This window comes from Geodermatophilus amargosae, assembly GCF_041028265.1.
Lineage (GTDB): Bacteria > Actinomycetota > Actinomycetes > Mycobacteriales > Geodermatophilaceae > Geodermatophilus > Geodermatophilus amargosae_A.
In genome coordinates this window covers 1-112320 of the sequence record NZ_JABGCW010000006.1, presented here as the reverse complement: position 1 = coordinate 112320, position 112320 = coordinate 1, and the positions used below count along the sequence as shown (strand labels likewise).

General features: G+C 76.4%; 112 protein-coding genes, 1 pseudogene and 1 riboswitch (1 of these 114 only partly in view). Of the genes and pseudogenes, 52 read left to right on the top strand and 61 right to left on the bottom strand.

The window, feature by feature from the left end:
• Nucleotides 1–930 carry the 3' portion of an MFS transporter gene (locus HLV61_RS10170; RefSeq protein ID WP_369254923.1) on the top strand. The gene continues 246 nt to the left of window position 1, outside the view, so only the last 930 of its 1176 coding nucleotides appear in the window; its start codon lies beyond the left edge, outside the window; it ends in the stop codon at nt 928–930.
• Between the two features lie 82 nt (nt 931–1012).
• On the opposite strand, the gene HLV61_RS10165 is transcribed toward HLV61_RS10170, so the two are convergent.
• Nucleotides 1013–2062, bottom strand: coding sequence for an aldo/keto reductase (locus tag HLV61_RS10165; RefSeq protein ID WP_369254921.1), 1050 nt, complete (start codon nt 2060–2062; stop codon nt 1013–1015).
• A gap of 196 nt (nt 2063–2258) precedes the next feature.
• On the opposite strand from HLV61_RS10165, the gene HLV61_RS10160 reads away from it, so the two are divergent.
• Together HLV61_RS10160 and HLV61_RS10155 are read left to right on the top strand one after the other, a co-directional pair.
• Complete coding sequence (locus HLV61_RS10160) at nt 2259–3587, top strand: cytochrome P450 (protein ID WP_369254919.1); 1329 nt, start codon at nt 2259–2261, stop codon at nt 3585–3587.
• Between the two features lie 92 nt (nt 3588–3679).
• A complete protein-coding gene (locus tag HLV61_RS10155; protein WP_369254917.1) occupies nt 3680–3931 on the top strand; it encodes a hypothetical protein in 252 nt (83 codons plus the stop codon).
• 19 nt (nt 3932–3950) lie between these two features.
• On the opposite strand, the gene HLV61_RS10150 is transcribed toward HLV61_RS10155, so the two are convergent.
• Entirely contained in the window at nt 3951–4775 is an 825-nt protein-coding gene (locus tag HLV61_RS10150) for an alpha/beta hydrolase (protein WP_369254915.1), read from the bottom strand.
• An 80-nt stretch (nt 4776–4855) separates the two neighbouring features.
• On the opposite strand from HLV61_RS10150, the gene HLV61_RS10145 reads away from it, so the two are divergent.
• From HLV61_RS10145 to HLV61_RS10120, 6 genes are all read left to right on the top strand, one after another.
• Entirely contained in the window at nt 4856–5812 is a 957-nt protein-coding gene (locus HLV61_RS10145) for a DUF5715 family protein (RefSeq protein ID WP_369254913.1), read from the top strand.
• Nucleotides 5812–7395: an asparagine synthetase B family protein gene (locus HLV61_RS10140; RefSeq protein ID WP_369254911.1), complete on the top strand. Its 1584-nt coding sequence runs from the start codon at nt 5812–5814 to the stop codon at nt 7393–7395. Before HLV61_RS10145 ends, HLV61_RS10140 begins: the two co-directional genes overlap by 1 nt.
• 40 nt (nt 7396–7435) lie before the next feature.
• On the top strand, nt 7436–7717 hold the full coding sequence (locus HLV61_RS10135; protein WP_369254909.1) for a YciI-like protein: 282 nt from the start codon (nt 7436–7438) through the stop codon (nt 7715–7717).
• Nucleotides 7714–8184 carry a heme-degrading domain-containing protein gene (locus HLV61_RS10130; protein ID WP_369254907.1) on the top strand — a complete coding sequence of 157 codons (471 nt, stop codon included), beginning with the start codon at nt 7714–7716 and terminating at the stop codon, nt 8182–8184. Before HLV61_RS10135 ends, HLV61_RS10130 begins: the two co-directional genes overlap by 4 nt.
• 134 nt (nt 8185–8318) lie before the next feature.
• Nucleotides 8319–8855, top strand: coding sequence for a hypothetical protein (locus HLV61_RS10125; protein ID WP_369254906.1), 537 nt, complete (start codon nt 8319–8321; stop codon nt 8853–8855).
• 58 nt (nt 8856–8913) lie between these two features.
• Nucleotides 8914–10176, top strand: coding sequence for a D-arabinono-1,4-lactone oxidase (locus HLV61_RS10120; protein ID WP_369254904.1), 1263 nt, complete (start codon nt 8914–8916; stop codon nt 10174–10176).
• 3 nt (nt 10177–10179) lie between these two features.
• Here the strand turns inward: HLV61_RS10120 and HLV61_RS10115 are convergent, their stop codons facing one another.
• From HLV61_RS10115 to HLV61_RS10090, 6 genes are all read right to left on the bottom strand, one after another.
• On the bottom strand, nt 10180–11421 hold the full coding sequence (locus HLV61_RS10115; protein WP_369254902.1) for an RNA polymerase sigma factor: 1242 nt from the start codon (nt 11419–11421) through the stop codon (nt 10180–10182).
• Between the two features lie 3 nt (nt 11422–11424).
• Nucleotides 11425–11766 (bottom strand): YciI family protein, encoded by a 342-nt coding sequence (locus HLV61_RS10110; RefSeq protein ID WP_369254900.1) that lies wholly within the window; start codon nt 11764–11766, stop codon nt 11425–11427.
• Nucleotides 11767–11877: 111 nt separating this feature from the next.
• The gene (locus HLV61_RS10105) at nt 11878–12807 is read right to left on the bottom strand and encodes an ABC transporter permease (protein WP_369254898.1); all 930 of its coding nucleotides are present in this window, start codon (nt 12805–12807) and stop codon (nt 11878–11880) included.
• On the bottom strand, nt 12804–13889 hold the full coding sequence (locus tag HLV61_RS10100; RefSeq protein WP_093578436.1) for an ABC transporter permease: 1086 nt from the start codon (nt 13887–13889) through the stop codon (nt 12804–12806). The genes HLV61_RS10105 and HLV61_RS10100 overlap by 4 nt, the downstream gene beginning before the upstream one ends.
• A complete protein-coding gene (locus tag HLV61_RS10095; RefSeq protein WP_369254895.1) occupies nt 13886–15436 on the bottom strand; it encodes an ABC transporter ATP-binding protein in 1551 nt (516 codons plus the stop codon). The genes HLV61_RS10100 and HLV61_RS10095 overlap by 4 nt, the downstream gene beginning before the upstream one ends.
• Nucleotides 15437–15498: 62 nt before the next feature.
• Nucleotides 15499–16530, bottom strand: a complete 1032-nt coding sequence (locus HLV61_RS10090) for a BMP family protein (RefSeq protein ID WP_369254893.1) — start codon at nt 16528–16530, stop codon at nt 15499–15501.
• Between the two features lie 339 nt (nt 16531–16869).
• Between HLV61_RS10090 and HLV61_RS23210 the strand changes: the two genes are divergently transcribed.
• The 3 genes from HLV61_RS23210 to HLV61_RS10075 all read left to right on the top strand — a co-directional run bounded on the left by HLV61_RS23210 (nt 16870) and on the right by HLV61_RS10075 (nt 18282).
• Nucleotides 16870–17211: a WhiB family transcriptional regulator gene (locus HLV61_RS23210; RefSeq protein WP_440284521.1), complete on the top strand. Its 342-nt coding sequence runs from the start codon at nt 16870–16872 to the stop codon at nt 17209–17211.
• Nucleotides 17212–17296: 85 nt separating this feature from the next.
• Entirely contained in the window at nt 17297–17869 is a 573-nt protein-coding gene (locus HLV61_RS10080; protein WP_369254891.1) for a dienelactone hydrolase family protein, read from the top strand.
• Nucleotides 17866–18282, top strand: coding sequence for a PaaI family thioesterase (locus tag HLV61_RS10075; protein WP_369254889.1), 417 nt, complete (start codon nt 17866–17868; stop codon nt 18280–18282). The genes HLV61_RS10080 and HLV61_RS10075 overlap by 4 nt, the downstream gene beginning before the upstream one ends.
• 116 nt (nt 18283–18398) lie before the next feature.
• On the opposite strand, the gene HLV61_RS10070 is transcribed toward HLV61_RS10075, so the two are convergent.
• Nucleotides 18399–19673, bottom strand: coding sequence for a hydroxyacid-oxoacid transhydrogenase (locus tag HLV61_RS10070; RefSeq protein WP_369254887.1), 1275 nt, complete (start codon nt 19671–19673; stop codon nt 18399–18401).
• Nucleotides 19674–19805: 132 nt separating this feature from the next.
• Between HLV61_RS10070 and HLV61_RS10065 the strand changes: the two genes are divergently transcribed.
• Both HLV61_RS10065 and HLV61_RS10060 read left to right on the top strand, forming a co-directional pair.
• Complete coding sequence (locus tag HLV61_RS10065) at nt 19806–20780, top strand: cyclase family protein (protein WP_369254885.1); 975 nt, start codon at nt 19806–19808, stop codon at nt 20778–20780.
• Between the two features lie 6 nt (nt 20781–20786).
• Nucleotides 20787–22436 (top strand): AMP-binding protein, encoded by a 1650-nt coding sequence (locus tag HLV61_RS10060; RefSeq protein WP_369254883.1) that lies wholly within the window; start codon nt 20787–20789, stop codon nt 22434–22436.
• Here HLV61_RS10060 and HLV61_RS10055 read toward each other — a convergent pair.
• Complete coding sequence (locus HLV61_RS10055; RefSeq protein WP_369254881.1) at nt 22396–23346, bottom strand: hypothetical protein; 951 nt, start codon at nt 23344–23346, stop codon at nt 22396–22398. The genes HLV61_RS10060 and HLV61_RS10055 overlap by 41 nt on opposite strands.
• Nucleotides 23347–23438: 92 nt before the next feature.
• Nucleotides 23439–24242 (bottom strand): TSUP family transporter, encoded by an 804-nt coding sequence (locus HLV61_RS10050; RefSeq protein ID WP_369254879.1) that lies wholly within the window; start codon nt 24240–24242, stop codon nt 23439–23441.
• Between the two features lie 88 nt (nt 24243–24330).
• Here HLV61_RS10050 and HLV61_RS10045 point away from each other — a divergent pair, with 88 nt between their 5' ends.
• On the top strand, nt 24331–25293 hold the full coding sequence (locus HLV61_RS10045; protein WP_369254877.1) for a YihY/virulence factor BrkB family protein: 963 nt from the start codon (nt 24331–24333) through the stop codon (nt 25291–25293).
• A 6-nt stretch (nt 25294–25299) separates the two neighbouring features.
• Here the strand turns inward: HLV61_RS10045 and HLV61_RS10040 are convergent, their stop codons facing one another.
• From HLV61_RS10040 to HLV61_RS10030, 3 genes are all read right to left on the bottom strand, one after another.
• Nucleotides 25300–26220, bottom strand: a complete 921-nt coding sequence (locus HLV61_RS10040; protein ID WP_369254875.1) for a hypothetical protein — start codon at nt 26218–26220, stop codon at nt 25300–25302.
• A 47-nt stretch (nt 26221–26267) separates the two neighbouring features.
• A riboswitch (cyclic di-AMP (ydaO/yuaA leader) is annotated at nt 26268–26420 on the bottom strand.
• 138 nt (nt 26421–26558) lie between these two features.
• On the bottom strand, nt 26559–27098 hold the full coding sequence (locus tag HLV61_RS10035) for a DNA-directed RNA polymerase subunit alpha C-terminal domain-containing protein (RefSeq protein ID WP_369254873.1): 540 nt from the start codon (nt 27096–27098) through the stop codon (nt 26559–26561).
• A gap of 50 nt (nt 27099–27148) precedes the next feature.
• A complete protein-coding gene (locus HLV61_RS10030) occupies nt 27149–29152 on the bottom strand; it encodes a serine/threonine protein kinase (protein WP_369254871.1) in 2004 nt (667 codons plus the stop codon).
• A 251-nt stretch (nt 29153–29403) separates the two neighbouring features.
• Here HLV61_RS10030 and HLV61_RS10025 point away from each other — a divergent pair, with 251 nt between their 5' ends.
• Complete coding sequence (locus HLV61_RS10025) at nt 29404–30288, top strand: bile acid:sodium symporter family protein (protein WP_369254869.1); 885 nt, start codon at nt 29404–29406, stop codon at nt 30286–30288.
• Here HLV61_RS10025 and HLV61_RS10020 read toward each other — a convergent pair.
• Entirely contained in the window at nt 30195–34808 is a 4614-nt protein-coding gene (locus HLV61_RS10020) for a cation-translocating P-type ATPase (protein WP_369254867.1), read from the bottom strand. The two genes, HLV61_RS10025 and HLV61_RS10020, sit on opposite strands and share 94 nt — an antisense overlap.
• Before the next feature lie 111 nt (nt 34809–34919).
• Nucleotides 34920–35807, bottom strand: a complete 888-nt coding sequence (locus tag HLV61_RS10015) for a hypothetical protein (RefSeq protein ID WP_369254865.1) — start codon at nt 35805–35807, stop codon at nt 34920–34922.
• Nucleotides 35808–36035: 228 nt separating this feature from the next.
• Between HLV61_RS10015 and HLV61_RS10010 the strand changes: the two genes are divergently transcribed.
• A complete protein-coding gene (locus tag HLV61_RS10010; RefSeq protein ID WP_369254863.1) occupies nt 36036–36191 on the top strand; it encodes a hypothetical protein in 156 nt (51 codons plus the stop codon).
• A 20-nt stretch (nt 36192–36211) separates the two neighbouring features.
• Here HLV61_RS10010 and HLV61_RS10005 read toward each other — a convergent pair whose 3' ends face one another.
• Both HLV61_RS10005 and paaK read right to left on the bottom strand, forming a co-directional pair.
• Nucleotides 36212–36811 carry a TetR family transcriptional regulator gene (locus tag HLV61_RS10005; protein WP_369254861.1) on the bottom strand — a complete coding sequence of 200 codons (600 nt, stop codon included), beginning with the start codon at nt 36809–36811 and terminating at the stop codon, nt 36212–36214.
• Nucleotides 36808–38139 (bottom strand): phenylacetate--CoA ligase PaaK, encoded by a 1332-nt coding sequence (gene paaK, locus HLV61_RS10000; protein ID WP_369254859.1) that lies wholly within the window; start codon nt 38137–38139, stop codon nt 36808–36810. Before paaK ends, HLV61_RS10005 begins: the two co-directional genes overlap by 4 nt.
• A gap of 115 nt (nt 38140–38254) precedes the next feature.
• Between paaK and paaA the strand changes: the two genes are divergently transcribed.
• Genes paaA through HLV61_RS09970 form a run of 6 tightly spaced genes read left to right on the top strand, consistent with a single transcriptional unit; the run spans nt 38255 to nt 42533 of the window.
• Entirely contained in the window at nt 38255–39235 is a 981-nt protein-coding gene (gene paaA, locus HLV61_RS09995) for a 1,2-phenylacetyl-CoA epoxidase subunit PaaA (RefSeq protein WP_369254857.1), read from the top strand.
• Nucleotides 39225–39593 (top strand): 1,2-phenylacetyl-CoA epoxidase subunit PaaB, encoded by a 369-nt coding sequence (paaB, locus tag HLV61_RS09990; RefSeq protein ID WP_369254855.1) that lies wholly within the window; start codon nt 39225–39227, stop codon nt 39591–39593. The genes paaA and paaB overlap by 11 nt, the downstream gene beginning before the upstream one ends.
• Nucleotides 39594–39632: 39 nt before the next feature.
• Complete coding sequence (gene paaC, locus HLV61_RS09985) at nt 39633–40541, top strand: 1,2-phenylacetyl-CoA epoxidase subunit PaaC (RefSeq protein WP_369254853.1); 909 nt, start codon at nt 39633–39635, stop codon at nt 40539–40541.
• A gap of 8 nt (nt 40542–40549) precedes the next feature.
• Entirely contained in the window at nt 40550–41056 is a 507-nt protein-coding gene (gene paaD / locus HLV61_RS09980; protein WP_369254851.1) for a 1,2-phenylacetyl-CoA epoxidase subunit PaaD, read from the top strand.
• Nucleotides 41056–42135, top strand: a complete 1080-nt coding sequence (gene paaE / locus HLV61_RS09975) for a 1,2-phenylacetyl-CoA epoxidase subunit PaaE (RefSeq protein ID WP_369254849.1) — start codon at nt 41056–41058, stop codon at nt 42133–42135. The genes paaD and paaE overlap by 1 nt, the downstream gene beginning before the upstream one ends.
• A gap of 5 nt (nt 42136–42140) precedes the next feature.
• Nucleotides 42141–42533: a thioesterase family protein gene (locus HLV61_RS09970; RefSeq protein WP_369254847.1), complete on the top strand. Its 393-nt coding sequence runs from the start codon at nt 42141–42143 to the stop codon at nt 42531–42533.
• A 36-nt stretch (nt 42534–42569) separates the two neighbouring features.
• On the opposite strand, the gene HLV61_RS09965 is transcribed toward HLV61_RS09970, so the two are convergent.
• Both HLV61_RS09965 and HLV61_RS09960 read right to left on the bottom strand, forming a co-directional pair.
• Nucleotides 42570–42890, bottom strand: coding sequence for an EthD family reductase (locus HLV61_RS09965; protein ID WP_369254845.1), 321 nt, complete (start codon nt 42888–42890; stop codon nt 42570–42572).
• A gap of 68 nt (nt 42891–42958) precedes the next feature.
• On the bottom strand, nt 42959–43405 hold the full coding sequence (locus HLV61_RS09960) for a DUF5709 domain-containing protein (RefSeq protein ID WP_369254843.1): 447 nt from the start codon (nt 43403–43405) through the stop codon (nt 42959–42961).
• 144 nt (nt 43406–43549) lie between these two features.
• Between HLV61_RS09960 and HLV61_RS09955 the strand changes: the two genes are divergently transcribed.
• Entirely contained in the window at nt 43550–43699 is a 150-nt protein-coding gene (locus HLV61_RS09955; protein ID WP_369254841.1) for a hypothetical protein, read from the top strand.
• A 3-nt stretch (nt 43700–43702) separates the two neighbouring features.
• Here HLV61_RS09955 and HLV61_RS09950 read toward each other — a convergent pair whose 3' ends face one another.
• Both HLV61_RS09950 and HLV61_RS09945 read right to left on the bottom strand, forming a co-directional pair.
• Nucleotides 43703–43858, bottom strand: a complete 156-nt coding sequence (locus HLV61_RS09950) for a hypothetical protein (RefSeq protein ID WP_369254839.1) — start codon at nt 43856–43858, stop codon at nt 43703–43705.
• A gap of 10 nt (nt 43859–43868) precedes the next feature.
• The gene (locus HLV61_RS09945; protein WP_369254837.1) at nt 43869–45503 is read right to left on the bottom strand and encodes a bifunctional 3'-5' exonuclease/DNA polymerase; all 1635 of its coding nucleotides are present in this window, start codon (nt 45501–45503) and stop codon (nt 43869–43871) included.
• A 90-nt stretch (nt 45504–45593) separates the two neighbouring features.
• Here HLV61_RS09945 and HLV61_RS09940 point away from each other — a divergent pair, with 90 nt between their 5' ends.
• Complete coding sequence (locus HLV61_RS09940) at nt 45594–45887, top strand: hypothetical protein (RefSeq protein WP_369254835.1); 294 nt, start codon at nt 45594–45596, stop codon at nt 45885–45887.
• On the opposite strand, the gene HLV61_RS09935 is transcribed toward HLV61_RS09940, so the two are convergent.
• Nucleotides 45884–47191, bottom strand: a complete 1308-nt coding sequence (locus tag HLV61_RS09935) for an FAD-binding oxidoreductase (RefSeq protein ID WP_369254833.1) — start codon at nt 47189–47191, stop codon at nt 45884–45886. The genes HLV61_RS09940 and HLV61_RS09935 overlap by 4 nt on opposite strands.
• 175 nt (nt 47192–47366) lie before the next feature.
• On the opposite strand from HLV61_RS09935, the gene HLV61_RS09930 reads away from it, so the two are divergent.
• Nucleotides 47367–50255 carry a BTAD domain-containing putative transcriptional regulator gene (locus tag HLV61_RS09930; RefSeq protein WP_369254831.1) on the top strand — a complete coding sequence of 963 codons (2889 nt, stop codon included), beginning with the start codon at nt 47367–47369 and terminating at the stop codon, nt 50253–50255.
• Here the strand turns inward: HLV61_RS09930 and mug are convergent.
• Nucleotides 50252–50761: a G/U mismatch-specific DNA glycosylase gene (mug, locus tag HLV61_RS09925; protein ID WP_369254829.1), complete on the bottom strand. Its 510-nt coding sequence runs from the start codon at nt 50759–50761 to the stop codon at nt 50252–50254. The two genes, HLV61_RS09930 and mug, sit on opposite strands and share 4 nt — an antisense overlap.
• Before the next feature lie 217 nt (nt 50762–50978).
• Between mug and HLV61_RS09920 the strand changes: the two genes are divergently transcribed.
• Nucleotides 50979–52166, top strand: coding sequence for an MFS transporter (locus HLV61_RS09920; RefSeq protein ID WP_369254827.1), 1188 nt, complete (start codon nt 50979–50981; stop codon nt 52164–52166).
• A 30-nt stretch (nt 52167–52196) separates the two neighbouring features.
• On the opposite strand, the gene HLV61_RS09915 is transcribed toward HLV61_RS09920, so the two are convergent.
• Nucleotides 52197–53387 (bottom strand): FAD-dependent oxidoreductase, encoded by a 1191-nt coding sequence (locus HLV61_RS09915; protein WP_369254825.1) that lies wholly within the window; start codon nt 53385–53387, stop codon nt 52197–52199.
• Nucleotides 53388–53484: 97 nt separating this feature from the next.
• Between HLV61_RS09915 and HLV61_RS09910 the strand changes: the two genes are divergently transcribed.
• Nucleotides 53485–54228, top strand: coding sequence for a dienelactone hydrolase family protein (locus HLV61_RS09910; protein ID WP_369254823.1), 744 nt, complete (start codon nt 53485–53487; stop codon nt 54226–54228).
• Nucleotides 54229–54243: 15 nt separating this feature from the next.
• Here HLV61_RS09910 and HLV61_RS09905 read toward each other — a convergent pair whose 3' ends face one another.
• Nucleotides 54244–54609, bottom strand: coding sequence for a hypothetical protein (locus tag HLV61_RS09905; protein ID WP_369254821.1), 366 nt, complete (start codon nt 54607–54609; stop codon nt 54244–54246).
• Nucleotides 54610–54846: 237 nt separating this feature from the next.
• Between HLV61_RS09905 and HLV61_RS09900 the strand changes: the two genes are divergently transcribed.
• Nucleotides 54847–55620, top strand: a complete 774-nt coding sequence (locus HLV61_RS09900; RefSeq protein WP_369254819.1) for a helix-turn-helix transcriptional regulator — start codon at nt 54847–54849, stop codon at nt 55618–55620.
• 10 nt (nt 55621–55630) lie between these two features.
• Here the strand turns inward: HLV61_RS09900 and HLV61_RS09895 are convergent, their stop codons facing one another.
• Nucleotides 55631–56107 carry a VOC family protein gene (locus HLV61_RS09895; protein WP_369254817.1) on the bottom strand — a complete coding sequence of 159 codons (477 nt, stop codon included), beginning with the start codon at nt 56105–56107 and terminating at the stop codon, nt 55631–55633.
• 211 nt (nt 56108–56318) lie between these two features.
• Here HLV61_RS09895 and HLV61_RS09890 point away from each other — a divergent pair, with 211 nt between their 5' ends.
• The gene (locus tag HLV61_RS09890; protein WP_369254815.1) at nt 56319–59039 is read left to right on the top strand and encodes an AAA family ATPase; all 2721 of its coding nucleotides are present in this window, start codon (nt 56319–56321) and stop codon (nt 59037–59039) included.
• A gap of 9 nt (nt 59040–59048) precedes the next feature.
• On the opposite strand, the gene HLV61_RS09885 is transcribed toward HLV61_RS09890, so the two are convergent.
• The 3 genes from HLV61_RS09885 to HLV61_RS09875 all read right to left on the bottom strand — a co-directional run bounded on the left by HLV61_RS09885 (nt 59049) and on the right by HLV61_RS09875 (nt 60730).
• The gene (locus HLV61_RS09885) at nt 59049–59345 is read right to left on the bottom strand and encodes a PspC domain-containing protein (protein WP_369254813.1); all 297 of its coding nucleotides are present in this window, start codon (nt 59343–59345) and stop codon (nt 59049–59051) included.
• Nucleotides 59346–59422: 77 nt separating this feature from the next.
• Entirely contained in the window at nt 59423–60451 is a 1029-nt protein-coding gene (locus tag HLV61_RS09880; protein WP_369254811.1) for an Atu2307/SP_0267 family LLM class monooxygenase, read from the bottom strand.
• A gap of 135 nt (nt 60452–60586) precedes the next feature.
• Nucleotides 60587–60730 (bottom strand): hypothetical protein, encoded by a 144-nt coding sequence (locus HLV61_RS09875; RefSeq protein ID WP_369254809.1) that lies wholly within the window; start codon nt 60728–60730, stop codon nt 60587–60589.
• A 212-nt stretch (nt 60731–60942) separates the two neighbouring features.
• On the opposite strand from HLV61_RS09875, the gene HLV61_RS09870 reads away from it, so the two are divergent.
• The 3 genes from HLV61_RS09870 to HLV61_RS09860 are packed head-to-tail and all read left to right on the top strand — an operon-like array spanning nt 60943 to nt 64164.
• The gene (locus HLV61_RS09870) at nt 60943–62595 is read left to right on the top strand and encodes a glycoside hydrolase family 13 protein (RefSeq protein WP_369254807.1); all 1653 of its coding nucleotides are present in this window, start codon (nt 60943–60945) and stop codon (nt 62593–62595) included.
• 16 nt (nt 62596–62611) lie between these two features.
• Complete coding sequence (locus tag HLV61_RS09865) at nt 62612–62995, top strand: YchJ family protein (RefSeq protein WP_369254805.1); 384 nt, start codon at nt 62612–62614, stop codon at nt 62993–62995.
• Nucleotides 62992–64164 carry a lycopene cyclase family protein gene (locus HLV61_RS09860; RefSeq protein WP_369254803.1) on the top strand — a complete coding sequence of 391 codons (1173 nt, stop codon included), beginning with the start codon at nt 62992–62994 and terminating at the stop codon, nt 64162–64164. The genes HLV61_RS09865 and HLV61_RS09860 overlap by 4 nt, the downstream gene beginning before the upstream one ends.
• A 33-nt stretch (nt 64165–64197) precedes the next feature.
• Here the strand turns inward: HLV61_RS09860 and HLV61_RS09855 are convergent, their stop codons facing one another.
• The 4 genes from HLV61_RS09855 to HLV61_RS09840 form a co-directional block, all read right to left on the bottom strand.
• The gene (locus HLV61_RS09855; protein ID WP_369254801.1) at nt 64198–64755 is read right to left on the bottom strand and encodes a hypothetical protein; all 558 of its coding nucleotides are present in this window, start codon (nt 64753–64755) and stop codon (nt 64198–64200) included.
• A gap of 112 nt (nt 64756–64867) precedes the next feature.
• Nucleotides 64868–66418 carry an APC family permease gene (locus HLV61_RS09850; RefSeq protein WP_369254799.1) on the bottom strand — a complete coding sequence of 517 codons (1551 nt, stop codon included), beginning with the start codon at nt 66416–66418 and terminating at the stop codon, nt 64868–64870.
• Between the two features lie 104 nt (nt 66419–66522).
• A complete protein-coding gene (locus tag HLV61_RS09845) occupies nt 66523–67146 on the bottom strand; it encodes an SRPBCC family protein (protein WP_369254797.1) in 624 nt (207 codons plus the stop codon).
• The gene (locus tag HLV61_RS09840) at nt 67143–67553 is read right to left on the bottom strand and encodes an ArsR/SmtB family transcription factor (protein WP_369254795.1); all 411 of its coding nucleotides are present in this window, start codon (nt 67551–67553) and stop codon (nt 67143–67145) included. Before HLV61_RS09840 ends, HLV61_RS09845 begins: the two co-directional genes overlap by 4 nt.
• 69 nt (nt 67554–67622) lie before the next feature.
• On the opposite strand from HLV61_RS09840, the gene HLV61_RS09835 reads away from it, so the two are divergent.
• Nucleotides 67623–69923, top strand: a complete 2301-nt coding sequence (locus tag HLV61_RS09835) for an ATP-binding protein (RefSeq protein ID WP_369254793.1) — start codon at nt 67623–67625, stop codon at nt 69921–69923.
• Here HLV61_RS09835 and HLV61_RS09830 read toward each other — a convergent pair.
• The 6 genes from HLV61_RS09830 to HLV61_RS09805 all read right to left on the bottom strand — a co-directional run bounded on the left by HLV61_RS09830 (nt 69898) and on the right by HLV61_RS09805 (nt 75057).
• A complete protein-coding gene (locus HLV61_RS09830; RefSeq protein ID WP_369254791.1) occupies nt 69898–70578 on the bottom strand; it encodes a hemerythrin domain-containing protein in 681 nt (226 codons plus the stop codon). The genes HLV61_RS09835 and HLV61_RS09830 overlap by 26 nt on opposite strands.
• Nucleotides 70579–70697: 119 nt before the next feature.
• Nucleotides 70698–71015, bottom strand: coding sequence for a hypothetical protein (locus HLV61_RS09825; RefSeq protein ID WP_369254789.1), 318 nt, complete (start codon nt 71013–71015; stop codon nt 70698–70700).
• Nucleotides 70987–71505, bottom strand: a complete 519-nt coding sequence (locus HLV61_RS09820) for a universal stress protein (protein WP_369254787.1) — start codon at nt 71503–71505, stop codon at nt 70987–70989. Before HLV61_RS09820 ends, HLV61_RS09825 begins: the two co-directional genes overlap by 29 nt.
• 114 nt (nt 71506–71619) lie before the next feature.
• Nucleotides 71620–72834 (bottom strand): low temperature requirement protein A, encoded by a 1215-nt coding sequence (locus HLV61_RS09815; protein ID WP_369254785.1) that lies wholly within the window; start codon nt 72832–72834, stop codon nt 71620–71622.
• Nucleotides 72835–72857: 23 nt separating this feature from the next.
• Complete coding sequence (locus HLV61_RS09810) at nt 72858–74621, bottom strand: potassium channel family protein (protein WP_369254783.1); 1764 nt, start codon at nt 74619–74621, stop codon at nt 72858–72860.
• A gap of 49 nt (nt 74622–74670) precedes the next feature.
• Nucleotides 74671–75057 carry a DUF6394 family protein gene (locus HLV61_RS09805; protein ID WP_369254781.1) on the bottom strand — a complete coding sequence of 129 codons (387 nt, stop codon included), beginning with the start codon at nt 75055–75057 and terminating at the stop codon, nt 74671–74673.
• Nucleotides 75058–75149: 92 nt separating this feature from the next.
• Between HLV61_RS09805 and HLV61_RS09800 the strand changes: the two genes are divergently transcribed.
• Nucleotides 75150–76706 carry an ATP-dependent DNA ligase gene (locus tag HLV61_RS09800; RefSeq protein WP_369254779.1) on the top strand — a complete coding sequence of 519 codons (1557 nt, stop codon included), beginning with the start codon at nt 75150–75152 and terminating at the stop codon, nt 76704–76706.
• A gap of 103 nt (nt 76707–76809) precedes the next feature.
• Complete coding sequence (locus HLV61_RS09795; protein ID WP_369254777.1) at nt 76810–77688, top strand: acyl-CoA thioesterase; 879 nt, start codon at nt 76810–76812, stop codon at nt 77686–77688.
• A gap of 53 nt (nt 77689–77741) precedes the next feature.
• Here HLV61_RS09795 and HLV61_RS09790 read toward each other — a convergent pair whose 3' ends face one another.
• Nucleotides 77742–79580: a flavin-containing monooxygenase gene (locus HLV61_RS09790; RefSeq protein ID WP_369254775.1), complete on the bottom strand. Its 1839-nt coding sequence runs from the start codon at nt 79578–79580 to the stop codon at nt 77742–77744.
• A 104-nt stretch (nt 79581–79684) separates the two neighbouring features.
• Here HLV61_RS09790 and HLV61_RS09785 point away from each other — a divergent pair, with 104 nt between their 5' ends.
• From HLV61_RS09785 to HLV61_RS09775, 3 genes are all read left to right on the top strand, one after another.
• Entirely contained in the window at nt 79685–80938 is a 1254-nt protein-coding gene (locus HLV61_RS09785; protein WP_369254773.1) for a GAF domain-containing protein, read from the top strand.
• The gene (locus tag HLV61_RS09780) at nt 80935–82533 is read left to right on the top strand and encodes a tetratricopeptide repeat-containing diguanylate cyclase (protein ID WP_369254771.1); all 1599 of its coding nucleotides are present in this window, start codon (nt 80935–80937) and stop codon (nt 82531–82533) included. Before HLV61_RS09785 ends, HLV61_RS09780 begins: the two co-directional genes overlap by 4 nt.
• A gap of 94 nt (nt 82534–82627) precedes the next feature.
• Nucleotides 82628–83227: a peroxidase-related enzyme gene (locus tag HLV61_RS09775; RefSeq protein WP_369254769.1), complete on the top strand. Its 600-nt coding sequence runs from the start codon at nt 82628–82630 to the stop codon at nt 83225–83227.
• A gap of 4 nt (nt 83228–83231) precedes the next feature.
• Here HLV61_RS09775 and HLV61_RS09770 read toward each other — a convergent pair whose 3' ends face one another.
• The gene (locus HLV61_RS09770; RefSeq protein WP_369254767.1) at nt 83232–84386 is read right to left on the bottom strand and encodes a glycerophosphodiester phosphodiesterase; all 1155 of its coding nucleotides are present in this window, start codon (nt 84384–84386) and stop codon (nt 83232–83234) included.
• 198 nt (nt 84387–84584) lie between these two features.
• Between HLV61_RS09770 and HLV61_RS09765 the strand changes: the two genes are divergently transcribed.
• Nucleotides 84585–85598 carry an LLM class flavin-dependent oxidoreductase gene (locus tag HLV61_RS09765; RefSeq protein WP_369254765.1) on the top strand — a complete coding sequence of 338 codons (1014 nt, stop codon included), beginning with the start codon at nt 84585–84587 and terminating at the stop codon, nt 85596–85598.
• The gene (locus HLV61_RS09760; protein ID WP_369254763.1) at nt 85595–86767 is read left to right on the top strand and encodes a MalY/PatB family protein; all 1173 of its coding nucleotides are present in this window, start codon (nt 85595–85597) and stop codon (nt 86765–86767) included. The genes HLV61_RS09765 and HLV61_RS09760 overlap by 4 nt, the downstream gene beginning before the upstream one ends.
• On the opposite strand, the gene HLV61_RS09755 is transcribed toward HLV61_RS09760, so the two are convergent.
• From HLV61_RS09755 to HLV61_RS09745, 3 genes are all read right to left on the bottom strand, one after another.
• A complete protein-coding gene (locus HLV61_RS09755) occupies nt 86734–87207 on the bottom strand; it encodes a DUF3237 domain-containing protein (protein WP_369254761.1) in 474 nt (157 codons plus the stop codon). The two genes, HLV61_RS09760 and HLV61_RS09755, sit on opposite strands and share 34 nt — an antisense overlap.
• Before the next feature lie 105 nt (nt 87208–87312).
• Nucleotides 87313–88683 carry an FAD-dependent oxidoreductase gene (locus HLV61_RS09750; RefSeq protein ID WP_369254759.1) on the bottom strand — a complete coding sequence of 457 codons (1371 nt, stop codon included), beginning with the start codon at nt 88681–88683 and terminating at the stop codon, nt 87313–87315.
• A gap of 25 nt (nt 88684–88708) precedes the next feature.
• On the bottom strand, nt 88709–89149 hold the full coding sequence (locus HLV61_RS09745; protein ID WP_369254757.1) for a flavodoxin family protein: 441 nt from the start codon (nt 89147–89149) through the stop codon (nt 88709–88711).
• 176 nt (nt 89150–89325) lie between these two features.
• Between HLV61_RS09745 and HLV61_RS09740 the strand changes: the two genes are divergently transcribed.
• From HLV61_RS09740 to HLV61_RS09725, 4 genes are all read left to right on the top strand, one after another.
• The gene (locus HLV61_RS09740) at nt 89326–89685 is read left to right on the top strand and encodes a VOC family protein (protein ID WP_369254755.1); all 360 of its coding nucleotides are present in this window, start codon (nt 89326–89328) and stop codon (nt 89683–89685) included.
• Nucleotides 89686–89838: 153 nt separating this feature from the next.
• Nucleotides 89839–90231, top strand: a complete 393-nt coding sequence (locus HLV61_RS09735) for a nuclear transport factor 2 family protein (protein WP_369254753.1) — start codon at nt 89839–89841, stop codon at nt 90229–90231.
• Between the two features lie 83 nt (nt 90232–90314).
• Complete coding sequence (locus HLV61_RS09730; protein ID WP_369254751.1) at nt 90315–90884, top strand: hypothetical protein; 570 nt, start codon at nt 90315–90317, stop codon at nt 90882–90884.
• A gap of 151 nt (nt 90885–91035) precedes the next feature.
• The gene (locus tag HLV61_RS09725; RefSeq protein WP_369254749.1) at nt 91036–91614 is read left to right on the top strand and encodes a GNAT family N-acetyltransferase; all 579 of its coding nucleotides are present in this window, start codon (nt 91036–91038) and stop codon (nt 91612–91614) included.
• 54 nt (nt 91615–91668) lie between these two features.
• Here the strand turns inward: HLV61_RS09725 and HLV61_RS09720 are convergent, their stop codons facing one another.
• From HLV61_RS09720 to icmF, 3 genes are all read right to left on the bottom strand, one after another.
• Nucleotides 91669–92793: an NDMA-dependent alcohol dehydrogenase gene (locus tag HLV61_RS09720; RefSeq protein ID WP_369254747.1), complete on the bottom strand. Its 1125-nt coding sequence runs from the start codon at nt 92791–92793 to the stop codon at nt 91669–91671.
• Between the two features lie 270 nt (nt 92794–93063).
• Nucleotides 93064–93834 (bottom strand): helical backbone metal receptor, encoded by a 771-nt coding sequence (locus HLV61_RS09715; RefSeq protein ID WP_369254745.1) that lies wholly within the window; start codon nt 93832–93834, stop codon nt 93064–93066.
• Between the two features lie 14 nt (nt 93835–93848).
• Complete coding sequence (gene icmF / locus HLV61_RS09710; RefSeq protein ID WP_369254743.1) at nt 93849–97085, bottom strand: fused isobutyryl-CoA mutase/GTPase IcmF; 3237 nt, start codon at nt 97083–97085, stop codon at nt 93849–93851.
• A 154-nt stretch (nt 97086–97239) separates the two neighbouring features.
• Here icmF and HLV61_RS09705 point away from each other — a divergent pair, with 154 nt between their 5' ends.
• Both HLV61_RS09705 and HLV61_RS09700 read left to right on the top strand, forming a co-directional pair.
• Nucleotides 97240–98019, top strand: a complete 780-nt coding sequence (locus HLV61_RS09705) for a sporulation protein (RefSeq protein ID WP_369254741.1) — start codon at nt 97240–97242, stop codon at nt 98017–98019.
• Nucleotides 98010–98615, top strand: coding sequence for an NUDIX hydrolase (locus tag HLV61_RS09700; RefSeq protein ID WP_369254966.1), 606 nt, complete (start codon nt 98010–98012; stop codon nt 98613–98615). The genes HLV61_RS09705 and HLV61_RS09700 overlap by 10 nt, the downstream gene beginning before the upstream one ends.
• On the opposite strand, the gene HLV61_RS09695 is transcribed toward HLV61_RS09700, so the two are convergent.
• The 6 genes from HLV61_RS09695 to HLV61_RS09670 are packed head-to-tail and all read right to left on the bottom strand — an operon-like array spanning nt 98612 to nt 102089.
• The gene (locus HLV61_RS09695; RefSeq protein WP_369254739.1) at nt 98612–99004 is read right to left on the bottom strand and encodes a DUF4267 domain-containing protein; all 393 of its coding nucleotides are present in this window, start codon (nt 99002–99004) and stop codon (nt 98612–98614) included. The two genes, HLV61_RS09700 and HLV61_RS09695, sit on opposite strands and share 4 nt — an antisense overlap.
• Nucleotides 99001–99570 (bottom strand): hypothetical protein, encoded by a 570-nt coding sequence (locus HLV61_RS09690; protein WP_369254737.1) that lies wholly within the window; start codon nt 99568–99570, stop codon nt 99001–99003. Before HLV61_RS09690 ends, HLV61_RS09695 begins: the two co-directional genes overlap by 4 nt.
• On the bottom strand, nt 99567–100199 hold the full coding sequence (locus tag HLV61_RS09685; protein ID WP_369254734.1) for a class I SAM-dependent methyltransferase: 633 nt from the start codon (nt 100197–100199) through the stop codon (nt 99567–99569). The genes HLV61_RS09690 and HLV61_RS09685 overlap by 4 nt, the downstream gene beginning before the upstream one ends.
• Before the next feature lie 17 nt (nt 100200–100216).
• On the bottom strand, nt 100217–101107 hold the full coding sequence (locus HLV61_RS09680) for an alpha/beta fold hydrolase (protein WP_369254732.1): 891 nt from the start codon (nt 101105–101107) through the stop codon (nt 100217–100219).
• A gap of 29 nt (nt 101108–101136) precedes the next feature.
• Nucleotides 101137–101481, bottom strand: a complete 345-nt coding sequence (locus tag HLV61_RS09675) for a gamma-glutamylcyclotransferase family protein (protein ID WP_369254730.1) — start codon at nt 101479–101481, stop codon at nt 101137–101139.
• A gap of 47 nt (nt 101482–101528) precedes the next feature.
• A complete protein-coding gene (locus HLV61_RS09670) occupies nt 101529–102089 on the bottom strand; it encodes a TIGR03086 family metal-binding protein (protein ID WP_369254728.1) in 561 nt (186 codons plus the stop codon).
• 37 nt (nt 102090–102126) lie between these two features.
• Between HLV61_RS09670 and HLV61_RS09665 the strand changes: the two genes are divergently transcribed.
• Entirely contained in the window at nt 102127–102966 is an 840-nt protein-coding gene (locus tag HLV61_RS09665; protein ID WP_369254726.1) for a helix-turn-helix domain-containing protein, read from the top strand.
• 267 nt (nt 102967–103233) lie between these two features.
• On the top strand, nt 103234–104685 hold the full coding sequence (locus tag HLV61_RS09660) for a cation:dicarboxylate symporter family transporter (RefSeq protein WP_369254724.1): 1452 nt from the start codon (nt 103234–103236) through the stop codon (nt 104683–104685).
• A gap of 6 nt (nt 104686–104691) precedes the next feature.
• Here HLV61_RS09660 and HLV61_RS09655 read toward each other — a convergent pair whose 3' ends face one another.
• The 3 genes from HLV61_RS09655 to HLV61_RS09645 all read right to left on the bottom strand — a co-directional run bounded on the left by HLV61_RS09655 (nt 104692) and on the right by HLV61_RS09645 (nt 107695).
• On the bottom strand, nt 104692–105570 hold the full coding sequence (locus HLV61_RS09655) for an NAD(P)-dependent oxidoreductase (RefSeq protein WP_369254722.1): 879 nt from the start codon (nt 105568–105570) through the stop codon (nt 104692–104694).
• 32 nt (nt 105571–105602) lie between these two features.
• Complete coding sequence (locus HLV61_RS09650; RefSeq protein ID WP_369254720.1) at nt 105603–107162, bottom strand: MFS transporter; 1560 nt, start codon at nt 107160–107162, stop codon at nt 105603–105605.
• A gap of 182 nt (nt 107163–107344) precedes the next feature.
• Complete coding sequence (locus tag HLV61_RS09645; protein WP_369254718.1) at nt 107345–107695, bottom strand: RidA family protein; 351 nt, start codon at nt 107693–107695, stop codon at nt 107345–107347.
• Between the two features lie 116 nt (nt 107696–107811).
• Between HLV61_RS09645 and HLV61_RS09640 the strand changes: the two genes are divergently transcribed.
• From HLV61_RS09640 to HLV61_RS09630, 3 genes are read left to right on the top strand one after another with little or no spacing between them, the layout of a single operon-like run.
• A complete protein-coding gene (locus HLV61_RS09640; RefSeq protein ID WP_369254716.1) occupies nt 107812–108423 on the top strand; it encodes a TetR/AcrR family transcriptional regulator in 612 nt (203 codons plus the stop codon).
• A 52-nt stretch (nt 108424–108475) separates the two neighbouring features.
• Nucleotides 108476–109399, top strand: a complete 924-nt coding sequence (locus HLV61_RS09635) for a helix-turn-helix domain-containing protein (RefSeq protein ID WP_369254714.1) — start codon at nt 108476–108478, stop codon at nt 109397–109399.
• Nucleotides 109396–109944 (top strand): dihydrofolate reductase family protein, encoded by a 549-nt coding sequence (locus tag HLV61_RS09630; RefSeq protein ID WP_369254712.1) that lies wholly within the window; start codon nt 109396–109398, stop codon nt 109942–109944. Before HLV61_RS09635 ends, HLV61_RS09630 begins: the two co-directional genes overlap by 4 nt.
• Nucleotides 109945–110043: 99 nt before the next feature.
• Here the strand turns inward: HLV61_RS09630 and HLV61_RS09625 are convergent, their stop codons facing one another.
• The 4 genes and pseudogenes from HLV61_RS09625 to HLV61_RS09610 all read right to left on the bottom strand — a co-directional run.
• Complete coding sequence (locus tag HLV61_RS09625; RefSeq protein ID WP_369254710.1) at nt 110044–110592, bottom strand: dihydrofolate reductase family protein; 549 nt, start codon at nt 110590–110592, stop codon at nt 110044–110046.
• Nucleotides 110593–110631: 39 nt separating this feature from the next.
• Entirely contained in the window at nt 110632–111231 is a 600-nt protein-coding gene (locus tag HLV61_RS09620; RefSeq protein ID WP_369254708.1) for a YceI family protein, read from the bottom strand.
• 92 nt (nt 111232–111323) lie between these two features.
• The gene (locus tag HLV61_RS09615) at nt 111324–112133 is read right to left on the bottom strand and encodes an acyl-CoA thioesterase (RefSeq protein ID WP_369254706.1); all 810 of its coding nucleotides are present in this window, start codon (nt 112131–112133) and stop codon (nt 111324–111326) included.
• A gap of 58 nt (nt 112134–112191) precedes the next feature.
• Nucleotides 112192–112320: pseudogene (locus HLV61_RS09610) on the bottom strand (acetyl-CoA C-acetyltransferase); the annotation flags it as partial.

The window sequence follows — 112320 nt, the reverse complement described above, 5'->3', positions numbered from 1 at the left end:
TTCGCGCTGCTGGCCGGGCTGTCCTCGCTGCTGTTCATCCCGGCCGCCGGCTCGCTCCCGCTGCTCTACACCGGGCGGCTGCTGCAGGGCGTCGTCTCCGGGGTGGTGTTCTCGGTGGCCAACGCGTGGCTGCAGGAGCTCGCCGGACCCGACGGGCAGCAGTCGGCGGCCACCCGCGGGGCGGTGTCGTCGTCGCTGGGCTTCGCCATCGCCCCGGCGATGAGCGGGCTGCTCGCCCAGTACGGACCCGCGCCGACGACGCTGCCCTACCTCGTGCACGTCGCGGTCCTGGTGCTGGGGCTCGGCGCGCTGTTGCTGGTGCCGGAGACGGTGCACGAGCGGCGGCCGGGCCGGCTCATGACCCTCGGCCTGCCGCCGGAGGCACGGCGGCCGTTCCGGGCGGTCCTCGCGCCCACCGCCGTCGGGGTGTTCGCGTTCCCCGCCGTCGCGGCGACCGTGCTGCCCCTGCTCGTCGTGCCCGACGGCGTGGGCGTGGCCTATGCCGGGCTCGTCGGCGGGCTCGCCCTGGGCGCCAGCGCGGTGGCCGCGCGGGTGGGCCGCCGGTTCGAGCGGGGCGCCGCGCCGCTGGGCATGCTGCTCGGCGCGACCGGGATCGCCATCGGCGTGGTCGCGGTCGTCGCGGGGTCCGAGCTGCTGCTGCTCCCGTCGTCGGCGCTGATGGGCGGCGGGGCGGGGCTCTGCCTCACCGCCGGGCTCACCCTCACCGCCCGGCTCGCCCCGCCGCACACCCGCGGGGCGATGAACAGCGCGTTCTACGCCTTCGCCTACGCCGGGTTCGGCACCCCGCTGCTGCTCGCCTGGCTGGGCTCCCAGGTCGGCACCGTCGCGGCGCTGTCGGCGTTCGCGGCGGTGCCGCTGGCGCTGGCCGGCTGGCTGGCCCTCGAGCTCCGCGCGACGGCGCGCCGCTGAGATCCCGGCCGGACCGCCCGCCGCCGCACAGCACCGCCGTGGACCTCGGGGTCCCCGCCGCGGGACCGGCGGCCCCGGTGGGTCAGTCCAGCGTGCGGGTGCGCTGCTCGACGCCGATGTCGCCGTAGGGGTAGTCGGCCCAGCCCGGGTCGCTGACCGCGTCCAGCCGTGCGGTCTCCTCCTCGTCGAGCACGAGCGCGGCGGCGCCCAGGTCGGCGCGCAGCTGCTCCGTGGTGCGCGCACCGAGGATCACCGAGCTGACCGCCGGCCGGGCGAGCAGCCAGGCGAGCGCCACCTGCGGCATCGGGACACCCCGCGCCTCGGCGACGTCCTGCACCGCGGCGAGCACGTCCCACGTGCGCTCCCGGACCGCCACCCGGTCGTAGGCCTCCATGCCGCGGCCGGGGTCCTCGCCGAGCCGGGTGGCGCCGGACGGGCGCTGCTCACGGGTGTACTTGCCCGACAGCCAGCCGCCGCCGAGCGGTCCCCACGGCAGCAGCCCCAGGCCGTTGGCGAGGCAGGCGGGCACGATCTCGGCCTCGACGTCGCGGCCGAGCAGGCTGTACGAGGGCTGCAGCGTCACCGGGACGGCGAGGTGCCGGGACTCCGCGAGGTCGACGGCGCGCTGCACCTGCCAGGCGGTGAAGTTCGACAGCCCCGGGTAGCCGACCTTGCCGGCCGAGACCGCGTCGTCGAGGAAGCGCAGCGTCTCCTCCAGCGGCGTGAGCGGGTCCCAGGCGTGCAGCTGGTAGAGGTCGACGTGGTCCACGCCGAGCCGGCGCAGCGAGTCGTCGAGGGCCCGGCGCAGGTGGCGGCGGGAGGTGCCCACCGCGTTGGGCTCCTCGCCCATCGGGAACCGGCCCTTGGTGGCCAGGACGACGCGGTCGCGGACGTCGGCCGGCCGCGCGGCCAGCCAGCGCCCCACGATCTCCTCGGCGGCGCCGGCGGAGTAGACGTCGGCGGTGTCGACCAGCGTGCCGCCCGCCGCCACGAAGACGTCGAGCTGCTCGTGCGCCCCGGCCTCGTCGGTCTCCGCCCCGAAGGTCATCGTGCCCAGCGCCAGCGCCGACACGGCGCAGCCGCTGCGGCCGAGGATGCGCTGCTCCATGGCCCGGTGCACGGCTCGTTGCATGGCCCCAGCAAGCCACAGCTGCCCGGACGGCGCCCGGTGGGGGAGGCCGGTCCGGGTGCTCCCCCACGCCGGCCGGCGGGTTCGGGGGCGTCACCTGATGGTCGCCGCGCAACGCCGTCGAGAGGCTGGCGGAGCCGGCCGGGACCGAGGTCACGTCCCGCCCGGATCCCTCCGTCGTGGCCCGAGACGAGGCGTCGTGTCCGCTCCTCCCGCCGTCCGCACCCCGCCGTCCGCGAGCCGCCGCGGCCGGACCTGGCTGGGCCGCCTCGCGCTGCGCCGGATCCGCCGTCGCGGCCTGGACCCCTCGCGCCTGACGTTCCTCCCGCCGGCCGCGCGCGTGCCGCTGCAGCGGGTCGGCGTCGACCCGGTCCCCCGGCTCGCCGAGCTGCGGGTCAGCGGGCCCGTGCACCGCCTCGACCTGCCCTTCGACCTCTCGGTGTACCTGGTCACCGGCGCCGCCGAGGCCCGCGCGGTGCTCGCCGACTCCGCGGGCTTCAGCACCGACGTCCGGCACCTGTTCAGCGGTACCGGCCCGGCCACGGCCGACGACGTCGGCGGGCTCGGCCCGACCGACCCGCCGCAGCACACCCGGCTGCGCGGGCTGGTGGCACCGGACTTCACGCGGGCCCGCATGCAGCGACTGGAGCCGGCCGTCGAGGAGACGGTGGCCCGGGCGCTGGACGACCTGGCCGCGGCGGGGTCCCCGGCCGACCTCGTGCGGCACGTCGCGATGCCCGTCCCGATGACGACGATCTGCGCCCTCCTCGGGCTCGACCGTCCCGACGAGCAGGTGGTCAGCCGGCTGGGCGCCCGGCGGTTCGACGCCACGGGCGGCACGGCCGGCACCTTCGGCGCGGTCTCCGCGCAGCGCCGGCTGCTGTTCGACGCGGTGGCCGCCCAGCGCCGGGCGCCCGGCGACGGGCTGATCGGACGGGTGATCCGGTCCGAGGGGGACGCCGTCTCCGACGCCGAGCTGGCCGGGCTCGCCGACGGCATCGTCACCGGCGGCTTCGAGACGACGGCGTCGATGATCGCGCTGGGGACCCTGGTGCTGCTGGGCGACCCCGACGCCGCCGCCCTGGTGCGCGACGGCTCGCGCCGCGACGTCGAGCGGGTGGTCGACGAGCTGCTGCGCCTGCTGTCGGTCGTGCAGGTCGCCTTCCCCCGCTTCGCCCGGGAGGACCGGGAGCTGTTCGGCACCCGGCTGCGCGCCGGCGACGTCGTGCTCGTCTCGCTGAGCGGCGCCGACCGCGACCCCGCCTGGGCCGGCGCGCACGCCGACCGGCTGGACCCGGCCCGGTCGACGCGCGGCGGGCACCTCGCCTTCGGCCACGGCATCCACCGCTGCGTGGGCGCCGAGCTCGCCCGGCTGGAGCTGCGGATCGTGCTGCCCGCGCTGCTGCGGCGTTTCCCGGACCTCGCCCTGGCCGTCCCGCCCGACCGGCTCGCGTTCCGGCGGCTGGCGTTCGTGTTCGGCGTCGACGCGCTGCCCGTGACGTTCCGAGGGACACCCGGGATCCCCTGAGCGGCGGCCCGCGAGGGTCCCTGGCAGCTCCGTTGCGCACGGGGACCGGGATGACGCTGTCGCCGTCCCGCGTCGCGGCCGATCGTGGCGTCATGGACCTCGCCGTCGCCGCCCTGGGCGCCGCACTCCTCGCGGCCGCCGTCCACCTCCGCCCCACCGGGACCCCGGCGGGCCGGATCCGGCGCGCCGCGGCCCGGCGCTGGCGGGCGCACGTGCAGCTCTGGGACGCAGTCCTGTCCGGCGACCCGTGGGCTCCCCGGCCTGCGGCCGGTCTCGACGTGCAGCCGCTGCGCTGGGAGGGGGACGTGCTGCGGGGGACCGTCCTGCCCGGCCGCACGTGCTGACGCCCGGGGGCGCGGGAGGTCAGCGGCCGCCGGTCAGGGCGGCGAGCTCGACGACGGCGTCCACGAGGGCCGGGCCGTCGAGCAGGACGGCGTCGTTGTGGTCGGCCCCCGGCACCTCGACCCGGCGGTGCAGCCCCGCGGCGGAGTCGGCCACCCGCCGGCTCTGCGCCGGCGGCACGATGGTGTCGGCGCCGCCGGACACGACCGTCGTCGGCACCCGGACCCGGGCCACCTGCTCGGCCACCGGGTACCGGTCGCGCAGCAGCAGGCGGACCGGCAGGAAGGGGTAGTGCTCGCTGCCGACGGCGGCCAGGTCGACGAACGGCGACCGCAGCACCAGGCCCGCGGGCGGGTGCTCCACGGCCAGCTCGGTGACGACCGCGCAGCCGAGGCTCTCGCCGTAGTAGAGGAGCCGGTCCGCGGGGACCCGGGCCTCCTCGAGGAGCCAGCTGCGCGCGGCCCGGACGTCGAGGGCCAGCCCCTCCTCGCTGGGGCTGCCGGGGTTGCCGCCGTACCCGCGGTAGTCGAACAGCAGCACCGCCAGCCCGGCGGAGGACAACGCCCGGGCCAGCGGTGCGCGCAGCCCCCGGTGCCCGCCGTTGCCGTTGGCGACCAGGACGGCGGGCGCGTCGCCGGTCGGGCCGGGCACGAACCAGGCACCGAGGATCAGGCCGTCGGCGGTGGCCAGCCGGACGTCACGGCCCCCGGGGACGGCGTCGGCGGCCGCGGGCACGGGACCGTCGTCGGGCAGGTAGACCAGCCGCCGCTGCAGCGCCCAGAGCAGACCCACCAGCAGAGCCAACAGCACGACGACGACCAGCGCCGCCCGGAGTCCGGAGCGCACGGCGCCAGGATGCCCTCCCGCTCCACGGGCGCCGGACGAGAGCCTGGCCGCGGCCGCGCTCCGTTCGTAGAGTCCTCCGGGTGGAGCAGCCGCGGACTGGCCCGGATCGGTCGGACGACGGCGTCGAGCAGGAGCGCGGCGGGCAGGGGACGGCGACGGCCGGCCCTCCGCCTCCGGACCTGGCCGGCTACCGCCGGGCGGTCGACGAGGCGGTGCGGCACCTCCGCGACGGCACGGCCGACCCCGGCCGGGCCGCCGGGCCCGTCCTCGCCCGGGCGGCCGGGACCCCGGAGCTGCGCGGGGTCCTCGACCGCGTCCCGGGTGGCGCCGACGTCGCGCTCGAGCGGATCACCCGCCAGCTGTCGGGCTTCCGGCCCAACCCCCGGTCGAACGCCACGACCCCGGCGACCCTGCTCCGGATCGCGCTGCTCCAGCAGATCGACGTCGCCTGGTGGGGGTCGGTGCCCCCGTTCGCCGACGACGACGCCGTCCGGCGGTCCCCCCAGCTGACGGCGCTGGCCCCGCTGCGGCGGCAGCGGCGGCTCGACTTCCGCTACCGGATCGGCAGCACCGCCCTGCCCGGCCGCGCCCGCAACTACGCCGTCCGCCGGTGGGCGCCCGACCGCGAGCCGCGGTCGTCGGGGCTGAGCTACCCGCTCGCCCGCCCGGCGATGGTCGCGCTGCTCAACGAGGTCGCCCGGGAGTTCGCGGCGGCCGCCCGGCCCTGGCGGGGGACGATGTGGGTGAACTGCATCGTGCGGAGCACCGCCGTCCAGACGCGGCTGCAGCAGCTGGGGTACTCGGCGCTGCTGCCGAGCGCGCACTGCACCGGGCACGCCGCCGACATCGAGATGGCCTGGCTGCGCCGGCACGGCGTGGCCCCGGCACTGGAGGACGTGCTGACCGCCTACCGCGACGACGGGGTGCTCAACGTGATCGACGAGGGCCAGGCCTGGCACGTCTGTCTGGCGCCGGCACACGCCGGCCGGTACGCGGCCGCGGCACCGCCCGCCCCCGGGACGCGGGGGGACGCCTGATGTGCGGGATCGCCCTCGTGCTCGGGCCGGGCGCCGGCACGCAGCAGGCGCTGTTCGACGGCATGCTCGACGCGATCTCGCCCCGCGGGGAGGTCGACGAGGTCCTCCGCGGCGACGACGCGCTGCTCGGCACCGCCCGGCTGCGCATCGTCGACCGCGAGCACGCCGTCCAGCCGTGGACGTCGGCGGACGGGGCGTGGGCGCTCTGCTTCAACGGGGAGGTCTTCAACCACGGCGAGCTGCGCGCCCGGCTGCACGCCGAGGGACGGGCCACGCGGTCGGAGAGCGACACCGAGGTGGTCCTCGAGACCGTCCTCGCCTGGGGCGAGGAGGCGCTGCTCGCGATGCGCGGCGAGTTCGCCTTCGCCCTGGTCGAGCGGGACAGCCGCCGGGTGTTCCTGGCCCGCGACCCGGTGGGGGTCAAGCCGCTGTACTGGGCGCTCGCCGACGGCCGGCTGCACGTCGCCTCGGAGGTGAAGGCCCTCGTCCCGCTCGGCGTGGCCGTCTCCGAGGTGCCCCCGGGCCACTGCGGCTGGGCCGGTCCCGGGAGCCCACCGGTCCTGCACCCCTACCTCGACCTCTACCGGCTGGGCGAGGGCCGGCCGGAGCTCGCCGGCGTCGAGGAGGCGGCGGAGGCCCTGCGGACGACGCTCACCGACGCGGTGCGCATCCGGGTGGACACCGACCTGCGCGTCGGCGTGGTGCTCTCCGGCGGGCTCGACAGCTCGCTGACCCTCCTGCTCGTGCAGCGACTGCACCCCGACTGCGTGGCCTTCACCGTCGGGGCCGAGGGCAGCGAGGACCTCGCCTACGCGCGGCGGCTGACCGCCGACCTGGGCGTGGAGCACGTCGTCGTCCCCGTCCGGCCCCGCGAGCTGGGGCTGCGCGACGTGCGGGAGGCCATCCGCGTCTCCGAGCTCACCGAGTACGGCGACATCATCAACGCGGTGGTCTCCCAGCGGCTGTTCGCCGCCGTCCACGCAGCCGGCGTGAAGGTGGTGCTCACCGGCGACGGGTCCGACGAGCTGTTCGGCGGCTACGCGATGTACCACCGGGTGCCCGGGCAGGACACGCGCCGGCTGTTCCTGCACAAGATCGGCCACCTGAGCCGCACGGAGCTGCAGCGGGTCGACCGCACCTCGATGGGCAACGGGGTCGAGGCGCGGGTGCCCTTCCTCGACGTCGAGATGCTCGACCTGGCGATGCGGATCCCGCAGGAGCTCAAGCACCGCGACGGCTACGAGAAGTGGATCGTGCGGCACGCGTTCGCCGACCTGCTCCCCGAGTACGTCCGGGCGCGGCACAAGAACCCGATGTCGCACTCCAGCGGCCTGCACGAGCGGATCCGGCTGTTCCGGCCGCTGTTCCCGCGCATCTACGCCGGGTACGGGTACGGGTGCGCCGCGCCGCTGCAGCGCGACTTCTCCGAGGTGCTCAGGGAGCACGACTACGACGTCGACGCGGCCGCCGCCAGCACCCCGCGGGACCTGACCGTCGCCGAGCACGCCCGCGACCTGGTGGGGGCGCTGCGCTGGAACCTCGCCTCGCTCGTGCGCCGCCGCGCGGACCCCGCCGGCGGCTGACCGGTCCCGCGCGGCGCCGCGCACGTGTGACAGTGGCGCCATGTACCTGCTGCTCGAGTACTCGCTGGCCGACGACTACCTGGAGCGGCGGGCGGCGCTGCGGGAGGAGCACCTGGCGCTCGCCGCGGCGGCGCACGAACGGGGTGAGCTGCTGTTCGCCGGCGCGCTGCCCGACCCCTTCGACCGCGCGCTGCTGGTCTGGACCGCCGCGCGCGGGGTGGTGGAGCGCTTCGCGGAGTCCGATCCGTACGTGCGCGACGGCCTGGTCACGTCCTGGACGGTGCGGCCGTGGGACGTCGTCGTCGGAGGTCAGGGGTCGTGAGCAGCGGCTTCCCGACCGCCGCCGAGCTCGCCGCCGAGGAGGACGAGCTGCGGTTCGCCTCCTTCACCAACGACGACGCGTGGGACCTCGGCTCGGCGCTCGTGGCCACCGCCCGCAGGGCCGACGCCCCGGTGGCCGTGGAGATCCGCCGCAACGGGCACCGGCTGTTCTCCGCCGCGCTGACCGGCGCCACCCCCGACAACGCCTCGTGGATCGCGCGCAAGGCCCGCGTGGTGCAGCGCTTCCGGCACGGCTCGCTGTACGTGCGGCAGACGTGGATCGAGCGCGGCACCACGTTCGAGGAGTCCTCGGGCCTCGACCCGCGGCGGTACGCCGCGCACGGCGGTGCCGTGCCCGTGCTGGTGCGCGACGTCGGTCCGGTCGGCGTCGTCGTCGTGTCGGGGCTCCCCCAGCTGGAGGACCACCGGATGGTCGTCGCCGCCCTGCGCGCCCACCTCGGCCGCTGAGCGCCGGAGCCGGGACCTCCGTCCGTTCCGGCCGGCCCCCCGCGGTCCTACGGTCGCCGTGCGCCGGCTCCCGGGCGCACGACGGCTCCTGGCCGGCGCGGACCCCGTCCCTGCACACCGCCGAGGTGGTCGCCATGCGGACCCCGGAGAGGTCCACCGTCCTCACGCTGTCGGGCGCGGCCACGCTCGTGGCCGGGATCGCGCTCCTGCCCGCCGTCGCCACGGCCGGCGAGGACGCCCGCGCCCACGGCGCCGCCGTCGTCGAGGGGCCGTTCGCCACCGACCGGCTCGAGGAGGCCTTCCTCGACCACGACGGGAACGGGCTGCCCTCGCTCGGTGACGAGCTGGTCTACACCAACAGCAGCACCGGGCCCTTCGGCGCGGCCACCGACACCGGCGAGTGCGTCTTCCACCTGGTGGACCTCGCCGCCGACAGCGCCACCCTGCACTGCACCACCACGACGTGGGGGGCGAGGGGCTCGCTCACCGTCCAGGGCGTGGCCCGGACCGGCGTCACCTCCCCGGTCCTGCACGAGCCGGCGACCTGGGCGGTCACCGGCGGCACCGGCGAGCTCGCCTCGGCGTCGGGCGAGGTCTACGTCGAACGCTTCGAGGGCGCCGGGCTCGACTTCCGCACGTACGGCCGGCTGCGGGTCGTGCTCGACGGCTGAGCGCGCCGCGGGTGGTGGCCGCCCGGGACGGCGACCACCCGCGGGTAGCGTGACGCCCGTGGAGACCCCCCTGCGGAACTGGGCGGGCAACCTCACCTACCGCGCCGCGCGGGTGCACCGGCCGAGGACCGTGGCCGAGGTGCAGGACGTCGTCGCGCGCAGCGAGCGGGTCAAGGCCCTCGGCTCACGGCACTGCTTCAACGACATCGCCGACACCACGGCCGACCACGTGCTCCTCGACGACCTCGACACCGGCATCGAGCTCGCCGAGGCCGCCGACGACGGCACCGGCGTCCTCTGGGTGCCGGCCGGCCTGCGCTACGGCGAGCTGGTCCGGGAGCTCGCGGCCACCCGCCGGGCGCTGCACAACCTCGCGTCGCTGCCGCACATCACCGTCGCCGGCGCCACCGCCACCGGCACGCACGGCTCGGGCAACCGCAACGGCTCGCTGAGCACCTCGGTGGCCGGGCTGGAACTGGTGCGCTCCGACGGCGAGGTCGTCGTCCTCGGGCCCGGCGACGCCGACCTGCCCGGCGCGGTCGTGCACCTCGGGGCGCTCGGCGTCGTCACCCGGGTGGCCCTGCGGTTCCAGCCGACCTTCGACGTCCGCAACACCGTCTACGTCGGCATGACGTGGGACCGGCTGTTCGCCGACCTCGACGCCGTGGCCGACGCCGCCTACAGCGTCAGCGTCTTCACCGACTGGCGCACGGTCACCTCGGTGTGGGTCAAGTCGCGGCCGGAGGACCCCGCGGTGCCGGAGGACTTCTTCGGCGCCCGCGCGGCCACCGAGCCGACGCACATGCTCCCCGACACCCCGGTGGAGAACCTCACCGAGCAGCTCGGCGTCCCCGGGGAGTGGCACGAGCGGCTGCCGCACTTCCGCGCCGAGTTCACCCCGAGCAAGGGCGAGGAGCTGCAGAGCGAGTGGTTCGTGCCCCGCCGGCACGGGCGCGCGGCCTGCGAGGCGCTGCGCGGTCTCGCCGACCGGGTGGGGCCGCTGCTGCAGGTCAGCGAGATCCGCACCGTCGCCGCCGACGACCTGTGGCTGAGCCCCGCGCACGGCGGCGACGTCATGGCCCTGCACTTCACCTGGCTCCCCGACCAGGACGCCGTGACCGCGGTGCTGCCGGAGATCGAGGCGGCGCTGCGCCCCTTCGGCGCCCGGCCGCACTGGGGCAAGCTGTCCACCACCGGGGCCGCCGAACTCGCCGGGCTCTATCCGCGGATGGCGGACTTCCGGGCGCTGGTGCGCCGGTTCGACCCGCGCGGTGCCTTCCGCAACGACCACCTCGACCGGACCGTCGCCGCCTTCGGCTGAGCCTCAGCCCAGGGCACGCAGCCGGGCGTCGAGGAAGGCCCGCTCGGCGGCGTTCTCCGTGAGCGACAGCGCCTCGCCGTAGGCCTCGCGCGCCTCGCCGACCCGGCCCAGCCGCCGCAGCAGGTCGGCGCGGGCCGCCGGCAGGTAGCCGTAGCCGGCCAGCTGCGGCTCGGCGGCGAGCTCGTCGAGAGCCGCCAGGCCCGCCGCCGCTCCCGAGGCGAAGCCGACGGCGACCGCGCGGTTGAGCGCCACCACCGGGGAGGGCCACACCTGGGTGAGGACGCCGTAGAGCGCGACGACCTCGGCCCAGTCGGTGTCGTCCCACGACGGCGACTCCGCGTGCACCGCGGCGATCGCGGCCTGCAGCGCGTACCGCGACGGCGGCCGGGCCCGCAGCGCCTCGCGGACCAGCTCCACGCCCTCGGCGATGGCCGCCCGGTCCCACCGCGTGCGGTCCTGCTCCTCGAGCAGCAGCAGCCGGCCGTCGTCGCCGGTGCGGGTCTCCCGGCGGGCGTCGGTGAGCAGCAGCAGCGCCAGCAGCCCGGCCACCGCGGGGTCGCGCGGCAGCAGCCCGCGCAGCATCCGGGCGAGCTCCACGGAACGCTCCACCAGGTCGCGGCGCACCAGCTCCTCCCCCGCCGGCGCGGTGTGCCCGGTGGTGAACAGCAGGTGCACGACCGCCAGGACGGCGTCGACCCGCTCCGGCAGCTCCGCGGCCGGCGGCACCCGGTACGGGATCCGGGCGACGGCGATCTTCTTCTTGGCACGGGTGATCCGCGCGGCCATCGTCGCCGGGGGGACGAGGAAGGCGCGGGCCACCTCGCCGGTGGTCAGGCCGCACACCAGGCGCAGCGTGAGCGCCACCTGGGCGGGGCGGTCCAGTGCCGGGTGGCAGCAGGTCGCCACCAGCCGCAGCCTGTCGTCGGGGTAGCCGTGCGCGTCGTCCACCATCGACGGCGCCACGTCCTCCTCGACGAGCAGCGGCAGGTACCGGCGCTCGACGCCGCGGTGGCGCAGCACGTTGAGCGCCCGCCGCCGGGCGGCCGTGGTCAGCCAGGCGCCGGGGCGCGCGGGGACGCCCGCGGTGGCCCAGTCGGTCAGCGCCGCGGCGAAGACCTCCTGCACGCACTCCTCGGCGACGTCGAGGTCGCGGGTGACGCGCAGCGTCGCGGCGAGCACGAAGGCCCACTCGCGACGGTGCGCGTCGGCGACCGCGGCGGCGACGTCGGCGGTCGTGGCGGTCACCGGTCAGTCGAAGGTCATCACCGGGCGGACCTCGACGCCACCGAAGCGTGCCGGCACCGTCCGGGCGACGGCGAGCGCGGTGTCGAGGTCGGGCGCGTCGATGACGTAGTACCCGCCGAGGGCCTCCTTGGTCTCCACGAACGGGCCGTCGGTGACCTCGCCGCCGCGCACCGAGGTCGCGGTCGTCGTCGGCTCGAGCGCCTCACCGCCCAGCAGCGTGGCACCGTGCTGCTCCACGCCCGCGGAGAAGCGTTCGTGCTCGGCCATGATCTCGCCGTTGACCTCGTCGGTCGCGGTGGCGTACTGCGTCTCGTCCTCGTAGATCAGGACCAGGTACTTCGTCATGGTGCCCTCCCGGCTTCCGGGGGTCCGCCGTCCGGACCCTCCACCCCTACGACACGCAGCACCGCACCGGATCGACAGGTCGCGCGGACGATCTCCCGCGACTCCGCGGGACTAGGCGGTCCGGGACTCCCGGTCGTAGTTGCGGCCGAGGAACTCCGGCACCTTGGCCCACCGGAAGGCGAACACCATGACCAGCAGCGTCGCCACGTACGGCACCACGAGCAGCACCTGGCTGGGGATGTCGATGCCGGCCACCTCGGCGCGCAGCGCGACGACGTCCATGGCCGCGAAGAACAGGGCGCCGAGGACGATGAACTGCGGGCGCCACCCGCCGAAGAAGGTCAGGGCGATCGCCAGCCAGCCGCGGCCGCCGACGATGCTGTCGGTGTAGGTCCCGGTGTAGACCAGCGGCAGGTACGCCCCCGCCACGGCCATGAGCGCTCCTCCGACCGTGGCGGTCCACAGCCGGTTGCGCACCACGGGGATGCCCAGGCTGTCGGCCGCCTTCGGGTTCTCCCCCACCGAGCGCAGGTCCAGGCCCGCCCGGGTGCGGTACAGGAAGAACCACGCGGCCACCGCGAGCAGGGCCGCCAGGTAGACGAGCACGTTGTGCGAGAACAGCGCGGTGCCGAGGACCGGGACGTCGCTCAGCAGCGGGATCTCCAGCCGCGGGAGGGTGTCGACCCGAGGCGTCGTCGCCCCCTGGCCGATGACGATCCGGTACAGCAGCCCGGCCAGCCCGGTGGCGGCGAAGAACAGCGCCAGCCCGACCACGAACTGGTCGAGCCGGAGCACGGTCGTCGCCCACCCGAGGGCGGCGCCGAAGACCGCCCCGGTGCCGGCGGCCAGCAGGATGCCGATCGTGGTGCTGCCCGTGCCGTAGCTGACGAGGAAGCCGATGGCGGCCCCGAGGAGCATGACGCCCTCCTGCGACACGCTGAAGACGCCGGTCAGGCCGCCGAGCATCGTGCCGAGGGAGGCGAGCAGGTAGGGGACCATGGCCACCACGGTGAGCTGGGCCAGGGCCGCGAACTCGGTCATGTCACCCTCCGCGCCAGCCGCCCCGCGATCACGTCGGAGAGCAGCAGGAAGATCAGGATCAGGGCCTCGATGATCAGCACCATCTCGGCGGGGACGCCGACGGTGCGCTGCATGGAGCTGGCGCCCACCTCGAGGATCGCGATGCCGAAGGCGACCACGGGCACCCACAGCGCGCTGCCCCGGGCGATGAGCCCGATGATGATGCCGAGCAGCAGGAAGTTCGACTGCATGCCCTCGATCGCGCGGCCGTGCACGCCGCCCACCTCGAGTGCGCCGGCCAGCCCGCCGAGCGCACCGCCGACGACCAGCGCCACGACGGCGACCTTCTCCACCCGGATGCCGTTGATCGCCGCGGCACGCGGGTTGGCGCCCGCGGCGCGCAGCTCGAAGCCCGCGGCCGTGCGTCGCGTGACCACGGTCGTCACCGCCGCGACGAGGAGCGCGAGCAGGATGCCGGCGTGCACCCCCGGCGGTCCGCCCAGCACGGGCAGCTCGGCCCCCTCGCCCACCCGTTGCGTGGCGGCCACCCCGGCCGCGGGGTCCGACCACACCTCCGTGGCGGCGTAGTCGAGCACCTGGAAGGACACGAAGTTGAGCAGGACGGTGCTGAGGATCTCGTTGACCCGGAACCGCCCCATCAGGAAGGCCGCGATCCCGGCCCACACCGCACCGGAGAGCACGCCGGCGAGGACCACCAGGGGCAGCAGGACGGCGGTGGGCAGGTCGGCGTACACGATCCCGACACCGGCCGCGGCCGTCGCACCCACGAGGAGCTGACCCTCCCCGCCGATGTTGAACCGCCCCACCGCGAGCGGGATCGTGAACCCGAGCGCCAGCAGCGTCAGCGGGACCCACTTCGTCAGCGTCTCGGTGAAGCCGAAGCCGGTCCGGAACGACGTGGTGACGATCGTCCGGTACGCCTCGACGACGTCGTAGCCGAGCGCCGCGATGACGACGCCCGAGACCGCGAAGGCGAGGACGAGCGCCAGCACGTAGGGCAGGAGACCGCGCAGCAGGCGGACCGCGGGCCGCTCCGTCGCCGGGGCCGGTGCGTCGGTGTCGGTCAGCACGGGCGCGCTCATGCGTCCTCCCGGACCCCGGCCATGAGGCGGCCGAGCTCGTAGACGTCGTAGTCCCCGCGGGCGCGCTCACCGACGACCTCGCCGGAGTAGAGGACCACCATCCGGTCGGCGAGCAGGCTCAGCTCGTCGAGGTCCTCGGAGACGAGCACGACCGCGCAGCCCCGGTCGCGGGCCTCGTGGACCCGGTCGTAGACGAAGCGGGTCGAGCGCAGGTCCAGACCGCGGGTCGGGTTCTGCAGCACGAGGACCGCGGGCTCCCGGTCGAAGGCCCGGGCGAGCACCAGGCGCTGGATGTTGCCCCCGGAGAGGTTCCCGGCCAGGGCGTCGGGACCGGGCGTCTTGATGGAGTACCGCTCGATGGTGTCCCTGGCGTGCTCCCGGACGCGTCGCCAGTCGATCAGCCCGGCGCGGCGGTTGTCGGCCCGGCGCTGGGCGCCCAGGAGCAGGTTGTCGGCCACCGTGCCCGCTCCGAGGATCCCGTCCCGGTGCCGGTCCTCGGGCACGTAGGCGACCCCCGTGGACAGCCAGCGGCGGGTGGGCGCCCCTGCCAGGTCCGTGCCGTCCACGGCCACGCTCCCCGCGCGGACGGGACGCACCCCGGCCAGCACCTCCGCCAGCTCGACCTGCCCGTTGCCGGCCACCCCGGCGACGCCGACCACCTCGCCGGCACGGACCTCCAGGCCCAGGCCGCGCAGCGCCGGGACGCCGTGGTCGTTGTCGGCCGTGACGCCGGAGACGGACAGCCGGACCCGCCCGGCGTCGGGGCGCCGCTGCCCGGCGGGCAGGGCGGCCGGCACCTCCCCGACCGCGCCGACGCCCAGGGCGGCCGCGACCTCGGAGGTCTGCTCCCCGACCAGCTCGCCGACCATGAGCGAGGCCAGCCCGGTGGCGTCGGTCGCCGACCTCGGCACCGTCGCGATCCGCCGTCCGTCGCGCATGACCGAGATCCGGTCGCAGATGGCCAGCACCTCGCGCGCCTTGTGCGAGATGAAGACGACGCTGGTGCCCTCGGCGACGATGCCGCGCAGCGAGGCGAAGAGCCCGTCGACCTCCTGCGGCGTGAGGTTGGTCGTCGGCTCGTCCAGGACCAGGACCCTGGCCCCGCGGTAGAGCACCTTGAGGATCTCCACCCGCTGCCGCGCGCCCACCGAGAGCCGGTCGGTGCGCGCCCGCGGGTCGACCGCGAGGCCGAAGCGGTCGGAGAGCTCGGTGATCCGGCGTGCCGCGCCGCGCAGCCCGCCGGAGCCGGCGCTGGTCCCCAGCACCACGTTCTCCAGGACGGTGTAGCTCGACACCTGCAACAGGTGCTGGTGCACCATCCCGATGCCGAGCGCGATGGCGTCGCGCGGCGACCGGATGTGCGCCTCCCGGCCGTCGACGCGGATCTCGCCGGAATCGGCCCGGTACAGGCCGTAGAGGACGTTCATCAGCGTCGTCTTGCCGGCGCCGTTGCCGCCGACCAGCCCGTGCACCTCGCCGGTGGCCAGCTGCAGGTCGGCGTCGGTGAGGGCGCGGACGGGCCCGAAGGACTTGCTGATCCCGCTCATCGTCAGCGGACGGTCCCGGCCGGGGGCCGCACCCCCGGCCGGTCCGACCGCGGTGGCGCCGCTCACTCGACCGGGGTCACGTCGCGCTCGACCTCGATCTCGCCGGACCGCAGCTGCTCGACGGCCTGGTCGACCTGGTCCACCACGGCCTGGTCGACGTTGGCGGGCGGCTGGAGCGAGATGCCCCGCTCGTAGTCCATGCCGAGGTAGCCGCCGGTCTCGCCGTCCTCCACCGAGCCGAGGATCTCGTCGAGCATCGGGGTGAAGTCGTACAGGACCGACGTCAGGTACCGGTCGGGCGCGAGGTTGGACTTGTCGGTGTACTTCGCCGTCATGAGCACGCCCGCGGGGGCGTCGGCGACGCCCTCGAAGGCCCCGACCGCGCCGAGGTTGAGCGAGGTCAGGATGACGTCGTTGCCGTCGGCGAGCAGCTGGCTGGTGAACTGCTGGGCCCGCGTCGGGTCGTTGAAGTCCCCCGTCCACACCGGGGTCAGGGTCGCGGTGGACCCGGTGTCCTCGAGGGCCTGCTCCACCGCGTGCACCTCCGAGTAGGAGAACGGCAGCGTGACGCCGCCGAGGTAGGCGATCCGCCCGCTCTGGCTGGCTCCCGCGGCGAGGACGCCCAGCGGGTAGAAGGCCAGGTGGAAGTTGCGGTCGAGGACCCAGACGTTGTCGGGCACGTCGGAGGGCTCGGTGTCCTGCTCGGCGATGAAGACGACCTCCGGAGCCTCCTCCGCGACGGCGACCGTCGCGTCGTAGAACTGGCTGCCGTGGGTCCAGATGACGGTGTAGCCGTCGGCGACGTACTCGCGCAGCACCCGCTCGGCGTCGGGCACCTGGACGCTCTCGGAGTACGTGGTGTCCGCGCCGTGGTCCTCCTCGGCGGCCTGCAGGGCCTGCAGCCCCAGGAAGGTGTAGTCGGCGTCGGTGGTGGTCCCGGAGAAGACGGCGGCGATCCGCGGCGCCGCACCGTCCCCGCCGCCGCCGCCACCACCGCCGCCACCACCGCCGCCACCGCCTCCGCCGCCGCAGGCGGTGAGGACGAGCAGGGCCGATGCGGCCAGGGCACTCGCGGTGGATCGGGCAGATCGCATGGGCGGTACATCCCGTCGTCGACCGGCTGGAGGAGTGGGTGCATCTCAGCGGTGAGGAGTGCTCCGCACAACACCCCGCGCCGGGCCGTGATCGAGATGCCGCTCGGCGTCCCCGGGGTCCCCCCGCCGGCCGGCGGCCCGGCTCCCGGCGACCGGCCGTCGCGGCGGCGGCAGGGCGCGCCGGAGCAGTGGGCACGAAACGCCAACGGGACGGCATCGTTTCGGCCACTTCCTGCCGGTGCGCTCCGGGATGCGTACTCCGTAACGTCACGTACAGCAGTCAGGGCGTACCCGTCCGTCACGGACGGGGCGCCACCGCCCACCTCCCGAGGAGCTTCCGTGCTGTCCTCCCACCTCAGCCTGATCACCGAGTCCAACGCCCGGCCGCCGGCCGTCGCCGAGCCCGACGCCGTCGCCGGCTCGCCGTGGAGCGTCCTCACCGGCGGTGACGCCACCTGGCGGCTGGACGCCCTGTGCGCCGAGACCGACCCCGAGGCCTTCTTCCCGGAGAAGGGCGGCTCGACCCGCGAGGCCAAGCGCGTCTGCTCCGGCTGCGAGGTCCGCACCGAGTGCCTCGAGTACGCCCTCGCCAACGACGAGCGCTTCGGCATCTGGGGCGGCCTGTCCGAGCGCGAGCGTCGCCGGGTGCGCCTGGCCCGCCGCATGCCGCTCAGCGCCTGAGCGGCCCGGAGCGCCCCCGGCGGCTACGGTCGCGACGCCGCATCCCCGCCCGTCGCGCCCGCACCGCCCGCGAGGAGGACCGCCGATGGCCGAGGTCGTGCTCTTCCACCACGCGCTCGGGTTGACCCCCGGCGTCACCGCCTTCGCCGACGACCTGCGCGCGGCCGGGCACACGGTGCACACCCCCGACCTGTTCGAGGGCGCCACCTTCGACTGCGTCGAGGCCGGTGTGGGGCACGCGCGCGAGATCGGCTCCGGCGAGGTCCTGGACCGCGGCACCCGCGCCGTGGCGGACCTGCCGGAGGCGCTCGTCTACGCCGGCACGTCGCTCGGCGTGCTGCCGGCGCAGCGGCTGGCCCAGACCCGTCCCGGCGCCCGCGGCGCGGTGCTCCTCCACTCCTGCATCCCGGCCGAGGAGTTCGGCCCCTGGCCGGCCGGCGTGCCGGTGCAGGTGCACGGCATGGACGCCGACCCGCTGTTCGTGGACGAGGGCGACCTCGCCGCGGCCCGCGCGCTCGCCGCGCGGACCGAGCACGCGGAGGTCTTCCTCTACCCCGGCGACCAGCACCACTTCGCCGACCGCACCCTCCCCTCCTACGACGCCGGCGCCGCCGCGCTGCTCACCCGCCGCGTCCTCGACCTGCCGGCCGCCCGGTGACCTCGCCCGACGTCACGGCCGCCCGGGTGCAGGCCGTCCTCGACATCCCGCTGCACCGGCACCTCGGCATGCGGCTGCGCGATCCCGCGCACCCGCCGGCCGGCATCTGGTTCCCCGTCGACGAGGCCGCGCAGAACCAGGCCGCGCTGCTGCACGGCGGCGTCGTCTACACCTTCCTCGACGTCGCGGCGTTCCTCGCGCTCCTGCCCTCCCTCGGCGACGGGGAGCACGCGGTCACCCACGACCTCACCGCCTCGCTGTTGCGGCCGGTGCCCGCCGGCGCGCGGGTCGACCTCACCGGCTCGGTGCTGCGCCGCGGCCGGGCCGTGGCGTTCCTGCGCTCGGAGGCGACGGTGGACGGCGTCCTCGTCGCCTCGGCGCAGGTCACGAAGTCGATCGTCCCGATCGGCTGACCCCCGGCGTGCTCCACGGGGCGCCGGACCCGACCGACCTCACCGCGCGGTGCCCGACCTCGAGCTGCGGGGTGGGGTCGGGCACCACGCCGTGGGGATCGTGGGTGGAGGCGCACTCACCACAGGGACATGGAGCGGGTGAAGATCCCGGCGACGTCGTCCTCGGTCACCTCCCGCGGGGAGGTGGCCAGCAGCCGCTGCTGCTTCATCGTGCCCTCGACCAGGTCGGGGACGTCCCCCTCGTCGAACCCGACCGCGGCGATCCCGTTGGGGATGTCGATGTCACGCATCAGGTCGGTGAGCACGGTGGGCAGGAACTCCGCCGCGTCGTCGGGCTCGCCGGCGTTGGGGGCGAGCAGCTTCGCGGCCCGCACGTGCCGCTCGGGCGCGGCTTCGAAGGTGAACCGGAAGGCCTCAGGCGCGGTCAGCGCCACCGACATCCCGTGCGGGACCATCGGCTCGTCGGCCGGGTAGTCCTTGGGGTGGAAGTCCTTCACCTGACCGGCGATCGGGTAGGCGTTGGCGTGCGGCACGTGCACGCCGGCGTTGCCGAAGCCCATCCCGGCGAAGGTGGCCGCCATCGCCATGTCCGCGCGGGCCTGCGCGTCGTCGCCGTGCCGGACCGCCCGCCGGAAGGACCCGGCCAGCAGCGACAGCGCCTTCTCCGACCACATGTCCGAGATGGGGTTGGAGCCGCAGTAGGGCACCCGCTGCTCCGGCTGCTTCCGGTCGTAGGTGGTGTACCAGCGCGCCGTGTAGCTCTCCAGCGCGTGGCAGAGGATGTCCATCCCCGAGGCGGCGGTGACGCCGGGCGGCTGGGTGAGCGTCAGGTCGGGGTCGATGACGGCGAGGGTGGGCCGCAGCCGCGCGTGGCTGATCCCGGTCTTCACCCGCTGGGAGATCACGTCCATCACGCAGATCGTGGTGCTCTCCGACCCGGTGCCCGTCGTCGTCGGGACGGCGACCAGCGGCCGGAGCGGCTCGGAGGGCGCCTGCCCCTTCCCCACCGGCACGTTGACGTAGTCCAGGAGCTCGCCGGGGTTGGTGGTCAGCAGGTTGATCGCCTTGGCGGTGTCGATGCTCGACCCGCCGCCCACGGCGACGAACGCGTCCCACGGCCCCGAGGAGCGCGCGTCCTCGATGGCCTGCGTCAGGCTGACGTCGGTGGGCTCGACGTGCACGCCGTCGTAGACCCGCGCCTCGATGTCGAAGCGGGCCATCTGGTCGGCCACCCGCTGCGGCAGGCCGGTGGCGGCCACGCCGGGGTCAGTGACCACCAGCACCCGGCGGACGCCGTAGCGGCTGAGGTCGAAGCCGATCTCGTCGGACGCGCCGCTGCCGAACTTCAGCTGGGGTGCGCCGTAGGTGAACACGGACTCCGGGCTCGTCATGGCGGGTCTCCTCTGGTCGGCGGGGGCGGGTCGCGGCGATCGGGTTGCGAGGATCGTTGCACCCTCCTTGTGGCGGCGACCACAGCGAGGCAGGGTCGGGTGCACCTGCCAACCTTCCCCTGGAGGCCCGCCATGACCGCTGAGCCCGAGACCACCGCCGTCCCCTCCCTCGACGAGCTGCTCGCCGACGCGCCCACCAACTGGGGCAAGTGGGGTGACGACGACGAGGTCGGCGCCCTCAACTACCTCGGCCCGGAGCAGGTCCTCGCCGCCGTCGGGCTGGTGAGCTCCGGCAGGGTCTTCACCCTGCAGCGGCTGATCGGCGACCCCAAGGGCGACCCGGTGTGGCCCGGCCGGACGCCGGCGGTCCGCACCCAGGTCCTCGACGAGAGCGACTGGGACGAGGGCGGCAAGGGCGCGCAGTACCCCGGCGGCCTGCACTACGCCGACGACAAGATCGACGCCTACCTGCAGGGCTCGACCCAGTACGACGCACTCGGCCACCTCTGGTACGGCGGCAAGATCTGGAACGGCTACGACGCGCGGACCACCGTGGGCGGCCTGGACAAGGCCAGCGTCGAGCCGATCGCCCAGCGCGGGGTGGTCGGGCGTGCCGTGCTGCTGGACATGGCCCGCTTCCGCGGCAAGGCCACCCTGGACAAGGGCGAGACCTTCACCCACGAGGACCTGCTGGAGTGCGCGGCGGCCCAGGGCGTGGAGATCCAGAAGCGCGACATCCTGGTGGTCCGGACCAACTTCCTGCAGCTGTTCCACGAGCAGGGCGAGGCCTTCTACGAGGGCTTCAACGAGCCGGGCCTGGTCTACAGCCCCGAGCTCGTGCGGTGGTTCCAGGAGATGGAGATCCCCAACCTGGTCACCGACACCATCGCCAACGAGGTCACCACCGACCCGAACACCGGCGTGGCGCTGGTGCTGCACAGCGCCCTCATGCGCAACCTGGGCGTGACGCTCACCGAGATCGCCGACCTGGAGGCCCTGGCCGCCGACTGTGCCGAGGACGGCCGCTACGCGTTCCTCTACGTCGCCGCGCCGCTGAAGGTGGCCAAGGCCGCCGGCACGCCGGTCAACCCCGTCGTCATCAAGTAGCCGGCCGTGAGCGTCTACGACGACCGACCCTGGCTGGCGCTCTACGGCGACCAGCCGGCCGACTACGAGATCGAGTTCGACGACGCCCTGTCGATGTTCCGGGCAGGTGTGCAGCGCGACCCCGACGGCGACGCGCTGCGCTACTTCGACGGCGTCGTCGTCCGCCGCGAGCTCGACGAGATGACCGACGCGCTGGCCGCCGGCCTGCTGGCCTCGGGCTTCCGGCCGGGAGACCGCCTGGCGGTCTACCTGCAGAACGTGCCGCAGTTCGTCATGGCCATGGTCGCCACCTGGAAGGCCGGCGGCGTCATGGTGTCGATCAACCCGATGAGCCGGACGCGGGAGCTGTCCTACCTGCTCAAGGACTCCGGGGCGACGGTGCTGCTCTCCCTCGACACGCTCTACGACGAGGTGGCCCGCGACGTCGTCCCCGACACCGACGTGCGGCTGGTGCTCACCACCAGCGGGCTGGACCTGCAGACCCGCGACGACGAGCGGCTGTTCGCCGGCGTGCAGCGGCAGCGGCACGAGGGCACCACCGACCTGCTGGAGTTCGTCGAGCAGCACCGCGGCCAGACGCCGCCCCCGGTGACGTTCGGCCCCGACGACGTCGCGTTCCTGACCTACACGTCGGGGACGACGGGCGTGCCCAAGGGCGCGATGAACACCCACCGCAACGTCGTCTTCACCGCGCAGGTCTACCGGGACTGGGTGCACGCCGGGCGCGACGGCGCCGTCTTCGGCGTCGCCCCGCTCTTCCACATCACCGGCCTGATCGGCCACGTGGCGGTGAGCATGCTGGTGCCCGCGCCGCTGGTGCTGGCCTACCGGTTCGAGCCGCAGGTGGTGCTCGACGCCTTCCTCGAGCACCGGCCGGCGTTCACCATCGGCGCGATCACCGCGTTCAGCGCGCTGCTCAACGCGCCGGGGTTCGGCAAGGAGCACTTCGACTCGTTCACGTCGATCTACTCCGGCGGTGCGGCGATCTCCCCGGCCGCCGAGCGCGGCTTCATGGAGGCCACCGGCAAGCAGGTGCACAACGCCTACGGCCTCACCGAGACGACGTCGCCGATGACGGTGACGCCGTTCGGGTCGCCCTCGCCGGTGGACCCGACGTCGGGCGCGCTGTCGGTGGGGGTGCCCGCGCCCAACACGATCGTCCGGATCCAGGACGACGACGGGCAGGACCTGCCGCTGGGCGAGGTCGGCGAGATCGTGGCCGACGGCCCGCAGGTGGTGGCCGGCTACTGGGGCAAGCCCGAGGAGACGGCGGCCGGCCTGCCCGGCGGGGCGCTGAAGAGCGGCGACGTCGGGTTCATGGACCCGCAGGGCTGGGTGTTCATCGTCGACCGCAAGAAGGACATGATCAACGCCTCGGGCTACAAGGTGTGGCCGCGCGAGGTCGAGGACGTCCTGGCCGAGCACCCCGCCGTCCGCGAGTCGGCCGTCGTCGGCGTCCCCGACGAGAAGCGCGGGGAGACGGTCAAGGCGTTCGTCAGCCTCAAGCCGGGGGCGAGCGCGACCCCGGACGAGCTGATCGCGCACTGCAAGGAGCGGATGGCCGCCTACAAGTACCCGCGCAGCATCGAACTGCTCGACGAGCTGCCGAAGACGGTCACCGGGAAGATCCTCCGGCGCGAGCTCCGGGGGACCTGAGCGGCGCCGGTCCCCGCGGCGGGCGACCGTCGCGGGGACCGGTGCGGCCGGGCCAGGCCGCCCGGACGCCGAACGCGCCGGTGCCGACGACGGCGACGAGGACGCCGACGTAGGCCCACAGCCAGGGGTCGGCGGCGTCCACCAGGGGCCGGTACCAGACCACCACCACGAGCTCGAGCAGCCCGAACACGGTGTACGCGACGCTCGCCACGAACTGCCGGCCGAGGTCGCGGCTCCGCAGGACCAGCGCCGCGGCGAACCCGAGGGCGAGCAGCCACGCGCCGATCACCTGGGCGCTCAGCGGGGTGACCTCCCAGGGCCAGAAGGTCGCGACGGCCTCGACGTGGTGGTGCACGGCGAGCCCGCCGGCGAACAGGGCGACCCCCGCCGCGGCCATCAGCGTCCCCTCGACCGCCAGGAGCGCGGTCAGCCAGCGCGGGATCGGCCGCAGCACCGCCGGGGGCGCGCCGCGGCGGATCTCCTGGCCGAGGACGACGAGCAGGCACAGGGCCGGGACGACGAGGTAGACGCCCAGCCACGTCCAGGCCACCACCCGCGCCACCGGCCCGCCGGTGAGCAGGTGGAGGCGGTGCGTGTGGATCAGCGTCGCGACGCAGGTCAGGACGGTGAAGACGGCGACCGTGAGCACCGGTACGCGGATCGCGCTCCAGCGGTGCTGCCGGAGGGAGAGCGCCGACAGGACGGCGCCCGCGCTGTAGGCGGCGCCGAGGAACGCGGCGGTCGCCTCGGTCGAGATCGTCCAGGCCCAGAACCGGTCGGCGACGTCGGCGAGGACGAACAGCTGGTTGACCGCGAGCAGGGTGAGCACCAGGAAGGCGGCCAGCAGCCACCTCGTGCCGCGGCGGACCTCCTCGCCGGCGTCCGCCACCTGCGCGTCGACCGTCCCCACTGGCTGCCGCCCGTCGATCCCCCCGCCCCAGGCTGGCGCCTCCCCGCGGCCGCGACCAGGGTCCTGGGACCCCGCGGGCCCGGCCGGCCCGGTCAGCCGGCCAGGGGGCGCAGCGTCTCGGTCCACACGTCCCAGCCGAGCCGCACGACCAGCGCCGAGACGACGACGAGGAAGACCGCGCGGACGAAGCCGGTGCCGCGGCGGGTCGCCGTCCGGGAGCCGAGGTACCCGCCCAGCGTGTTGGCCGCGGCCAGCAGCAGGCCCAGGCCCCAGACCACCGCCCCGTGCGGCACGAAGAACGCCAGCGCGCCCAGGTTGGTGGCGACGTTGACGATCTTGGCCTTGGCGCTGGCGTGCAGGAAGTCGTAGCCCAGCAGCGACACCAGGGCGAAGACGAGGAACGACCCGGTGCCCGGGCCGAGGACGCCGTCGTAGAAGCCGATCACGCCGCCGATGACCAGGGCCGTGCCCGAGTGCCGGCGGCCGGTGTGCCGCAGCGCCGTCACCTCCCCCAGCGAGGGCCGGAACGCGGTGGACAGCGCGATGCCGACGAGTGCGACGACGATGACCGGCTTGAAGACGGCGGCCGGCAGGAGCGCGGCGACCGACGCCCCGCCGAACGACGCGGCCAGGGCGACGGCGGCCATGGGTAGGGCCGTGCGCAGGTCCGGGTGCACGCGCCGCTGGTAGGTGACCGCGCTGGTCGTGGTCCCGAAGACCGACGCCAGCTTGTTGGTGGCCAGCGCCTGCACCGGCGCGAGCCCCGGAACGAGCAGCAGGGCGGGCAGCTGGATCAGCCCGCCGCCGCCGACGACGGCGTCGACCCAGCCGGCCACCAGGGCGGCGACCAGCACGAACGCGAGGACCGACGGCGTCAGGCCGTCCGGGAGCAGCACGAGGACCGAGCCTCCCCCAGCGGCGAGGAGGCGGAACGACCGGGTCCTGCGTCGCGGAGGCCGCGGGACCGGCGGGAGGATGGTGCACATGGCGCGCGCCCGGCAGGAGGACCCGGCCAGCGCCGCGCGCTCCCCGCACCACCTGTCGGCCCGGGACTGGCGCCGCGTCCTGCGCCGCGTCGGCGCGCACGTGCTCGGCGAGCGGCTGATGGTCCAGGCCTCGGCCGTGGCGTTCTTCGCCATCCTGTCCGTCGCTCCGGTGCTGGTCACCGCGGTGTCGGTCTACGGCGTGGTGAACACCCCGGAGGAGGCGCTCGAGGAGCTGTCCGGGCTGGTGCGGATGCTGCCCCCCGACCTGCGGTCCCTGGTGGAGGAGCAGCTGACGACGATCGCCTCCGCCTCGACGAACGTGCTCACCTGGCGGGGGCTGGGCGGCCTGGCCGCGGCGCTGTGGACGGCGACGACCGCCATGACCTACCTGGTCGACGGCCTGACCCTCGCCTACCGCGAGACCGAGACGCGCGGCTTCCTGCGCCGCAGCGGCCAGGCCCTGTTCCTCGTGCTCTGCGGCGCGGTCCTGCTCGCCGGCGCCATCGCGGTCGGCGGCCTCGCCTCGTCGGCCCTCGACGGCGCGCCGGGCCCGGTGCGCGCCGCCGTCCCCGCGCTGTCCTGGGTCGCCGCCGCGGTCGTGATGTCGGCGGTGCTCGCCGTCCTCTACCGCTTCGGCCCCGACCGCCGGCAGGCCCGCTGGCGCTGGCTCACGCCCGGCTCCTCGGTGGCGACGCTGCTGTGGCTGGCAGCGACCATCGGCTTCTTCTCCTACGTCCGGAGCCTGGGCGACTACGCGGCCACGTACGGGTCGCTGGCCGGCGTCGCGATCAGCATGGTGTGGCTCTGGACGACGGTCTTCCTCGTCATCGTCGGCGCGGCGGTGAACGCCGAGGCCGAGCGGCAGACCGTCCGCGACTCCACCGTGGGTCCCGAGCAGCCGATCGGGGAGCGCGGTGCGGTGGTCGCCGACGACGCGCCGCCCTTCCCCCGCGAGCGCTGAGGGCGCCTACGAGTAGTTGACGTGCACGTGGTCGTAGTGGTTGGCGGTCGTGCCGCCGCGGTCCTCCATCGTCGACCAGGAGCCGTTCGGCGAGGACAGCATCCGCTGCTCCCAGATGAGGTAGTCGACGCCGAGCTCGTCCCAGTGCGCCCGGTGGTAGGCCACGATCGCGTCGCCGAGGGCGGCGTCGCTCATGACCATGTAGTCCAGGGCCAGGCCCGAGGGGTGCCCGCCGGGGTCGGCGGCGCTGGCGCGGGTGCCGCCGAGGGTGATCTCGTCGGCTCCCGGCACGTTGCTGACGACGACGTTCGCGGCGGCCTGCACCTGCGGCTCGACGCTGCCGGCCGTGTTGGTGATGCGCGCGACGACCGAGGCGGCGGTGGACGACGCGACGGTCGCCGCACCCGGGGACTGCCCCCCGCCGCCGGAGCCGGCCTGCGCGGCGGGCGCGGCCTCCTCGGCGGCCTGCTCCTCGGCGGCGTGCTCCTCGGCCTCCCGCGCGGCGGCCTCGGCAGCCGCGGCCTCGGCGGCGGCGGCCTCGGCGGCGGCCTGCGCGGCGGCGGCCTCCTCGGCGGCGCGGGCGGCTGCCTCGGCCTCGGCGCGCTGCCGGTCGGCCGTGGCCTGGTCGGCGGCGGCCTGCGACTGCTGCGCCGCGGTCTCGGCGGCCTCGCGGGTGCTCCGGGTGGCGGCCAGGTCCTCGAGCGGCTGCAGGTCGGCCGGCGCCTCGGCCGGGGCGGCCTGCGCCGACAGCCCCAGCGCCTCGGCGACGGCGACCGACTCGCTCGCCGTCCCGGCCCCGGCCGTGGCGATCGGCTGCGGGCCGACCAGGACGTTGACCAGGACGGCGCCGGCGGCGGCCACACCCAGGTAGATCCCCGGACGGCGTCCGGCGGCGAGCGGTCCGCGGCGGCGGTGGGAACGGTTCACGGGCGCAGCGGCGCGGCCGGACGTGGTGGTGCGGGGGTGCATGGATCCGTCTCTCCCGTCAGCCGCCTACCGAGTTAGCTGACGGGTTCGGGCGGGAAGCAGCCCTACGCGCCCGGACACACGGGTCCGGTGCGGGATTCACCCCAGTACTGCGGTGGGTCCCCGGCTCGCCCGGAGGGGCGACTCGGCGGCGACCGTCCGGGTCCCCGGACGGGGACAGGGCCGGACGGCCTCGGACACGGTAACCGCCGTTACCCGGCCGTGACAATCGGTGGCGGGAGAACCGTGGCGGGGACCACGTCCCCTCCGGCGCACGCGGGGCTCGGGGAGAGGCGGGCTCAGGAGCGGGCGCGGAGCCGCTCGACGAGGCGCGCCGGCGCCTGCACCCACCACACGGTCACCCGCCAGTGCAGCGAGGCGGCCGCCCGGACGCCGCGGACGCCGAGGGCGGCGAGGTCGGACCACTCGGCCGGCCGCGGGGCCCGCCGGAGCCCGGGGGGCTGCTCCGCGAGGGCGTCGAGGGGCTCGATGTCCAGGGGCTCGGCGTCGTCCGCCTCCTCCGCCGCGGGCGGCTGCTCCGGGACGAGGAGGTCGAGGGCCGAGCGGCGCCGTGGTCCGCGCAGCGACTCGAACGACGGGATCGCCGGCGAGGCCGGGCCGCCGTCGTCGTCGTCGGGCAGCGGCCACAGTCCCCGGGCCACCGGCTCGGGGACGACGGCGCGGATCGCGGTCACCATGGCCGGGCCGAGCCCCGGGACGGCGGACAGCTCGCGACGGGTGAGCGCGGCCAGTTCCTCGACGGTGGTGACGCCGGCGCGGGCCAGCGCACCCACCGCGCGCGCGGGCAGGCCCAGCTCCTGCACGGTCCCCGTCGGCACGTCCCGCGACCTCGTCGGCATGGCGTCAGAACCTAGTCCGGCCGGCGGGCTCAGCCCGAGGCGCCCGCCGGGGCGGGGTCCCCGGCCGGGACGGAGGTGGGGGCGCTGTCCTCCCGGTCGGGGGTGGTGCCGGTGTCCGACGACGGCGTCGCGGGGTCCGCCGTGCCGGTGGCGGGCGGGGTGGTCTCCCCGCCGGTGCCCGTGGCCGGCGGCGCGGTGCCGGTGCCCTCCGGAGTGGCCCCGGCGGCGCCCTCGGGGACGTCCTCCGGGACCCCGCCGGTCTCCCCGGTGGTGCCCCCCGTGGCGTCGCCCTGCGTCCCGGTCGGCGTCGGCGCGCCCGTCGCGGTGTCCTCGGGCGCGGTGCTGCTCGAGCCGCTGCTGCCGGGCGCCGCGCTGCCGGGCGCCGTGCTGCCGCCGGGCGCGGACCCCGGGACCGTGCCGGCCGTGCCGTCGGGCGTCGGGGTGCCTCCGTCCGCGGGTGCCGTCCCGCCGGCGTCGGCGGTGTCCGGGGCGACGGGGTCCGGGGCTGAGGTGTCCGGGGCTGAGGTGTCCGGGGCTGAGGTGTCCGGGGCTGAGGTGTCCGGGGCTGACGTGTCCGGGGCGGTGGCCTCCGTCGTCGCGGGGTCCGGCGCGGGTGCCGCCTCGCCCTCCGCCCCGGTGCCCGGCGCGCCGGGCGCCGACGGCTCGGGAGCGGGCACCGCGGTGTCCGGCGGGACCGCCACGACCACCTCGACCCGGTCACCGGGGGCGAGCTCCACGTCCACCGGGGACAGCCGCACCACGGTGCCCGGGTCGGCGTCCGCGCTCGCCTGGCTGCGCTGGCCGGTCGTCAGCCCGAGCGCCGTCAGGTCGTCGAGCACCTCGGTCACGGGGCGCCCCACGTGGTCCGCGGCGGTCAGGACGATCCCGGCGGGGGCGGTCCCGGCGGCCTCGGCGGCGGGCGCGTCCCCGGACCGGGTGCTCACGAACGCGATGCCGCCCGCGACGAGCAGCAGCGCCAGCAGCGGCAGCAGGACCAGCAGCCGCCGGCGGTCCCCCTGCCGCGGGGAGTGCGCCGGCGCCCGGCGCGCCGCCCGGCGGGGGGCTCCGTCGGCCACGGTCCCGGGGGCCACGCTCCCCGGAACCGCCCGGGCCGGGCCCCCGGGCGCCGCCGCGGCCGGCAGGGCCGCCGCCGCGACCGCGACCGGGGCCGTGGGCGGCACCGGGCCGGACTGGTGGTCGAGGGTGCCCTCGACGGCGTGCAGGAACGCCTCGCCGTCGGGCAGCCGGGCGCCGGGGTCCTTGGTGAGCGCGGAGCCGATGAGCTCGCGGACGTCGGGCGGCAGGTCGTCGGGCAGCGGCTCGGGCTGCTCGCGCACCTGCTTGAGCGCGACGGTCACCGGGTTGGTGCCGGAGAAGGCGGCGTGGCCGGTCAGCGACTCGTAGCCGACCAGGCCGAGGGCGTAGACGTCGCTGGCGGGGCTCACCCGCTCGCCGGCGGCCTGCTCCGGGGACATGTACTGCGCGGTGCCGATGACCTGGCCGGTCTGGGTCAGCGGCACGCACTCGGCCGACCAGGCGATGCCGAAGTCGGTGAGCTTCACCCGCCCGTCGGGCCGCACGAGGATGTTCGAGGGCTTGACGTCGCGGTGCACGACACCGGCACGGTGCGCCTCGGCCAGTCCGGCGGCGGCCTGGCGCAGCACCGACAGCGCCTCCTGCAGGTCCAGCGGGCCGTCGTCGCGGATCCGGGTGGACAGCGGCGCGCCCTCCACCAGCTCCATGACCAGGTAGGCGAGGTGCTCGCCGGTGCCGCCGTCGGAGCCCTCGCCGTAGTCGAGGACCGTGGCGATGTTCGGGTGGCTCAGCGCCGCGGCGTGGCGGGCCTCGTTGCGGAACCGGGCGAGGAACGTGGGGTCGTCGGCGTACTCGCTGCGCAGCACCTTGACCGCCACCGACCGCTCGAGCAGCAGGTCCCGCCCCTGCCACACCTGGCCCATGCCCCCGGTGGCGATGAGCTGTTGCAGCTCGTAGCGGTCCCCGAGGGTCTGCCGCTCCTGCTCGACCGTGGTCACCGCGCGCTCCGTCCCGTTCGACGCCGCGGGTCACCGACCCGCTCCCCTCCGGCCCCCTGCGGGAGCTGTCGACGCCGTCCCGCGCCGGATGGCAGACCGGTACCCGGTGCCCGGTCCGGCGCCCCGTCAACCACCGGACCGTCGTGGCCGGTCCCCCGCTCGCGTGTCGGCTCTCGTCCCGGCGGCCTCCGGTCCGCCAGGATCCCGGCACCCCCGCGGCACCGGCGCCGCGGCCGTTCCGGAGGTCACCCGTGGACTCGGCCCTCAGCACCGTCGCCCTGCCCGCCGCCCTGGCGGTGATCATGTTCGGGCTGGGGTTGTCGCTCACCGTCGACGACTTCGTCCGGGTCACGCGCCGGCCGCGCGCCGCCGTCGTCGCCCTCGGGCTGCAGCTGCTGGTGCTGCCGGCGCTGTGCTTCGGCCTCGTGACCGCCGTCGGCCTGGAGCCCGTGCTCGCGGTCGGCATGGTGCTGCTGGCCGCCTCCCCGGGCGGGACGACGGCGAACCTGTTCAGCCACCTCTTCCGGGGCGACGTCGCGCTCAACGTCTCCCTGACGGCGGTCAACTCGCTGCTCGCGGTGGTCACGCTGCCGCTGGTCACCAACCTCGCGGTGACCGTCTTCGACCCGCCGGGCGCCGGGTCGATCGGCCTGCAGTTCGGCAAGACGGTGCAGGTCTTCGCGATCGTGCTGGTGCCGGTGGCCCTGGGCATGCTCGTGCGGCGCGCGGCACCGGCCTTCGCCGACCGCATGGACCGGCCGGTGCGGGTGCTCTCGGCCGTCGTGCTGGCGCTGGTGATCGCCGGGACGGTCGTCGCGGAGCGGGAGAACGTGGCCGGGTACCTGCGCGAGGTCGGGCTGGTCGCCCTCGCCTTCTGCGCGCTCAGCCTGCTGCTCGGCTTCGCCGTGCCGCGCGCGCTCGGCATCGGCCACCGGCAGGCGGTCGCGTGCGCCTTCGAGATCGGCGTGCACAACAGCACGCTGGCCATCGCGGTCGCGATCAGCGTCCTCGGGAGCGTGGAGCTCGCCGTCCCCGCGGCGGTCTACGGCGTGCTGATGTTCCCGGTGGCCGCCCTCGTCGGCTGGGCCATCACCCGGTCGTCCCGGTCGCGCGCACCGGAGCGCGTCGCGTCCTGACCCGCCCACCGGCGGTACAGCACCGGGACGACCTCCGCGCCGGCGGTGCCGGCCGCGGCCCAGCCCAGGACGACCAGCCACGCCAGCGGGTCCAGCGGGGTGCAGCCGAAGAACCGGCTGAGCCCGGGGGTCTGCACGACGGCGGCCAGCGCGGCCAGTGACCCGGCCGCGGTGACCAGCACCAGCGGGCTGCGGCGCCCGGCCCAGGCGGTCTGCCCGAGCTGCGTGGTGATGAGGGCCGCCAGCCCCATCGTGCTGGCCCGGCGGCGCGGCCCGGACACCCGCCCGGTGGCCCACGCGCCCGTCGCGCCGACGGTGGTGGCGACGCCGCGGACGGCGACCAGCCGGTGCACCGCCTCCCGGAACCCGCGGTACGGCCCGGCGAGCAGCGCGGCCTCGAGCGGGTGCCCGGTCAGCGGCCCCCCGTCCGAGGCCGGGGCCGCCGCCCCTGGCCGGGCCACGGCGACGGCCAGCGCCGGGAACATGTCGGTGAGCAGGTTGACCAGCAGCAGCTGCCGGGTGCCCAGCGGTGCGCGTCCGCCGAACGCGGTGCCCAGCACGGTGAAGGCGACCTCGCCGGCGTTGCCCCCGACCAGGATGGCGACGGCGTCCCGGACGCGGGACCACAGCGCGCGCCCCTCGGCCACGGCGTCGACCAGCCGGGTCAGGTCGAGGTCGGTGATCACCAGGTCGGCCGCGCTGCGGGCGGCGGGCGACTCCGCCCCGGCCACGCCGACCCCGACGTCGGCGAGCCGGATCGCGGCAGCGTCGTTGACGCCGTCGCCGGTCATGGCCAGCGTGGCGCCGGCCCGGCGCAGCGCCGACACCAGCAGCACCTTGTGCTCGGGGGTCAGCCGGGCGAACACCGCCGCCTCCTGCACCAGACGGGTCCGCTCGGCGTCCGAGGCCCGCGCCAGGCGGGCGCCGGTCACCACCCGGTCGGCGTCGGGGACACCGGCCTGCGCGGCGATGGCGGCGGCGGTCTCGGGGTGGTCACCGGTGGCCACCAGCACCCGGACGCCCGCCGCGCCGAGCTGCTCGACCGCCGCCGCCGAGGACGTGCGCACCGTGTCGGCCAGCCCCACCAGGCCGCGCAGGGTCAGCCCCGTCGCCGCCGCCTCGAGGTCCTCCGGCCGCCCCTCCACCTCGCGGTCGGCCACGGCCAGCACCCGCAGCCCCTCGCAGGCCAGGTCCCGCACGCGGGCGGCGGCGTCGCCCGCGTCGGTGCACTGACGCAGCACGACCTCCGGCGCGCCCTTGACCACCAGCCGGCCCCCGCGGAGGGCCGCCGAGAAGCCGCGCCCGGTGGCGAACGGGACGGAGGCCTCGGGCTCCCCCGCGCAGGCCACGCCGCGGTCGCCGGCGGCGGCCGCGACCGCGCGGTCGGTCTCGTGCGCGTCGGTGTCGCCGGCGCCCACCCCTGCCGCCGCGAGGCGGAGCAGGCCGTCCTCGTCGTCGCCGCCGTCCCCGAGCGGCAGCAGCCGCACCACCTGCAGCCGGTTCTCCGTGAGCGTGCCGGTCTTGTCGAAGCAGACGGTGTCCACCCGGCCGAGCGCCTCGAGGACGCGGGCGCTGCGCACCACCGCGCCGCGCCGCGACAGCCGCCGCGCCGCGGCCTGCTGGGCGACGGTGGCCACCAGGGGCAGCCCCTCGGGCACGGCCGCCACCGCGACGGCGACGCCCGCGCTGACCGCCTCCCGCAGCGGCCGCCGCCACACGACCCCGAGCGCGGTCACCGCACCGCCGCCGGCCAGCGTCAGCGGCAGCACCGAGCGGGTCAGCTCGGCCAGCCGGGCCTGGACGCCGGCCGGCGGTGCCCCGCGCCCGGCAGCACGGGTCGCCCGCCCGGCCTGCGTGGCCGACCCGACGGCCACGACGACGGCGCGCCCGGTGCCGGCGACCACGGTCGTCCCGTCGAAGAGCATGCAGCGCCGGTCGGCGACCTCGGCGCCCGGCGTCGCGGCCGGGGACTTGGCCACCGCGAGCGACTCGCCGGTCAGGCTCGACTCGTCGACCTCGAGGTCCTCGGCCGCCAGCAGCCGCGCGTCGGCGGTCACCACGTCGCCGGACCCGACGAGGACCACGTCGCCCACGCGCAGCGCGCCGGCCGGGACCTCCTCGGAGCCGCCGTCGGTCTCCCGGCGGACGCAGGCGTCCTGCTCGAGCAGCAGCGACTCCAGCGCGGTCTCCGCGCGCATCCGCTGGGCCGCGCCGAGCAGCGCGTTGCCCACGGTGACCCCGCCGACCAGGAACGCGTCCGCGGTCTCGCCGAGCACCGCGGTGGCGCCGGCCCCGGCGCCGAGGACGGGCGTGAGCGGGTCGGCGAGCTCGGCGGCGACGGTGCGCGCGAACCGGACCGGCACCCGGACCGCGGCCACGCCGGTCCCCCGCCGCCACGCCCGCTCCAGGCGCCCGGGCGGGGAGTCGTCGGCCCGGGGCAGCTCGGCCAGCCGGCGCAGGACGTCGTCGGGGTCGAGCGCGTGCCACGGCGTGTGGGCCGACGGGGCGGGCAGCGGCCGGCGCGCGGCGCGGACCGCCGTCCAGGTGCCGTCGACGATCGTCACGACCGTCGCCGTCTTGCCCGGTGTGGTCGCCCGGCGCTGGCCGGCGCGGGCCGAGCCGACGGCGGCGAGCAGGCTGCCCAGGACGTTGGCGGTCAGCGCGCCCTGCACCGACCGGCGGGCGACCGCGCGGGCGTCGGACACGGCCCGGACCACCCGGCAGGCGTCGGCCAGACCCGGCCCGGTCACCAGGTCGGCGGCCCAGGCGGGCGCCCGGCCCGGGCGCACCGGCGCCACGGCGACGTCGGCGGCCAGCAGCGCGGCGGGATCGGCGGGCGCCACGAGCAGCACCCCGCGCCCGTCGGCCTGCTGCCGGCGGACGACGTCGGCCGGCGACTCGTCCGCGGGCGCGACCTCCTGGGCCATCCCGGCGATCTCGCGGGTCCCGGCATGCGCGGTGAGGACCAGCCGCGCGCCGGTGCCGGCGGCGGTGGTGAGGAGCGCCTCGGCGTACGGGTCGAGCTCCGGGGCGACCAGGACGGTGCCCACGCGGCGGCGCCCGGCGTACAGCGTCCGCAGGGACGCTCCCGGCGCATCCGGGGCCTCCCGCGGGTCGCCGAGCCGGACCCCGTCCGCGCTGCCCCCGGTCGCGAGCAGCCGGGAGGCGGTGGTCCAGACGGCGGCGACGTCCCACCCGTCCGCCTCGGCCTCGGCCTCGAGCACCACCGGCGGACCGGTGCACAGCGCGCCGCCGTCGACGACCACGCAGTCGACGCGGTCGAGACGTCGGTAGGCCGCGCCGTCGAGGGGCAGGACGCCCGTCCGGCACAGCAGCAGGTCCAGCGTGGCGGCGAAGGACTCCCGGCCCTGCAGCGCCGCCCGGGGCGAGAGCGCCTTGACCATGTCGGCGGCGCGGCCCGGGCGGCCGGTGAGGGCGAGGACGGCCAGCACGGCCGCCGCCGTCGTCGGGCCCAGCCGGGCCTGGTAGCGGTCCACCCTGCCGGGCGGGAGCGGAACGGGCCGCTCCCCCGCAGCGGCGGCCGGACGGGTGTCCTCGGGCTCGATCCCGTCCGGCTCGGGCCGGCACAGCTCCTCCTCGCGCCGCCGCCACACCTGGCGGCGTGCCCGCACCTCGAGCACCTGCTGCAGGGAGGCGACCGCGTTGAGCGCGGGGACCGTCGGGCTCTTCGTCGCGGAGTGCAGGACCGCCGAGAGCCCCTCGAGGGCCAGGCGGGCGCCGAACCGGCCGACCCGGCGGGTGAGCAGCTCGGTGATCCGGTCCTGGGTGTCGAGCAGGACGACGGCGAGCGTGGCGTGCCGCGACAGGGCGGGCACCGGCAGTGCCCGGGCACCGAGGGCCGCCGCGACGCCCAGCGCGTCCACCGCCAGCGCCGTCGCCGCGGCCAGCAGGGGCTCGAGGTCGGCCGGGTGGTCGGCCGGCTCGGGCAGGACGTCCCGGCGGTCGTCGGCGTCCTGCAGCGCGCGGACGGTGGTGACGACGTCGTCCACGCCCACCCGCCGCTGGTCGACGGCGACCAGCACCCGGCCGAGGACGTCGTTGACCGTGGCCCACCGGACGCCCTCGAGGCCCTCGAGTCGCCGGCGCAGCGACCGGCTCGCGTCGGAGGGCGCGCCGGGGGCGCACGCGGGCAGCTCCACCTGCACCAGCCCGGAGTCGGCCCACACCCGCGGCGTGTGCCGGTCCCCCTCCGGCTCGAACATGCCGGTGGCGACCCGCGCGAGCTCCCGGAGCCGGCCGGTGGGCAGCGGGTCCGCCCCGGTCAGCAGGGTGCCCGCGGCGCGGATCCCGGAGACGGCGCCCTGCGCGAGGCCGACCGGCCGGCCGGCGACCCGGGAGGTCAGCCCCTCCGCCGTCCGTACCGCGGCCCGGGACGAGGCGCCGAGCAGGCCGGCGGCGACCAGGGCCGGTGTGGCCGCGACCTGCACCCCGGCGACCGCGAGCCGGGCCGCGTCGGACAGTGCGCGCCGGGCGGTCGGGGCCCGGCGTAGCACGCTCACGGGGCGGTCACCCGCCCGCGCCTCGCCTGTCGTCCGCCCATCGTCCGCTCCCTGCGGCAGAGACCTCGAGCATGCACCGGGACCCGATCGTCCGCATCCCCCCGGCCGGGCTCAGGAGCGGTGCCTCCCGGCGGCGGTCGCCGGCAGCCGCCGGATCCCGGCGGCGCCGGTGAGGACCACCGCGACCGCGACCGTGACGAACGCCCACGCCACGGGGCGGTCCCAGGCCACCGTGCCGCGGTGCCAGACGACGACGGCGAGCACCAGGACGCCGAAGACGGTGTAGGCGACCGCCGCGGTGCGCAGCCTCTCGAGGTCGCCGGCCAGCGCGGCCAGCGCCGTCGCGACGCCGAAGGCGACCAGCCAGGCGCCCACCACGCGCGCGGTGAGCGGCGTCAGCGTCCAGGGCCACAGCGTCTCCGCCGTCGAGGGGGTGACCGACACCGCCGCGCCGACGCCGAGCAGCACGACCGACTCCGCGGCCAGCGCCAGCCGGAGGAGGAGCGGCACCGGCCGGCGCCGCGGCGGGTCTGTCCCGGGCGCCCGCTCCTGCAGGGCCAGGAGGACGACCATCGTCAGCGGGATGACGACGTAGACGCCGGTCCAGAACCAGGCGGCGGCGCGGGCCAGCAGCGGCGCCGCGGCGAACTCCTCCTGGAAGTGGAAGCGGTCGACGTGCACGAGCGTGGCCACGAGGGTGAGCAGCGTGAACACCAGGATGGTCAGCACCGGCACGCGGCTGTTCGCCCACACCGGGTCCCGCAGCGAGAGGACCACCAGCGTGCACCCGGCGGCGTAGCCGGCGCCGAGGAAGGCCGCGGTCAGCGGCGGCTGGATGGTCCAGGCGAACACCTGGCTCGTGCGGCCGGGCTGCAGCAGCAGCGCCCCGACGGCGAGGGCGGTGAGGAGGCTGAACGCCAGCAGCAGCACGCGCATGGCCGGGAGGAGCTCGCGGGACCGGCCCGTCGACGGGCGCACGGCCGTGGAGACAGGGTCCACCGGAGACCTCCGACGTCGATCCGCCCCCGTGCGCGCCCATCGAAGCACCGTCGACCGGCCGTGTCACCGGACTTCGGGCCCGGTCCCGCGACCCGCGGCAGTGGTGGAGCACACGGGGTCGTTTCCCTCCCGTTCACGGGGGCGTGGCCGTCCGGCAACGGGCCGCGGGGAGCGTGGGACGCGGCCGAGACGACGACGTCCCCACATCCCGATCCACCTGGAGACGCCATGACTCCCCCCGCCACGACTCCCCCCGCCACGACCTCCACCCGACCGGTCGCGCTCCCCACCCGCGCCCGCTCGTGGCTGCGCCGCTTCGACGCCTACACGCTCGAGGTCTTCAACCCCGGCCGGCCCTACCGCCCGCGCCCCGACCGGGGCTGACCCGCCGGCGCGCCTGCCTCTCACGGGCGGGCGCGCAGGCCCTCGAACGTGGTGGCGACCAGCGCGTCGGCCAGCGCGTCGGCGGACAGGGCACCGCCGGGCCGGAACCACTCGGTCAGCGAGTTCACCGTGCCGAACAGCAGCCGGCTGGTGACGGCGGGGTCGACGTCGGGCCGGACGTCGCCCTCCTCCTCGGCCGACCGCACCAGGTCGGTGACGATGCGGTCGAAGTCCCGCCGCCGGGCCAGCGCCGCCTCCTCCACGTCGGAGTTGCCGCGCACCCGCAGCAGCAGCGTGACGAACGGCAGCTCCGCGGCGAGCACCCGCACCGAGCCGCGCACGACGTGCTCGAGGCGGTCGATCGCGCGGCCGGTGACGGCCCCCGGCTCCTCGGTGACGGCGAACAGGGCGTCCAGCGCGCGGTCCAGGGCCAGCCGCAGCAGCTCCACCTTGCTGGGCACGTGGTGGTAGATCGCCGACTTCGTGACGCCGAGCCGGGCGGCGAGCTCCTCCATGCTGGTCGCGTCGTAGCCGCGCTCGTTGAACACCGCGACGGCGACGTCGAGCAGCGTGTCCAGCGAGTGCCCGGGGCGGCCGCGGCGGACCCGTGTCTGCGTCACGCGCGCTCGCGCGAGTCGGTCATGCGCTGCAGCTTGCCCATCGACCGCGGCAGCGTCTCCGGGTCGACGACGAGCACCTCGACGCTGGAGCCGACCATGTCCTTGACGCCCTGCACCACCTCGGCGGCCGCGCCGGGACGCCGCTCGGCGGGGCAGTCCGGCCGCGCCTCGACCCGCACCACGAGGTGGTCCATCCGCCCGCGGGTGACCAGCTCGAACGCGAAGTGCGGGGACAGCCCCGGGGTGCGCAGCACGACCTCCTCGATCTGCGTGGGGAACAGGTTGACCCCGCGCAGGATGATCATGTCGTCGGTGCGGCCCGTGACCTTCTGCATCCGTCGCATGCCGGGACGGGCCGTGCCGGGCAGCAGCCGGGTGAGGTCGCGGGTGCGGTACCGGACGACCGGCATCGCCTCCTTGGTGAGCGAGGTGAACACCAGCTCGCCCTCCTCGCCGTCGGGCAGCACCTCGCCGGTGACGGGGTCGATCACCTCGGGGTAGAAATGGTCCTCCCAGACGTGCAGGCCGTCCTTGGTCTCCACGCACTCCTGGGCGACGCCGGGGCCCATCACCTCCGACAGCCCGTAGATGTCGACGGCGTGGATGCCGCCCCGCTCCTCCATCTCGCGGCGCATCTGCTCGGTCCACGGCTCGGCGCCGAAGACGCCGATCTCCAGGCTGGACTCGCGCGGGTCGAGGCCCTGCTTCTCGAACTCGTCGAGCACGGTGAGCATGTAGCTCGGCGTCACCATGATCACGCGGGGCGCGAAGTCGGTGATCAGCTGCACCTGCCGCGGCGTCATGCCGCCGGAGACGGGGACGACGGTGCAGCCGAGCTCCTCCGCGCCGTAGTGCGCGCCGAGGCCGCCGGTGAACAGGCCGTAGCCGTAGGCGTTGTGCAGGGTGTCCCCCGGCCGCCCGCCGGCGGCGCGGATGGACCGGGCCATGACCGTGGCCCAGGTGCCGATGTCGCGCGCGGTGTAGCCGACGACGGTGGGCCGGCCCGTGGTGCCCGAGGAGGCGTGCACGCGGCGCACCTGCTCCTTCGGGACGGCGAACATGCCGAACGGGTAGTTGTCGCGCAGGTCGGCCTTGCTCGTCGTCGGGAACCGGGCGAGGTCGGCGAGCTCCCGGCAGTCGTCGGGGTGCACGCCGGCGGCGTCGAAGGCCCGGCGGTGGTGCGGGACGTGCTCGTAGGCGTGCCGCAGCGACTCCCGCAGCCGCTCGAGCTGCAGGTCGCGCAGCTCGTCGACCGAGAGGCGCTCCGCCGGGTCGAGCGTCGCCGGGTCGGGGGCCTCGCCGAGCCGCCGCTGGTCGGTCGTCGTCATCTGTGCCGTCCTCGTCGCTCGGCCGCCGCTTCCGCCGGCCGGCGCTTGTGCGCACCGGCGGTGTGGGGAACACTATTCCTGACCGGACGGTCAGTAAACAGCCTGAGGAGACGCGATGTCCGCGCCCACCCTGGATCGACCCGCGGCCGGCGACCCCGACCCCGCCGTGGACACCGCCGCGCTGCAGCGGCAGTTCGAGGCCACGATCGCCGCCGACCACCGCATCGAGCCGCGCGACTGGATGCCCGAGGGGTACCGGAGGACGCTGGTGCGCCAGATCGCCCAGCACGCCCACTCGGAGATCATCGGGATGCAGCCCGAGGGCGACTGGCTGCTCGCGGCGCCCAGCCTGCGGCGCAAGGCGGTCCTGCTGGCCAAGGTGCAGGACGAGGCCGGGCACGGCATGTACCTCTACTCGGCGGCCGAGACGCTCGGCGCCGACCGCGCCGACCTCACCGACAAGCTCATCGAGCGCCGGCAGAAGTACAGCTCGATCTTCAACTACCCGACGCTCACCTACGCCGACGTCGGCGTCATCGGCTGGCTGGTCGACGGCGCGGCGATCTGCAACCAGGTGCCGCTGTGCCGCTCCTCTTACGGGCCCTACGCCCGGGCGATGATCCGCGTCTGTAAGGAGGAGTCCTTCCACCAGCGGCAGGGCTACGAGCTGCTGATGACGATGGTGCGCGGCACCGACGCGCAGCGGGCGATGGTGCAGGACGCCGTCGACCGGTGGTGGTGGCCCTCGCTGATGATGTTCGGCCCGCCCGACGAGGACAGCCCCAACTCCGCGCAGTCGATGGCGTGGGGCATCAAGCGGCACGGCAACGACGAGCTGCGGCAGCGCTTCGTGGACATGACCGTGCCGCAGGCGCGGGTCCTCGGCGTCACGCTGCCCGACCCCGACCTGACCCTCGACGAGGCCACCGGCCACTGGCGGTTCGGCGCCATCGACTGGTCGGAGCTGCAGCGGGTCATCAGCGGCGAGGGCCCGTGCAACGCCGAGCGGATCGCCCGCCGGCGTGCCGCCCGCGACGACAACGCGTGGGTCACCGAGGCGGCCACCGCCTACGCGGAGAAGCACCGTGACCAGTGACCTGACCGCCGAGGGCGGGCACGGCGCCGTCCCCACCGGGCCCGAGGTGCCGACGGCGACCTCGCCGTCGGTGAGCCGGCGCGACTGGCCGCTCTACGAGGTGTTCGTGCGCGGCAAGCGCGGGCTCAACCACGTGCACGTCGGCTCCCTGCACGCGCCCGACGACGAGATGGCGGTGCACGCCGCCCGCGACCTCTTCACCCGGCGCAACGAGGGCGTGAGCATCTGGGTGGTGCGGGCCGCCGACATCACCGCCTCCAGCCCCGACGAGAAGGACCCGATGTTCGCCCCCAGCGGCGACAAGGTCTACCGCCACCCGACGTTCTACGAGATCCCGGAGAACGTCCCCCACATGTGAGGCCTCCGTAGCACCGATGGCTCCCCCGAGAGGCAGGTCATGCACGAGGAGACCGTCTACGACGCGTTGACCAACGCGCACGACGACGCCGGGCACTGGGCGTTCGGCACGGGGTTCGACGACCCGCTGGCCGGCGTCGACACCACCGTGCCCGACGGCGTCGACCCGGCCGACCTGGGCGCCTACTGCCTGATGCTCGGCGACGACGCCCTGGTGCTCGCGCAGCGGCTGACGCAGTGGATCACCGCCGCGCCCGAGCTCGAGGAGGAGGTCGCGATCGGCAACACCGGCCTGGACCTGCTCGGGCAGGCGCGGCTGCTGCTGGCCCGCGCGGGCTCCGTCGGCGTCCTCGGCCGGTCCCGGTCACTGGCCACCGGGAGCATCCCCGACGAGGACGCCCTGGCCTACTTCCGCGACGCCGACGAGTTCCGCTGCACCGGCCTGGTGGCGGCGGGGAACGGCGACTTCGGGCAGACGATGGTCCGGCTGCTCGTGGCCTCGACCGTGCGGCTGGCGGTGCTCGCCCGGCTGCGCGACTCCGGGGACCCGGTGCTCGCCGCCATCGCCGCCAAGGGCGTGCACGAGCTGGCCTACCACCGCGACCACGCCGCCCGCTGGGTCCTGCGCCTCGGTGACGGGACGCCCGAGTCGCACCGCCGCGCGCAGGCCGGCGTCGACGCGGTCTGGCCCCACCTGGCCGACCTGTTCACCGCCACCGACGTCGAGGCGCGGCTGGCCGCCGCCGGGGTCGCCGTCGACCCGGCCGACGTCCGCGCCGAGGTGCACGAGGTGCTCACCACCGTGCTGGAGCGGGCGACGCTGCGGGTGCCGGCGTGGCCCGCCGACGTCGCGCCGCGCGGCCGGGCCGGCGAGCACGGCCCCGAGCTGACCGGGCTGCTCGAGACGCTGCAGGGCCTGGCCCGCCAGCACCCGGCGGCGACCTGGTGACGGCAGGAATGGCCATCTCTGCCGCCCGGGACCCGCGGGCCGTCGCCGAGACGGTGACCGACCCGGAGCTGCCGGCGCTCACGCTCGCCGACCTCGGCGTGCTGCGCGACGTCCGTGTGCACGAGGGCACCGTCGTCGTCGACATCACCCCCACCTACAGCGGCTGCCCGGCGATGGGCGTCATGCGCGCCGACCTGCTGCACGCCCTGCACACCGCCGGCTTCGACGACGTCGAGGTGCGCACCGTGCTCTCCCCCGCGTGGTCGACCGACTGGATCAGCGAGGAGGGCCGGCGCAAGCTCGCCGTGGCCGGCATCGCCCCGCCCGGGAAGGCACCGGTCCGCACCACCGGCCCGGTCCCGCTGCAGCTCGGGCCTCCCCGCCGGACGGCGGCCTGCCCGCTGTGCGGCTCCCCCGACACCGAGGAGCTCAGCGAGTTCGGCGCGACGGCGTGCAAGGCGCTGCGCCGCTGCCGCGGCTGCCGGGAACCGTTCGAGCACGTGAAGGAGATCTGATGACGGGTGCGCCCCCGCGCCGGCGGCCGCAGTTCCACCCGCTCCGGGTCGCGGACGTCGAGCGGCTCACCGACGACGCGGTCGCGGTCACCTTCGACGTCCCGCCGGAGCTGGCCGAGGACTACGCGTTCCGGCCCGGGCAGGCGCTCACCCTGCGCCGCGTCGACGGCGACCGCGACGAGCGGCGCTCCTACTCCATCTGCGCGCCGGTCGGCGCCCCGCCGCGGGTCGGCGTCCGCGAGGTCCCGGGCGGCTTCTTCTCCCGGTACCTCGTGCAGGAGGTGCGCCCCGGCGACGAGATCGAGGTGCTGCCGCCGTCGGGCACCTTCACCGCCGACCTGTCGCAGCCCGCCGACCACGTCTTCGTCGTCGCCGGCTCCGGCATCACCCCGGCGCTGTCGCTGGCGGCGAGCGTGCTGCGCGACGGCGAGTCGACCGTCACCGTCTTCTACGGCAACCGGCGCACCAACACGGTGATGTTCGCCGACGAGCTCGCCGACCTGAAGGACCGCTACGGCCCCCGGCTGCAGCTGGTGCACGTGCTCTCCCGCGAGCCGCGCGACGCCGAGCTGACCAGCGGCCGGCTCGACGGCGACCGGCTGCGCGCGCTGGTCGGGGCGTTCACCGACGCCGGGCACGTCGACCACTGGTGGCTGTGCGGGCCGCACGGGATGGTCACCGACGCCCGCGCGCTGCTCGACGAGCTCGGCGTGCCGGCCCAGCGGGTGCACCAGGAGCTGTTCTACGTCGACGACGTCCCGCCGGAGCCGGTGCGCGGCGACGAGGAGACCGTCGACGGGCCGAGCAGCCAGGTCACCGTGGTGCTGGACGGCCGCACGACGACGCTGGCGCTCCCCCGCGGCGTCCCCGTCCTCGACTCCGCCCAGCGGGTGCGCTCGGACCTGCCCTTCGCGTGCAAGGGCGGCGTCTGCGGCACCTGCCGGGCGCGGGTCACCGACGGCGAGGTCGAGATGCGCCGCAACTACGCGCTGGAGGAGGAGGAGGTCGCGGCCGGCTACGTGCTGACCTGCCAGACGCTGCCGCTGTCCGACGCGGTCACCGTCGACTTCGACGCCTGAACCCGGTGCGGCCGATCGCGGCCGGCGCGGCCGCCGTGCTCGACGTCGTGGTCACCGATGCGATGACGGTCGACTTCGACGAGCTCGGCCGGGTGCACCCGGTCTACGCCACCTACTCGATGGCCAAGCACTTCGAGGAGGCCGGCCGCAAGCTGCTGCTGGCCCACCTCGAGCCGGGTGAGGCGGGCATCGGGACGGCGGTGTCGGTCGAGCACCGGGCACCGGCGTGGCCCGGGGACCGCATCCGGGTGACCGCGACCTGCACGGAGGTCCGGGGCAACCGGCTGACCTGCGCCTGCCGCGCCGTGGACGCCGCGGGACGCGAGCTCGGCCGGGGCACGACGGTCCAGGCCGTGCTGAGCGAGGAGGCCGTCGCCGCCCGCGTCGCACGCGGGTGACGCCGAGCGGCGCCCGCGGGCGCCGCTCTCATCGGATCACTGCCCGGCGGACGGGTGCGGCTCGGCGGCGAACATCGTCACGAGCTCCATGCCGCCCCAGGACTGCAGGTCCGCGCCGGAGGCGGCCCACTCCTCGGTGCGGAACGCCTGCTTCATGGCCTCGGGGGACTCGAAGACCAGCTCGGCGAGCAGGAACCACGCGGGCTCGCCGACGAACTGGCGGGTCACCCGGTGCACGCGGTTCTCCAGCAGGCCGGGTGTCTTCTCCACCAGGGGCACGTGGCTGCCGAAGTAGTGCTGTTCGAAGGCGGCCGGGTCCTCGGGGGTGCGGTACAGGGCGAAGTAGCTGACGGTCACCCCCGGAGCATGACCGACTCCCCGGCCGCTGTGCGGTCCCGTCGCGCGCGGGTGCGCACGCCCTCGGGCTACTCGTCCCGGCGGCGCACCAGGTGCACCGCCGCCTCCTCGGCGGAGGCGGCGCCGCCGTCGATGCCGAGGTCCTCGGCGAGCAGCTGGTCCTCCTCGTCGACCCCGCCGTCCTCGCCGACGTCGGCCAGCCGGCCCGCCCGCGCGTCGCCGACCTCGTCGTCGAGCAGCTCCCCGTCACCGCCGGCCAGGTCACCGAGCCCGTCGCCGTCGTCCTCCGGCCGGTCGGGCAGCTCGCGGCGGAGCCGCCCGTCGAGGCTCTCGCCGGTGGCCTCCTCGCGCTCGGTGGTCCCCCAGTCGTCCACGCCCCAGGGCCGCTCCGGCGGTGACCAGCCGGTGTCGAGGTCGCGCGCCCGCCGCGGGTCCTCGAGGGTGTCCTCCGGCTCGAGCAGGCCGGTGGCCTCCTCGGGGTCGGTGCCGTCGGTGCCGTACGCGTCGCGGTCCACGGGTCCTCCTCGGTGCCCGGCAGGAGCCGGGGACCCACCCTGGCACGGACGGCGGGCGGTGTGACCGAGCGAGCAGCCCGCCCTGCCCCACGGACGCCCTCCGTGGCCGGACACTGGGAGGAGCCGATCAGGAGGGAGGACCCCGTGGACACCACGCTGACCGCGCTGCACGAGCGCTACGTCTGGCAGGTCAACGCCGCCGTCGCCGAGGACCGCTGCGACCTCGTGCAGGAGCTCTACGAGGAGTACTTCGAGGAGGCGCTGCGCCGCCTGCTCGAGACCAGCGCCGACTGAGGCTCAGCCCTCGTCGGGCTCGTCCTCGTCCGGCTCGTCCTCCTCGACCTGCTCGGTGCTGCCGCCGTCCTCCGAGGAGCCGCAGGCGGCGACCGTCAGGGGCGAGAGGACGCCGGCGACGACGTCCCGGACCTCCTGCCGGCTGCGGCCCGGCGCCAACCGGCCGGGCTCAGCCGGCGTCTGCCCAGGAGCGGACGACGGCGACGTCGAGCGGGAAGTCGACCGGGAAGGTCCCGAACAGCAGCCGCCCGGCGCTGACCGCGGCGGCCCGGACCTCCGCGACGACGTCGTCGGCCAGCGCGGCCGGGGTGTGCACGACCACCTCGTCGTGCAGGAAGAACGCCAGGTGCGGCCGCTCCTCCAGCCGCCCCTCCCCCGACCGTTCCTCCGCCAGGCGCCAGAGCCGGTTGCGCAGGTCGGCCAGCCAGCACAGCGCCCACTCCGCGCCGGTGCCCTGGACGACGAAGTTGCGGGTGAACCGGCCCCAGGCGCGCCGCGCGCGGTCGGAGTCGCGGCCGCCGGGTTCGGGCGCCTCCCCGAGGTCGGCGTCCCGCTCGGCCCACGCCGCGCCGGGAGCCGGGGAGCCGCGGCCGAGCAGGGTGGACACCACCGCACCGCGCTCGCCGGTCCGCGCCGCCTCCTCGACCAGCCCGATCGCGCGCGGGTAGCGGCGGGCCAGCCGCGGCACCATGCGCCCGCTCTCGCCGCGGGTGCCGCCGTAGAGCGCGCCGAGCACCCCCACCTTGGCCTCGGCACGGGTGGCCACGACCCCGGCGTCGACCATGCCGGCGTAGAGGTCCGCCGAGCGGGCGGCGTCGGCCAGCGCGGTGTCGCCGCTCATGCCCGCGAGCACCCGCGGTTCGAGCTGGGCGACGTCGGCCACGACCAGGCACCAGCCGTCGTCGGCCACCGCGGCCGGGCGCACCTGCACCGGCACCGACAGCGCTCCGCCGCCCGAGGACGCCCAGCGCCCGGTGACCACGCCTCCGGGCAGGTACACCGGCCGGAACCGCCCGCCGCGGGCCCAGGTGTCCAGCCAGCTCCAGCCGTTGGCGGCCAGCAGCCGGGCCAGCCGCTTGTACTCCAGCAGCGGCGCGACGACGGGGTGCTCGATCCGCTCGAGTGTCCACGAGCGGGTGTCCTCGACCGGCAGCCCGGCCGTCTGCAGCGCGCGCAGCAGCACGGCCGGCGAGTCGGGGTTGAGGTCGGGGGTCCCGAGCGCGGCGCGCACCTCGCCGGCCAGTTCCTCGAGCACCGGCGGCCGCAGGCCCGCTGCCGGGCGGGGGCCCACCAGCCCGGTGAGCAGCCGGTCGTGGACGTCGGCCCGCCAGGGCAGCCCCGTGTGCGTCATCTCCGCGGCGGCCAGCGCCCCCGAGGACTCCGCGGCCAGCAGCAGGCCGAGCCGGGCGCGCTGCGGGGAGGCGGCGAGGACGGCCTGCTGGCGGCGGTCCTCGGCCACCGGGTCCAGCGCGTCGGCGGGGTCGGCGAGGTCGAACAGCGCCGGGTCGCCCGCCGTCACCGGCTCCAGCGCGGTCCAGCCGGGGTCCTCCGCGGGGTCGGGACCCGCGTACGGCGAGCGGCGCAGGACCGCGGCGCACAGCCGCAGGTCGCTGCAGCGCTCCACGCGCACGCCGGCGGCGAGCAGCGCCGGGTACCAGCGGGTGGTGTCGTCCCAGACCCAGCGGACGCCGGCGCGCCCGCGCACCAGGGCGGGCAGCGCGTCGGCCGGCACCTCGGTGACCGTGCCGTCGGCCTCGTGCACCGCGACGGCGTCCCCGCGGCGGCGCAGCAGGACCCGGTCCACGCCGGGCAGTCTCCCCGACGCCCCCGACGCCCCCGACGCCCCCGACGGTCCCCGGGAGCCGGCGCCGTGCTCCCCGCGCACACTGGGCGCGTGACCGCGACGCGATCGGCCGCGCCCCGCCGCGGCGTCGTCCGCCTGCTGAACACCGCCGGCGGGCGGGCGCTGGTGCTGGCCGGCGCGGTCGACGCCGCCGCCGTCGAGGCCTTCTGGCGCCGCTACGGGCGGGAGCCGGTGCGGGTCGACCGCGTCGACGCCGGCTCGGTCACCGCGCTGTCGGCGTCGGGCCGGGAGCTGCTCGTCGACCACCTCCGGGCCGCCGAGCTGGCCGGCCGCGCGGTGGCCCTGCGGCCCTCGCCGGTGGTGCGCGCGGCGCTCGGCGGCTAGCGCCCGCCGGGAGCGGCGCCCTCGAGGATCCGGTGCGGATCGGTGGCCGCCGCCAGCGCGGCGAGCCGGTCCCGGACCGCGGCCGTCGGCGTCCGCGCCAGCACGTCCGGCGTCGTCCCCCAGCCGTGCGCCGGGGCGCGGCCGCCCACGTCGGCGCCGAGCGCGGCGGCCAGCTCCTCGGCGCAGGCGCGCGTGGCCGCCCGGTCCTCGACGCCGGCGCCGCCGGCCACGCGCACGGCCAGCCGCGCGTCCCGGTGGCAGACCGCGCTCGGCCGCTGCGGCACCCAGCCCAGGGCCCCGCCGAGCAGCCGCACCTCCACCGTCCGCGGCCGGCTGCCGGCCGTGGCGCGCAGGAGGGCATCGACCGCGGAGAGCCGGTCCAGCAGCAGGGAGGACTCCACCCCCGCGGAGAGCCCGGGCGCGGCCAGGCCGGCCGGCCCGCGGGGCGCGAGGTCGGTCCGGGACGGCGGCGCCGCGGCGCGCAGCCCGTCGAGCAGGGCGTCGCCGTCGTCGGCCTCGCCGGACCACGCGAAGCGGACGGTCACCGCGCCGTCGCCCTCCTGCGGCCGGGTGAGCAGCAGCGAGGTGCCCGCCTGCGGCGGCAGGCCCGCCGACCAGGTGCGCCAGGCCCCGGCCACCCGTGCGGCGTCGACCTCGGCCCAGTGCAGTGCCCCGCCGTAGCGCGGCCCGGCGGCCAGCAGGTCGAGCTCCACGGCGGTGACCACGCCGAGTGCGGCACCACCGCCGCGCACGCCCCAGTAGAGGTCGGCCTCGTCGGTCGGTGTCACCCGGCGCAGGACGCCGTCGCCGGTGACCAGCTCCACCGCCCGCACCCGGTCGGCGGCCAGTCCGTAGGTCCGGGCCAGCGGGCCGACGCCGCCGCCGGTGACGGTGTCGGCGACCCGTTCGGCGGCGGAGCCGCCGGTGATCGGCGTGAGCCCGTGCGGCGCGGCCGCCTCGGCCAGCGTCCGCCACCGCACCCCCGCACCGACCCGCGCCCAGCCCGCCGGCGACACGGACACCCCCGCCAGCCCGCCGGGGTCGACCACGAGCCGCCGGGCCGCGCCGTCGTCGACCCGGCCGGGCCCGCCGACGGTCACGGGCACGCCGTGCCGGCCGGCCAGCCGCAGGGCGGCGACGACGTCGGAGACCTCCGCCACCTGCACTCCCGACCTCGCGGACAGCGTGGCCGACGGCGAGAGCCGGGCGGACAGCGCAGCGGTCAGGTCGGGCGGCAGGACCGCCGGGCGCGGGTCCCCGAGGAGGTCCGGCAGCGGCGGCGGGGGGACGGGCAGGGTGGTCACGGGGCGTCTCCAGGGGCGGTGGTCGGTGCACCCGGAGGGTGTCGGTGCGTCCTTGGCGTCCCCTTGGCGAGCGCTTGGGCAGCAGGTCACGCGCGGGGCGCGCGAGGTCACCGGCAGGTCACGGGGCGTCGCGTGCACCCCCACGAGGAGGTCCCGGTACCTAGTCTGCGCCGCGATGACCAGCACCTCGTACCGCGTGCTCGGACCCGTGGAGGTCTGGCGCGACGGCCGGCTCCTCGCTCCGCAGTCCCCCCGTCACCGCGCGGTCCTCGCCGCGCTGCTGGTCGACGCCGGGCGCACCGTCCCCGTCGACCTGCTCGTCGACCGCGTGTGGAGCGGCCGGCCGCCCACCGCGGTCTCGGCCACGCTGCAGTCGATCGTGTCCCGGCTGCGCCGCGAGCTCGAGCCCGACGTCACGGGCGGCCGCTGGACGCTGCTGGTCACCCGGGAGCCGGGCTACCGCCTGGACGTGGCACCCGGGGACGTCGACGCCGTCCGCTTCGTCCAGCTGCTGCGCGCCGCCCGCGACCTCGCCGCCCGGGGCGAGGCGGAGGACGCGCGGGCCGCGGTCGCCGAGGGGCTGGCGCTGTGGCGGGGCCCGGCCTACGCCGACGTCGCGGCCACGTTCGCCGCCGAGGAGTCCGAGCGGCTCGAGCAGCTGCGGCTGGCCGCCCGGGAGCTGGCCGCCGAGCTGGACCTGCGCCTGGGCCGACACGCCGAGATCGTCGACGACGTCCGCGAGCTGCTGCGCGCCGAGCCGCTGCGGGAGGGCCTGCGGGCCTCGCTGATGTTGGCGCTGTACCGCTGCGGGCGGCAGGCCGAGGCGCTCGAGGTCTACGACGAGGGCCGCCGGCTGCTCGCCGACGGGCTGGGCGTGGACCCCGGCCGCCCGCTGCAGTCCCTGCACGAGCAGATCCTCCGGCAGGACCCGGCGCTGGCCGGCCCGGCCGCCGTCCCCGCCGCGCCGGCACCGGAGCCCCCGCCGGCCGCAGCGGCACCGCCCCCGGTGCGCGCCCTCGGGCCGCTGCCGGTGCCGCTGACCGCCTTCGTCGGGCGCACCGCCGAGCTCGCCCGGCTGGGCACCGCCCTGTCGGGGCAACGCCTGGTCACCCTGGTCGGCCCCGGAGGGAGCGGCAAGACGCGGCTGGCGCTGGAGGCAGCGCGGCGCCGTCCGGCGGAGGCGCCGCCCGCGGCCCTGGTCGAGCTGGCCGGCGTCGAGGACCCCGAGCTGGTCGCCGCACAGGTGGCGACCGTCCTCGGCGTCACGCTGGCCGGCGGCGACGCGCTCGGCGCCGTCGCCACCGCCCTGCAGGACCGGCCGCTGCTGCTGGTGCTGGACAACTGCGAGCACGTCGTCGACGCCGCCGCGGCGGCCTGCGCCGCGCTGCTGCCCCGCTGCCCGGAGCTGCAGGTGCTGGCCACCTCCCGCGAGCCCCTCGGCCTGCCCGGCGAGGCGGTGCTGCCCTGCGGCCCGATGCCGGCCGGCAGCCCCGGCAGCGACGCCGAGCAGCTGTTCCTCGACCGTGCCCGGCTGGCCGCGCCGCACCTGGCCGACCCCTCGGAGGAGGACCTGCGGCACGTGCGCGAGCTGGTCGCGGCGCTCGACGGGCTGCCGCTGGCCGTGGAGCTCGCCGCCGCGTGCCTCACCACCCTGCCGCTGGCCGAGGTGGCCGGGCGGGTCGACGACCGGTTCGCCCTCCTGTCGGGCGGCTGGCGCACCGCGGTGCCGCACCAGCGCACGCTCGCGGCCACCGTGCAGTGGAGCGTCGACCTGCTCTCCCCCGCCGAGCTGGCGGTGTTCCGGGCGGTTGCGGTGCTGCCGGGCACCTTCGGTCCCGACCTCGTCGAGGCGGTGGCTGGCCCGGAGGTCGACGGCAGCGCGCTGGAGCTGCTGCGGGTGCTGGTGGCCAAGTCGCTGGTGGAGCTGGACCACGGCGCGCGGCGCTACCGGATGCTCGAGACGCTGCGGCAGTACGCCGAGCAGGGGCTCGGCGACCCAGCGTCCCGGCGGCTGCGCGACCGGCTGACCTCGTTCGCCGTCGACCTCACCGAGCGCCTGGAGCCGACGCTGCGCAGCCCGCTGTGGACCGGGAGCGCCCGCCGGCTCGACGCCGAGCAGCCGGCGCTGCGGGCCGCGCTCGCGCACGCGCTGGCCACCGGGCAGGGCGAGTGCGCGCTGCGGATCGGCGGCGCGCTGGGCTGGTACTGGTACCGCCGCGGCCACGTGCAGGAGGGCCGCCGCTGGCTGGCCGCCGCGCTCGACGCCACCCCGGACGCGCCCGCCGGGGTCCGCAGCGGCGCCCTGCTCGCCGACGCGCTGCTGTCCTACCTGTCCGGTGACGTGCCCTCGCTGTGGGCGCGCACCAGCGAGATCGCCGAGTCCGCCGCGGACGGCGACCCGGTGCTGCCCCTCGCGCTGGTCCTGCGCGGCTTCGTGCGGGCGCTGCTCGGCCAGCCCGACCCCGACGGCGAGGTCGGCCGGGACATCGCCCGCGGCCTGGAGCTGGCACAGGCCTCCGGCATCGAGTGGGTGCAGGTCGAGATCGCCATGACGCTCGGCCAGTTCTCGCGGGCCGCCGGCGACACCGACGGCGCCCTGGAGCACCTCGCCCGCGCCGAACAGCTCGCCCTGCGGCTCGGGCACTCGTGGGCGCACTCCTCGGTGCTGTGGATCCGGGCGAAGGCGCTCACCGACGTCGGCCGGGCACCCGAGGCGCTGGCCGACCTCTGGGCGATGGTGGAGCTGACCCACCGTGAGGGCGACGCCACCGGCACCCTCGCCGGCCTGCTGGCCGCCGTCGGCGCCACCACCGCCGCGGGGCGGCCGCGCACCGCGGCGGTGCTGCTCGGCGCGGTGCAGGCCAACGCGCGGCTGGTCGGCTACGACCCGCTGCGGATGGACCCGCTGGACGGGCAGCGCTACGTCACCGCCACCCGCGAGGCGCTCGAGGAGGTCGAGTACGACACGGCGCTGGCCGAGGGTGCCGGACTCGACCGGGGCGAGGCGGTGGCGATGGTGGGCCGGCTGGCCGAGGAGGTCGGCACCGCCGAGCCGGCGCGCTAGGAGCCGGGCTCGCGCAGTCCCGCGTAGAGCCGGGCCAGGTCGGGCAGTGGGAAGTGCGCGTTCAGCCCGCTCGGGTTGGGCAGCACCCAGGTGTCGGCCCCGCCGATCCGGGTGGGCTGGCGGCCCCAGCCCGCCCGGGCGGAGCCCACGGCCAGCCGCCACGCGGTGAGGCCCAGGACCGCGACCACGCGTGGCCGGTTCTCCGCCACCAGCCGGCCCAGGGCCGCCGCGCCGTCGCGCAGCTCGTCGGGGGTGAGCTCGGCGGCCGTCCGGGTGGGCCGGTCGACGAGGTTGGTCACCCCGAGCCCGTGGACCAGCAGCTCGCGGTCCTCCTCCGGCGCGAGCCGGCGCGGGGTGAGCCCGGCCAGGTGCAGCGCGGGCCAGAAGCGGTTGCCCGGCCGGGCGAAGTGGTGGCCCCGCGCCGCCGACAGCAGCGAGGGGTTGATGCCGCAGAACAGGACGTCGAGGCCGGGTGCGACGACGTCGGGCAGCGGCTTGCCCGGCACCGGCGGCTCAGTCGTGGTGGTGGACGACGTCGAGGACGGTGCCGAGGAAGCCGGTGCAGGAGTCCTTCGTGGCCTCGAGGTCGGCCACCGGGAGGTCGGCGGTGAGGCGGGTGACGCGCATGCGGTCCTCCTGTGCGGGACGGATCGCGAGGATGGTGACCCGCCGGCGGCGGGGCTGTCCACCGGCTCGTCGGGACCGCCTGCGAGCATCGGCGCCGTGCGGCGACGGGGGTCAGCGGAGCTCCCCCGCGAGGTGGGCGTCCTCGCCGTGGTGGCCTTCGTGGTCGCGCTCGGCTTCGGCATCGTCGCCCCGGCGATCCCGCTGTTCGCCCGCTCCTTCGGCATCGGGACGACGGCCGTCGGCCTGTCGGTGAGCGCCTTCGCGTTCTTCCGCTTCGTCTCCGCGTTCGGGGGCGGCGCGCTGGTCGAGCGCCTCGGGGAGCGCGTCGTCCTCGCCGTCGGGCTCGCCGTCGTCGCCGTCACGACCGGGCTGGCGGGGCTGGCGACGTCGTTCCCCGTCTTCCTCGCGCTGCGTGCCGCCGGCGGGACCGGCAGCGCGATGTTCACCGTGGCCGCGCTGGCCCTGCTGCTCCGGGTGTCGCCGCCGTCGCACCGCGGCCGGGCGGCGGCCACCTACCAGGGCGGCTTCATCCTCGGCGGCATCGCCGGCCCCGCCGCCGGCGGCCTGCTCACCACGCTGTCCCCGCGGCTGCCCTTCTTCCTCTACGCCGGGACCCTGCTGGTGGCCGGGGCCGTCGCGCTGGTGCTGCTGCGGACGACGCCGGGGACCCGGGGCGGCGCGGCCGCCGGAGCCGCACCGGACCTCTCCGGGGGGCCGCTCCCGCTGCGGGCGGCACTGCGCTCCCGCGCCTACGTCGCGGCGCTGGTGGCCAACCTCGGCATCGGCTGGGTGCTCTTCGGCGTCCGCAACTCCCTGGTCCCGCTGTACGTGACCGAGGAGCTCGGCCGCAGTGCCGCCTGGGCCGGCGCGGGACTGCTGGCCGGCTCGGCCGCGCAGGCGCTGGGCCTGCTGCGCTCGGGCCGGCTGGCCGACACGTGGGGACGCCGCCCGAGCCTGGTGCTGGGCTCCACCGTCGGCACGGCGGCCCTGGCGGTGCTCGTCCTGCCGCCGGCGACCGGGGCCTTCCTGCTGTCCATGGCCACCTACGGGCTGGCCGCCTCGCTGCTGGCGAGCGTGCCGGCGGCCCTGGTGGGCGACGTGAGCCCGGCCCGGGGCGGGCGGGTCGTGGCCGTGTTCCAGATGTCGGCCGACCTCGGGGCGGTGGCCGGTCCGCTGGTGGCCGGCTGGCTCACCGACGTCGCCTCGTACCAGGTGGCCTTCGCGGTCAGCACCGCGGTGGTGGCCGCCGGGCTGGCCGCGGCACTGGCGCTGCCGCGGCACTGACCGGCGGCCCGGCCGGGGAGGGAACGGCGCTCAGCCCGCCGCGGCCGCCACGGGCGCGTCCCAGTCGACGGCGTGGTCGCGCACCCAGGCCCGCGGGTCGCGGCGGCGGAGCACCAGCGGCATGACCACGTCGCGCACCACGCGGCCCACCGCCGGCGGCGGCGGCGCGCTGCTGGTCCGGAACGCCTGGGCGACCACGCGCTCCGCCCGACCCCGGCGCAGGTCCTCGAACACCCGGAGGGCGTCGTCGACCGGTATGTCGCGCAGGCACCGGGCCAGGACGACGGCGTCCTCCATCGCCAGGGACGACCCCTGGCCGGCGGCCGGCGAGGTCGCGTGCGCGGCGTCCCCGACCAGGACCGTCCGCCCACGGGACCAGCGCCGGACGGTGGGGACGTCGTACGTCGTCCATCCGCGCAGCGGCCCCGGCGTGGCCTCCACGAGGTCGACGACCGGGGACCGGTCCCCCCGGTGCAGGTCGTAGAGCCGGGCCCGCCACCGCAGGTCCGACGTGCCGGCCACCTCCCCGTCCGGGGGCTCCCGGTCGACCGGCGGGTTGGCGAACCACCAGGTCCCGCCGGTCGGCGCGGCGAGGTACCCCGCGAAGCTCCGCCGGCCGAGGACCATGGTCAGCCGGCCCACCTCGGCGCCGGCCGGGACGTGCTCGGAGTACCCCGCGGTGTTCAGCACGGGGACGAAGCGGGGCGGCGGGCAGCCGGGGTCGACCAGGGTGCGCACCGTCGAGCGGACGCCGTCGGCGCCGACGAGGAGGTCGGCGGTCTGGGTGCGGCCGTCGGCGAACTCCGCGGTGACGCCGTCGCCGGTGTCGTGCACGCCGGTCAGGCGGGAGCCGTAGCGCACCTCGACGCCGCGGCGGAGCGCCTCGGCGTGCAGGGCCCCGTACAGCTCCGACCGCCGCAGGGAGATCCCGGCCGGCCGGCCGCCCGACGGGTCGCCGGTGGGGAGGACGCCCAGGACCCTCCCGGTGGAGCTGCGGAACTCGATCACGTGCGTGGGGAAGCCCGCGGCACGGACCACGTCCTCGGCCCCGACCGCCGCCAGGGCGTCGAGTCCGTTGACCTGGACGCCGAGCCACGCGCCGACGTCCCCGGCCGGGGCCGGGTGGTCCTCGTGGACCGTCGCCTCGATCCCGGCGCGCTGCAGCGCCATCGCCGTCACCGGTCCCGCGACCCCGCCACCGACCACGATCGCCCGCCTCATCCCGGCATCCCCCCACACCCGGCGGCGCGCGCCAACCCCCGTGCGCGTGTCCTCTGCCAGCATCGGCGGCACCGACCGGAGCCCGGGGAGGCCGTCCGTGACCGATCTGCAGCGCATCGCCCTCCACGACGTCGAGATCCCGCCGGCGCCGGACGGGTCACCGCGGCTGCGCGGGGTGCTCGGCGTCCCGGAGGGGCCCGGGCCGTGGCCGGGCGTCGTGCTGCTGCACGAGGCCTTCGGCGTGGACGGCGTCATGCGCCGGCAGGTGCAGCGGACCGCCGCCTCCGGCCGGCTCGCGCTGATGCCGGACCTGTTCACCGACGGCGGCGCCCGGCGCGCCCTCGTCCGCACGTTCAAGGCCGTGGCCGCCGGGGAGGGACGCCCCTTCGCCGACCTCGAGGCCGCCCGCACCCACCTGGCCGCGATGCCCGGCTGCACCGGCCGCCTCGGCGTCCTGGGCTCCAGCGTCGGCGGCGGGCTGGCGCTGTCCGTGGCCGCCCGGGGGTTCGACGCGGCCGCGGTGTTCTACGCGCGGCTGCCGGAGGACCCGCACACGGCGCTGCTCGGCGCCTGCCCGGTCGTGGCCGGGTACGGCGGGGCGGACCCGGGCCTGCGCGGCGCCGCCGCCGAGCTGACGGCGGTGCTCACCCGGCTCGGCGTCCGGCACGACGTGCGCGAGTACCCCGGTGCCGGGCACGGGTTCCTGCACGACGCCCCGGTGGGACCGCGGGCGCTGCGCCCGGTGCTGCGGGGCGTGCTCCGGATCCGCCCGGACCCCGACGCCGCGGCCGACGCCTGGGCACGGACCGACGCCTGGTTCGCCGAGCACCTCCGGAGCTGACGGCGTCCTCCGGCGTCAGCCGACGGGGGTGAGGGACACCGGGGTCTCGGCCGGCGACCGCGGTGCGGGGATCGGCACGGCGGCGGCCGCGGGCTTCCGAGCGGGGAAGCCGGCGGCGTACAGGTCGGGCACCGAGAAGACGGCGCGCTGCGGTTCCTCGGCGCCGGCCCCGAGCACGGCACGGACGCGCGCGAGCTCCTCCTCGGCGGCCGGGCCGTCGTCCCAGACCTCGTAGACCATCACCGCCCGCGGCCGACGGACGTGCCGGCGGGACAGGCAGCCCTGCGGCCGGCCGTCGTCCTCCGGCAGGGAGTCGCGGAGCACGGCGTACCGCTCCTCGTCGAGGTCGTTCCAGCGCATGTGCAGCACGAGGAGAGGCACGGTTCCCCCAGGTCTTCGCAGGCACCGCGGTGGTCGCGGGTCCAGCGGCGACGCTAGGGACGGGGGAACCGGCCCGTCTGTACGCACAAGTGCGTAGGGCGGCCCGCACCGGACCCCCTTGACCGCGCGGCGGCCCGTTGACGCGCGCCGCACCGGCGCCCACGCTCCTCCTGCACGCACGGCGGACGCGGGACCGGCACACCCGGATCCCGCGGGGGGATTCGTCGGAGGCCGGCCATGGAGACCGCGGTCCGGGAGCTCACCGACCTGGTGGTCGGCCTGCTCGACGGGATGGTGGGCCCCCGCCTGCCCGCCGAACCGGTGTTCGCCGTCCTCTGCCCGCGGCTGGAGGCGCCCGCCGGGGCACTGCAGTGCACCGCCTGGCGGACCGGCGCGACCGAGCTCACCACCACCGGGCTCGACGCCGGGCAACTGCGCGCCCTGGTCGAGGCCAACCGGCACCTGCGTGCGGCGCACCCGCTGCTGGCGGCCGCCGCGGCCGGGGACCTCGCCCCGGCGACGGCGCAGCAGGCCTCGGGCGGCCGGCAGCGCTGGCGCCGCTCACCGGCCCGTGGCGTGCTGGCGGAGGTGTGCGGCTGGGACCAGGTGGTCAGCCTCCCGCTGCGGGGCGGCGCGGACGAGGTCTGCGGGTTCGCCTTCGGCCGGCCCGGCCGCGACTTCACCGACGCCGACCTGGAGCTGCTGTCGGCCGTGCAGCCGGTGCTGCGGGCACTGGACCGGCACGTCCGCCTGCTCGCGCGGTGGCAGGAACCGGCGGGACCGGCCTGGGCACGGGCCCGGGAGGCCGGTCTCACCGGCCGGGAGACGGCGGTGCTGCTGTGCCTGGCCGACGGGCTGACCGCCGGTGCGGCCGCCCACCGGCTGGGCTGCTCGGCCCGCACGGTCACCACGCACGCCGCGCGGCTGTACCGCAAGCTCGGCGTCCACGACCGGCTGACCGCGGTGCTCGAGGCGCAGCGCCGGGGCATCCTGCCCGGGCCGGGGCGCTGAGTCGCCCGCGTCAGGAGGCGCCGGCGGCCGCCAGGTACTCCCGGGCGCGGGCGTCGATCCCGGCCTGGTCGAGGTCGCCGTCCCGCAGCTCCGCCAGCCCGGCGGCCAGCAGCGGCCCGGCCGCGAAGAACTCCAGCGCGATCCCGTCGGGGTCCCGCAGGTTGAGGTGCCAGCCGAAGGGCATGTCGCGGATCGGCGTGTACCGCGCCCCCATGCCGCGCAGCTGCGCCTCCCGCGCCTCGAGCTCCGCGCGCGAGGCGGCGGCGAAGCCGAGGTGGTCCAGGCCCGTGCGGGTCTCGTCGAAGCACCCGCCTGCGTCGCCGTGCCGGGCCAGCGAGAGGGTGAACCCGCTGGCCCGGTGCACGAGCACGCGGACCTCGCCGAAGTCGGCCAGCCGCACGAGGTCGAGCAGCTCGCGGTAGAAGCGCTCGCTCACGTCGAGGTCGGTCACCGTCAGGGCGACGTGGTCGACGACCGGGGTGCTCATCGCGGGCTCCTCCACGGCAGCAGCCGGGGGTCGAGCGGAGCTCCGAAGAGGCACGCGAGCCACCTGAGCTGGACACCGATCGGCGATAGCGTCCGGGGCGGTGTCTGGGTCTGGGTCTGGGTCTGCGTCATCGCGTCCTCCCGAGGGGTCCCTGCCGGACGAGCGTCGGTCCGGCGGGGATCCCGTCGCGTCGGGGGAAACCCCCGACCTGGTGGGCCGCGCGGCGGAGCTCGCGGGGATCGACCGCCTCCTCGACGGCGCCCGCGCCGGCCGCCCCGCACTGCTCGTGCTGGAGGGCGAGGCGGGCGTCGGCAAGACGGCGCTGCTGCGGGCGGTGGCCGGGCGGGCCACGGGGTTCCTCGTGCTGCGCGCCCGCGGCATCGAGTCCGAGGCCGCCCTGCCGCAGGCCGCCCTGCTGGAGCTGCTGACCCCGCTGCGGCCCCTCCTGGCCGAGGTCCCGCCCGGTCAGGCGGCCGCGCTGGCGGCGGCCCTGGGCTGGGGCCCGGCCGACGTCCCCGGCGAACGGCACCTCGTCGCCGCCGGCACCCTCTCCCTGCTCGCCGCGGCCGCCACGACGGCTCCGCTGCTGGTGCTGGTCGACGACCTGCAGTGGGTCGATCCGGAGTCGGCGGGCGCGCTGCTGTTCGCCGCCCGACGGATGCACGGCGACCGGGTGGCGGTGCTCGCCGCGCGGCGGCACGGCCCCGGCCCGGTCGCCGGTGCCGGCCTCCTCCGCGTGCCCGCCCTGACCCCCGAGGCCGCCCGCGCCCTGCTCACCCGCACCGTGGCCCCGCCGGTGGCGCACCGGCTCGCCGACCGCCTCGGCGGGGTCCCGCTCGCGCTGCTCGAGAGCGCCGCCGCGCTGACCCCGGCGCAGCGCGCGGGCGCCGAGCCGCTGCCCGCCGAGCTGCCGGCCGGACCGGTCCTGACCGGCGCCCTCGAGCCGGACCTGGCGGAGCTCCCGGCCGGCGCCCGCGAGGCGCTGCTGCTGCTGGCCGCCGCCCTCGACGGCAGTGGCGTCACCGTGGCCGCCGCCCTCGCCCGGACGGGCACCGACCCCGCCGCCGCCCTCGACGCCGCCGAGCAGCGAGGCGTCGTCGTCCGCGACGGCGACGCCGTCGCCTTCCGGCACCCGGTGCTCCGCAGCCTGGTGTGGGCCCGCGCGACGCCCGCCGACCGCCGGCGGGCGCACCGCCTGCTGGCCGACACCGCCCGGACCGGGGACGACCTCGCCCGCGTGTGGCACCGCGCCCTGGCGACGACCGGCCCCGACGAGGCGCTGGCCGGGGAGCTGGCGGCCGTGGCCGGTCGCGCGCGCGACCGTCGCGGGTACGCCGCCTCCTCGGCGGCCCTCGAGCGCGCGGCCGCACTGACCGGCGACGCCCGGCGGGCCGGGGGCCTGCTGGCCGGCGCCGTCCGGGACGCCGCCGTCGGCGGGGACACCGCCCGCGCCCGCGCGCTGGCGGGCGGGGTCCTGCGGGGCGCGGCGACCGACGCCGTCCGTGCCGAGGTGCTGCAGGTGCTGGGCCGGGTGGAGCAGGACTGCGGCTCGGTGCCGGCCGCCCGCGACCTGCTGCGCTCGGCCGCCGGGCTCGCCGAGGGGCGGACCGCCGCCTGGGTGCTCACCGACCTGGCCGTCGTCGAGCACCGGCTGGGTGACGTGACGGGGATGCAGGACACGGCGCGGCGGATCGCCGGGGTCACCGACGACGGCGACGCCCTGCAGCGTGCCCTCGCCGCCTGGGTGGCCGGCATGGCCGCCGTGCACGCCGGCGATCCCGAGCGCGGCCGGGCCTGCCTGCAGCGGGCGCTGGACACCATGGAGGCCGAGCCGGAGCTGCGCGCCGAGCCCCGGCTGCTGCCCCTGGTGGTGCTCGGCCTGGGCTGGAGCGCCGACGTGCCCGGCGCCGTGCCCGTGGTGGAGCGCCGGCTGCGCGAGGCGCGGGCGGTCGGCGCCCTGGGGGTGCTGGTCGCCGTCCTCGCGATGACCGCCCACGGCCGGGCGCAGCTGTTCGGGGACCACGCCGGTGCCTTCGCCGACGCCGGCGAGGCCGTCGAGCTGGCCGGGCAGCTCGGCTACGTGGCCGACGCCGCGCCCGCGCTCGAGCTGCTGGCCTGGGAGCACGCCGCCCGCGGGCAGCACGCCGAGGCGGCCGGGCACCTCGACCGCGCCCGGGCGCTGGTCCGGCGCGCCGGCACGGCCGGCGTCGCCGCGCACCTCGCGCTCACCGAGGCCTTCTGCGCCCTGTGCCGGGGCGACCTCGCCACCACGGCCCGCCTGCTGGAGGCGCGGCTCGCCGCCGACGGCGGGGTCGGCGCGCTCGGCGAGCCGCTCGGCGTCGCGCCGCTGCTGGTGGAGGCGTGGACGGGGCTGGGCCGGGTCGCCGAGGCCGCGCGGCTGGCCGCCGGGTACGAGCGGGTGTCGGCGTCCCCGCTGCCCGCGACGGCGGCGCTGGTGGCCCGGTGCCGGGCGCTGACGTGTCCCGGCGACGACGCGGCGGCCGGGCTGTTCGAGCGGTCGCTGGCCGCGCACGCCCTGGCGCCGGACGCCTTCGAGACGCCGCACACCCGGCTGCTGTACGGCGCCCGGCTGCGCCGCTCGGGACGGCGGACGCGGGCGCGGGAGGAGCTCGCCGCGGCGGCCGACGCGTTCGCCGCGATGGACCTGACCGCGTGGGCGCAGCGGGCCGAGGACGAGCTGCGGGCCACCGGGCGGACCGCGCGGCCGCGCCGCCCGCTGCCGGAGGAGCCCCTGACCGCGCAGGAGACGCGGATCGCGGTCCTGGCGGCGCAGGGGCACTCCAACGCGGAGATCGCGGCGGGGCTCTTCCTCAGCCCGAAGACCGTCGAGCACCACCTGAGCAGCGTCTACCGCAAGCGCGGGCTGCGGTCCCGGGTCGGGCTGGCGCGGCTGTTCCCGCCCGGGGGCTGACCGGACGGGTCAGGCGGCGCCGTCGGCCCGTCCGGCGAGGCGGTCGACGAACCGGTCGAGCGGGCGCGGCTGCTCACCCGGCGCGGGCGGGTCGGCCGGGGTGAGCACCCACAGGACGGCGTACAGGACCAGGCCGGCGCCGCCGGCGAGGGAGAGGGCGACGACGGCGGCCCGCCACAGCACGGCGTCGATGCCGGTGTAGGTGGCCAGGCCGCCGCAGACGCCGCCGAGCATGCGGTCGGTGGAGCTGCGCCGCAGCCGCGCGGGGACGCCGGTGGGAGGCGGGAGGGAGGTCGGTGTGGTCATGGCACGAGCCTCCCGCCGCGGGCCGCCCCGGCACATCGGGGAAGGCCCGGAACCGCACCCGGACCCGACCCTGGTCCTCAGCCGGCGGCGACCCGGGGGGCGACCTCGGTGCCCAGCAGCTCGATGCCGCGCAGCAGGTCCTCGTGGGCCAGGCGCGGGTTGGTCATCTGGATCGACACCCGGTCCACGCCGCCGAGCTGGGCGGAGATCCGCTGCAGCTTGTCGGCCACGGTGGCGGGGTCGCCCATGAAGAACGCGCCGTCGGGGCCGCTGGTGGCGTCGAACTGGGCGCGGGTGGGCGCCCGGAAGCCGCGTTCCCGGGAGACCGCCGTGAACATCTCGTGCCAGCCCGGGTAGATGGTGTCCGCCGCCGCCTGCGTGCTCTCGGCGACGTAGCCGAACACGTGCAGCCCCACCTGCAGGCGCTCGGGCGCGTGCCCGGCCTGCGCGCCGGCCTGCCGGTAGAGGTCGACCAGCGGGGCGAACTGCCGGGGCTCGCCGCCGATGATCGCGACCATGAGCGGCAGGCCCAGGAGCCCGGCCCGGACGAACGAGGTCGGGGTGCCGCCCACGCCCACCCAGATGGGCAGCGGGTCCTGCAGCGGCCGCGGGTACACGCCCTGGCCGGTGAGCGCCGGGCGGTGCCGGCCCGACCAGGTTACGTGCTCGGACCCGCGGATGCGCAGCAGCAGGTCGAGCTTCTCGTCGAACAGCTCGTCGTAGTCGGCCAGCGACAGGCCGAACAGCGGGAAGGCCTCGGTGAAGGAGCCGCGGCCGACGACGAGGTCGATGCGCCCGCGGCTGATGAGGTCGAGCGTGGCGAACTGCTGGAACACCCGGACCGGGTCGGCCGCCGACAGCACCGCGACGGCGCTGCCGAGCCGGATCCGCTCGGTGCGCGCGGCGGCCGCCGCCAGGATCACCGGGGGCGCGGAGTCGTAGTACTCGGGCCGGTGGTGCTCGCCGATGCCGAAGGAGTACAGGCCGACTCCGTCGGCGAGCTCGATCTCCTCGAGCAGGTGGGCCATCCGCTCCTCGGGGCCGACCCGGCGGCCGGTCCGCGGATCGGTCACCGCCGCCACGAAGCTGTCCACGCCGAGGTGCACGGCGGTCCTCCTCCCGGGGCGGTCGCCCCCGTCGTCGATCGGCTGCGTCGTCAAACGCTCAACGACCAGTGAACAGTCCCGGGGACGACGGCGCCCCTCCGGCCGGGACCGGAGGGGCGCCGTCGGGGCCGCGGACTACGCGGCGCGGTCCCGGTCCCTCGGTGCGGCCCGCAGGCCGGCGAGGTACCAGGCGGTGCAGTCGGGGCAGCTGGCGATCCAGACGTGCCGGGGGTGGCGGTGACAGGCGGTGCGGGCGGCCGAGGCCGGTGGGCTGGTCATGGTGCAGGTGCTCCTCGCCGCCGTCCGACGGCGGCTCGTGACTCGTGTGACGGCTGGTGCAACGCCGGCGGAGGCGTCACCCATCCGGGGTGTGCGTGAGGACACCGTGCGGAGGCCGCACCTGCGCGTTCGGCGGAACGTGACGATCATGACGGCACTCTTTGGCGTGCATGGTCTGCCACCGGACCACGGAGAGTGCCGATCCTGGGCGCATGTCCGCTCAGCTCGTCGTGGCCGGCACCGCCGCCGGTGCGCAGCCGTGGTCCCGGGAGACGCCCGCCCAGGAGCAGTCCCCCGATCAGCCGTGGTGGCGCTCGGCCGTCGTCTACCAGGTCTACCTGCGCTCGTTCGCCGACGGCAACGGTGACGGCATCGGCGACCTCACGGGCCTGCGCGCCCGCCTGCCGTACCTGTCCTGGCTCGGCGTCGACGCGCTGTGGATCAACCCGCACTACCCCTCGGGCGGCGCGGACGGTGGCTACGACGTCATCGACTACCGGGCGGTCGACCCCGAGTACGGCGACGTGTCCGACGTCGAGGCGCTGGTGGCCGACGCCCGGAAGCTGGGGCTGCGCGTCGTGCTCGACGTCGTCCCCAACCACACCTCCGACCGGCACCCGTGGTTCCAGGCGGCGCTGGCCGACCCCGACGCCCCCGAGGCCGCGCGTTACCACTTCGCCCCGCCGTCGGAGCAGCCGCCGAACAACTGGCGCTCGCTGTTCGGCGGGCCGGCCTGGTCGCGCACCCCCGACGGCCGCTGGTACCTGCACCTGTTCGCCCCCGAGCAGCCCGACCTCAACTGGCGCGACCCGGTCGTGGCCGAGGACTTCGAGCGGACCCTGCGCTTCTGGCTCGACCGCGGCGTGAGCGGGTTCCGCGTCGACGTCGCGTACGGCCTGCACAAGGACGCCGGCCTGCGCGACAACCCGGGCGAGTACTCCCCCACCCTGTTCGGCCACGGCCCCGAGCAGGCCATGACCTGGAACCAGCCCGAGGTCCACGACGTGTGGCGGCGCTGGCGCGCGGTCTGCGACGAGTACCCCGGCACCATGCTGGTCGGGGAGGTCTGCCTGGCCGACCTCGACGAGGTCGCCCTCTACTCGCGGCCCGACGAGCTGCACCAGTCACTGTCCTTCCGGCTGCTCAAGTCGACGTGGGACACCCCGGCCTTCGCCGAGGCGATCGGCAGCGCGCTGGAGGCCTTCGGCCGGGTCGGCGCGCCGGTGTCGTGGGTGCTCGGCAACCACGACAAGGACCGCATGGTCACCCGCTTCGGCGGCGGCGAGACCGGCCTGGCCCGCGCCCGCGCGGCGGCGATGCTGCTGCTGGCGCTGCCCGGCTCGGCCTACGTCTACGCCGGCGACGAGCTCGGCCTGCCCCAGGCGCACGTCCCCGACGAGGCCAAGCAGGACCCGATCTTCCACCGCAGCGGCGGCCGGCGCGCCGGCCGAGACGGCTGCCGCGTGCCGATGCCGTGGAACGCCACGGCCGGCGTCGGCTTCTCCCCCGCCCGCTCGGCGCGGCCCTGGCTGCCGGTGCCCGCGGAGTGGAAGCGGCACGCGGTGTCCCGCCAGACCCGCGACTCCGGCTCGGTGCTGCACCTCTACCGGACGGCGCTGGGGATCCGCGCCGAGAACCCGGCGCTGGGCAGCGGCGAGGCCACGGTGAGCACCCGCGGCGACGTCCTCACCGTGCGCTGCACCGGCGGCGGACGGACGGTGCGCTGCGTGGTCAACATGGGCACCGGCACCGCGCTGGTCCGCTCGCGCGGCCGCGTGCTGCTGGAGTCCGGCCCGGGCGTGCACACCTCGGCCCGCTCGGTGGCGCTGCCCCCGGACACCGCCGTCTGGCTCGAGGAGAGCTGAGCGGCACACTCGGGACGTGCCCCCGAGACGCTGCCCCTGCGGCACCGGCCTGACCTACGCCGAGTGCTGCGGGCGGCTGCACGACGGGACGGCGGCCGCCGCCACCGCCGAGCAGCTCATGCGCTCGCGGTACAGCGCCTTCGCCGTCGGCGACGCCGGCTACCTGCGGGAGACCTGGGACCCGGCCACCCGGCCGCGGTCGGTGGGCCTCGACCCGGCGGTGCGCTGGACCGGCCTGGAGGTGGGTGCCACCACCGGCGGCGGGCTGTTCGACACCGAGGGGACGGTGGCCTTCCGCGCGCACTCCCGCGCCGCTGGGCAGGAGCACGTGCAGTCCGAGGGCAGCCGGTTCCGCCGGCTGGACGGCCGCTGGGTGTACGTCGACGGTGAGCCCGGGTGACCCCGTACGACGTCGTCGTCGCGGGTGCGGGACCGGCGGGGCTGTCGGCGGCGGCCGCCTGCGCCGCGGCGGGCCTGCGGACGGCACTGGTGGCGCCGTCGGTGCGTCCCTGGGCGCCGACCTACTGCCTGTGGGCCGACCAGCTCGACGCCGCCGCAGGCCCGCTCGGGCTCGACGCGGACGCCGCCGCGGCGCGGTACGCCCCGACCGTCGTCCGCACGGCCGCCGGGGGCGAGCGGCGCCTGGAGCGCGGCTACGCCCGGCTGCGCAACGACGTCGTGCACGCCGCGCTGCTCGACCGGTTCCGCGCGCACGGCGGCGAGGTGCGGACCGGCCGGGTGACCGGGCTCCTCGGCGACGGCGGCCGGGAGGTCGCCGTCCTCGCCGGTGGCGGCCGGCTGGCCGCGCGGGCGGTGCTCGACGCCCGCGGCGGCGGGCCGGGGACGGCGCAGCAGCGGGCCTGGGGCGAGGTGGTGGCGGGCCCGGTGCCCGACCTGGTGCCGCCCGGCGGTGCGCTGCTCATGGACTGGACGGCGCTGGCCGATCCCGCCGCGGTCCCGGCCTTCCTCTACGGCCTGCCGCTCGACGACGGCACCGTGCTCCTGGAGGCGACCTCCCTGGCCGCCCGCCCGCCGGTGCCCCTGGCCGACCTGCGGGCGCGGCTGACCGCCCTGCTCGACGCGTACGGCCTGCGCCTGGCCGGGGAGCCCGAGCGGGTGGCCATCCCACTGGACGCGCCGCGGCGCGCGACCGGGCCGGGCACCGCCCTCGGGGCGGCGGCCGGGCTGGTGCACCCGGCCACCGGCTACAGCGTCGCGTCGTCGCTGCGGCTGGGGCCGCGGGTGGCGGCGGCGCTGGCGGCCGGCGGGGACCCCCGCGCGGTGCTGCGCGCGGCCCGCCCCCGGACGACGGCGGGGCTGCTCGGCCTCGGCCTCGAGGTGCTGCTCCCGCTCGACACGGCGGGCACCGACGCCTTCTTCGCCGCCTTCTTCACGCTGCCCGAGCGGGCGTGGGCCGGCTACCTCGACGTCGGCTCGCCGCCGTCCGCCGTCGCCGCGGCCATGGCGCGGGTGTTCACCGCGCTGCCCGGGGCGCAGCGCGCCCGGCTGCTGCGCACCGTCGCACGCGGGGCCGCGCGACGGGCCGGGCGCGGTGGGCGGCCGGCCTAGGCCCCGCCCACCGCGCCGGGGAGGGCGACCGGGTCAGGCGACGTTGCCCAGGTCGCGCAGGCCCGCCGTCACGCTGAGGGCGAGCCGGCGCGTCACCCGCAGGGCCTGGTCGGCCAGCCCGTAGGCGGCTTCGATGAGGTCCTCGGGCCGCACCAGCGCGGCCGGCACCACCGACCGCACGATCGCGGTCGCCCCGCGGACGACGGCGGCCGCGGCGTCCTCGCCGTTGCGTCCCGCCTCGGCGAGCTGCCGCCGGGCCTCCTCCTGCTCCTGTCCGCGCAGCTCGGCGAGCAGGTCGGCGCGGGTCGCGGCCACCAGCCGGTCGGTGCGCTCGCCCTCGGCGGCCGGGGAGTCGCCCGCCTGTGCCACCACGCGCCCGGCGACGATGCGCCGCGCCTGCGACGTGACGTCGTCCTGGGTGCGCACCAGGTCGCGCAGCTCGGTGTCGGGGTCCCCGGTCGGGCCGGTGTGGGTGTCGGCGTCGGTGTCGGTGTCGCTGTGGGGGCCGGTGGCACGGTCGGCGGCCGGCGCCGTCGCGCTGTCCGGGGTGGGCTGCTCGTCGGCTCGCCGGGACGTCGTGGGGGCGGTCATCTGAGGTCCTCCGTCGTTCGGTCCTGCGGGACACCGCCCACCCTCCGCACGCGAGGTGGACCGCAGCCGGGGACCGGGTGTCGGACCGGAGAGGGCTGCCCGAACAGCCGCCTCAGGCAGGGGTCGGCGGCGGCGTCGATCCCGGGTCGACGGCCAGGGCGTGCTCGGGCAGCACGCCGGTCCGCGACCGCTGGCGCAGCAGGTACCAGGCCAGCCCGACGGCGACGATCCCGCCGATGAGCACGAACGCCGCCCACTGCAGGTACCAGTGCTGCTCCCCGGTCGCGTTGTAGACCTCCCGCCGCGGCCAGGCGAGGTTCAGGGCCATGCCGGCACCCCAGAGCACCGCGAGGGCGTTGACCGGCAGGCCCCAGCGGCCCAGGGAGAACCGCCCCTGCTCGGCGGGCAGCGGCCAGCGGCCGCGCAGCCGGGCGATGAGCATCGGCACGGTGACCAGCAGGTAGGCCAGGTAGATCATCACCACGGCGATGCTGGTCAGGGCGGTGAAGATCTGCGGCTGGCGGATGTTGAGGACCAGGACCCCGAGGGCCAGCACCCCGATGACCACGGCCGGCACGACCGGCGTGCGCCGCTTGGGGTCCACGCGGGCCAGCCGGGCGCTGAAGGGCAGCCCGTTGTCGCGGGCCATCGCGAACGCCATCCGGATGGTGGCGGTGTGCACGGCCAGGCAGCACACGGTGATCGCGACGACGATGCAGAGCAGGAACGCCTTGCCCAGGCCCGTGCCGGCCACCTGCAGCAGGACGTACTGCAGGCCGCCGGAGCTCGACGCCAGCTGCGGGTCGGTGAGGTCGGGCGCGGCCATCAGGCCGAAGAGCAGGATCAGCCCGCCGAGGACGAACGACGCGGTGATCGCCCGGATGATCGCGCGGGGCGCGGTACGGCGGGGGTCCTTCGTCTCCTCCCCGAGCGAGCTGGCGGTGTCGAAGCCGTACATGACGTAGCCGGAGGCGAGCGCGGCGACGAGGAAGGCGCCGAGGTAGCCCAGGCCCTGCCCCTCGCCCGTGCCGGCGGTGTCGGTGAGGACCTCCTGCGGTCCGCGGGTGGCGCTGATCCCGAGGATCACGACGATCAGGACCGCGGCGACGAGCTCGATGAACACCCCGGTGCTGTTGATCCGGGACATCAGCCGCACGCCGAAGGCGTTCACCAGGGTGGTGAACAGGATCAGCACGCCGCCCAGGACGACGGCGTTGACGGGGACGTCGTAGGTGCCGGTGCCGTCGCCGACGACCTGGAAGCCCGACCACAGCTGGGGCAGCGTGATCTGGTAGGCCAGCACGGTGGCCGCCAGCGTCACGATCGAGGCGGTGAGCATCACCCAGCCGGCCAGCCACGACGTCGTCGCGCTGCCCAGCCGCTTGGTCCAGTTGTAGAGCGACCCGGCCACCGGGTAGCGGGCGGCCAGCTCGGCGAAGCACAGCGCGACCATGAGCTGCCCGGCGAACACCATCGGCCAGGACCACACGTAGGCCGGGCCGCCGGCGCCGAAGCCGAAGTAGAAGAGCTGGAACGTGCCGGTGAGGATCGAGATGTAGCTGATCCCGGCCGCGAAGCTGGCGAAGCGCCCGATGCTCCGGTCGAGCTTCTGGGTGTAGCCGAACTCCGCGAGCTGCGGGTCGCCGTCGTCCTGGGGGCGCACGGTTGGCCTTCCGTCGGGGAGTGGATCGCGCGATCACTCTGGCCGACGGCGCGGTCCCCGGCGAGCCGACGCCGGGGACCGCGCGGCGGTCCCCGCCCGCGGTGTCAGCCCGCGGTGGGCTCCGGGGTGAACTGGGCGCGGGCCGCCACCTCCCCGCCGGCGACCTCCTCGGGGGTCGCGGTGCCCGAGGCCGTCACGGTGGCCACCCAGGCGTCGATCGAGGCCGCGCCGGCGCGGCGCACCTCCTCGCCGCCCTCCCAGGCGACCGGGTCGCCGACGTCCTCCCCGCGCAGGTGCAGCCCCAGGCCCAGCAGGGCGACGTCCCACCCGGGGCCGACGAACAGCGCACCGGCGCCGCTGCCGGCGAAGGCGACGGGGACGGTGTGCTCGAGCTCCAGGAGCGTGGCCCCGCCGGCCGCGGTGAGCCGGACGGTGACGACGCTGACCGGCGCGCCCCAGGTGAGGACCAGCGTCGAGGGCGGGGAGCACGCGCGGATCTCGCCGTCGGCGTTGCCCTCGACGGCGAAGGTGCCGCCCGCGCGCAGGTCGCCGGTGACCGGCGCGAACCAGCGGGCCAGGCGGGCGGGGTCGGTGACGGCCGTCCACACGTCGTCGACGGCGGCCGGGTACTCGCGCCGCACGGTGACGGCGACCAGTTCGTCCTCGCCCCCGCCGCGGCGGGCGACCTCGCGTGCGGTCTCGGCGATCTCGGTCAGCAGGTCCCTCACGGTCGCTCCTCCTCGGGTGGGTCCACCGGGCCGGTGCCCGGCGGGCGTTCCTCGCGCAGGCGGCGCTCCCGCTGCCCGCGGGCGAGCTCGGTGGCCAGTGCGTCGAGGTGCTGGTCCCACGTGCCGCGGAACCGCTCGAGCCACCGGTCGACGTCCTGCAGCGGCGCGGGCTCCACGGCGTACAGCCGCCGCGCGCCCTCGGCACGGACCCGGGCGAAGCCGTTCTCCCGGAGCACCCGCAGGTGCTGCGAGACGGCCGGCTGGGAGATGCCGAACTCCGCCCGGACGACGGCGGTGACCTCACCGGCCGACCGCTCGCCGTCGGCGAGGAGCTCGAGGACCCGCCGCCGGACCGGGTCGCCCAGGACGTCGAACGCGTGCACGGGCGGCAGCTTGTCAGCTATCACTTATATCCGTCAACGCTTATGCGGTCGCTGGGCGGCGCGGTGCGTCCTCCGCCGCTACCCTCCCGGCCGGTGAGCGCCCCGACGTCCGGCCCCGGCCCGCTGGCCGGGCTGCTGCGCAGCGCGCGGCTGCGGGCCGCGCTCAGCCAGGAGGAACTGGCCGCCCGCTCGGGGCTCACCGCGAAGGCGGTCGGTGCGCTGGAGCGCGGCGAGCGGCGCCGGCCGCACCCGCACACGCTGCGTGCCCTCGGCGACGCCCTCGGCCTGGACGAGGGTGCCCGCGCCGCGCTCGCCGCGGCCGCGCGCCCGGCAGCCGGCGGGGACCGGGTCCCGGTCCTGCCCGCGCCGGCCGCGCCGGTGTTCGGCCGGGACGACGACGTCGCCGAGGTGGCCGGCCTGCTGCGCTCCGGAGCGGCCCGGCTGGTCACCCTCACCGGCCCCGGCGGGGTCGGCAAGACGACGCTGGCCCTGGCGGTGGCGCGCACGGTCTCGGCGGACTTCCCCGACGGCGTCACGGTGGCCGAGCTGGCGCCGCTGCGCGAGGCGCGGCTGGTGCTGCCCACGCTGGCCCGCGCCCTCGGCGGCCGGCAGCTGTCCGGCCCGGTCGCCGACGCGGTGGCCGCCCGCCTCGGCGACCGCCGCCACCTCGTCGTCCTGGACAACGTCGAGCACGTGCTCGACGCCGCGCCGGAGGTCGCCGACCTGCTCGCGCGCTGCCCCGGCCTGGCCGTGCTGGCCACCAGCCGGGCGCCGCTGCGGGTGCGGGCCGAGCGCGAGCGGCCGCTGGGCCCCCTCCCGCTGCCGGCCGGCAGCGACGCCGGCGCCGTGGCCGCCTCCCCCGCCGCGCAGGTGTTCCTCGACCGCGCCGCGGCCGCCGGGCGCCCCGGCGCCCTCACCGACGCCACCGCCGCCGACGTCGCGGCCATCTGCCGGCGGCTCGACGGCCTGCCACTGGCCCTGGAGCTGGCCGCGGCGCACGCCCGCTACCTGCCGCCGGCCGCCCTGCTCGGCCGGCTGGACGAGGCGCTGGGCTCGGGCCGGTCCCGGGACCTGCCCGAGCGGCAGCGCACGATGCGGGCCGCCCTCGACTGGAGCCACGACCTGCTGACCGGCGCCGAGCAGGAGCTCCTGCGCCGGCTGGCGGTGTTCGCGGGCGGCTTCACCCTCGACGCCGCGCAGGCGGTCGCCGGCGGCGGTGACGTGCTGGGCACGCTCGGCGGCCTGGCCGAGCAGTCCCTGGTCGTCGCCGAGGAGGGCCCCGAGGCGCGGTACCGCCTGCTGGAGCCGGTGCGTCAGTACGCCGCCGCGCGGCTGGAGGAGGCCGGCGAGACGGCACTGGCCGCCGACCGGGCGACGGCCGCCGCCCTCGACCTCGCCGCCGGCGCGGAGACCGGGCTGGCCGGCGCCGTGCAGGGCGCCTGGCTGGACCGCCTGGAGCGGGACCACGGCAACCTCAGCGCGGCCCTCGGACGGCTCGTGGACGCCGGCCGCGCGGCCGACGCCGCCCGGGTCATGGGCGCGACCTGGCTGTACTGGGCGGTGCGCGGCAACGTCGCCGAGGGGCTGGGGTGGGGAGCGCGGATCGACCGGACCGGCCTGGCTCCGGCCGACGACGCCCGGGCACTGCTGGCGCTCGCCGCCCTGCGCTATGCGGCCGGCGACGTCCCCGGGACCGCGGAGGCGGCGGCCGGTGCGGCGTCGGCCGCCGTACGGGCCGGGGCCGGGGACCTGGAGGCGCTCGCGCGGGTGCTCACCGGCTCGGCGGCGGTCTTCCTCGGCGACCTGGACGCGGCCGGCCGGGACCTGGCCGAGGCGCTGCGGCTGGCGGAGCGGACCGGGCAGGCCTGGGCGCGGACGCACGCCGTCACCGCCCGCGGCCAGCTGCTGCTGCAGTCGGGCGACCTCGCCGGCGGGACGGCGGTCCTGGCCGACGCCGAGCGGCTGGCCCGGGAGCTGGGCAGCCCGTTCAGCCTGGCCACGGTGCTCAACGTGCAGGCCTCCCTCGCGCTGGTCGCCGGGGACGAGGCCGGCGCCCTCGCGCAGCTCGCCGAGGCCGCCGACCTGGCCGCGGAGGTCCGCACCTCCTGGACGCTGGCCTACACGCTGCCCGGGCTGGCCGTCGTCGCCGCGCACCGCGGGCTGCCGGAGCTCGCGGCACGGCTGTTCGCGGCGGGCTCGGCGACCGCGGAGGCCGCGGCGGTGGCGGTGTCCTTCCCGCCCGACGTCGCCCTCGCCCGGCAGGTGCTGCCGGCGGTGCGGGCGGAACTCGGCGAGGAGGCGTTCGCCCGGGCCTGGGACGCCGGCCGGCTGGTGCGGCCGGACGACGTCCCGACCCTCGCCGCAGAGGTCAGGCGGTCCCGCGGACCTCGCTGACGTAGCGGCGGTACTGCCGGGCGAAGACGGTCCGCAGCAGCAGCCGGACGGGGAACGGCACGACGTGCAGCATCATCGTGCGCTCCTCGGGGCTGCACTCCTCCAGCAGCGAGCCGAACAGGAGCGGCAGGTCCCGCATCGACATCTGGCCCTTGCCGTGCTGGCCGAGCCGGTCCCACTCCTCCTGCGTGACGTACCGCTCGGCCAGCGGCAGGATCTCCCGCTCCTCCTCGGCCAGGTGCTCGACGAGCACCGCGCGCAGCGCCTCGAGGGTGGCGGCGACCTCCTCGCCCACGGCCGGCCGCGCCTCCACCTCCCACCGGTCCAGCGCCGGGCCCAGCAGCCCGGTGAGGTGCTCGACCTGCTCGTGCTGGGTCTCCATGCGGTGCACGAGCGCGGCGTCGGGCGGGCAGCGCTCGAGGAGCACGGGCCAGAGGAGGTCGTCCTCGGCGGTGTGGTGCAGGTGCAGGCCCTGCAGCAGCATCCGGGCGTGCCGGACCAGGACGGCGGCGCGGCCGGTGTCGCCGGGCGCGACGGCCCGGACCAGCCCGGGCAGCAGCCCCAGCTCGCGGCGGAACGCGCGGTGGACGACGACCATGTCGCGGACGTCGGTGCGGGTGCCGGTGGCAGTGCTGCGGTCGGTGGTGTTCGTCATGGTGACGAGCCTGTCGGCGCCGCCGCGGACGTCCCACCCACAGGACCCCCACGTTCCCCCCACGGCCCGGACCGGTGCACCCGGCCCCCCGGTCCCGCGGCCGGGACCGCCGGGGTCAGTCAGTGCTCGGAGGCGTGCCGGTGGAACCGCCGCCACGGATGGCGCCGGGCCGTCGGGGGCTCGGGGTGCTGCTCGCCGTCCGGAGCCGGCTCGTCGGCCATCCGCGACGCGGTGGCGCCCGCGGCGCGGGGGGCCGGCGGCCGCGTGCGGTCGGCGAGGCGTTCCCGGCTGAGCTGGTGCTGCAGGCCGAGCGGGTCGCAGCGCGAGCCGCGGGCGGCGACGTCGTGCTGCGCCTCCCACTGGGCGATCAGCTTCTCCTCCGGCGACATCTCCCAGCGCTGCCGGTCGTCACCGGGCGTCGGTGTGGACGGACTCATGGCGCTCCTCCCTCGTCCCGCCCGGTCCCGGACCGGGCGTCGTCCCGCTCGGGCGCACGACGGTGACCGGGCAGTCCGCCGCCCGCAGCACCGACGCGGCCACCGATCCCAGGAGCCGCCCTCGGGCTCCGCCGCGCCCGCGCACGCCGACGACGAGCAGGTCGGCGCCCTCGGCCGCGGCGAGCAGGGCGTCGACGGGGGCGCGGTGCACCGCGGAGCAGGTCACCGGGACGTCCGCGGGCAGCCCGGCGGCGGCGACCTCGTCGTCGATCGCCTGCCGCACCGCCGCCTCGTACTCGGCCAGCGGCGGCACGTACGCCGGCTCCCAGCTGGCCGGCCGCGGCGCGGTGGTCAGGCTCCAGGCGCGGACCGCTCGCAGCGGCATCCCCGCGCGGCCGGCCAGCCGTCCGGCCCAGGCCAGCGCGGTGCGCGCGCACGCCGACCCGTCGACCCCGACGACGATGCCGCCGCCTCCCGGGACCGCCTCCACCGCAGCGCACCTCCCGGCCGGTCCTCGACGACCCGCCGGGTCCAGTGCACGCCGCGGAGACGACCGGCGGGAGGGTCGGAGGTCCCTGGGGACCGCCGGGTCGGACCTCCCCGCTCAGACCTCCTCGGTCTCCAGGTCGCCGGTCGACCGCTGCACCGCACCGGTGACCACCACGACGGCGACCAGCGCGGCGAGGGCACCGATGACGACCACGGCCGGCAGCTCCAGCAGCACGTCGAGCGCCGCCACCGCCGCCGCCAGCAGCGGCCACCACAGCCCGCGCCGGCCGTTCGCCGTCATGGCCGACGCGGTGATGCTCGCCGAGGTGAGGTAGACCGCGACCCCGCCGGCCACCAGGAGCCGGGTCCCCACCGGCACCTCCCCGGCCGCGGCCTCCACCACGGCGAGCTCCAGGCCGGCGCCCACGGTGGCCAGCGCCAGCGTCAGCGGGAGGTGGCCGAAGACGTAGACGTCGTGGGAGGGGGCGCCGTTGGACTCCCCCGCCTCGCCGAGCAGCTTCTTGGCCCGCGCGCCGGCGAGGTCGAAGTAGCTCCACCACAGGGCCGCGGCGAGCACGAAGCCCAGCGCCGCCACCGGCAGCGCCGACCCGGTCCACTTCGCGTCGTAGAGCCCGTGCGCGACGGCGGCCACCGGCTCGCCGAGCACGAGGATGACGAAGAGCGCGAACCGCTCGGGCAGGTGCTCGACGTGCAGCGGGACGTCGCTCCGCGACCGGGTCGCCAGCAGCGGCACGAGCGCCTCGATCAGGACCGCGCCGGCCCACAGCGCGTAGGCCGCCGGCCGCGGCACCGCCAGCGACAGCGCCCACAGCGTCGCACCGGCGCCGGCGCCGAGCAGGTACAGCCGGGTGATCGGCCGCGCCTCGGCCACGTGCTTGTGCGCCCGGCGGTACTGCAGGAGCAGCGTGACGCGCAGCGCGACCTGGCAGAGCACGAAGACGACGTAGCGCTCCCCCGTCGCCTCCGACGCCGAGGCCGCCAGCCCGACGACGGCCGCCATGCTGGCGAGCTTGTACAGCCGGTAGACGACGTCGTCGTGGTCGAACCGGTTGGCGTAGAGCGTCGAGCTGACCCACGACCACCACACGGTCGCGAAGAGCCCGGCGAAGACGAGGAACCCGTGCAGGGTCACGTCCTCGCGCAGGGCGATCGCCAGCTCGGCCACGACGAGGACGAACGCCAGGTCGAAGAAGAGCTCCAGGCGCGAGGCCGAGCGGTGGTCGTCGGTGCGCAGCTGCGGGGGCCGGACGGCGTCCCCCCGGCCGGTGAGGCCGTCGAACAGCCGCCGGCCCAGCCCCTGTTCGGCCACGGATCTCCCCCCGTCGGCGGCGGTCAGGAGGCGGGGGTCGCCTCCGGCACCGGTGCCGACCGGGTCAGCTTCCGCCAGATCCAGCTCTGCGGCACCCGCTGGCCGGTGACGAGGTAGTCGGCGACGCCCTCGATGAACATCGTCGCCTCGACCTCCCGGTGCACGGCGGCCCGGCCGGCGAAGAGCAGCTCGTCGTCCGGCTGGAGCACCAGGTCCCCCTCGGGGGCGAGCAGCGCCTCCCCGTCGCGCAGCGCCAGCAGCGGGACGGCCAGCAGGGTCTGGTCCCGGTCGGCGGGATCGCGCAGCAGGTCGCTGAGCCGGAACCGCCCGGCGGCCAGCCGCGGGTACAGCGCCGGCGCGTCCTCCGCGGTCAGCCGCACCTTCCACAGCGCCTCGAGGTGGCTGCCGCACGCGTCCAGCAGCCGCTCGACCACGCCGGCCGACCACTCGTCGTCCTTCCGCGGCAGCTCGCGCAGGAAGCGCCAGAGCAGCGGCGTGCTCAGCCGCGCGTAGGCGTCGTGGGCGACCACCTCGGTGGGCACGAGCAGCGCGTCGACCTCCATCGCGGCGAACAGGGCGGCGTCGGCGGGCTGGTTCTGGCGGGCGGCGACGAACAGGCCGGGGTTGATCCGCCGCGCCTCGGCCACCAGCGAGAGGTTGGTGGTGTCGTTGTCGGTGCCCGCGACCAGGCCGACCGCGGACGCCAGGTCGGCCCGCCGGATGACGTCCGGGTCGGCGGCGTCCCCGACGACGGTCGGCTCCTCCTCCGGCGAGGGGTCGACGGTGGTGACCTCGAGGCCCTCGGCGCGCAGGTCGGCCGCGAAGTGCCGGCCGAACCGGCCGTAACCGCACACCACCCACCGGCCCGGCGCGGGCGCACTGCCCCGCGGCGGGACCTCGGCGCCCGGGCCGCTCTCCAGCCACGTCATGAGCTGGTAGGACGCCGGTGTCCGCAGCGCCAGCCGCAGGTGGTCGCCGAACCGGTCGAAGGGGTTGATGACCGTCGGCGAGCCGAAGCCGCACATCCGCTGGGCCACCGTCGCCGACGTCGTGCGCGACACCACCGGGAGCTCGGGACGCAGCAGCGCGGCGGCCATGGTGACCGCGAGGTTCGCCTCGTCGTCGCCGGTCACGGCCAGCACGCCCTCGCAGTACGGGTGCCCGAGCCCGGCGACACCCAGCACGTGCGGGTCGCGGGCGTCGCCGACCACCCCGGGGACGTCGGCCCGGTGGCTGGCGATCTCGAGGGCGTCGATGCGGTTCTCCGAGATGTCGACGACGGTGAACCGGCGGCCGAGGGCGTCGAGGGAGGCCCCGAGGGTCTCGCCGGCCTGGCCGTACCCGGAGATCAGCAGGAACGGCTCGCGCAGCCGGGTGACCTTGCGGGACACGTGGCGCAGCGCCAGCGCCTGCCGGAACGCGCGGTCCTGCAGCAGTGCCAGGAGCGAGCCGATCGCGTAGGCCCAGCCGACGACGGTCAGGTAGATCGTCCCGGTCACCCACATCCGCTGCCCGTAGCTGAACGCGTACGGGATCTCGCCGAAACCGATCGTCGTGGCCGTGTAGCTCATGACGTAGAACGCGTCGAAGAGGCTCAGCCGCACCGGCTGCCCGTCGGCGTCGAGGCCCGGGATCAGCGACAGGCCCAGCACGCTGACGAAGAAGATGACGATCAGCGTGATCAGCGGCGCGCGCATCCGGCGGAGGACGACGAACACCGTCGCCGACCCCTCCGCGCGCGGCACGACCGGCGCCCGCCGGCGCACGCGGCGGCCGCGGGTGGTCACCGGTGGCTGCGGCGCGGCTTCCATGGCGGTCGGCGGCGGTCGACGGCGGTCAGTGGCGCTGGAAGGACACGGTCTCGACGACGAGCAGCACCACCGAGACCACGTTGGCCAGCAGCGCGCCGCCCGACAGCGACACCATGCTCGCCGTCGCGTTCTCGGTCAGCCCGTCGGCGGAGATGTGCACCGCCCAGGCCCAGGTCATCGTGGCCGCCACCAGCTGGAGGTCGGCCACCAGGCTGGTGGCGAGGTGGACGGCGCCGATCTGGGTGCGGTCGCCGAACTTCAGCACCGTGGCGATCAGGCTGACCACCAGTGCGGCGAACAGCTCGTAGACGTTGTGCAGCTGGGGGTCGGAGATGTCGCCGAGGAAGAAGCCGAAGTTCAGCGTGGCGGCGAGCAGCACGAAGAAGCCGAAGACGACCTTCTCCAGGTTCACCGGCCACCACCCCCTTCCGACGCGGGAGAGACGGTAACCGGACCGGGGGACGCGCACCTCTCGAACGCGGCGGGCGCTGCGAGCATGGCCGCGTGCTGCTCGCCGACGTCGTCGCCGCCTCCGCCGCCGTGGCGGCCACCCGCTCGCGCACCGCCAAGGCCCAGGCCATCGCCGCCGCCCTGCGCGCCGCCGCGGCCGGGGAGGAGCCCCGCGAGGTGGGGCCGGTGGCCGCGTGGCTGGCCGGCGAGCTGCCGCAGGGCCGGGTCGGGGTCGGCTGGCGCACCCTGGCGAAGGCCCCAGCGGCGGCCGCCGCCGCGCCGTCCCTGACCGTGGCCGCGGTCGACCGGGCGCTCACCGGGCTGGCGGGCACCGCCGGCAGCGGCTCGGCCGCCCGCCGGGAGGCCCTGCTGGCGGGGCTGATGGCGGCCGCCACCGCCGAGGAGCAGCGCTTCCTCGTCCGGCTGGTCGGCGGCGAGCTGCGGCAGGGCGCCCTGGAGGGCGTGGTCCTCGACGCGGTGGCGGCCGCGGCCGGCGTCCCGGCGCCGGCGGTGCGGCGGGCCATGATGCTCGCCGGCCGGCTGGACGAGACCGCCGCACTCGCGATCGGCGGCGGGCAGGACGCGCTGTCGACGGTGCGGCTGCGGGTGGGCCGGCCGGTGCGGCCGATGCTGGCCAGCCCCGGCTCCTCGCTGGACGCCGCGCTGGCCGACCTCGGCACCGAGGTCACCGTGGAGCACAAGCTCGACGGCGCCCGCATCCAGGTCCACCGCGACGGCGAGGACGTCCGGGTGTGGACCCGCACGCTGCGCGAGGTGACCGGCGGGGTGCCCGAGCTGGTCGAGCGGGTCCGCGCGCTGCCCTGCCGCACCGCCGTCCTCGACGGGGAGACCCTGGCGCTGGACGACGACGGCCGCCCGCGCGCCTTCCAGGACACGATGAGCCGCTTCGGCAGCGACGGCGCCGGCACCTCCGGCGAGGCGGCCGTCCTGCTGAGCCCCTTCCTCTTCGACGTGCTGCACCTCGACGGCCGCGACCTGCTCGACGAGCCGCTCGCCGTCCGCCTCGACGCGCTGGCCGGGCTGCTCGCCGGCGACGAGCACGCGCCGCTGCGGATGCCCGGCGTCCGCCGGCCGACGCCGGAGCAGGCCGCCGCCGTGCTCGACGAGGCGCTGACCGCGGGCCACGAGGGCGTGGTGGTCAAGGCCCTCGACGCCCCCTACGCCGCCGGCCGCCGCGGCAGTGCCTGGCAGAAGGTCAAGCCGGTGCACACCCTCGACCTCGTCGTCCTGGGCGCGGAGTGGGGGTACGGCCGGCGCACCGGCACGCTGTCCAACATCCACCTCGGCGCCCGCGACCCCGACGGCGGCGAGCCGGTGATGGTCGGCAAGACGTTCAAGGGCATGACCGACGAGCTGCTGGACTGGCAGACCCGCACCTTCCCCGCGCACGCCCGCGCCGAGCACCCGTGGGGCCTGGAGCTGGAGCCCGGGCTCGTCGTCGAGATCGCCCTCGACGGCGCGCAGCGCAGCACCCGCTACCCCGGCGGGGTGGCGCTGCGCTTCGCCCGCGTGCTGCGGTACCGGCCGGACAAGACCGCGGACCAGGCCGACGACGTCGAGGCCGTGCGCGCCCTGCTGGCCGGGGGCTGACCGGACGACGCGACCGGACGACGCGACCGGACGACGCGACCGCCGGGGAGGCCGGGGGCGGGTGGTTCACTGCACGCGGTCGGCAGGCGGTCGAGGAGGCGCGGTGGCGGGGACGGAGCCGGTGCCCGGCGGGCTGGTCGCCCTGCTCGACGTCGAGGAGGCCGGGCCCGACCTGTACCGCGGCCGTCCGCGCGGGGTCCCGGCCGACCGCGCGTTCGGCGGGGCGGTGGTGGCCCAGTCGCTGCTCGCGGCCACGTCGACCGTCCCCGACGACCGCGCGGTGCACTCGCTGCACGCCTACTTCGTGCGCGCCGGCGACCCGGCCGCGCCGACCGACCTGCCGGTCACGCGGGTGCGCGACGGCGGCAGCTACGCCATCCGGGAGGTGACCGCCGTCCAGCACGGGCGGACCACCCTGGTGCTCACGGCGTCCTTCGCCCGGCTCGAGACCGGACCCGCGCACCAGGTGCCGGTGCTCGACGCTCCGCCGCCGGAGACGCTGCCGGCGCCGGAGGAGTCGCTGACCGGCGCCCCGGCCCCGGTCCTCGAGTGGCTGTCGTGGCTGGACCGCCGGCACCCGTTCGACTTCCGCTTCGACGGGGCGCTGCCGCGGGTGGCCGCCGGCCGGGGCGAGGCCGCACCGCCGCGGCAGCGGTTCTGGTTCCGCTCCCGGGAGACGCTGCCCGACGACCCGCGGCTGCACGCCTGCGCGCTCGCCTACGCCAGCGACATGCTGCTGCTGGCGGTCGCCGTCGCGCCGCACGGCACGGTGATCGGCGCGCCCGGCCTGGCCACCGCCAGCCTCGACCACGCCGTCTGGTTCCACGGGCCGGCCCGCGCCGACACCTGGCTCTGCTTCGAGCAGGAGAGCGCCTGGTCGGGCGGCGGCCGCGCGATCTGCTCCGGCCGCGTGTTCGACCGCGACGGCCGGCTGGTGCTCAGCGTCGTCCAGGAGGGCGTGCTCCGCCGCCGTCCCGTCTGACCGGCCCCGCGGCCCCGGCGCCGGGGGCGGGGGGCACCCCGGCGCCGGGGGGCTCACCGCCGGTGGTGCACCTCGGCCAGGCCGTACACCGGCGTCTCCCGACCGGCGTGGCGGGCGGCCAGCTGCAGCGCCAGGTAGAGCGAGTAGTGCCGCGACTGGTGCAGGTTGCCGCCGTGGAACCACAGCGCCTCCTGCTGCGTGGGCTTCCACATGTTGCGCTGCTCGCCCTCCCACGGACCGGGGTCCTTGGTGGTGTCCGAGCCCAGCCCCCACACCTTCCCCACCCGGTCGGCGACCTCCTGGCTGATCAGGTCCGCGGCCCAGCCGTTCATCGAGCCGTACCCGGTGGCGTAGACGACGAGGTCGGCCGGGAGCTCGGTGCCGTCCCCGAGCACGACGGCGTCCTCGGTCAGGCGGTCGACCTGCCCGTGCACCAGGCGCACGTCGCCGTCGGCGACGAGGTCGGCGGCGCCGACGTCGATGTAGTAGCCCGAGCCGCGGCGCAGGTACTTCATGAACAGCCCGGAGCCGTCGTCGCCCCAGTCCAGCCGGAACCCCGCCTTCTCCAGCCGGTCGTAGAAGTCGGCGTCGCGCTCGCGCATCTGCTCGTAGAGCGGGATCTGGAACTCGTGCATCACGCGGTACGGGATGGAGGCGAAGACCAGGTCGGCCTTCTCCGTGGTCATGCCGCCGGCCACCGCCTCCTCGCTGTAGAGGGCGCCGAGGCCGATCTCCATCAGACTGTCGCTCTTCACGATGTGGGTGGAGGAGCGCTGCACCATCGTCACGTCGGCGCCGTGCTCCCACAGCGCGCCGCAGATGTCGAAGGCGGAGTTGTTGCTGCCGACGACGACCACCCGCTTGCCGGCGTACCCGTCCGGGCCGGGGTGGGCCGAGGAGTGGTGCTGCTCGCCGCGGAAGACGTCCTGGCCGGGCAGCACCGGCACGTTCGGCTTGCCGCTCATCCCGGTGGCGAGCACCAGGTGCCGCGGCCGCAGGGTGAGCTCCTCGCGCTCGCCGTCGGGGCCGGAGCGGACGAGGTCGACGGTCCACTCCGCCGCCGCCGGGTCGTACTCGGCGCGCCGCACCTCGGTGCCGCCCCAGTACGGGACCTCCATGACCGTCACGTAGGACTCGAGCCAGTCGGCGATCTTGTCCTTGGGCGCGAACACCGGCCAGTTGTCCGGGAACGGCAGGTAGGGCAGGTGGTCGTACCAGACCGGGTCGTGCAGGCACAGCGACTCGTACCGGCTGCGCCACTGGTCGCCGGGGCGCGCCCGCCGGTCGACCACGAGCGCGGGCACCTGCAGCTGGCGCAGCCGGGCGCCCAGCGCGATGCCGCCCTGGCCCCCGCCGACGACGAGGACGAACGGCTGCTCCCTCCGGCCGAGCTCGGCCCGCTCGCGCTCGCGGCGCTCCGACCAGGTCAGCCGTTCCCGGTCCACGCCGTGCTCGGCACCCTTCGGCCGGGCCGGCCCGCGCGGCTCCTCGCGCCCGGTCAGCTCGTACAGCGTGGTCAGCAGCGTCCAGGCCCGCGGCCCGCCGTCCTCCTCGACCAGCCGTGCCATCCCGCGGCCGCGGCCGACCGCCGTCGCGAACGTGAACCAGGCGGTGGTGACGCCGTCGGCCTCGTCGGGCGGCTCGCTGACGGCGAAGCCCGACGGGTCGGTCCGGTCGAGGGTGGCGCGCAGCAGGTCGGTGACGCCGTCGCGGTCCTCGACGGTGGTGACGTTCCAGCTGAACGCGACGAGGTCACGCCAGAAGCTGGTGCGGGCGAACAGGCCGGCGGCGCGGTCGACGTCCCGCGCCCTCAGCGCGTCCTCGAAGGCGGCGAACCACTCCTGCGCGCGGGCCGCCGCCGTCGTGGGCGACGCGTCGAGGGTCGAGGTCATGCGGGTTCCTCCCTGACGGGGTGCTCGTCTGGTGTGATGTGCAGCACAGCGCGCGCCGGGGCCGTCCGGCAGCGTTGCAGCGGATTGCACGGCGGGAGGTGCGCGTGGCCGGCTGGTCGGCGGTGGCGCCCGGGACGGACCTCTCCCGGCACGCCCGCGTGCTGTCGCGGGTGCACGACGCGGTGATCGCCGGGACCCCACCGCCGGTTCCGCCGCGGCGGGTGGTCGAGCGGTCCTGGTCGCGGGTGCTGCGCCTCGGGATGGACCCCGACCGGCCGCGGGCGCGCGACCCGCTGCCGCTGGAGGCGGTCGAGGCCCGGCGCCGGCGGTCGGCCCTGTCGCTGGTCGTCGACGAGCTGCGCCAGGTGCTCGGCAGCGTCGCCGACGCCTCGCACTTCCTCGTCGTGGTCACCGATGCCGACGGCGTCGTGCTGTGGCGCGAGGGGTCGGCCGGCACCCGGCTGCGCGCCGACACGCTCGGCTTCGCCGAGGGGGCGACCTGGACCGAGGCGGCCGTGGGCACCAACGCCATCGGGACGGCGCTGGCCGAGGCGGCGCCGGTGCAGCTGTTCTCCGCCGAGCACTTCGAGGCCGCCCAGCACCCCTGGTACTGCAGCGCCGCCCCGATCCACTCGCCGGTCACCGGGGAGCTGCTCGGCGTCGTCGACGTCAGCGGCCCGGCGCTGACCCTGCACCCGGCCATCGGGGCGCTCGTCGACACGTCGGTGCGGCTGGCCGAGTCACGGCTGTGGCGGCGGCACGAGGAGCGGCTGGAACGGCTGCGGCGCACCGCCGACCCGCTCCTGGCCACCGTCCGCGGGCCGCTGTTGCTGGTCGACGACGACGGCTGGGTGGCGCACCGCTCGGGCGTCGCGGCCGGCCCCCGCGTGGGCGTGCCCCACGCCGGCCGCGTCATGACGGTGGCCGGGCTGGGGCTGTGCACGCCCGAGCGGTTCGCGGAGGGCTGGCTGGTCCGCCCGCGCGGGCGGCGCGAGCCGGTGCGCGCCGAGCTGGACCTCACCGGCACCCCGGTGCTGCGGGTGGACGGCGGTGCGGCGTCCTGGCAGGCGGCGCTGACGCGGCGTCAGGCCGAGGTGCTCGTCCTCGTCGCCCGCGCCGGTCCGGCTGGCCTGGGCGCCGCGGCGCTGAGCCGGGGCCTGTTCGGCGACGACGCGCACGTCGTCACCGCCCGGGCCGAGGTGTCCCGGCTGCGGCGGGTGGCCGGTGGCCTCGTCCTCAGCGCGCCCTACCGGCTCGCCGACGGCGTCTCCCTCACCCTGAACGGACTCACCCGACCGGGTGGGTCTCCCGCGCCCGGCCTGTCGCCGGGTCCTGCGCCTGCCGATGGGGGCTCGTGACCAGTCTCGCCGTCCGCCCGGGCAACGGCGTCGCACCGGGGGCCGCCGGGCGACCGCCGGACCCGCTCGCGGTCCTGCTCACGTCGCTCGACGAGCTGGAGACGCTCTCACGCTTCGACTCCGAGCCGGCCGCCGCGCGCGCCGAGGACGCCGCGGCCGCCGCCCGCGAGCTGGGCCGCCCCGACCTCGAGCAGCGGGCGCTGCTCGCCGCCGCCGACCTGATGCGCCGGCGCGGCGCGGTGGCCGAGGCGGGCCGGATCGCCCAGGACGTGCACCGCTGGGCCACCGAGGCCCGCTCCCGGCACCTGATCGCCCGCAGCTCCTTCGTCCTCACCGCGGTGTTCCAGGAGCTCGGCGACCTCGCCGGCGCGCTGGAGCACGCCGTCCAGAGCGTCGACCTGCTCGACGACGACACCCTCCCGGCCCTGCGGGTCGACCACCTGGTCCGGCTGGCCGACGTCCTCGGCCTGTCCCGCGACCCGGCCGCGCCCGAGCGGTACGCCACCGTCCTGCGGCTGGCCGAGGACCTCGGCGACGTCGACCGGCAGCTGCGGATCCTCAACAACCGCGCCTACACCGACACCCTCGCCGGCCGGTTCGCCGACGCCCTGCACTTCAGCACCCGGCTGCAGGACCTGGCCTCCGCGCAGGGGATCCCCCTCGACGTGGGCCGGCTCGACACCGTCGCCCGCGCCCTCATGGGCCTGGACCGGCTCGACGAGGCCGAGGCGGCGCTGACCCCCGGCCTGGCGCCGGAGGTGCTCGGCAGCTCCCACGACGGCGACGCCGGCGCGGACTTCCTGCTCACCCTCGCCGAGGTGCAGCGTCGCCGGGGCGCGGTCGACGCCGCACAGGCGACCCTCGACGAGTGCGTCCGCCGCTGCGTGGAGCACGGGCTGACCTCCATCCGGGTGCGGGCCCGCGCCGAGCAGGCCGAACTGCACGCCGCCGCCGGCGACCACCGCGCCGCGTTCGAGGAGCACAAGCGCTACTGCGCCGAGCTCGTGGAGCAGCAGTCGGCGCAGCGGGAGTCCCGCGCCCGCGCGATGCAGGCCATCTACGAGACGACCGAGGCGCGCCGGCAGAGCCGCCGCTGGCGCGAACTGTCCCTGCGCGACCCGCTCACCGGCCTGCACAACCGGCGGCACGTCGACGACGAGCTGCCGCGGATGCTGGCCGACGGCGCGCAGGTGTGGGTGGCGCTGCTCGACCTCGACCACTTCAAGCGGGTCAACGACACCTGCTCGCACGCCGTCGGCGACGAGGTGCTGCGCGCCGTCGCCGGGCTGCTGCAGGAGCAGGCGGCGCCGGGCACCGGCTCGCTGGTCGCGCGGATGGGCGGCGAGGAGTTCCTGGTCGTCCTCACCGGCGTCGACGCCGAGACCGCGGCCCGCCACCTCGAGGGCGTGCGCGGCGCCGTCGCCGGCCACGCGTGGGCCCCGCTCACCGGGGACCTGCCGGTGACCGTCAGCATCGGCGCGGCGAGCACCGCCGACGTCCCGGACCGGACGGCGGCGCAGCTGCTGGGCCGGGCCGACGCCCGGCTCTACCGGGCCAAGCGCGAGGGCCGCGACCGCGTCGTCCTCGCGGACTGACCCGACCCTCCCCGGAGGGCGTGCGCCGACGCGGCGTTCCGGGACGCGGGCCGCGGCCTGGGCGTACACGCCCGGCGCGGTGCACGCTGCAGGGGTGACCGCCGAACCCACGCCCGGGCCCATCAGCCGCTTCCCCGTCGCGGACGCCGCCGACCTCCCGCCCGACCTCGCCGAGCGCCACGCCGAGGTCGAGGAGAAGTCGGGCTTCCTGCCGAACGTGTTCGCCGCGCTGTCGTGGCGGCCGGCCGAGGAGCGCGCCTTCCTCGCCATGCACGACGCGCTGATGGACAAGGACACCCCGGGCCTGTCGACGGGCGAGCGGGAGCTGATCGTGGTCGCCACCAGCGCGGCCAACGACTGCGCCTACTGCGTCGTCGCGCACGGGGCCATCGCGCGCATCCGCACCCGCGACCCGTACCTGGCCGACCTGGTCGCCGTCGACTGGCGCAAGGCCCCGCTCGACGACCGGATGCACACCGTCCTCGACGTCGCCGTCCGGCTGGCCACCGACCCCGCCGCGGTGACCGCCGGCGACCTCGACCGCCTGCGCGCGCACGGCCTCACCGAGGACGACGTGTGGGACGTCGGCGCGATCACCGCGTTCTTCGCGCTGTCCAACCGGCTGGCCCACTTCGCGGCGATCCCGCCCAACCCGGAGTTCCACCTGATGGGCCGGCTGCCGCGGCAGCGGTGAGCGCTCAGGCGGCGTCGGGGAGCACCACGCCGTCCTCGAACAGCTGCCGGGACACCACGCCGGTGTCGGGGTCGTCGGTGAACATCCCGTCGATGCCGGTCGCCCAGAACAGCAGCTGCTCCTCCAGGGCCCGGCCGTGGTCGTCGGGCGCCGCCCCCTCGCGCAGGTCGGCGGGCAGGAAGGTGTTCTCGTTGCGGAACGTGTACGGGTGCACGAGCAGGTCGACGGCGTGCGCGTCGTCCACGAACGACGTGGGCTCCCCGAGGGCCCCGTCGGCGTCCCGCGGGATCACCTGGTTCTTCTCCGGGCCGACGCCGTCGGCGTACGTGGCGATCTCCGCCAGGCCCGCGGCGGTGGACAGGTCGGCGTAGGTCCGCGGGTCGCCGGCGGCGACCAGGTCGGCCGGGGCGCCGCTGGCCGACAGCAGCTGCACCAGCGGCACCCGGACGCCGGCCGCGTCCAGCTCGCGCAGGTTCGCCGTCTCGAAGGACTGGAGGAACACCGGCGAGTCCCGCCGGTCCAGGCCCGCCGCGGCCAGCGCCGCGAGCAGCGGCTCCTCGAGCGAGAGCCCGATCGAGTCGAAGTAGGTCGGGTGCTTGGTCTCGATGTAGGCGCCGACCTCGCGGCGCAGCTCCCGGCTCAGGTCGGCACGCAGGTCCAGGTACTCCTCGAGCGTGGGCACCGCGTAGAGCCCGTCGTAGAGGGTGTTCTCCTCGCGGACGTCGGGCAGCCGCTCGACCGCGCGCAGCGTCCGCAGCTCCTCGAGGGTGAAGTCCTCGGTGAACCAGCCGGTCAGCTCCACGCCGTCGATCACCTTCGTGGTGCGCCGGTCGGCGAACTCGGGGCGGTCGGCGACGTCGGTGGTGCCGGAGACGTCGTTCTCGTGCCGGCAGACGAGGACGCCGTCGGAGGTGCTGACGACGTCGCACTCGACGTGGTCCGCGCCCATGCGGGCGGCGAGCTCGTAGGCGGCCAGCGTGTGCTCGGGCCGGTGGCCCGAGGCGCCGCGGTGGCCGATGACGAGCAGGCCGGCGTCGGCGGCACCGGATCCCGGTGGGGAGGCGTGCCGGGGCGTCGCCGAGGCCGGCCCGGCGAGGGCCAGCAGGACGGCGAGCAGCACGACCACCGCGGCGGACCGGCGCGACGAGGGGACGGACACGATGCCTCCGCAGGGAACGGCCACCCCCGCCGGCGGTCCCGCAACGACGCCGGTGCGGGGAGACGGCCCGCCGGTGGGCCGGTGGACACAGGGTGGACCCCGCCGCCCGCCTGCGCCCGGTGAGCGGTGCCGGCCGCGGGTGTCCCGCGCCGACGGGCCCGCCGGGTGGCGACCGGCCGGGGCGGGCAGGATCGGCGCATGCCCGCCCCCGGTGTCCCGCTCGAGCGGCTCGGCTTCCTGACCATCGGCCTGTTCGACCCCGCCGACCCCGCGACCGACCACGAGACCACCCTGCGGACCGTGGAGCTCGGCGAGCGGCTGGGCTTCGACAGCGCGTGGCTGCGCCACCGGCACCTGCAGTACGGCATCTCCTCCCCCGTCGCCGTCCTCGCGGCACTGACCCAGCGCACCTCGCGGATCGAGCTGGGCACCGCGGTGACGCCACTGGGCTGGGAGAACCCGCTGCGGCTGGCCGAGGACCTCGCCACCGTCGACGTCCTCTCCGGCGGACGGCTCAACCCCGGTGTCAGCGTGGGCCCGCCGATGCACTGGGACGACGTCAAGGGCGCGCTCTACCCCGACACCGCCGACGCCGAGGACTTCTCCTACGCGCGGGTGGAGCGGCTGCTGCGCCTGGTCGCCGGCGAGCCCGCGACGTCGTTCGCCGGGCGCGAGGGCGTCGTCGAGGAGTGGTCGGACCGGGTGCAACCGCACTCCCCCGGCCTGCGCGACCGGGTCTGGTACGGCGGCGGCAGCACCCGCTCGGCGGAGTGGGCCGGTGACGCGGGCACGCACTTCCTGACCAGCAGCGTGGTGAAGGCCGAGAACGGCTCGACAGACTTCGCGCAGATCCAGGCCGCGCAGGTGCGGGCCTTCCGCGAGGCCCACCCGGCCGGGCGGGCGTCGCAGGGCCTGGTCGTCATCCCCACCGACAGCGCGACGCCGGACCAGCGGGAGCGCTACGCCGCCTACGTCGAGGCGCGCACCCCGCGCACCCGCAGCCCGCAGGGACCGGCGGGGCTGCTGTTCGCGCCCGACCTGCTCGGGTCCTCCGAGCAGATCGCCGAGGCGCTGTACGCGCACGCCGGCTTCCGCGAGGTGACCGAGGTGGTGTTCGCGCTGCCGTTCAGCTTCGCCGAGGCCGACTACACGCAGATCCTCACCGACACCGCCGAGCGCCTCGGCCCGCTGCTCGGCTGGTCCCCCCGGTGACCGACGCCGACGCCGCGGTCGCCGCCCTCCGCGCGCAGGGCTCGCTCAAGTGGACGCGGTACCCCGGCGCGCTCGGTGCCTGGGTGGCCGAGATGGACCTCGGCACCGCACCCGCGGTGACCCGGGCCCTGCACGCCGCCGTGGACCGCGGGCTGTTCGGCTACCTGCCCGACTGGCTCGCCGACGACCTGGCGGGGGCCACGGCCGGCTTCCTGCGCGGCCGGCACGGGTGGGAGGTGCCGGCGGAGCGGATCCGGCCGCTGGCCGACGTCCTCGCCGGCCTGTCCGCGGCGATCACCCACCTGTCCGGGCCGGGGTCGCCGGTGGTCCTCCCGACCCCGGCCTACATGCCGTTCCTCGAGGTGCCGCCGGCCCTGGGCCGGCAGGTGCTCGAGGTGCCGATGGCCCGCGACGGCGACCGCCACGTCTACGACCTCGACGCGCTCGACGCCGCCTTCCGCGCCGGCGGGCAGCTGCTGGTGCTGTGCAACCCGCACAACCCGGTCGGCCGGGTGCTCGAGCCCGCGGAGATGCTGGCGATAGCCGAGGTGGTCGACCGGCACGGCGGGCGGGTGTTCTCCGACGAGATCCACGCCCCGCTGGTCTTCCCGGGTCACCGGCACGTCCCCTACGCCTCCCTCGGCGAGACCACCGCCGGCCACACGCTCACCGCCACCAGCGCGTCCAAGGCGTGGGACCTGCCCGGCCTCAAGTGCGCGCAGCTCGTGCTCAGCAACGACGCCGACGCGCAGCTGTGGGCCGAGGTCGGGCACGAGGCCGAGCACGGCGCCTCCACGCTGGGCGCCGTCGCGAACGTCGCCGCCTACACCGAGGGGCTCGGGTGGCTCGACGAGGCGCTCGGCGTCCTGGACCACCACCGCCGGCTGCTCGCCGACCTCGTCCGCGAGCACCTGCCCGGCATCCGGTACCGGCCGCCGGAGGGCACCTACCTCGCCTGGCTGGAGGGGTTCGACGTGCCGGACCCCGGCGACCACCTGCTGCGCGAGGCCGGGGTGGCGGTGGTGGACGGCGCCCGGTGCGGCGCCGCCGGCCGGGGCGCGGTGCGGCTCAACCTGGCCACGCCCGAGCCGGTGCTGCGGCGCGTCGTCCAACAGATGGGGGCCGCGCTCCCCGGTCAGGAGGCCGGGTCACCCGAGGCCACGCGGTAGACCCGGTACTCCACGGCCGGCCCCGGCACGATGCGTCCCTCGGCGACGAACACGGTCTGGTTCACCCAGGCGTAGCGCTCGTCACCGGTCTCCAGGCGCGGAGTGGTGACGAAGTACTGGGCCCCGAACTCCGACGGGGACCCGCCGCCGCCCATGACGGCGAGGACGGCCGGGGTCAGCTCCATCAGGCCCGGGTACTGGACGTAGACGTACGCTCCGTCCACCGTCTGGATGAGAGCCCGGACGTCGATGCGACCGAAGCCGTCCGGGCCCACCAGCAGCCAGTCGGCGCCCGCGCCGACGAACCGGCCCTCGAGCCGGTCACCCCGGACTTCGCCGCCGGTGATCGTCGCCTCCGCGCGGTTCCCGAAGGGACCCGGCCCGACCGGATGCGGCTCGAGGTCGGCGTGGTACTCGAACTCCAGGACCAAGTGCGGCACGGTCGCCCTCCCCCGGACAGGGGTGGGCCCGGAGCCCACCCGGGGCCCGGACGATGCGCTGTCGGTGTGGGGCGGTCAAGGGGACCGCGCCCGTTCCGGCCGGCGTCACCGGGGGTCGGCCTCCACCGCCTCGAACGCCTTGCGAGCGGCGATGAGCACCGGGTCCCACACCGGCGCGAACGGCGGGGCGTAGGACAGGTCGAGGGAGAGGACCTCGTCCACGGTCATCTCGTTCCAGATGCAGATGGCCAGCGCGTCGATCCGCTTGGCCGCGCCCTCCTGCCCGACCACCTGGGCACCGAGCAGCCGGCCGCTGCGCCGCTCGGCGATCATCTTGACGCGGATGGGGCTGGCGCCCGGGAAGTAGCCGGCCTTGGTGGTGGAGTCGACCGCGGCGGCGACGAAGGAGTACCCGGCCGCGTCGGCCTCGGCCTCCGACAGCCCCGTGCGGGCGGCCTCGGTCGAGCAGATCTTGGTGATCGCCGTCCCGATGACGCCGGGGAAGGTGGCGTAGCCGCCGCCGATGTTGATCCCGGCCACCCGGCCCTGCTTGTTCGCGTGCGTGCCGAGCGCGACCACCACCCGCTGCTTGGACAGCCGGTGCACCGACTCGACGCAGTCGCCGGCCGACCAGACGCCGGGCACCTGCGTGCGCATCCGCTGGTCGACGGCGATCCCGCCGGAGGTGCCGAGCGGGATGCCGGCCTCCTGCGCCAGCCGCACGTTCGGCCGCACGCCCAGGCCGAGGACGACGAGGTCGGCGGGCAGCTCGCGGCCGCTCTCGGTGACCACCGCGCGGGCCCGCCCGTCGGGGCCGACGTCGATGCCCGCGACGCCGTCGGAGAGGACCAGCTCGATGCCCTCGGCGCGGACGGCTGCGGCGATGTACCGGCCGACGTCGGGGTCGAAGGTGCCCACCGGCTGCGGCGACTTGTCCACGACGGTGACGTCGAGCCCGCGGACGCGGCAGGCCTCGGCGATCTCCAGGCCGATGTAGCCGCCACCGATGACGACGACCCTCCGCACGCGCCCGCCGTCGAGCTCGGTGCGCAGCGCGACGCCGTCGTCGAGGACCTGGACGCCGTAGACGCCCTGGGCGTCGATGCCCTCCACGGGCGGGCGCATGGGGACGCTGCCGGTGGCGTACACGAGCTGGTCGTAGGGCTCGGTGCCCTCGGTGCCGGCGTCGAGGTCGTGCCAGTGGACGACGCCCTTGTCGGTGTCGATGCCGACGACCTCGGTGCGCATGCGGACGTCGAGGCCGGCCGCGCGGTGCTGCTCGGGCGTGCGGGCGACCAGGTCGTTCTCGCTGTCCACGGTGCCGGAGATCCAGTAGGGGATGCCGCAGGCGGAGTAGGAGGTCGCGCGGCCGCGCTCGAACATGACGACGTCGAGGTCGGGCCGCCGCTTCTTGGCCTGCGACGCCGCGCTGCCGCCGGCGGCGTCGCCTCCGATGACGACGAGTCGGGTGCTCACCCCGGCAGGCTATGACCGTCCGCGACTACAGGCTCACCGCGACCGTCGCGGCGAGCTCCCGCGCCGCCTCCAGGTCCTCCGCCGTGGGCGCCCCGGTGAGGCTCAGCGGGGCGGCCACCTGCTTCCACCGCAGCGCGCCGGTGACGGTGCCGATGGCCTTCAGCGCGCCGGCGGTGTCGTCGCCGCCGTGCACGTAGACGCCGAACGGCAGGCCCACGGTGGCGTCGAGGCAGGGGTAGTAGACGGTGTCGAAGAAGTGCTTGAGCGCCCCGCTCATGTAGCCGATGTTGGCCGGGGTGCCGAGCAGGACGCCGTCGGCGGCGAGCAGGTCGGCGGGGCCGGCCGACAGCGCCGGGCGGACCTCGAGGTCGACCTCCTCGACCATCGCGACGCCCTCGCGGACCGCCTCCAGCACCGCCTGCAGGTTCGGCGAGGGCGTGTGGTGGACGACGAGCAGCCGCGGCATGCCGCCATCCTGCCTCCGGGGTGCGCGGCGGACGGGTGCCCGGCAGGGTCGGGTCCGTGTCCGAGCCCGCCTGACCGCGCCGCTCGTCGACCTGCGGTCGTCCCCTGCTGCCGGACAGCCGCAGGTCGACGTCCGGCGGGGCCTCGCGTGTCGGCTGGGCTCGCTAGCGTCCTGCCATGACCGTCGACCTCTTCGCGGGGATCCCCGTCAGCGACCGCGAGCGCGCGCTGGACTGGTACGGGCGCCTGTTCGGCTCGGGGCCCGCCTTCCTCCCCAACGACGTCGAGGCCGTGTGGGAGGTCGCCGAGCACCGGTACGTCTACACCGAGCTCGAGCCGGGGCACGCCGGGCACGCGAGGGTCACCCTCTTCGTCGACGACCTCGACGCCCGGGTCACGACCATGCGCGCCCGCGGCGTCGAGCCCGCGTCGCGGGAGACGTACGGGAACGGCGTCCGCAAGGTCACCTACCGCGACCCCGACGGCAACGAGATCGGCTTCGGCGGCGCCCCGGCCGACGCGGAGGACACGGACTGAGGGTCCGGCGAGGAGGCCGCACGGCGTTCCTCGACGGGCGGCACCGGTCCGGGGCCCGCCCCCGCCCCGGGCGCCGGCGGGGCTTGTCCGGCCTGGTCCGGAGGAGAACCATCGGAGCGCTCGACCGAAGCCGGCCACCGGTAGGAGGACGTCGTGCCGCACCGGAACGAGAGCATGATGCGGGACCTCTACGCGGCCTCGGCCGCGGGCGACGTGGAGAGCATCCGCCGGCTGGTCGATCCCGACGTCGTCTGGCACGTGCCGGGACGCAACGCCCTCTCGGGGGACTACGAGGGCATCGACGCGGTGCTGGCCCTCTTCGGCCGACTCGCGTCCCTGACCGATGGCACGTTCCGCTCGGAGCTGCACGACGTCGTGGCCGGGGACGAGCACGTCGTCGGCCTGCACGTCGAGCACGGCGAGCGGGCCGGGCGCTCGCTGGACGCCCGGCTCGCGCTGATCGGCCACGTGCGCGACGGGCGGCTGGTCGAGGTGTGGGAGGGCCACACGGACGCCGAGGAGTACGACGCCTTCTGGTCCGCGTGAGCCCAGTCGGCGCGGCATCCCTCCGCCGAGCGGGCGGCCGGCACCCTCGACGTGCCGCGTCGGTCCCCAGCAAGATCCTCGACGTGGCGACGAACCCCCGCATCGGGCCGGTCGAGCGGGCGACCAAGCGGACGTGGGACGAGTGGCTCCACTTCCTGGACGGCATCGGCGCGGAGGACCTCGACCACGGGCAGATCGCGCTGCAGGTCTACGAGGAGCTCGGTGAGTCCTTCGGGCGGCGCGGCTGGTGGGCGCAGTCGGTGACGGTGGCCTACGAGCAGCACATCGGCCGGCGGATCCCCGGCCAGCGCTCCGACGGCACCTTCCAGTGCAGCGTCAGCCGGGCGACGACCCTCGGCATGGCAGAGCTCATGGAGCGCTGGCGGGCCTTCGCCGACGGAGACGCGGCCGTGCAGGAGGTCCTCGCCGGCGGGGACGTCAAGGTCAGCGGCACCGACCGGCGCCTCACCTGGCGGACGAGGGCCGTGGACGGCTCGTCGGTCGTCGTCACCAGCGAGCCGAAGGAGAACGGGACGGCGTCGCTGGTGGCCACCCAGGTCGGCGTGCCGACCCTCGAGGCGAACGACGAGGCGCGCGAGCGGTGGACGGCCGTCGTCGCGCGCTTCCTGGCGGGCGTGCAGCCGGCGCGGTGAGCGGAGGGTGGGCCCGCGCGTCGACGGTGTGCGCGGAGGGCGCATCGCGGTCCGTGGGATGCGCCGTCAGCGCACACGCTCGAGCCGGTGGCCGCGAGGCCCGGGGAGCGCGGGCATGGCCGGGCGCCGCCGTCGGATCTAGCGTGGCCGGATGGCCATCGAGGTCGCACCGGCGACGAGGGAACGGTTCGACGACGTCGCGACGATCCTCGGCCCGAGGAACCCGGACTCGAACGTCTGCTGGTGCCTCAGCCACCGGCTCGACTCGCGGACGAACCGCGAGCTCGTCGGGCCGGCCCGCGGGGAGTTCGTCCGCGAGCTGACCGGCCGCCCGGTCGCCCCGGGGGTGCTCGCGTACGACGGCGGCGAGGTCGTCGGGTGGGCCGCGGTCGCGCCGCGGGCGGAGCTGCCCTTCGAGCGCTCGCGGAAGATCCCGCACGTCGACGACCTGCCCGTGTGGTCCCTGTGGTGCGTCCGGGTGCGGCCCGGCCACCGCGGCCAGGGGATCGCGCACGCGCTCGTCCGCGGCGCCGTGGACTACGCCGCGGCGAAGGGCGCCCCGGCCGTCGAGGGCTACCCGGTGGACAACCAGGGCCGCAAGGTCGACCTCACCATGGCCTTCGTCGGCACGCGGAGCCTGTTCGAGGAGGCGGGTTTCACCAAGGCCGCGGACACCGGCGCCGTCGCGGGGGGCTTCCCCCGCGTCCTGATGCGCCGGGTCGTCCCCTGAGGTCCTGCCGCCCGGCGGTCGACCCCCGGGCGGCAGGGTCCCCCGGCGAGCCGCTCAGTCGAAGAGGACCAGCCCGCGGATGTTCCTGCCGGCCTTCATGTCGTCGAAGCCCTCGGCGACCTGGTCGAGCGAGTAGGTCCGCGTCACGAGCTCGTCGAGCTTGAGGGTGCCGGCCTGGTACTGGGCCAGCAGGCTGGGGATGTCGTACCGGGGGTTGCAGCCGCCGAACAGCGCCCCCTGCAGCCGCTTCTGGAAGACCGTGAACATGGTGTTGTTGATCGGGATGCCGCCCGAGTGCCGCATGCTCCCGGTGCCGGTGAGCACGACCGTGCCCGCCTTGCGGATCGAGGCCACCGCCTCCGCGACGTGCTCGCCGGTGACGACGTCGACCGCCACGATGGCGGCGTCGGCGCCCTGGCCGTTCGTCATGGACCGGGCGAGTTCGGTGGCCTCGCCCATGGTCTCGGCCGTGTGCGTCGCGCCCAGGTCGAGGGCGGACTTGCGCTTGAACTCGACCGGGTCGACGGCGATGACCGCGCGGGCGCCGATGGCACGGGCGGCCTGCACGCTGTTGATCCCGACCCCGCCGACACCCATGACGATGACCACGTCGCCGTTCCGGGCGTCGGACATGTTGGTGACCGATCCCCATCCGGTGGGGACGCCGCAGGCGACGAGCGCGGCCCTGTCCAGTGGCAGCGCGGGGTCGATCTTGACCGCCGACCGGGCGTCGACGACGGTGTGCTCGCTCAGCGCGGCGAGGCCGTAGGCCTGACCCACCGGCCTGCCCTGGTAGGACATCCGGAAGCTGGTCGGGTCCTCGATCCGGGCGCCGCTGAACAGCCGCGCACCGAGGTCGCAGAGGTTCTGCCGGCCGGTCGAGCACATCCGGCACTTCCCGCACACCGCGACGAAGCTGAGCACCACGTGGTCACCCTCGGCCCACCCGGGGGTGTGGGGGCCGACGCCGACGACGACACCGGCGCCCTCGTGGCCACCGGCGAGGGGCAGCCGGAGCGGCGGGGCGGACCCGGGCGGGACGTCGTGGTCGTCGGTGTGGCACAGCCCGACGGCGGCCATCTTGACGAGCAGCTCGCCCTCGCGGGGGTCGTCGAGGTCGACCTCCGTGGCCTCGTACCGGCCGGGCTGCGTGTGGAGTACGGCACTGCGGGTCTTCACGACTGCTCCTTGTCCCCTCGGCGTCCGAGGTCTCACGGGCCCCGGGGAGGACGCTGCCCGTCCGGCTCGGCCGGTCGAGCGACGCGGTGCAGCAGCGCTCGTAGGAGCCACGCCGTCCCGGTGACCGGGACCGGGGTGCTCGAGGTCTCCGGGGCGGTGTGGGAGGGAGGGGAGGACCGTCCGCGCCTTCAGCGGACTCCCAGGGACTTCATAGCGGACTCCCAGGTCGATGTCACCGGCAGAGTCCGTCCCGACGCCGGGGAGCCCGGATCACGCGCCCGCCGCCGCCAGCAGGTCGGCGCGGGCGGTGGCCAGCGACGGGCCGTACCAGGTCAGCGCCCGGCCGGACACGAGCACCGTCCGGATGCCGGGGAACGCCTCGGGCCCGTCGTCGGCGGTGAAGAGGTACGGCTCGTCGGGCAGCAGGACGACGTCCGGCGCCGCGGCGACGACGTCGTCGACGGAGACGTGCGGATAGCGGTCCTCCCCCGCGCCGAAGACGTTCACCAGCCCGAGCCGCGCGAGCACGTCGCCGGTGAAGGTGCGCGGGCCGACGACCATCCACGGGTCCCGCCACACCGGTACGGCGCACCGCAGCGGCGGTGCCGGCACCGGCTGCGCCCACTCGGCGGCCGCCGAGGTCAGCCAGGCCGGCTCCGGCACGTCCAGCGCCTCGGAGAGGAGCCGGCGCATCGAGGCCAGCGCCTCGTCCACCGACTCGACCACCGTCACCCACACCGCGATCCCCGCGGCGCGCAGCCGGTCGACGTCGACGCGCCGGTTCTCCTCGCGGTTGCAGACGACGAGGTCCGGCGTCAGCGCCTCGATCGCCGCGCGGTCGGGGTTCTTCGTCCCCCGTACCCGGGGAACGTCGAGGTCGGCCGGGTGCGTGCACCAGTCGGTCGCGCCCACCAGCCGGTCGGGCACGGTGACCGCGAGCGCCTCGGTGAGGGAGGGCACCAGCGACACCACCCGCCGGGCCGGCCCCGCCAGCGGGACCGGCTCCCCCAGGTCGTCGACCGGGGCGGCAGAGATGGCCATTCCTGCCGCCTCCGTCAGACGTTGCGGCGGTACTGGCCGCCCACCTCGAAGAACGCCTCGCTGATCTGGCCGAGCGAGCACACCCGGACGGCGTCCATCAGCGCGGCGAACACGTTGCCGCCCGACGTCGCCGCCTCCTGCAGCGCCGCGAGCGCAGCGGGCGCCTCGTCGGCGTGGCGGGCCTGGAAGTCGGCCAGCCGGTCGAGCTGGGACTGCTTCTCCGCCTCGGTGGCCCGGGCGAGCTCCACCTTCCTCGGCGGGGCCTCGTCCCGGTGCGGGTCGAGGAAGGTGTTGACGCCGACGATCGGCAGGCTGCCGTCGTGCTTGCGGTGCTCGTAGAGCATCGACTCGTCCTGGATGCGCCCGCGCTGGTAGCCGGTCTCCATCGCGCCCAGCACGCCGCCGCGCTCGGCGATCCGGTCGAACTCGGACAGCACCGCCTCCTCGACCAGGTCGGTGAGCTCCTCGACGACCGCCGAGCCCTGCAGCGGGTTCTCGTTGCCGGCCAGGCCCCACTCCCGGTCGATGATCATCTGGATGGCCAGCGCGCGGCGCACCGAGTGCTCCGACGGCGTGGTCACCGCCTCGTCGTAGGCGTTGGTGTGCAGCGAGTTGGCGTTGTCGTAGATCGCGCACAGCGCCTGCAGCGTGGTGCGGATGTCGTTGAAGTCCATCTCCTGCGCGTGCAGCGACCGGCCCGACGTCTGCACGTGGTACTTCAGCTGCTGCGAGCGGGCGCCGGCGCCGTAGCGGTCGCGCATCGCCACCGCCCAGATGCGCCGCGCCACCCGGCCGATCACCGTGTACTCGGCGTCCATGCCGTTGGAGAAGAAGAACGACAGGTTGGGCGCGAAGTCGTCGATCGACATCCCGCGCGCCAGGTAGGCCTCGACGTAGGTGAAGCCGTTGGCCAGCGTGAAGGCGAGCTGGCTGATGGGGTTCGCCCCGGCCTCGGCGATGTGGTAGCCCGAGATCGACACCGAGTAGAAGTTGCGCACCCGGTGGTCGATGAACCACTGCTGGATGTCGGCCATGCAGCGCAGCGCGAACTCGGTCGAGAAGATGCAGGTGTTCTGGCCCTGGTCCTCCTTGAGGATGTCGGCCTGCACCGTGCCGCGGACGTTGGCCAGCACCCAGGCGCGGACCTCCTCGGCCTCCGCGGCGTCGGGCTCGCGGCCCTCGTCGGCGCGGAAGGCGTCCAGCCGCTGCTCGATCGCGGTGTTGAGGAACATCGCCAGCACCGCCGGGGCGGGGCCGTTGATGGTCATCGACACCGACGTCGTGGGCGAGCACAGGTCGAACCCGTCGTAGAGCACCCGCATGTCGTCGAGCGTGGCGATCGAGACGCCCGACGTGCCGACCTTGCCGTAGACGTCGGGCCGCGGCTGCGGGTCGCGGCCGTAGAGGGTCACCGAGTCGAACGCCGTCGACAGCCGGGTGGCCTCGTTGCCGGCCGACAGCACCCGGAACCGCCGGTTGGTGCGGAACGCGTCGCCCTCGCCGGCGAACATCCGCGCGGGGGCCTCCCCGGCCCGCTTGAACGGGAAGACGCCGGCCGTGTAGGGGAAGGAGCCCGGCAGGTTCTCCCGGCGCAGGAAGCGCAGCAGGTCACCGGCGTCGCTGGTGCGCGGCAGCGCCACCCGCGACACCTCCGTCCCGCTCAGGGTCTGCCGCTTGAGCGGCGTGCGGATCTCGCTGCCGCGCACCGTGTACACGAACTCGTCGCCGGAGTACTGCTCCACCCGCGCCGGCCACTCCTCGAGCAGCGCGCGCACCTCGGGCAGCACCTCGCGGTCGGCGGCGGCGGCCGCCTCGCGGGCCGGCTCCGCGGCCGGACCCTCCAGCACCTCGGCGGCGGTGGTCAGGTGCTGGCGGCGGCGGACGACGGCGGCCTGCTCCTCGGTGACCCGGTGGTGTCCCCGCACCGCCTCGGCCACCTCGGCCAGGTACCGCGCCCGCGACGCCGGCACCACGCTGGTCAGCCCGGTCGAGGCGCGCACGTCCACCCGCGGCAGCACCCCGGCGCCGGCGGGCAGGCCGCGCTCGACCAGCAGGCCGAGCAGGTGCTGGTAGAGGGCGGTGACGCCGTCGTCGTCGAAGCGGGCGGCGCTGGTGCCGAACACCGGCATCTGCTCCCACGGCTGACCGAACGCCTCGCGGTTGCGCACCATCTGCCGGGCGACGTCGCGCCGGGCGTCCTCGGCGCCGCGCCGCTCGAACTTGTTGATCGCCACCACGTCGGCGAGGTCGAGCATGTCGATCTTCTCGAGCTGCGAGGCGGCGCCGAACTCCGGCGTCATGACGTAGAGCGAGACGTCGCTGAAGGGCACGATCGCCGCGTCGCCCTGCCCGATGCCCGGCGTCTCCACGATCACCAGGTCGAAGCCGGCGGCCTTGACCGCGGCGAGGACGTCGTCGAGGTGCGCGGGCACCTGCGCGCCGGCGGTGCGGGTGGCCATCGAGCGGAAGAAGGTGTGCGAGCCCTCGCCGGACTCCAGCGCGTTCATCCGGATCCGGTCGCCGAGCAGCGCGCCGCCGCCCCGGCGGCGGCTGGGGTCGATCGCGACGACGGCGACCCGCAGCTTGTCCTCCTGGTCGCGGCGCAGCCGGCGCAGCAGCTCGTCGGTGAGCGAGGACTTGCCCGAGCCGCCGGTGCCGGTGATGCCGAGGACCGGCACGGTGCGCCCGGCCGCGGCCTCCCGGACCCGTGCCGCCAGCGCCTCGTCGGCACCGGCCTCCAGCACGGTGACCGCCCGCGCCAGCGCCCGCGGGTCGCCGGTGAGCAGCGCGTCGACGTCGGGGCCCTCGGTGGCGAGGTCGACGTCGCAGGTGCGGATCAGCTCGTTGATCATCCCCGGCAGGCCGAGCCGGGCGCCGTCCTCGGGACTGAACACCCGCACGCCGCGCTCGGCGAGCAGCGCGATCTCCTCGGGCACGATCACGCCCCCGCCGCCGCCGAACACCCGGACGTGCCCCGCCCCGGCCGCGGCCAGCCGCTCCCTGAGGTAGCTGAAGTACTCGACGTGCCCGCCCTGGTAGCTGGAGACGGCGACGCCCTGCACGTCCTCCTCGACGGCGGCCCGCACGACCTCGTCGACACCGCGGTCGTGGCCGAGGTGGACGACCTCCGCCCCCTGGCTCTGCAGCAGCCGCCGCATCACGTTGATCGCGGCGTCGTGCCCGTCGAACAGGCTCGCCGCCGTGACGAACCGGACGGGGTGGACGGGCACGTGCAGCTCCGCGGACGCCATGCCCGAACGGTAGGCCCGATGTAGTAGGACGTCCAACTACCCGGCAGTAGCCTGGTGCGCGTCCAGGAGGCGGGGCGCGCGGGAACCCCTCGTCAGCCCCCGGTCGTGGTGTCAGAGTGCCCGCCGTCCCCGAACCGAACGGAGTTGTCCCCCCATGGCCTTCCGCGACCTGATGGCGAGACTCGGCGCCGGCAACGCCACCGTCGACGCCGTCCTCGACACCCCGACCACCACCCCCGGCGGCACCGTCACCGGCACGGTGCACCTCACCGGCGGCCAGGTCGCCCAGGAGATCAACGAGCTCCGGGTGTCCCTGCAGGCCACCGTCGAGGTGGAGAGCGGCGACCACGAGTGGAAGGAGAACGTCACCTTCGGCACCGCGCCGATCGCCGGCGCCGGCCGGATCGAGGCAGGCGCGCGTGCGGCGATCCCGTTCAGCTTCCCGGTGCCGTGGCAGTGCCCGTTCACCTCGCTCGACGGCTGGTCGCTGCGCGGGGTGAGGATCGGCCTGCGCACCCGGGTCGACATCCCCGGCGGCACGGACCCGGGTGACCTCGACGCTGTCACCGTCGAGCCGCTGCCGGTGCAGCGCACGGTGATCCAGGCGCTGGGCGGCCTCGGCTTCACCTTCCGCGGCGCCGACGTCGAGAAGGGCCGGCTGGCCGGCAGCGACCTGCCCTTCTACCAGGAGGTCGAGTTCGCCCCGCCGTCGTCGCTGCGCGGTCGGGTCAACGAGCTCGAGGTGACGTTCCTGGCGTCCCCGCACGGTGTCGAGGTCGTCCTGGAGGTCGACCGCCGCGGCGGCCTGCTGACCGAGGGCCGCGACGTCGGCGGCCGCCTGCACCTCTCGCACCGCGACACCGACGTCTCGGCGGTGGCCGCGCAGCTCGACGCGGCCGTCCGCCGGCTCGGTGGCCGGCGCGGCTGGTTCTGACGCTCGACCGGGGAACGGCCGCCGCGCGCCTGCGGGACCTCCCGCGGCGCGCGGCCGACCGTCCCGAGCTGCGCCAGGCCGCCGTCGCCGTCTGCGTGACCGAGGAACCGGGCGGGCCGGCCCTGCTGGTGACCCGGCGCGCGGCGCGGCTGCGGGCGCACGCCGGGCAGTGGGCGCTGCCCGGCGGCCGGCTCGACCCCGGCGAGACCCCCGTGCAGGCCGCGCTGCGCGAGCTCGGCGAGGAGGTCGGTCTCGAACGAAGCCCGGACGACGTCGTCGGGCTGCTCGACGACTACGTGACCCGCTCGGGCTACGTGATGACCCCGGTGGTCGTGTGGGCCGGCGAGACCGGCGAGCTGCGCCCCGCCGAGGCCGAGGTGGCCGCGGTGTACCGGGTGCCGCTCGCCGACCTCGACGTCGACCCGGTGCTGGTGACCATCCCCGAGTCCGAGGCGCCGGTCATCCGGCTGCCGCTGCTGGGCGGCTGGGTGCACGCCCCGACCGCGGCCGTGGTCCACCAGTTCTGCCAGGTCGCGTGCCGAGGGCTGCCCACCCGCGTCGCCCACCTCGAGCAGCCGGTCTTCGCCTGGCGTTAGCGGCGGTGCCAGCGGGCGGCGCCGTAGGAGGCCAGCGCCAGCACGAGGCCCGAGAGCGCCGCACTCCTGGCCGCCACGTCGCCTTCCGCGCGCGAGGTCCACACCGCCGCCGCGTCCAGGCCGGTGAGCAGCAGCGTCACCTCGGTGGTGCGCCTGGCCTGCGGCGCCGGGGTGACCAGCAGTGCCGCGCCCATCGCGATGTTCCGGGCAGCGCCCAACCGCACGAGCAGCGGCAGGGCGACGTCACCCCGCGCCGCGTCGGGCCGCACGCCGAGCGCCCCGGCGATCCACCGGGGGGCGAACAGGGCCGCCGTCCCGATCCAGATCGACAGCGACCCGACGGTCTTGCGGGTGACGTCCCAGTCCCGGCCTCCGACGCTGCTGCTCACGAGCTGCCCTTGCCCGCGAACTGCCTGGTCGAACCGGCAGTGAGCACGAGGACCACCGCGAGGAACGGCAGGGTGACCCAGCTGGCCACGACGTCGCTGACCGTGGCCACGGTGAACGCCGCGGCCGAGGGCGCGTCCAGCGGCCCGATCACCTGCCCGAGCCCCAGCGCCGCCACCGACGCCGGCACGGTCAGCAGCGCCGACACCGCACCGCCGAGCACCACCCCGGCGAGCACCGCGGCCGGCGAGGTGCGCACCGCCCGCAGCGCGGTCGCCGTCCCCCGGCCCAGCGCGCCGCCCGGCCGCACCCGGCCGGTGCCGGGCAGGTCGGTGAACGCGCCGGTGAGCCACAGCTGGGCGACCAGGCCGGTGGCGAAGCCGACCGCGTCGACCAGGAGGGCGTGCGCGAGGCTCGGGTCGCGGTGGACCAGCAGCTGGCGCAGCACGTCGGGCACGGTGTTGACGAGCGTGACCGCCAGCGCGACGGCGTAGACCCGCCCGGCGTGCCGGCGCAGCAGCGCCAGGCTCCCGCGGAGGATCCCGGCCGGTCCCCGGTCACCGCTCACGTGCGGGTGGCGACGGCCTGGATCCACCGGTCACCCGCCGCCCGCCGCAGCCGCCCGGCCGGCACCTCCAGGCCGTGCGCGCGCAGCTCGGCGAGCAGCTCGTCGGTGGAGAAGCGGTCGGCCGGGTGGCGGGAGACCGCGCGCAGCCACGGGGCGTCGACGAAGCGGGCGGTCATCTCCGTCAGTGCCAGCTGCCCGCCGGGACGCAGCACCCGGGCGGCCTCGGCCACGGCGGCGCGCCAGTCGGCGATGTGGTGCAGCGCGTGGAAGTCGACGACGAGGTCCACGCTCGCGTCGTCGACCGGGAGGGCGGTGGCGTCCCCGACCCGGAAGGTGGCCTTGCCGTCGAGGTCGGCGCAGGCCATCCGGGCCCGGCCGACGGTGGCCGGGTAGAGGTCGAACGCCGTCACGTCGGTGGCGCCCAGCCGCTCGACGGCGACCCGGGCGCCCAGGCCGCGGCGGCCCGTGCCGATCTCGACGGCGCGCTGCCCGCGGGCCCCCAGGCGGTGCAGGATCGCGCCCTCGACCCGCAGGCCGATCTCGTGGCGCAGGCGGGAGTCGACCCACAGGCGGTTGGCGTCGACGTAGGTGGGCGGCACCGTGCTGCTACCGCGCTGGACAGGAGGCATGTCGCCGCGCTACCCACTCAGGCCACGAGTGCACCGTAGACGTCACGGGCGTGGTCGAAGACGAGGAAGTGGCCCTCGCCGGCGAACCAGTGCGCCGTGCAGTCGGGCAGCATCCCCGCGAGCACCCGGCCCAGCGCCACCGGCACCTGCCAGTCCTGCGTGCCGTGCCAGACGTCGACGTGCTGGCGCACCTCGCCCACCGGGAAGCCCCACGGCCGGAACAGCAGCGCCCGGTCCTCGGCGAGCGCCGCGACGCCCTGGCGCATCCCCTCGGTGAAGGAGCGCGCCATGACGCGGCGGACGGCGGGGCGGCCGAGCACGCGGCGGTCGGCGGGGTTGAGCCGCAGCTGCAGGTAGCGCGGCAGCAGCTGGGGGCGGACGGTCAGCGGCGCGAACACCGGCCGCAGCAGCGCCGCCGTCACCGGGGAGGGCCGGTGCGCGGCCGCGCGGACCGACGTCGGCAGCCAGCCCGGCCACGGCCACGGCACGTCCGGCGGCGGGGCACCGCCGAGGATCCCGACCGCGGTCACCCGGTCGGGCATCGCGTGCGCGCAGGCCAGCGCGTAGGCAGCCCCGCCGGACAGCGACAGGGCGGCGAAGCGGTCGATGCCGAGGGAGTCCAGCAACTGGGCGACGTCACCGGGCCAGTCGGTCACCCGCCGGCCCGGCTGCGGGTCCGAGCGGCCGAAGCCCGGCCGGTCGGGCACCACCAGCCGGACGCCCCAGCGGCGGTAGGCGGCGGCGTCGTCGACGTGCCGCTCGAACCGGGAGCTCGGGGAGCCGTGGCAGCCCAGCACCGGCCGGCCGTCGGGGTCGCCCCACTCGGCGTAGGCCATCGTGCGGCCGTCGCGCAGCTGCAGCCGGCCCTCGCGGGGCCCGTCGGCGGTGTCGGTGTTCCCGGGATGCATGTCCCGGGCCTACCCCGGGCGTCGCCGGCTCAGCCCCGGTCGGGTGGGAGGTGCACGTAGAGGTGCGCCTCGACCTCGCCGTCGTCCGTGGCGACGGGGACCAGGACCCGCTCGTACCCCGGGCCCTCGAACTCGTCCAGCCGGGACCAGTGCGCGGGGAGATCGGCCGACTCCAGGACCTGGACGTCGACCACCGGGCCGTCGGGGTCGAGGACCATCGCGGGGAAGCCGAGGGCGGCGCCCCAGCCCTCCTCGACGAGCCGCCCGCGCACCGTCCCCCGGAACCACCGGCCCCGCAGCTCCGCGACGTGGGAGTGGTTGGGACGGCCGGGCGCGAGGCTGCCGTAGGTCACGAGCCGGTGCTCCGCGTCCATCCCGGAGATCCTCCCGCCCGTGCCGGTCCCGGCGCCACCGAGCCGGCTCAGGCCCGGCGGCCCAGCAGGGCCAGCACCCGCGCCTCGCGGCCGGCGTCGCCGGGCACCTCGACGGCGGGGCGGCAGATGCCGTCCGCGTAGAGGGCGTCGCCCCAGGTGCCGGCACCGGACTCGACGCGCTCGATCTCCGCGTCGGTGAGCCCGGCGTCCTGGCCGGTGCCGCGGGCGAGGTCCCAGCGGTGCACGACCATGTCCCAGACGTAGAACTGCGCGAGCGTCTCCCCCACCGTCGTCGGGCCGGAGAAGCCGTCGTAGGGCTCGTCGGCGACGGCCGGGTCGGACACGGCGGCGAGCACGCGCCCGGCGTGCGCGCGCAGCGCGGCGGCCGGGTCGGCGGCGACGTCGGGCGCCGGCCCCAGGTCGGTCCCGCGGCCGGTGAGGAACTCGCGCTGGGTGTCGACCAGGTGCGTGACGACGTCGCGGGCCGACCAGTCCTCGCAGGGGGTGGCGGCGTCCCAGCCGTCGGCGGGGACGGCGTCGGCGACGGCGAGCAGCGGCTCCAGGACGGCGGCGTAGTCGGTGGCGATCGGGGTGCCCGTGGCGGTCATGACGGCAGCGTCGCCGGTACGGCAACCTGGCGTCTTGATGGAACCCGACAGCACCCCCGTGCACCGCCGCGACACCATCGAGCGGGCGCACCTGCGGGACCCCCGCGACGCCTCGCACGTCATGTACCGCTACGAGACGGCAGGTCCGATGGCCGCGCTGGTGCAGCGGACGTGGATCCCGGTGTGGTCGGTGCCGCCGGGACAGGAGGCCGCGCAGCGGGTGCTGCAGTACCCGGTCTGCCTCGTCGTCGTCACCCCGGACTACGCCCGCTTCTACGGCGTGGTGTCCGGCCTGTCGACGACGACGCTCACCGGCGAGGGCTGGGCGGCCGGCGTCATGCTCACCCCGGCGGCCGGCGCGCTCGTCGCGGGCGGGCCGGTGTCGGCCCACACCGACCGGTCCGTCGACGTCGCCGAGGTCCTGGGCGACGACGGCACCCGGCTCGCCGCCCGCGTGCGCGCCGCGATGGCCGGCGACCCGCACTCCCCCGACGCGCACGCGGCCGCGCGGGCCGCCTACGCCGACGCCCTGCGGCGGTTCCTCCCGGTCGACGAGGAGGGTCTGCTGGTCGACCGGCTGGTGGCGCTGGTCGAGTCGCGGCCGGACCTGACGCGGGTCGACCAGCTGTGTGCCCGGACGGGGCTGTCCGAGCGCGCGCTGCAGCGGCTGGCGTCCCGCCGGCTGGGGCTGTCCCCCAAGTGGCTGGTGCAGCGGCGCCGGCTGCAGGAGGCCGCGGAACGGCTGCGCGACCGGACGACGACGGCCGCGCAGGTCGCCGCCGACCTCGGGTACGCCGACCAGCCGCACCTGACCCGCGACTTCGCCCGCGTCACCGGGATGACCCCGGGCGAGTTCGCCGCGCGGTACGCGCCGTGAGCGGCAGAGCGCGGTACGCGCCGTGAGCGGCAGAGCGCGGTACGCGCCGTGACCGGCAGGACGCCGTAGGCGCCGGGTCGCGCCACGAGCCTCCTGCTGCCCGCGTCCTCGAGCGGCAGGACCTCCCGGGTGGAGCGGCCGGCTCACCCGACTCTCCGCCTCCGGGCCTGCCCGCGACGGACGGTGACCGGGCCCCGTGTTGCGGGTCACCCCCCGACGGCACACCGTGGTGCGACCGCCGTCCCCCTCCCCGCCAGGAGCAGCCCCATGCCCTCCCCGTCCACAGGCGGGGGCACCGCCCCGGCCGACGGCGACCAGCCCACGCCGCGCCGGCGCCGCGACCGCACCCACTGGCTCTACATCGCGGTGATCGCCGCGGTGGCGCTCGGCATCCTCGTGGGCCTGGTGTTCCCCGGCTTCGCGACGTCGCTGAAGTGGCTGGGCGACGCCTTCGTCGGGCTGATCCGGATGCTCATCGCCCCGGTCATCTTCTGCACGATCGTGCTGGGCATCGGCGCGGTCCGGAAGGCCGCGGCGGTGGGCCGGATCGGCGGCCTGACGCTGGGCTACTTCCTGCTGATGTCCACCGTCGCCCTGGCCATCGGCCTGGTGGTGGGCAACCTCCTGCACCCCGGCGACGGCCTGGAGCTGTCCGAAGAGCTGCGCGGCCGCGGGTCGGAGCTGGCCGAGACCGCCGAGGAGAGCGGCGGCACGGTCGACTTCCTGCTGGGCCTGATCCCGACGACGCTGGTCTCCGCGCTCACCGACGGCTCGGTGCTGCAGGCGCTGCTGGTGGCGCTGCTGGCCGGCTTCGCCATCCAGGCGATGGGCGCGGCCGGGGAACCGATCCTGCGCGGCATCGGGCACTTCCAGAAGCTGGTCTTCCGGATCCTGGCGATGGTCATGTGGGTGGCCCCGATCGGCGCCTTCGGCGCGATCGCGGCGGTGGTCGGCGAGACCGGCGTCGACGCCCTGAAGAGCCTCGCGGTGATCATGTTCGGCTTCTACGCCACCTGCGTGGTCTTCGTCTTCGGCATCCTCGGGCTGATCCTGCGGCTGGTGGCCAAACTCAACGTCCTCCGGCTGCTCAGGTACCTCGGCCGGGAGTTCCTGCTCATCCTGTCGACGTCGTCGTCGGAGACGGCGCTGCCGCGGCTGATCGCCAAGATGGAGCACGCCGGCGTCAGCCAGTCGGTGGCCGGCATCGTGGTGCCGACCGGGTACTCCTTCAACCTCGACGGCACCGCCATCTACCTGACGATGGCCTCGCTGTTCATCGCCGAGGCCCTCGGCGACCCGCTGTCCCTCGGCGAGCAGATCGGCCTGCTCGCGTTCATGATCATCGCCTCGAAGGGCGCCGCCGGGGTCACCGGCGCGGGCCTGGCCACCCTCGCCGGGGGCCTGTCGGCGCACCGGCCCGAGCTGCTCGACGGCGTCGGCCTGATCGTGGGCATCGACCGGTTCATGTCCGAGGCCCGGGCCCTGACCAACTTCGCCGGCAACGCGGTCGCCACCGTGCTCGTGGCCACGTGGACCCGGCAGCTGGACCGCGACCAGCTCGAGGCGGCGCTGTCGGGACGCTCGCCGTTCGACGAGGCGCGCATGCTCGACGACCACGGCGGCGGTGGCGAGCTCCCGGCCGACGCCACCAGCGCCGGTCCCGGCAACCGGGACGCCGGCGACGGGCTGCGCCGGCTGGCCGAGAGCCCGGAGCGGTAGCCGGGCTCAGTCCGGCTCGGGTCCCTGGACCTCGAGGCCCTGGATGACCGCCGCCATGTCGACCGCAGCGGGATCGCCCACCCGGTCGGCGGCGGCGTCCATGGTCTCGAGCACGGCCGCGGTGAGCCGGTCGGAGACCCCGCCGGCCTGCAGCGCGGCGCGGATCAGGCGGGCGTCCTTGGCCGCGCCGGCCAGCCCGAAGCTCGGCGGGTAGTCGCCGGCCATCATCAGGCCGGCCTTGAGGTGGGCGTAGGCGGAGTCCACCGGGCCGCCCTCGATCGCGTCGAGGAAGGACTGCGGGTCCAGGCCCAGCGCCCGGGCGAGCGCGATCGCCTGCGCGGTCCCGGCGGTGAGCATGAACAGCCACGAGTTGCAGGCGAGCTTCAGCCGGCTCCCGGCGCCCGCCGCGCCGAGCCACAGCGTCGTCGACCCGAGGGCGTCGAACACCGGGGCGAGCCGCTCGCGGGCCTCGTCGGGTCCGCTGGCCAGCAGCGTCAGCGCGCCCTCCGCCGCCGGCTCCCTCGTGCCGAGGACGGGGCAGTCGACGAGCACCAGGTCCAGCTCGCGGGCCGTCGCGACGGTGCGGTCGGCGCCCTCGACGCCGACCGTGGAGCACTGCAGCCACGTCGTCCCGGCGGCGGGGGCGGCCTGCCGGACGACGTCGACCACCGCGTCGGCGTCGAGCAGCATGCTCAGGACGACGTCGGCGCCGTCGGCCGCCTCGGCGGGGGACGCGAACGCCCCGGCGCCGGTGTCCGTGAGCGCCTGCGCCTTGGCGGGGTCGCGGTTCCACGCGCGCACCGGGAGGCCGGCCCGCCGCAGCGAGGTGACCATCCCCGCGCCCATCGTCCCGGTGCCGAGCACCGCCACCGTCGGTCCCGCCATGCCGTCCTCCTCGTCGTCGTCCCGTGGCCCGGTCAGTGGTGCCAGGCGTGGCCGTGGCTGTGCACGTGGTCGGGGCCGTGCCGCTCCTCCCGCACCCGGTCGCGCTCGGCGGCCGCCGCCTCGGCGTCCTCGGCGCGGTTGCGGCGCAGGTCGACCACGCCGAGCACGAGCGCGGCCACCGCGCCGAGCACCGACACGGCGAGCCCCGCGGCCGCCGCGACCGGGTAGTCGTCGCCGGTCGCCGAGAGGACGAGGTAGAACAGCCCCGGCAGCGCCGCGGTGCCGATCGCCGCGCCGAAGCGCTGCGCCGTCTGCAGGCCGCCGCCGGCCGAGCCGGCCATCGACACCGGCACGTCGCGCAGGGTCATCGTGATGTTGGGCGAGATGACGAAGCCGCCGCCGATGCCGCCCACGAGCAGCGCCGGCGCGATGGCCCATCCGGCGGCCGACGGCGGCACCAGCAGCAGGACCACCGCCGCGGCGGCCAGCCCGACGATGACGCCGGCCAGCCCGAGCACCGTGAGCTTGCGCCCGTAGCGCTCGACCAGCCGCCCGGCGACGACCGCGGCCGACGCCGACCCGAGGGCGAACGGCGTCACGGCCAGGCCCGACTGCAGCGGCGTGTAGCCCAGGCCGACCTGGAAGAACAGCGCGAACACCAGCCAGATGCCGCTGAACCCGACGAAGTAGACGGTGCCCAGCGCCGCGCCGATGCCGTAGCCGCGGGTCTGCGTGACCAGCCGCGGGTCGAACACCGGCTGCCCCTCGTGCGCCACCACCCGCCGTTCCCAGGCGACGAACGCCCCGAGCAGCACCGCCCCGACACCGAACAGCCACCACAGCTGCGCCAGCCCGCCGGACTCCGCCTGCACCAGCGGGAACAGCACCGCCAGCGCACCGGCGCCGAGCAGCAGCACGCCGACGACGTCGATCCGCCCGCGCCCGCCCGACCCGCCGCGGGGCAGGAACCGCAGCGCGAGCACGAAGGCGACGACGCCGATCGGCACGTTGACGAGGAACAGCCAGCGCCAGCCGTCGGGACCCGACGCGAGCCCGAGGATGGCGCCGCCGGCGACCGGGCCGACGGCGGTGGAGATCCCGACCGTGGCACCGAACAGGCCGAAGGCCCGCCCGCGCTCGCCCCCGCGGAACAGCTGCTGGATGAACGCGGAGTTCTGCGGCGCCAGGCAGCCGGCGGCCAGCCCCTGCACCAGCCGCGCGGCGACCAGCCAGGCCACCGACGGCGCCGCCCCGCACGCGGCGCTGGAGACCACGAACAGGGCCAGCCCGATGAGGAACATGCGCCGCCGGCCGATGGCGTCCCCGAGCCGCCCGGCGGGCACCAGCATCAGGCCGAAGGTGAGCGCGTAGCCCGACACGACCCACTGCACGGTCGCCGGGGTGGCGCCCAGGTCGCGCTGCAGCGAGGGCAGCGCCACCGACACGATGCTGACGTCGAGCAGGCTCATGAAGCCGACGACGAGGGTGACCGACAGCGCGCTCCACCGCTTCGGGTCCGGGCGGTACTCCTCGGCGGCGGACTGCTCCTGCAGGGAGCCCGGAGCGGCGTCGGTCGATGCGCGTGGCGGCACGGGGAGGCCTTCCGGGAGTGCAGCGGGCGCCCGGCGCGGGGGATCCGCCCGGCCGGGGGGCGCGGCGGCCGTCCGGCCGGCCGCGCGGTGCTTGCACTACCCGGTCGCGCACCACCGACACGCGCCCGTGCCGGTGACGGTCACTCCAGGACGGTCACTCCAGGACGGTCACTCCAGGACGGTCACTCCAGGACCGCGGTCGCGTCCACCTCGACGAGCAGGTCCGGCTCGGCCAGCGCGGCCACCGGGAGCAGGGTCACCGGCCGGGTCAGGTCGCACTCCAGCCGGGCCGCCGCGCGGGCCACGCCCTCGCCGAGCGCGGCGAGCTTCGAGGGGTCCCAGTCGACGAGGTAGAGGGTCACCTTCGCGACGTCGTCGAAGCTGCCGCCGACGGCGTCGAGCGCGGTGGCGACGTTGAGGTAGGCCTGCTCGACCTGGGCGGCGAGGTCGCCGGCACCGACGGGTGCGCCGTCGGCGGTGCGGGCCACCTGGCCGGCGAGGTAGACGGTGCGGCTGCCGCGGGCGACGGCCATCTGGCGGTAGACGCCCGGGACGGGCAGGCCGGGCGGGTCGATCAGCTCGACGGTTACGGTTCCTCCTGGTGGGATGGTGGGGCTGAACCATAGCGTTGCTATGGCATGATGGTCCAGTGCCCCGCCGACCCGATCCCGCCGTCCGCCTGCAGCTCGTCGAGCGGGCGGCCCGGATGCTCGCCGCGCGCGAGCCGGTGACCCTGCGCGCGCTGGTGGAGGGCACCGGCGCCTCGACCATGGCCGTCTACACGCACTTCGGCGGGATGCCCGGGCTGTGGAGCGCCGTGCGGCAGGAGGGCTTCACCCGGCTGACCGCCCGGCTGGCCGCCGTCCCCCGCACCGACGACGCCGTGCACGACCTCGCCGCACTGGGCGTGGCCTACGCCCGCACCGCCCTGGAGCACCCCGAGCTGTACCGGGCGATGTTCGACGCCGGGGCCGACCTCGCCGACGAGGCCGCCGCCGACGCGTCGTTCGACCGGCTGGTGGCCGCGGCGGCGCGGGCGCGCGACGAGGGGCGCCTCGCCCCCGACGCCGACCCGCGCACGCTGGCCACCCAGGTCTGGGCCGCCGGGCACGGGCTGGTCTCGCTGGTCGTGCAGGGCGTGCTGCCCGCCGAGGTCCTCGCGCCGCTGACGACCAGCACCACCGTGGCCCTGCTGGCCGCCGCCGGGGACGAGCCCGGCCGCTGCCGCGCCTCGGTGGAGGCGGCGTGGGCCGCCGGCTGACGGCGCAAGAACGGTCGGGCGCGGGAGGCGGCCGGGTCGCCAGACTCCTCGTGTGACGCCACCCGGCCGCGACCGCCTCCGCGAACTCCTCGACGCCGTCCTCGACGAGGACAACCGGACGCTCTCCGACATGGCCGGGGACGCCTACGCCTCGCCGTTCCACTTCAGCCGGCAGGTGTCCGGCGGCGCCGGGGAGTCACCGGTCGCGCTGCGCCGCCGGGTGGTGCTGGAGCGCGCGGCCTGGCAGCTGCGCCAGGGCGCGAGCGTCACCGACGCCGCCTTCGCCGCCGGCTACGAGTCGGTCGAGGGCTTCAGCCGGGCGTTCGCGCGCGCCTACGGCCGCAACCCCGGCTCGGTGGCCGCCGGCGGCGCCGGGCGGGACGCCCACTGGCTGCCCGCGCCCAACGGCATCCACTTCCACCCGCCCTCGTCGCTGTGGGTGGCCGACGAGCCGGCCCGCCGCGGCGGCGACGAGGTCACCGCGCTGCTGGTGCACCACGGCGTCGAGGACACCCGCGCCCTGCTGGAGCTGGCCAAGGCCCTGCCCGCCGACGAGTACCGGCGGGTGCGGGCGCCGGGCCTGTCGATGCTGCCCTGGGACGGCGCCGAGGAGACGCTGGCCGCCGTGCTGGACACCCTCGTCTGGACGCTGGAGGTCTGGATGGCCTCCCTCGAGGGCGGCGACGCCCCCGTCCGCGGCGCCGACGACGCCGCCGCCCTGCTCGACCGGCACGACGCCGTCGCGCCGCGCTGGCTGGCCGCGGTCCGCGAGATCGCCCGCCGCGGCGCGTGGGGCGACCGGCTGGTGGACGCGCTGTGCGAGCCGCCGGAGAGCTTCGTCCTCGGCAGCGTCGTCGCGCACGTCCTCACCTTCTCCGCGCACCGCCGGCTCCTGGCCCGGCACTGGCTGCGCGAGGCCGGCGTCGAGGTCGACACCGGCGACCCCATCGAGTGGCTCCAACGGAGGGAACGATGACCCGCACCGTCTACTACACCGCCACCACGCTCGACGGCTTCATCGCCGGTCCGCAGCACTCCCTCGACTGGCTGCTCACGCGGGAGGCCGACCACGAGGGGGTCATGGGCTACAAGGCGTTCGAGAAGACCGTCGGGTCGCTGGTCATGGGCGCCTCGACCTACCAGTGGATCCGCGACAACGGCGGCCCGGACGCCTGGACCTACGACCAGCCGGCGTGGGTGCTGACCCACCGCACGATGGAGGCCTACGCCGGCGCCGACATCCGGTTCACCGCCGCCGACTCCACCGACGACCTGCTCGCCCTGCACGCGGACCTGGTCGCGGCCGCCGGGGGCCTCGACGTGTGGGTGGTCGGCGGCGGCCCGGTGGCCGCGCAGTTCGCCGGCGCCGGGCTGCTCGACGAGGTGGTCGTGTCGATCGCGCCGGTGACCCTGGGCGCCGGGTCGCCGCTGCTGCCGGCGCACGTGGAGCTGGTGACCCGCGAGGTGGCGCAGAACGGCGAGTTCGCCGTCGTGCGCTACGACGTCGTCCGTCCCGGCTGAGCACCCCGCCGGGTCGGCGAGTCGACACCTCGACGGGACGACAGCTCGACGTGCCGATCCGTCGACCTACCGATCCGTCGACGTGTCGACGAGGCGACCTCAGCGCTCGACGCGGTAGCGGCAGTGGGTCACGCGCGGCGCGGGGACCACCCGGACCGGCGTGAGCCGCAGCGGGCGGCCGGAGCGGACGAACAGCGGCAGGCCGTCGCCGACCACGACCGGGACGACGTGCAGCTGCACCTCGTCGACCAGGCCGGCGGCGAGGCACTGCCGGGCGACGTCGGCACCGCCGCCGACGGCCACCCACCGCTCCCCCGCCAGCTCCGCCGCCCGTGCCACCGCATCGGGCACGCCGGTGACGAACTCGAAGCGCACCGGCCCGGCCGGCAGCGGTGCGGGGGGCCGGTGCGTCACCACCACGTGCGGCACGTCGTAGGGCGTCTCGTCCCAGCCCTGGGCGTCGTCGGCCGACCCGTAGGCGTTGCGCCCGACGACGATCGCGCCGGTCTCGGCCACCATCGCCTCCACGACCGGCCGGCTGGCCTCGGGAGGGTCGAAGAACCAGTCGTAGAGCCCGACGTCGGCCCCGCCGGGACCGCTCACCAGGCCGTCGAGCGAGATCGCCATGTCCAGCAGCACGCGCGCCATGCAGGGGAGGACCGCCCGCGCCCGCGGGACTGAGCGGCGTCAGGCGCTGCGGATCACCGAGACGTCGAACTCCACCTGGATGCGGTCGCTGACCAGCACGCCGCCGGTGTCCAGCGGGGTGTTCCAGACCAGGCCCCAGTCGCTGCGCTTGATCGACAGCGCGCCCTCGAAGCCCACCCGGGTGTTGCCGAAGGGGTCCTTCGCCGAGCCGGTCAGGCTGAACTCGACGGTCACCGGCCGGGTGACGTCGCGGATGGTGAGGTCGCCGCTGACCTCGTAGGTCTCCTCGTCGACCTGCTCGACCCCGGTGGAGGTGAACACCATCTCCGGCCAGCGCTCGACGTCGAGGAAGTCCGGGGAGCGCAGGTGCGCGTCCCGGTCGGCCTGCCCGGTGTCGACGCTCGCCGTCCGGATCCGGATCGAGACGCTGCTCGCCTCGGGGTGCAGCGTGTCGAGGTGGGCCTCGCCGGCGAAGTCGGTGAACGCGCCGCGGACCGTCGTCACCATCGCGTGCCGTGCCCGGATGCCGATCCGGGTGTGCGCCACGTCGATCGTGTAGTCGCCCGAGACGTCGGCCAGTGCGACCGTCGCCGCGTCGAAGTCGGTGGAGCTGCCCTCGGGTGCCCGGTGCTTCGCCACGTGTCCGTCCTTCCCCCTCGCAGACGACCCATCCTCGCCGATCAGGACGGCGGTGCTCCCGCCGGGCTCCGGGACGCCCCGCCCCGGCCGGCTCAGCGGCCCGGGCGGAACGGGTTGCGGCCCGGCCGGAACAGCGTCTCCTGGGCCAGGCTCGCGGCCAGCACGCCGTCGCGGGTGGTGATCGAGCCGGTGTACCAGCCCCGCCCACCGGAGACGGTGTGCGGGACGAGGTCCATGAGCACCCAGGCGTCGAGGCGCGCCGGCCGGTGGAACCACACCGCGTGGTCCAGGGTCGGGCCGGGCGCGGCCTCGTCCTCCGGCAGCGCCGACAGGCCGGTGCCGATGTCGGAGAGGTAGGTGAGCGCGCAGGCGTGCACCAGCGGGTCGTCGGGCAGCGCCACGGTCGACCGGGACCAGAAGCGGGTCGGCCAGGTGGCCTGCGGACGGGGCTGGCTGGGCCGGCGGCTCTCCATGGTGAACAGCCGCGGCAGCGAGAAGGGCTCGCACCCGGCCGGGTCCTCCGCGGCCGGTGCCGCCGCCACCTGGACGTCGGGCCCGGCGGTCGGCGCCTGGAACGACGCCGACATCGACAGCACGACCTCCCCGCCCTGCACCGCCACCACCCGGCGGGCGGAGAACGAGCCGCCGTCGCGGTCCCGGTCGACCCGGAACACGGTGGGCCGGGCGGCGTCGCCGCTGCGCAGGAAGTAGCCGTGCAGCGAGTGCGGCAGCCGGTCGGGCTCGACGGTGCGGCCGGCCGCGAGCAGCGCCTGCGCGGCGACCTGGCCGCCGTAGAGCGGCAGCGGATCGGGGAAGACCAGCGTGCTGCGGTAGAGGTCGCGGTCGACCTCCTCGAGCGTCAGGACGTCGAGCAGCGTGGGGTCCCCGGAGGCGGCGCTCACGACCGGCGACCGTAACCGGGCCCGGGACCGCCGCGTCGCACGGCCCCGGGCCCCGGACTCAGAGGAGCTCGAGGATGGTGGCGTTGGCCTGGCCGCCGCCCTCGCACATCGTCTGCAGGCCGTAGCGGATGCCGTTGTCGCGCATGTGGTGCACGAGCGTGGTCATGATGCGCGCGCCGGAGCCGCC

Excerpts from the sequence above, each read along its gene's own strand:
- HLV61_RS10165 (WP_369254921.1), bottom strand. The coding sequence starts at position 2,062 with ATGCAACGAGCCGTGCACCGGGCCATGGAGCAGCGCATCCTCGGCCGC.
- HLV61_RS10155 (WP_369254917.1), top strand. The coding sequence starts at position 3,680 with ATGGACCTCGCCGTCGCCGCCCTGGGCGCCGCACTCCTCGCGGCCGCC.
- HLV61_RS10140 (WP_369254911.1), top strand. The coding sequence starts at position 5,812 with ATGTGCGGGATCGCCCTCGTGCTCGGGCCGGGCGCCGGCACGCAGCAG.
- HLV61_RS10135 (WP_369254909.1), top strand. The coding sequence starts at position 7,436 with ATGTACCTGCTGCTCGAGTACTCGCTGGCCGACGACTACCTGGAGCGG.
- HLV61_RS10125 (WP_369254906.1), top strand. The coding sequence starts at position 8,319 with ATGCGGACCCCGGAGAGGTCCACCGTCCTCACGCTGTCGGGCGCGGCC.
- HLV61_RS10110 (WP_369254900.1), bottom strand. The coding sequence starts at position 11,766 with ATGACGAAGTACCTGGTCCTGATCTACGAGGACGAGACGCAGTACGCC.
- HLV61_RS10105 (WP_369254898.1), bottom strand. The coding sequence starts at position 12,807 with ATGACCGAGTTCGCGGCCCTGGCCCAGCTCACCGTGGTGGCCATGGTC.
- HLV61_RS10100 (WP_093578436.1), bottom strand. The coding sequence starts at position 13,889 with ATGAGCGCGCCCGTGCTGACCGACACCGACGCACCGGCCCCGGCGACG.
- HLV61_RS10095 (WP_369254895.1), bottom strand. The coding sequence starts at position 15,436 with ATGAGCGGGATCAGCAAGTCCTTCGGGCCCGTCCGCGCCCTCACCGAC.
- HLV61_RS10090 (WP_369254893.1), bottom strand. The coding sequence starts at position 16,530 with ATGCGATCTGCCCGATCCACCGCGAGTGCCCTGGCCGCATCGGCCCTG.
- HLV61_RS10080 (WP_369254891.1), top strand. The coding sequence starts at position 17,297 with ATGGCCGAGGTCGTGCTCTTCCACCACGCGCTCGGGTTGACCCCCGGC.
- HLV61_RS10070 (WP_369254887.1), bottom strand. The coding sequence starts at position 19,673 with ATGACGAGCCCGGAGTCCGTGTTCACCTACGGCGCACCCCAGCTGAAG.
- HLV61_RS10065 (WP_369254885.1), top strand. The coding sequence starts at position 19,806 with ATGACCGCTGAGCCCGAGACCACCGCCGTCCCCTCCCTCGACGAGCTG.
- HLV61_RS10045 (WP_369254877.1), top strand. The coding sequence starts at position 24,331 with ATGGCGCGCGCCCGGCAGGAGGACCCGGCCAGCGCCGCGCGCTCCCCG.
- HLV61_RS10010 (WP_369254863.1), top strand. The coding sequence starts at position 36,036 with ATGACTCCCCCCGCCACGACTCCCCCCGCCACGACCTCCACCCGACCG.
- paaK (WP_369254859.1), bottom strand. The coding sequence starts at position 38,139 with ATGACGACGACCGACCAGCGGCGGCTCGGCGAGGCCCCCGACCCGGCG.
- paaA (WP_369254857.1), top strand. The coding sequence starts at position 38,255 with ATGTCCGCGCCCACCCTGGATCGACCCGCGGCCGGCGACCCCGACCCC.
- paaC (WP_369254853.1), top strand. The coding sequence starts at position 39,633 with ATGCACGAGGAGACCGTCTACGACGCGTTGACCAACGCGCACGACGAC.
- paaD (WP_369254851.1), top strand. The coding sequence starts at position 40,550 with ATGGCCATCTCTGCCGCCCGGGACCCGCGGGCCGTCGCCGAGACGGTG.
- paaE (WP_369254849.1), top strand. The coding sequence starts at position 41,056 with ATGACGGGTGCGCCCCCGCGCCGGCGGCCGCAGTTCCACCCGCTCCGG.
- HLV61_RS09930 (WP_369254831.1), top strand. The coding sequence starts at position 47,367 with ATGACCAGCACCTCGTACCGCGTGCTCGGACCCGTGGAGGTCTGGCGC.
- HLV61_RS09915 (WP_369254825.1), bottom strand. The coding sequence starts at position 53,387 with ATGAGGCGGGCGATCGTGGTCGGTGGCGGGGTCGCGGGACCGGTGACG.
- HLV61_RS09900 (WP_369254819.1), top strand. The coding sequence starts at position 54,847 with ATGGAGACCGCGGTCCGGGAGCTCACCGACCTGGTGGTCGGCCTGCTC.
- HLV61_RS09895 (WP_369254817.1), bottom strand. The coding sequence starts at position 56,107 with ATGAGCACCCCGGTCGTCGACCACGTCGCCCTGACGGTGACCGACCTC.
- HLV61_RS09885 (WP_369254813.1), bottom strand. The coding sequence starts at position 59,345 with ATGACCACACCGACCTCCCTCCCGCCTCCCACCGGCGTCCCCGCGCGG.
- HLV61_RS09875 (WP_369254809.1), bottom strand. The coding sequence starts at position 60,730 with ATGACCAGCCCACCGGCCTCGGCCGCCCGCACCGCCTGTCACCGCCAC.
- HLV61_RS09870 (WP_369254807.1), top strand. The coding sequence starts at position 60,943 with ATGTCCGCTCAGCTCGTCGTGGCCGGCACCGCCGCCGGTGCGCAGCCG.
- HLV61_RS09855 (WP_369254801.1), bottom strand. The coding sequence starts at position 64,755 with ATGACCGCCCCCACGACGTCCCGGCGAGCCGACGAGCAGCCCACCCCG.
- HLV61_RS09830 (WP_369254791.1), bottom strand. The coding sequence starts at position 70,578 with ATGACGAACACCACCGACCGCAGCACTGCCACCGGCACCCGCACCGAC.
- HLV61_RS09825 (WP_369254789.1), bottom strand. The coding sequence starts at position 71,015 with ATGAGTCCGTCCACACCGACGCCCGGTGACGACCGGCAGCGCTGGGAG.
- HLV61_RS09790 (WP_369254775.1), bottom strand. The coding sequence starts at position 79,580 with ATGACCTCGACCCTCGACGCGTCGCCCACGACGGCGGCGGCCCGCGCG.
- HLV61_RS09765 (WP_369254765.1), top strand. The coding sequence starts at position 84,585 with ATGCCCGCCCCCGGTGTCCCGCTCGAGCGGCTCGGCTTCCTGACCATC.
- HLV61_RS09745 (WP_369254757.1), bottom strand. The coding sequence starts at position 89,149 with ATGCCGCGGCTGCTCGTCGTCCACCACACGCCCTCGCCGAACCTGCAG.
- HLV61_RS09740 (WP_369254755.1), top strand. The coding sequence starts at position 89,326 with ATGACCGTCGACCTCTTCGCGGGGATCCCCGTCAGCGACCGCGAGCGC.
- HLV61_RS09725 (WP_369254749.1), top strand. The coding sequence starts at position 91,036 with ATGGCCATCGAGGTCGCACCGGCGACGAGGGAACGGTTCGACGACGTC.
- HLV61_RS09715 (WP_369254745.1), bottom strand. The coding sequence starts at position 93,834 with ATGGCCATCTCTGCCGCCCCGGTCGACGACCTGGGGGAGCCGGTCCCG.
- icmF (WP_369254743.1), bottom strand. The coding sequence starts at position 97,085 with ATGGCGTCCGCGGAGCTGCACGTGCCCGTCCACCCCGTCCGGTTCGTC.
- HLV61_RS09705 (WP_369254741.1), top strand. The coding sequence starts at position 97,240 with ATGGCCTTCCGCGACCTGATGGCGAGACTCGGCGCCGGCAACGCCACC.
- HLV61_RS09685 (WP_369254734.1), bottom strand. The coding sequence starts at position 100,199 with ATGCCTCCTGTCCAGCGCGGTAGCAGCACGGTGCCGCCCACCTACGTC.
- HLV61_RS09680 (WP_369254732.1), bottom strand. The coding sequence starts at position 101,107 with ATGCATCCCGGGAACACCGACACCGCCGACGGGCCCCGCGAGGGCCGG.
- HLV61_RS09675 (WP_369254730.1), bottom strand. The coding sequence starts at position 101,481 with ATGGACGCGGAGCACCGGCTCGTGACCTACGGCAGCCTCGCGCCCGGC.
- HLV61_RS09670 (WP_369254728.1), bottom strand. The coding sequence starts at position 102,089 with ATGACCGCCACGGGCACCCCGATCGCCACCGACTACGCCGCCGTCCTG.
- HLV61_RS09665 (WP_369254726.1), top strand. The coding sequence starts at position 102,127 with ATGGAACCCGACAGCACCCCCGTGCACCGCCGCGACACCATCGAGCGG.
- HLV61_RS09660 (WP_369254724.1), top strand. The coding sequence starts at position 103,234 with ATGCCCTCCCCGTCCACAGGCGGGGGCACCGCCCCGGCCGACGGCGAC.
- HLV61_RS09655 (WP_369254722.1), bottom strand. The coding sequence starts at position 105,570 with ATGGCGGGACCGACGGTGGCGGTGCTCGGCACCGGGACGATGGGCGCG.
- HLV61_RS09645 (WP_369254718.1), bottom strand. The coding sequence starts at position 107,695 with ATGGCCGTCGCCCGCGGCAGCCGCACCGTCTACCTCGCCGGCCAGGTG.
- HLV61_RS09630 (WP_369254712.1), top strand. The coding sequence starts at position 109,396 with ATGACCCGCACCGTCTACTACACCGCCACCACGCTCGACGGCTTCATC.
- HLV61_RS09625 (WP_369254710.1), bottom strand. The coding sequence starts at position 110,592 with ATGGCGCGCGTGCTGCTGGACATGGCGATCTCGCTCGACGGCCTGGTG.